General features: G+C 67.4%; 66 protein-coding genes, 1 tRNA gene, 1 pseudogene and 1 riboswitch. Of the genes and pseudogenes, 30 read left to right on the top strand and 38 right to left on the bottom strand.

Annotated features, from left to right (window positions below; all coding sequences use genetic code 11):
- Together AZG88_RS00630 and AZG88_RS00625 are read left to right on the top strand one after the other, a co-directional pair.
- On the top strand, positions 1-705 hold a 705-nt coding region (locus tag AZG88_RS00630), incomplete at its 5' end, for an MFS transporter (RefSeq protein ID WP_156517399.1).
- Positions 702-1,454 (top strand): 3-hydroxybutyrate dehydrogenase, encoded by a 753-nt coding sequence (locus AZG88_RS00625; RefSeq protein ID WP_005244457.1) that lies wholly within the window; start codon positions 702-704, stop codon positions 1,452-1,454. The genes AZG88_RS00630 and AZG88_RS00625, both read left to right, overlap by 4 nt.
- A gap of 71 nt (positions 1,455-1,525) precedes the next feature.
- Here the strand turns inward: AZG88_RS00625 and purD are convergent, their stop codons facing one another.
- Positions 1,526-2,779, bottom strand: coding sequence for a phosphoribosylamine--glycine ligase (gene purD / locus AZG88_RS00620; RefSeq protein WP_061696789.1), 1,254 nt, complete (start codon positions 2,777-2,779; stop codon positions 1,526-1,528).
- A 138-nt stretch (positions 2,780-2,917) separates the two neighbouring features.
- On the opposite strand from purD, the gene AZG88_RS00615 reads away from it, so the two are divergent.
- Positions 2,918-4,003 carry a serine hydrolase gene (locus AZG88_RS00615; protein WP_061696787.1) on the top strand — a complete coding sequence of 362 codons (1,086 nt, stop codon included), beginning with the start codon at positions 2,918-2,920 and terminating at the stop codon, positions 4,001-4,003.
- Entirely contained in the window at positions 4,000-4,473 is a 474-nt protein-coding gene (locus tag AZG88_RS00610; protein WP_061042220.1) for an ArsR/SmtB family transcription factor, read from the top strand. Before AZG88_RS00615 ends, AZG88_RS00610 begins: the two co-directional genes overlap by 4 nt.
- 21 nt (positions 4,474-4,494) lie before the next feature.
- On the opposite strand, the gene AZG88_RS00605 is transcribed toward AZG88_RS00610, so the two are convergent.
- Positions 4,495-5,823, bottom strand: coding sequence for an FAD-dependent oxidoreductase (locus AZG88_RS00605; protein ID WP_005244461.1), 1,329 nt, complete (start codon positions 5,821-5,823; stop codon positions 4,495-4,497).
- 188 nt (positions 5,824-6,011) lie between these two features.
- On the opposite strand from AZG88_RS00605, the gene AZG88_RS00600 reads away from it, so the two are divergent.
- Entirely contained in the window at positions 6,012-7,172 is a 1,161-nt protein-coding gene (locus AZG88_RS00600) for an ABC transporter substrate-binding protein (RefSeq protein ID WP_061696786.1), read from the top strand.
- A 55-nt stretch (positions 7,173-7,227) separates the two neighbouring features.
- On the opposite strand, the gene AZG88_RS00595 is transcribed toward AZG88_RS00600, so the two are convergent.
- The 4 genes from AZG88_RS00595 to AZG88_RS00580 are packed head-to-tail and all read right to left on the bottom strand — an operon-like array spanning position 7,228 to position 13,511.
- Positions 7,228-8,025: an SDR family NAD(P)-dependent oxidoreductase gene (locus tag AZG88_RS00595; protein ID WP_005244463.1), complete on the bottom strand. Its 798-nt coding sequence runs from the start codon at positions 8,023-8,025 to the stop codon at positions 7,228-7,230.
- Positions 8,026-8,066: 41 nt separating this feature from the next.
- Complete coding sequence (locus AZG88_RS00590) at positions 8,067-10,628, bottom strand: ATP-binding cassette domain-containing protein (RefSeq protein WP_061696785.1); 2,562 nt, start codon at positions 10,626-10,628, stop codon at positions 8,067-8,069.
- A 4-nt stretch (positions 10,629-10,632) separates the two neighbouring features.
- The gene (locus AZG88_RS00585) at positions 10,633-11,502 is read right to left on the bottom strand and encodes a branched-chain amino acid ABC transporter permease (protein ID WP_061696784.1); all 870 of its coding nucleotides are present in this window, start codon (positions 11,500-11,502) and stop codon (positions 10,633-10,635) included.
- A gap of 41 nt (positions 11,503-11,543) precedes the next feature.
- Positions 11,544-13,511 carry an oxidoreductase gene (locus AZG88_RS00580; protein ID WP_061696783.1) on the bottom strand — a complete coding sequence of 656 codons (1,968 nt, stop codon included), beginning with the start codon at positions 13,509-13,511 and terminating at the stop codon, positions 11,544-11,546.
- A gap of 109 nt (positions 13,512-13,620) precedes the next feature.
- On the opposite strand from AZG88_RS00580, the gene AZG88_RS00575 reads away from it, so the two are divergent.
- The 6 genes from AZG88_RS00575 (at position 13,621) to AZG88_RS00550 (ending at position 20,040) form a co-directional block, all read left to right on the top strand.
- Positions 13,621-14,316 carry an alpha/beta fold hydrolase gene (locus tag AZG88_RS00575; RefSeq protein ID WP_061696782.1) on the top strand — a complete coding sequence of 232 codons (696 nt, stop codon included), beginning with the start codon at positions 13,621-13,623 and terminating at the stop codon, positions 14,314-14,316.
- Positions 14,317-14,403: 87 nt separating this feature from the next.
- The gene (locus tag AZG88_RS00570) at positions 14,404-15,441 is read left to right on the top strand and encodes an ABC transporter substrate-binding protein (RefSeq protein ID WP_025431851.1); all 1,038 of its coding nucleotides are present in this window, start codon (positions 14,404-14,406) and stop codon (positions 15,439-15,441) included.
- Positions 15,438-16,214 carry an SDR family NAD(P)-dependent oxidoreductase gene (locus tag AZG88_RS00565; RefSeq protein WP_061042225.1) on the top strand — a complete coding sequence of 259 codons (777 nt, stop codon included), beginning with the start codon at positions 15,438-15,440 and terminating at the stop codon, positions 16,212-16,214. The genes AZG88_RS00570 and AZG88_RS00565 overlap by 4 nt, the downstream gene beginning before the upstream one ends.
- 149 nt (positions 16,215-16,363) lie before the next feature.
- Positions 16,364-17,530 (top strand): ABC transporter ATP-binding protein, encoded by a 1,167-nt coding sequence (locus AZG88_RS00560; RefSeq protein WP_025431850.1) that lies wholly within the window; start codon positions 16,364-16,366, stop codon positions 17,528-17,530.
- On the top strand, positions 17,530-19,230 hold the full coding sequence (locus AZG88_RS00555; RefSeq protein WP_061042226.1) for an ABC transporter permease: 1,701 nt from the start codon (positions 17,530-17,532) through the stop codon (positions 19,228-19,230). The genes AZG88_RS00560 and AZG88_RS00555 overlap by 1 nt, the downstream gene beginning before the upstream one ends.
- Positions 19,231-19,275: 45 nt before the next feature.
- On the top strand, positions 19,276-20,040 hold the full coding sequence (locus AZG88_RS00550) for an SDR family NAD(P)-dependent oxidoreductase (protein ID WP_005244472.1): 765 nt from the start codon (positions 19,276-19,278) through the stop codon (positions 20,038-20,040).
- A gap of 67 nt (positions 20,041-20,107) precedes the next feature.
- On the opposite strand, the gene AZG88_RS00545 is transcribed toward AZG88_RS00550, so the two are convergent.
- From AZG88_RS00545 to AZG88_RS00475, 15 genes are all read right to left on the bottom strand, one after another.
- Complete coding sequence (locus tag AZG88_RS00545; RefSeq protein ID WP_061696781.1) at positions 20,108-21,139, bottom strand: NADP-dependent oxidoreductase; 1,032 nt, start codon at positions 21,137-21,139, stop codon at positions 20,108-20,110.
- Between the two features lie 14 nt (positions 21,140-21,153).
- Positions 21,154-22,155 (bottom strand): MBL fold metallo-hydrolase, encoded by a 1,002-nt coding sequence (locus tag AZG88_RS00540; protein WP_061696780.1) that lies wholly within the window; start codon positions 22,153-22,155, stop codon positions 21,154-21,156.
- Between the two features lie 11 nt (positions 22,156-22,166).
- Positions 22,167-22,502 (bottom strand): EthD family reductase, encoded by a 336-nt coding sequence (locus AZG88_RS00535; RefSeq protein ID WP_005244475.1) that lies wholly within the window; start codon positions 22,500-22,502, stop codon positions 22,167-22,169.
- A gap of 75 nt (positions 22,503-22,577) precedes the next feature.
- Positions 22,578-23,186 carry a TetR/AcrR family transcriptional regulator gene (locus AZG88_RS00530; RefSeq protein ID WP_080578208.1) on the bottom strand — a complete coding sequence of 203 codons (609 nt, stop codon included), beginning with the start codon at positions 23,184-23,186 and terminating at the stop codon, positions 22,578-22,580.
- An 87-nt stretch (positions 23,187-23,273) separates the two neighbouring features.
- Entirely contained in the window at positions 23,274-24,776 is a 1,503-nt protein-coding gene (locus AZG88_RS00525) for a class I adenylate-forming enzyme family protein (protein ID WP_005244477.1), read from the bottom strand.
- A gap of 75 nt (positions 24,777-24,851) precedes the next feature.
- Positions 24,852-25,883 carry an NAD(P)-dependent alcohol dehydrogenase gene (locus AZG88_RS00520; protein WP_025431846.1) on the bottom strand — a complete coding sequence of 344 codons (1,032 nt, stop codon included), beginning with the start codon at positions 25,881-25,883 and terminating at the stop codon, positions 24,852-24,854.
- A gap of 26 nt (positions 25,884-25,909) precedes the next feature.
- Entirely contained in the window at positions 25,910-26,671 is a 762-nt protein-coding gene (locus AZG88_RS00515; protein WP_005244479.1) for an SDR family NAD(P)-dependent oxidoreductase, read from the bottom strand.
- A 35-nt stretch (positions 26,672-26,706) separates the two neighbouring features.
- Complete coding sequence (locus AZG88_RS00510; RefSeq protein WP_061042230.1) at positions 26,707-27,468, bottom strand: SDR family NAD(P)-dependent oxidoreductase; 762 nt, start codon at positions 27,466-27,468, stop codon at positions 26,707-26,709.
- Complete coding sequence (locus AZG88_RS00505; protein ID WP_005244481.1) at positions 27,465-28,667, bottom strand: acyl-CoA dehydrogenase family protein; 1,203 nt, start codon at positions 28,665-28,667, stop codon at positions 27,465-27,467. The genes AZG88_RS00510 and AZG88_RS00505 overlap by 4 nt, the downstream gene beginning before the upstream one ends.
- A 16-nt stretch (positions 28,668-28,683) precedes the next feature.
- Positions 28,684-29,646 carry a phosphotransferase family protein gene (locus AZG88_RS00500; RefSeq protein ID WP_061696779.1) on the bottom strand — a complete coding sequence of 321 codons (963 nt, stop codon included), beginning with the start codon at positions 29,644-29,646 and terminating at the stop codon, positions 28,684-28,686.
- A complete protein-coding gene (locus AZG88_RS00495; protein WP_005244483.1) occupies positions 29,643-30,848 on the bottom strand; it encodes an acyl-CoA dehydrogenase family protein in 1,206 nt (401 codons plus the stop codon). Before AZG88_RS00495 ends, AZG88_RS00500 begins: the two co-directional genes overlap by 4 nt.
- 9 nt (positions 30,849-30,857) lie before the next feature.
- Positions 30,858-32,006 (bottom strand): thiolase family protein, encoded by a 1,149-nt coding sequence (locus AZG88_RS00490; RefSeq protein WP_061696778.1) that lies wholly within the window; start codon positions 32,004-32,006, stop codon positions 30,858-30,860.
- On the bottom strand, positions 32,006-32,383 hold the full coding sequence (locus AZG88_RS00485) for a Zn-ribbon domain-containing OB-fold protein (RefSeq protein WP_061042233.1): 378 nt from the start codon (positions 32,381-32,383) through the stop codon (positions 32,006-32,008). The genes AZG88_RS00490 and AZG88_RS00485 overlap by 1 nt, the downstream gene beginning before the upstream one ends.
- Before the next feature lie 36 nt (positions 32,384-32,419).
- The gene (locus tag AZG88_RS00480) at positions 32,420-33,208 is read right to left on the bottom strand and encodes an enoyl-CoA hydratase/isomerase family protein (protein WP_005244486.1); all 789 of its coding nucleotides are present in this window, start codon (positions 33,206-33,208) and stop codon (positions 32,420-32,422) included.
- A gap of 120 nt (positions 33,209-33,328) precedes the next feature.
- Entirely contained in the window at positions 33,329-34,468 is a 1,140-nt protein-coding gene (locus AZG88_RS00475) for an acyl-CoA dehydrogenase family protein (protein WP_061042234.1), read from the bottom strand.
- Positions 34,469-34,568: 100 nt separating this feature from the next.
- Here AZG88_RS00475 and AZG88_RS00470 point away from each other — a divergent pair, with 100 nt between their 5' ends.
- Positions 34,569-34,955, top strand: a complete 387-nt coding sequence (locus tag AZG88_RS00470) for a hypothetical protein (protein WP_061696777.1) — start codon at positions 34,569-34,571, stop codon at positions 34,953-34,955.
- Positions 34,939-35,337 (top strand): hypothetical protein, encoded by a 399-nt coding sequence (locus AZG88_RS00465; RefSeq protein WP_061696776.1) that lies wholly within the window; start codon positions 34,939-34,941, stop codon positions 35,335-35,337. Before AZG88_RS00470 ends, AZG88_RS00465 begins: the two co-directional genes overlap by 17 nt.
- A 59-nt stretch (positions 35,338-35,396) precedes the next feature.
- Here the strand turns inward: AZG88_RS00465 and AZG88_RS00460 are convergent, their stop codons facing one another.
- Both AZG88_RS00460 and AZG88_RS00455 read right to left on the bottom strand, forming a co-directional pair.
- Positions 35,397-37,487 (bottom strand): ArnT family glycosyltransferase, encoded by a 2,091-nt coding sequence (locus AZG88_RS00460; protein ID WP_061696775.1) that lies wholly within the window; start codon positions 37,485-37,487, stop codon positions 35,397-35,399.
- Positions 37,484-38,737, bottom strand: coding sequence for a bifunctional glycosyltransferase family 2/GtrA family protein (locus AZG88_RS00455; RefSeq protein ID WP_061042238.1), 1,254 nt, complete (start codon positions 38,735-38,737; stop codon positions 37,484-37,486). The genes AZG88_RS00460 and AZG88_RS00455 overlap by 4 nt, the downstream gene beginning before the upstream one ends.
- Positions 38,738-38,877: 140 nt before the next feature.
- On the opposite strand from AZG88_RS00455, the gene AZG88_RS00450 reads away from it, so the two are divergent.
- On the top strand, positions 38,878-39,303 hold the full coding sequence (locus tag AZG88_RS00450; protein ID WP_005244493.1) for an HIT family protein: 426 nt from the start codon (positions 38,878-38,880) through the stop codon (positions 39,301-39,303).
- A 3-nt stretch (positions 39,304-39,306) separates the two neighbouring features.
- Here the strand turns inward: AZG88_RS00450 and AZG88_RS00445 are convergent, their stop codons facing one another.
- Both AZG88_RS00445 and AZG88_RS00440 read right to left on the bottom strand, forming a co-directional pair.
- Complete coding sequence (locus tag AZG88_RS00445; RefSeq protein WP_061696788.1) at positions 39,307-40,689, bottom strand: sensor histidine kinase; 1,383 nt, start codon at positions 40,687-40,689, stop codon at positions 39,307-39,309.
- Positions 40,690-40,769: 80 nt separating this feature from the next.
- Positions 40,770-41,486, bottom strand: a complete 717-nt coding sequence (locus AZG88_RS00440) for a response regulator transcription factor (RefSeq protein ID WP_197487753.1) — start codon at positions 41,484-41,486, stop codon at positions 40,770-40,772.
- A gap of 771 nt (positions 41,487-42,257) precedes the next feature.
- A riboswitch (guanidine-III (ykkC-III) riboswitch) is annotated at positions 42,258-42,319 on the top strand.
- A gap of 10 nt (positions 42,320-42,329) precedes the next feature.
- Between AZG88_RS00440 and AZG88_RS00435 the strand changes: the two genes are divergently transcribed.
- From AZG88_RS00435 to AZG88_RS51385, 5 genes and pseudogenes are all read left to right on the top strand, one after another.
- Positions 42,330-42,644 carry a DMT family transporter gene (locus tag AZG88_RS00435; protein WP_005244498.1) on the top strand — a complete coding sequence of 105 codons (315 nt, stop codon included), beginning with the start codon at positions 42,330-42,332 and terminating at the stop codon, positions 42,642-42,644.
- A gap of 48 nt (positions 42,645-42,692) precedes the next feature.
- A complete protein-coding gene (locus AZG88_RS00430; RefSeq protein ID WP_005244499.1) occupies positions 42,693-43,496 on the top strand; it encodes a hypothetical protein in 804 nt (267 codons plus the stop codon).
- A gap of 40 nt (positions 43,497-43,536) precedes the next feature.
- Complete coding sequence (locus tag AZG88_RS00425) at positions 43,537-44,364, top strand: LLM class F420-dependent oxidoreductase (RefSeq protein ID WP_025431839.1); 828 nt, start codon at positions 43,537-43,539, stop codon at positions 44,362-44,364.
- Positions 44,365-44,413: 49 nt separating this feature from the next.
- Complete coding sequence (locus tag AZG88_RS00420; RefSeq protein ID WP_005244501.1) at positions 44,414-44,764, top strand: hypothetical protein; 351 nt, start codon at positions 44,414-44,416, stop codon at positions 44,762-44,764.
- 76 nt (positions 44,765-44,840) lie between these two features.
- A pseudogene (locus AZG88_RS51385) lies at positions 44,841-45,983 on the top strand (epoxide hydrolase family protein).
- 63 nt (positions 45,984-46,046) lie between these two features.
- Here the strand turns inward: AZG88_RS51385 and AZG88_RS00410 are convergent.
- From AZG88_RS00410 to AZG88_RS00400, 3 genes are all read right to left on the bottom strand, one after another.
- The gene (locus AZG88_RS00410) at positions 46,047-47,012 is read right to left on the bottom strand and encodes a hypothetical protein (protein ID WP_005244503.1); all 966 of its coding nucleotides are present in this window, start codon (positions 47,010-47,012) and stop codon (positions 46,047-46,049) included.
- A 29-nt stretch (positions 47,013-47,041) separates the two neighbouring features.
- Positions 47,042-47,269 (bottom strand): hypothetical protein, encoded by a 228-nt coding sequence (locus AZG88_RS00405; protein ID WP_005244504.1) that lies wholly within the window; start codon positions 47,267-47,269, stop codon positions 47,042-47,044.
- A 449-nt stretch (positions 47,270-47,718) separates the two neighbouring features.
- Positions 47,719-48,027 (bottom strand): MerR family transcriptional regulator, encoded by a 309-nt coding sequence (locus AZG88_RS00400; RefSeq protein ID WP_005244505.1) that lies wholly within the window; start codon positions 48,025-48,027, stop codon positions 47,719-47,721.
- Positions 48,028-48,268: 241 nt separating this feature from the next.
- On the opposite strand from AZG88_RS00400, the gene AZG88_RS00395 reads away from it, so the two are divergent.
- A complete protein-coding gene (locus AZG88_RS00395) occupies positions 48,269-48,652 on the top strand; it encodes a hypothetical protein (protein WP_005244506.1) in 384 nt (127 codons plus the stop codon).
- A gap of 15 nt (positions 48,653-48,667) precedes the next feature.
- Here the strand turns inward: AZG88_RS00395 and AZG88_RS00390 are convergent, their stop codons facing one another.
- Positions 48,668-49,021 carry a MerR family transcriptional regulator gene (locus AZG88_RS00390; protein WP_043943643.1) on the bottom strand — a complete coding sequence of 118 codons (354 nt, stop codon included), beginning with the start codon at positions 49,019-49,021 and terminating at the stop codon, positions 48,668-48,670.
- A 287-nt stretch (positions 49,022-49,308) separates the two neighbouring features.
- Here AZG88_RS00390 and AZG88_RS52415 point away from each other — a divergent pair, with 287 nt between their 5' ends.
- The 3 genes from AZG88_RS52415 to AZG88_RS00385 are packed head-to-tail and all read left to right on the top strand — an operon-like array spanning position 49,309 to position 50,616.
- Entirely contained in the window at positions 49,309-49,452 is a 144-nt protein-coding gene (locus AZG88_RS52415; protein WP_016883983.1) for a hypothetical protein, read from the top strand.
- Between the two features lie 59 nt (positions 49,453-49,511).
- Positions 49,512-49,658 carry a hypothetical protein gene (locus tag AZG88_RS52410; protein ID WP_167344068.1) on the top strand — a complete coding sequence of 49 codons (147 nt, stop codon included), beginning with the start codon at positions 49,512-49,514 and terminating at the stop codon, positions 49,656-49,658.
- 43 nt (positions 49,659-49,701) lie between these two features.
- Positions 49,702-50,616 carry a SigB/SigF/SigG family RNA polymerase sigma factor gene (locus AZG88_RS00385; RefSeq protein WP_025431837.1) on the top strand — a complete coding sequence of 305 codons (915 nt, stop codon included), beginning with the start codon at positions 49,702-49,704 and terminating at the stop codon, positions 50,614-50,616.
- On the opposite strand, the gene AZG88_RS00380 is transcribed toward AZG88_RS00385, so the two are convergent.
- Positions 50,601-51,365: an SDR family oxidoreductase gene (locus AZG88_RS00380; protein ID WP_005244509.1), complete on the bottom strand. Its 765-nt coding sequence runs from the start codon at positions 51,363-51,365 to the stop codon at positions 50,601-50,603. The two genes, AZG88_RS00385 and AZG88_RS00380, sit on opposite strands and share 16 nt — an antisense overlap.
- A gap of 105 nt (positions 51,366-51,470) precedes the next feature.
- Between AZG88_RS00380 and AZG88_RS00375 the strand changes: the two genes are divergently transcribed.
- The 4 genes from AZG88_RS00375 (at position 51,471) to AZG88_RS00360 (ending at position 56,534) form a co-directional block, all read left to right on the top strand.
- The gene (locus tag AZG88_RS00375; RefSeq protein ID WP_005244510.1) at positions 51,471-52,358 is read left to right on the top strand and encodes a sigma-70 family RNA polymerase sigma factor; all 888 of its coding nucleotides are present in this window, start codon (positions 51,471-51,473) and stop codon (positions 52,356-52,358) included.
- Positions 52,359-52,450: 92 nt separating this feature from the next.
- Positions 52,451-54,343 carry a glycoside hydrolase family 15 protein gene (locus tag AZG88_RS00370; RefSeq protein WP_005244511.1) on the top strand — a complete coding sequence of 631 codons (1,893 nt, stop codon included), beginning with the start codon at positions 52,451-52,453 and terminating at the stop codon, positions 54,341-54,343.
- 42 nt (positions 54,344-54,385) lie between these two features.
- Positions 54,386-55,021: a TetR/AcrR family transcriptional regulator gene (locus AZG88_RS00365; RefSeq protein WP_005244512.1), complete on the top strand. Its 636-nt coding sequence runs from the start codon at positions 54,386-54,388 to the stop codon at positions 55,019-55,021.
- A gap of 100 nt (positions 55,022-55,121) precedes the next feature.
- Positions 55,122-56,534: a lipase family protein gene (locus tag AZG88_RS00360; RefSeq protein WP_061696773.1), complete on the top strand. Its 1,413-nt coding sequence runs from the start codon at positions 55,122-55,124 to the stop codon at positions 56,532-56,534.
- 13 nt (positions 56,535-56,547) lie between these two features.
- Here AZG88_RS00360 and AZG88_RS00355 read toward each other — a convergent pair whose 3' ends face one another.
- Positions 56,548-56,751, bottom strand: coding sequence for an RNA polymerase sigma factor (locus AZG88_RS00355; RefSeq protein ID WP_061696772.1), 204 nt, complete (start codon positions 56,749-56,751; stop codon positions 56,548-56,550).
- 143 nt (positions 56,752-56,894) lie between these two features.
- Positions 56,895-56,969: transfer RNA gene (locus AZG88_RS00350), tRNA-Thr, on the bottom strand.
- A gap of 72 nt (positions 56,970-57,041) precedes the next feature.
- Here AZG88_RS00350 and AZG88_RS00345 point away from each other — a divergent pair.
- Together AZG88_RS00345 and AZG88_RS00340 are read left to right on the top strand one after the other, a co-directional pair.
- Positions 57,042-57,422 (top strand): nuclear transport factor 2 family protein, encoded by a 381-nt coding sequence (locus AZG88_RS00345; RefSeq protein WP_061042248.1) that lies wholly within the window; start codon positions 57,042-57,044, stop codon positions 57,420-57,422.
- Position 57,423: 1 nt separating this feature from the next.
- On the top strand, positions 57,424-58,863 hold the full coding sequence (locus AZG88_RS00340; RefSeq protein ID WP_025431836.1) for a threonine/serine ThrE exporter family protein: 1,440 nt from the start codon (positions 57,424-57,426) through the stop codon (positions 58,861-58,863).
- Positions 58,864-58,969: 106 nt separating this feature from the next.
- On the opposite strand, the gene AZG88_RS00335 is transcribed toward AZG88_RS00340, so the two are convergent.
- From AZG88_RS00335 to AZG88_RS00315, 5 genes are all read right to left on the bottom strand, one after another.
- Positions 58,970-59,221 carry an MbtH family protein gene (locus AZG88_RS00335; protein ID WP_005244517.1) on the bottom strand — a complete coding sequence of 84 codons (252 nt, stop codon included), beginning with the start codon at positions 59,219-59,221 and terminating at the stop codon, positions 58,970-58,972.
- Positions 59,218-60,564: a lysine N(6)-hydroxylase/L-ornithine N(5)-oxygenase family protein gene (locus AZG88_RS00330; protein ID WP_061696771.1), complete on the bottom strand. Its 1,347-nt coding sequence runs from the start codon at positions 60,562-60,564 to the stop codon at positions 59,218-59,220. Before AZG88_RS00330 ends, AZG88_RS00335 begins: the two co-directional genes overlap by 4 nt.
- A gap of 162 nt (positions 60,565-60,726) precedes the next feature.
- Entirely contained in the window at positions 60,727-77,532 is a 16,806-nt protein-coding gene (locus AZG88_RS00325; RefSeq protein WP_061696770.1) for a non-ribosomal peptide synthetase, read from the bottom strand.
- Positions 77,533-77,822: 290 nt separating this feature from the next.
- A complete protein-coding gene (locus AZG88_RS00320) occupies positions 77,823-79,022 on the bottom strand; it encodes a sensor domain-containing diguanylate cyclase (protein ID WP_025431834.1) in 1,200 nt (399 codons plus the stop codon).
- Between the two features lie 45 nt (positions 79,023-79,067).
- Positions 79,068-79,871: an alpha/beta fold hydrolase gene (locus AZG88_RS00315; protein ID WP_005244521.1), complete on the bottom strand. Its 804-nt coding sequence runs from the start codon at positions 79,869-79,871 to the stop codon at positions 79,068-79,070.
- A gap of 110 nt (positions 79,872-79,981) precedes the next feature.
- Here AZG88_RS00315 and AZG88_RS00310 point away from each other — a divergent pair, with 110 nt between their 5' ends.
- Positions 79,982-80,917 carry a methionyl-tRNA formyltransferase gene (locus AZG88_RS00310; RefSeq protein ID WP_005244522.1) on the top strand — a complete coding sequence of 312 codons (936 nt, stop codon included), beginning with the start codon at positions 79,982-79,984 and terminating at the stop codon, positions 80,915-80,917.
- Positions 80,918-80,975: 58 nt separating this feature from the next.
- Here AZG88_RS00310 and AZG88_RS00305 read toward each other — a convergent pair.
- On the bottom strand, positions 80,976-81,360 hold a 385-nt coding region (locus tag AZG88_RS00305), incomplete at its 5' end, for an ATP-binding cassette domain-containing protein (RefSeq protein WP_156517398.1).

The raw sequence follows: 81,360 nt of genomic DNA, 5'->3' as shown, positions 1-81,360 counted from the left end.
GAAGCGGAGCACATCAAGGAGACGTCCTTCAGCGTCTTCGAGGTGCTCAAGCGCTACCCCCGCGGCGTGCTGACGGCGATGGGCCTGCGTTTCGGTGAGAACGTCATGTACTACCTGGTGGTCACGTTCTCGATCACCTATCTCAAGGTGGTCGTCCACACGGACACCGCGCAGATCCTCTGGTGGATGCTGATCGCGCATGCCGTGCACTTCGCGGTGATCCCGCTCGTCGGGCGGCTCTCCGACACCATCGGCCGGCGTCCCGTCTACATGATCGGCGCGCTGACCGCGGGCACGTGGGGCTTCTTCGCCTTCCCGATGATGAACAGCGGGCACAACGCCGTCATCCTCGGAGCGATCATCATCGGCCTGGTCTTCCACGCCTTCATGTACGCCGGCCAGCCGGCGATCATGGCCGAGATGTTCCCGACGCGCATGCGGTACTCGGGTGTCTCCCTCGGCTACCAGGTGACGTCGATCGTGGCCGGTTCGCTGGCGCCGATCATCGCGGCCAGCCTGCTCAGCAAGTACGACTCGTCCGTTCCGATTGCGATCTACCTGGCGATCGCGTGCCTCGTCACCGTCGTCGCCGTCATCGTCGCCCGGGAGACCAAGGGCATCTCGCTCGAATCGATCGACGCGGCGGACGCCCAGATCCTGGCGGACGAGAAGGCTGCCGGCGCGAAGGACGGGGTCCCCGCATGACCGAGCAGAACCTGACCGGACGCACCGCGCTCGTCACCGGCGGCGCCAGCGGGATCGGGGCGGCCTGCGCCCGGACGCTCGCCGCACGCGGAGCCCACGTCACGGTCGCCGACCTCGACGACGTGGCCGCCAAGAGCCTCGCCGACGAAATCGACGGAACCGCGTGGCACGTCGACCTCCTCGACACCGAACCGCTCACCGAGCTGCGGCTGGAGACCGACATCCTCGTCAACAACGCCGGTATCCAAACCATCAGTCCCATCGAGGAATTCCGCCCCGAGGACTTCCGGCGTATCCAGACGCTGATGGTCGAGGCACCGTTCCTGCTGATCCGTGCAGCCCTGCCGCACATGTATTCCACGGGCTTCGGGCGCATTGTCAACGTCTCGTCCGTGCACGGACTCCGCGCATCGGCGTTCAAGGCCGCGTACGTCACCGCCAAGCACGGACTCGAGGGCCTGTCGAAGGTGACGGCGCTCGAGGGTGGCCCGCACGGCGTCACCAGCAACTGCGTCAACCCCGGTTACGTGCTGACACCGTTGGTGCAGAAGCAGATCGCGGATCAGGCACAGGTGCACGGCATCAGCGAGGCCGACGTGATCGAGAAGGTGATGCTCACCGAGAGCGCGATCAAGCGACTGGTGGAACCGTCGGAGGTGGCGTCCCTCGTCGCGTGGCTCGCGTCCGCCGACGCAGGCATGGTCACCGGCGCCTCCTACACGATCGACGGAGGGTGGACCGCCCGGTGACGTGACGAAAAAGGCGTGCACCCCCGGATGTTCCGGGGGTGCACGCCTCTCAGTCGTTGGAGCGCTCCGACCTAGGGAAGGGCGATGCGTCCCTCGACCGCGGCCAGTCCGATGTCCTTGCGGAAGTGGCTTCCCGGCAGCTTGATCGCGGAGATCTTGGAGTACGCATCCGCGCGCGCCGCGTCGAGGTCGGCTCCGACTCCGACCACGCTGAGCACGCGCCCGCCGGCGGAGACCACCTGATCGTCAACGAGTTTGGTGCCTGCGTGCAGGACGCCGTCACCGTCGGCGCCGGTGATCACGTCGCCGGTGCGCGGGGTGGCCGGGTAGTACTCGGCCGCGACCACGACGGTCACCGCCGAGCCGTCCTGCCATTCGAGCGGCGCGACCTGATCGAGCGTTCCGGTGGCGGCCGCGTTCAGCAGTTCCCCGAGCGGGCTCTTCAGCAGCGCGAGTACCGCCTGCGTCTCGGGGTCGCCGAAGCGGCAGTTGAACTCGACCACGGCGGGGCCGTCCTTGCCGATCGCCAGCCCGGCGTACAGCAGGCCGCTGAAGGCGCTGCCCCGGGCGACGAGTTCGGCCGCGACCGGCTTCACGACGTCGTCGACGATCTGGGTCACGGTCTGCTCGGGCAGCCACGGCAGCGGCGTGTACGCGCCCATGCCGCCGGTGTTGGGTCCGGTGTCGCCGTCGCCGACGCGCTTGTGGTCCTGGGCCGGCAGCAGCGGCACGACGGTCTCGCCGTCGACGACGCAGAACAGCGACACCTCGGGACCGTCGAGGAAGGATTCGAGGAGAACGGGGTGACCGTTCTCGAGCAGTTCGGCCGCGTGATCGCGGGCCGCGTCACGATCCGTGGTGACCACGACGCCCTTGCCTGCCGCGAGGCCGTCGTCCTTGACCACCCAGTTGGGACCGAAGCGGTCGAGTGCCTCGTCCAGCTTGGCGGGCGAGTCGACGATCTCGCTGTGCGCGGTCTTCACACCGGCGGCGGCCATGACGTCCTTGGCGAACGCCTTGGAACCCTCGATGCGCGCGGCGTCGGCCGACGGGCCGAAGCAGGCGATGCCTGCCGCGCGGACGGCGTCCGCGACACCCAGCACCAACGGGACCTCGGGGCCGACCACGACGAGGTCGGCGTCGAGCTTCTTCGCGAGGGCCGCCACCGCCTCCCCGGACGCGATGTCGACGGGGTGCTGCTCGGCGATCTTGCCGATCCCGGCGTTGCCGGGCGCGCACATCAGGGCGGTGACACCCGGATCGCGAGCAAGGGCGAGAAGGAGGGCATGTTCACGGGCTCCGGAGCCGATAACGAGTACGCGCACGGGTGTCAGCCTACGGGCCACGCCGAACGGGATGGTCGGAGCGTGCGGTCTCGACACTCCCGCCGGTACGGGCTACCGTACTTCTAGAATTCCGTAATTCCGAATTATCGAATTTACACAGGTGAAGGGACCTTCTCGATGACCAGGAAGCTGGGCACGGTCACAGCAGCAGTCGCGGTCGCGGTAAGCCTGGGCGCGTGCAGCGCCGACGACTCCGCAGACCGGCAGGGCGAACCGGAGGCTCCTGCCGTGTGCGCACCGCTGCCACCCGCCGACATCACGACGGCCTCCGGGTGGGTCGGATACGTCGGCTCCCACCCCGACGACGTCGCCTTCGCCGTCGACGACGGTCGCGGCCGAACGGTCGCGCACCGCGCCGGCGAGACCGTTCCGCTGGCGTCCGCGATCAAGGTGGTGCACCTGGCTGCCTACGCGCGGGCCGTCGCGTCGGGTGAACTCGACCCGGCCGAGCCGGTACCGCTGTCCGAGTGGGAACGCTGGTACCTCCCGAACACCGACGGCGGCGCCCACCCGAAGGCCCTGCAGCGGCTCGGCGTCACCGAACCGGGCGCCACGGTCCCGCTCGAGCAGATGGTGACCGCGATGATCCAGGAGAGCGACAACGCCGTCCCCGACTATCTGCGCGACCGGCTCGGCGACGCCGCCCTCGCCGACGCCGCCGCGCAGGGCGGCTGGGACGACCTGGAGGTGCCGACCCTGCTGGGCTCGACCATCGCTCTCCTCGATCCGGCGATCTCGCGGGACAGCCGGTGGGACGCCGCCCAGCGCTACGCACACGACGGCGCCTACCGCGAACAGGTCGTGCGGATGTCGCCCGGCGACGACTTCCCGGCGGTCACGGCCCGGGTGCAGGAGTCGGGGGTGGCGGGTTCGGCCGCGGGCCTGGCCTCGTTGCACCGCGCGATCGCGACCGGCGACTTCGGTCCCGGCTCCGACGTCGCACGCCGAACACTCGAATGGCAGCCCGCCCCGCCCGGGCTGGACGGGCTGGGTTTCAAAGGTGGCAACCTTCCCGGGGTGGTCACCGAGGCGATGACGATCCGTCGTCCCGACGGCACCGTCGCCACCGCGGTGCTGCTGACGTCGAACCTCTCCAGCGAGGACTACCTGAACATCATCGGCGGGAACTTCGCGCACCAGCAGCTGCTTCTCGAGGCGATGACCGATCCCGACACGACGTCGCAGTTAAGTTGTGCCGTGTGAACGACGAGTACGACGCCCGGCTCGCCGACCTCGAGGCGCGCGTCCACGCCCTCGAATCGGCCACGTCCGCCGAATCCCCGACAGCCGATTCCGGCGAGAGCATCGGCCAGATCGGGTATCAGGGAACCGTCGACCTGGGCGGCGACATCCAGTGGACGATCCGCTACGACGCCGGCGCCACCCTCGACCTTTCCCCCACCGCCGTATCGAATGTGCTCGCCGCACTGGGACATCCGACCCGCCTCGAGATCGTCCGCACACTGCTGCGCGGTCCCGCCGGCGCGGCCGAGCTGCAGACCGCGGTCGGGCTGTCCTCGCCCGGTCAGCTCTACCACCACCTGCGCGCCCTCGGCGGGGCGCGCATCGTCGAGCAGGAGTCGAGGAACCACTACCGCATCGCGGCGGCGAAGGTGGTGCCATTGCTGGTCATCACCCTCGCCGCCGCGGATGTCGGCGAACACCCCCTGTGAGTACTTGTCAACCGCGGGCGGTTAACAAGTACTCACAGGTGCGGTGAAGTCCGCGGCGGCCAGGCCGAACACGAGGGCAGGCGCAATGCCTCCGGTGTACGCCCGGTTGTAGAGTCCGCCGGTGTCCGATCCGGCGGCGAACAGTCCGCTTATCGTTCCGCCCGTCGCATCCAGGACGCGGCCGTGCTCGTCGATGCGGATGCCATGGAAAGGGAATGTCAGTGCCGGGCATGCCTCGACGAGGTAGTACGGCCCCTCATCAAGAGGCTTCGAGTCGTAGCGGCGCGGCGGCTGAGCGTCCGGACCGGCCGCATTGAGTGCCCGGATCTGATCCGCAATCGCGGCACCGTCGTAGCCCCACTCCTCGGGAAGATAGGCGAACTCGTCGAGGCTCTCGGCGATTCCGCACCGCCCACCCCGGCGCTGCGCGAGGTCGAACTTGTCGATCGCGGCGGCGCCCTCGACGTAGCTGCCGGTGATCCACTCGCGGTACACCCGTGCGTCGGCGACGAGCAACCCGCGCGACTCCGGCTGCTCCAGCAGGTCCATCGTGGTCAGATGGTCCCCGACGGTCTCATCCGTGAAACGACGGTTGTCGAGGTTGAACAGCAGCGCGTGCTCGCTGTAGTAGAGCGACAGTGCCACAAAATCCGACGGGTCGCGGAAGCGAACGCCGGTCGGTACGAGGTGGCCGTAGAAGCCGGACCGGTTGGTGCCGGTCGCCGCGCCGACGGACTCGGCCAGGCGTAGTCCGTCTCCCGCACTGGTCGGATTGGAACGCAGTTGCATCCCGGTTGCCGCGGGGTGAATGTGCGCGACGGCCAATTCGGGGCTCGCCTGAAATCCTCCGGTCGCGAGAATCGTCGCCTGGGAACGTATTTCACATTCGGTACCGTCCGAGAGCCGCACGCGGGCACCTACGACTCCACTGTCCAACGTGAGCAGCGACAGAGTCTCTGCGCTCGTGTGCAGCTCACCGCCGTGACTTCGGATTCGCCGCCGGCACTCGTCGATGTACCGATTCGTGTCGAACTGATGGCCGGTGCCGTAGCGGAGAACGGTCACCGCGTCCGCGCAGTCGACGCCGAGTGACCGGATCCAGTCGATCCCGTCGGAAAACCCGTCGACGAGCGCTCGACGTAACGCCGGGTCGCCGTCCGGGTTGACCTCGTCCATGACGTCGTGCGAAGGCGCGGTCCAGGCATATCCGGCGAACTGGGCAGACCCGCCGATCGCCGCGGACTTCTCGACGACGACGACCGATCGTCCACTGATCGCCGCCCGCGCTGCCGCGGTCAACCCGGCCATTCCTGCGCCGATGACGAGTACGTCGGTTTCGATTTCTGGCATCTGGTGCTCCTCATCCCCTTCGACAAGCAGATTGCACTACCCACCGACACCGTATCCCCCAAGCTGAAGTCAGTTCAAGTGTCGTCAGGTTGGCCAGGCGAGACACCGCGCCGTTCGAGGAATGTGATTGCCGACACAGGGTTTCCTCTATAACATCTATTGAATTGAACTCAATTCAAGGAGTGGATGTGCGGAAAATTCTTCTCACGGTCGGCGTGGTCCTCGCCGCGACCTTGACAGCCTGCGGAACTCAGGCCGGTAACGGCGATGCGGGCGGGTCGATCAAACTCGGCGCATGGCTTCCCCTCTCGGGACCGCAGGCTTCGGGGGGTCTTCCTCAGGAGGCCGGTACCCAGGCGTTCTTCGATCAGCTGAACGCGACAGGGGGAATCCACGGTCGCCCCGTCGAGTGGACTCCGGTCGACAACGCCTTCGACCCGCAGCAGACGATTCAGGTGGCGCGACAGCTGGTCTCACGCGACCGCGTTGTCGCGATCGTCGGCGCCAACGGCACGGCAACCACAGAGGCGACGTTTCCATTCGTTCTCGAACAGAACGAGATACCCATCTTCGGAACCTACGGCGGCTCCACTTCCTGGTACGACCCGCCGCGGGACGGGCTGTTCGGAAGCCAGACGCTCTACGAGAACCAGGCGCGTGCCGCCGCGCAGTGGGCCCTCGACGAGGGTGCCAAGAAGGTCACGATCATCCGCAACGATCCGGCGGCGTTCGTGAATGTGGGAGCAGTCGCCACGGCCGAACTCGAGAAGGCCGGGGCCGAGGTCTCGACGGTAGAGGTCAAGCTCGGTACCACCGACTACAGCCCGTTCGTGTCCCAGATCCGTTCGGCCGCAACCGATGCAGTCCTGACGATCCTGCCGATTCAGGAGGCCGCTGCCTACCTCAACGAGATGGCCCTGCAGGGTGTCAAGATCCCCAGTTACGGCTACTCCCCCACGATTGGTAACAGCCTGCTCGACCTCGCAGGTGCGAACGCGGAAGGATTCCGCGCCGTGTCACTGACGCTGCCGCCCACCGCCGACAACCCGGAGGTCGAGGAGTACCGGCAGGCACTTGCGAAGTACAAGCCGGGCGAGAAGCCCGATTTCTACTCGCTGGCAACCTATGGATCGGCGAAAGCGTTCGCTCAGATCCTCGCGAGTATCGACGGCGAGATCACGTCCGAGTCTGTCACCGACGCGATAATCACGAGCGGCACCCTCGACACCGGCGTGATGCCTCCGCTCACGTTCAGCGCGGACGACCACCTCGGCACCGACAGCGTGGTCCGAGTCCAGGTCGAGGGCGGCAAATTCGTCTCCATCGGTGACTTCGTGTCACCGCAATAACAGATCGAGCGCATCCAGGTCGGCAAGTCCAACCTGGATGCGCTCGTATGAACAGTCAGACGGTGAATCGTCCACGGTTGCTGAGTAGCACCGCACCCACTACGTTTCTGGCCTGTTCCGAAGCGAGGAACAGCACGTTGTCCGCGATCTCGTCCGGTGTCGCGTACGGCACCGGTGTGTTGTTGACCCACTGCACTTTGAGTTCTTCCGGTGTGCGAGAGGCCATGCCGGTCTCGGTCGGGCCGGGAGCGACGAGGTTGAGTCGGATACCGAACGCGACCACCTCCTTGGCGACGGCCTGACAGAAGGCATGGACGGCGGCTTTCGACGCCGCGTAGTGCGGGTATCCCGTCAAGGTATCGAACGCCGAGGACGAGCCGATCACGACGATCGCGCCGCCTTTCGGCTTCATTACCCGCACTGCGGAGCGCACCACGTGAAAAGTGCCGTCCAGATTGACCGACATCACTCGGCGCCATTGCGCGTCGGTGAGGTTCGCCGTCAGGTCGATCGGGGTGCCCGCGACAGTCGCATCCGTGATGATCTTCTTGGACTCCTGGTCGTCGACGCCGGCGGCGTGCACGACGACGTCGAGCCGCCCCTCGGCAGCGAGGACCTCCGCCATCACAGCATCGACGGCCTTCGGGTCCGAAACGTCGACGCTGTGTGCGATCGTCGTGGGATCGTCCCCGTACCGCCGGCGCAATGTCTCGACCACGATGTCGGCCACGTAGACGCGAGCAGCTCCCTCACCGACGAGTTGCGCGACGACTGCCGCTCCGATTCCTGATCCGCCTCCCGTTACCAGGGCGACCGCGCCCTCGAATCTGCCTTGCCCTGCTGTCCGAGACATATCTACCTTCCTCCGTACTTTCTCGTCGTTGAACACACGGTCTAGTGCGCTTCACTGATGCGAGCAGGGATCTCTGTACCGAAGTACGCCGCCTCGGCGGTCTCACTGAATCCCGGCGTGCCACTGTTGCCGCGCGCGACGGCCTCACCTTGACGCAGAACAACAACCTCGCTGCAGGATTCGAGCGCGCGGGCGAGTGACTGGTCGAGCAGAATGGTCGTGATGCCCCGCCGTGCCAGGGCATTCACCTGTGAATAGACTTCGTCGACCATCGCCGGGGACAGTCCCAGCGCGGGTTCGTCGAGGATCAGGACTTCGGGGTCGGCCATCAGTGCCCGGGCGATGGCGACAAGCTGTTGTTCGCCGCCGGACAGTGAGCCGGCCGGTGTGTCCATGCGCGTCCGGACCCGTTCGGGGAGCCCCTGCCGCAGCTCGTCGAGCCGAGTGCGCAATGTACGGCCGGAGATTCCCGCGGCGTACGCCGCGACCTCCAGGTTCTCGCGCACCGACAGGGTGCGGAACAAGGCCCGCCCCTCGGGAACCAGGCTGAGCCGCAGGGTGTCTGCACCATTGATCGTCCGGGTGCCCCCGGTCGACTGCAGATCGCCGTGCAGGATCCGCCCCAGAGTGCTCTTGCCGGCACCGTTCGCACCGACGATGCCGAGGATTCCGCCGGCATGGACGTCGAGATCGATGCCGGACAATGCGTGCACACCCTCGTAGTGGTGTTCGATTCCCCGCACGGAGATCAACGGCGGCGCCGCTCGGTCGATGTCGGGTGCGATCAGTGTGGTGTCGATGTTTCCGAGATACGAGTCGCGGACCTGCCGGTTCTGCAGGACGGTGTCCGGGGTTCCCTCGGCGATCAGCTCACCGAAGTCGAACGCCACCACCCGATCTGCGACGGAGAACAGGTCGTCGAGGACGTGGTCGATGATGACCACGGAGGTACCGGAATTCGAGAGCCGGCGGATGTGGTCGGCGAGTGTGTGACGTTCATCTGTGTCGAGGCCACCGAACGGTTCGTCGAGCACGATCAATCGCGGGTTGTCGGCCAGCGCCGCGATCGCCCGGGCGAGATCCACCCGCTTCTGCAGCCCGAACGGCAGTTCCCTGGGGAGTCGGTGCACGTGGTCGGCCAATCCGACACTCGAAAGGACCTGAAACGCAGTGTCGCGATCGGCACGGCGCCCCCAGCGGTTGACGACGCTGACATTTTCGAGAACGGTCAGTTGCGCGAAAAGCTCGGCGTGCTGAAAAGTCCGGCCGAGGCCGAGCGAGCGTCGGCGAGTCGCCCGCACGCCGTGCAGGGGCCGGCCACCGAGTTCCATCGTTCCTGCGAGTTCACCGCCACCGATCAGGCCACAGAGGGCATTGACGAAGGTAGTCTTGCCGGCGCCGTTCGGCCCGATGATCGCAAGCACCTCACCTGCATCCACGCGGAGATCGATGTTGTGCACGGCCTGAAGACCACCGAATCGAACACCGAGCGCCTCGGTCTTCAGCACGGCTGCCGTGGCGGTATCGACCCGCATGTTCGTACCCGATACCGCAGTGTCGAGAAGGCTGGGTTGGGAGGTGGACAGCGTGGGCCGTCCGAGTGCACGCGTGACCGGGACGAATCGGTGCAACAGCCTCCCGGCCGTCGGGACGATTCCGTCGGCGAGAAACAGCAGGGTGAGAATCAGGACACCCCCGATCAGGTACGGCTGGTCGATCGACAGCGACGACGCCAGCGTCGGTGCGGATGCGAGGAAAGCACCACCGAGAACGGCGCCGACCACGCTGCCGGTGCCGCCGAGGACGGTCGCCGCAATCAGGTTGACCGCGAAGACCATCGAGAAGCCTTCCGGGCTGATGAAGCCCGACAGCAAGGCAAGGAGCACGCCGGACAGGCCCGCGACACCCGCACTGATCGCGAAGCCGAGGCTCGATTGCAGTTCGGGAGCGATGCCGATCGATCTGCCTGCCAGTGGGTGTGTCTTGGCCGCGACCATGCGCATACGTATGGTCGTGCGGCGCAGAAATACCGACACCGTGACAGCGAGACCGAGAACTCCGACGGCCAGGTAGGTGACTGCGTCGGACGACGGAACGAGGTCGCCGAACGCGGTGTCGAATGCGTCGACCGGCACACCTTGGTCACCTCCGGTGACGCTCTTCCACGCACCGATGATTTCGAGGGTCACCAAGGTGAACGCCAACGTGAGAAGCGCGACGTACAGCACGGAGAAGCGGGAGCCGGCGAATCCGAGGAAGCCTCCCAGGATTGCGCACAATGCAACGGCGACAACGGAGGTGAATGCCAGTCCCCAGCCGTTACTGCTGCCGTAGGCGGTCGCATAGGCACCGATCGCAACCATTGCGGGATGCCCGATCGACCAGATACCCGTCCACCCCGCCAGTAGTGAGATGGACAGGACGATCAATCCGTACACCGCGGCGAGTCCGACCGTGTAGATCTGGTAGCCCGGCACGAGTCCGGCAGAGAGCACCACTATCGCCAGCATGGCCGCTGCCGGTCCGCCGAGAAGCTGACCGGCGCTGCACAGCCGCTGAGCGGAGCGTCCGGAGCGCTGCGCCGAGACGTCTTTCGTAACCATGGAATCAGACCCTCTCGAAGGTTTGGCGGCCGAAGATGCCCTGGGGGCGGATGAGCAGCACGAGCACCGCCACGCAGAAGACGAATGTGTCGCGGAAGCTGGCGGAGATATAGGCCGCAGCGAGGTTGTCCAGGACACCGATGATGAGCCCACCGATGACCGCGCCGTACATGCTTGTGAGACCACCGAGCAGGATGCCTGCGAATGCACGGAACAACACGGGGGCGAGGATCACCGGCGAAACCCCGGTTTTCGGTGCATACAGGAAGACTCCCAGCACCGCCAGCGCCATTCCGAGAGCCCAGGCGATCCGTGCCACCTTGTGCGCGTTGATGCCCATGATCTCTGCGGTCTCAGCGGATTCGGCGACTGCGCGCATTGCAGATCCCACCGGCGTGCGCGTGAACAGATACGCAATGGCCGACACGGCGAGCGCGGCGAGGAGAATCGTGGCGACGTCCTGCAGCATGAGGTTCGAGTTGCCGATCGAGATCGTGCCGTCGATGAGTTGCGGGAATCGTCGCGGCTGCTCTCCCCAGTAGTGGCCGATCAGATGCTCGACAATGATCGACAGCCCCATCGTGACGACGAGCGCAGCGAAGAGCTTCCCTTGCCCGAGCGGGCGAATCAGAGCTTCCCGCACCACGACTCCGCCGAGGGCCCCGAAAACCACCGCGACGACCAGTGCGACAGCAATGCCCACACCGGCCCCGTACGCGCTGAGGGCAACGTAGATGGCGAGGGTCGACAACGACGCCATTGCGAAATTCATGACGTCGGTGGATCGGAAGATGATGACCAATCCGAGTCCGATGAGACCGTATACGGCACCGTTGGCGATGCCGGTGGTCAAGGTGAGGAACAACTGGTCCACGATGCCTCCGAGGGCGGCCGGATAATTGAGTTGACTTCAGTTCAAGTAACGTAAAGGACCACGGGTGTGAGCGCAACCACACCGACACCCCCTGTGAGTACTTGGGCGACTGCACGACCCTCGGCGACCGCGTGCGCGACTTTGCGTGGCACGAGAGCGTCGCCGATGACGTGCACGCGTGCGCTTTCCGGCGCAAGGCGTGACCAATCGAGCGACCGCCGCTCACCGGCGACGACAACACGGTCGACGTCGAGACGCGTCTTCTCCCCGGACAGGGTGTTCTCGAACTCGACCGAGCCGTCTGCGACCGCGACGAGCGACGACAGCACCCGCACGTCGACCGGTGTGCCCGACAGCCGACGCAGATACTGCACGCGACTCTCCGCGGGGAGGCCGGACGCGAAGGCCGCGGCAGGTGTCAGGACGGTCACGAGGTCTGCGCCGGCGGCAAGCGCGGCTTCGACCGAACTCGCCGCGGGCCAGAGCCCGAATCCGTCGTCGACCACCACGACGTGGCCCGCGCCACGAAGGGCTCCTCCCCCGTCGAGCAACGCCTGAGAGGTGAGCATGGACGACGTTCCCGCCAATCCCTGGGGAAGTTCTTCCACGGCACCGACGGCCAGGACTACGTCGTCGAAGTCCTCCAGGTCGTTGGTTTTCACGTTGTGCGCCAGACGGATTGCCACCTTCGGCATGTTGTCCGAGTAGTAGTCGAGGAGGCGACGCCAGCCGCTGCGATGTGGCGCGTCCGCGGCTGTGGCGAGCTGGCCACCTATCCGGTCGCGACGCTCGAAGAGGGTGACGGCGTGGTCGGATCCGAGCCGCATCGCACACTCGAGCCCGGCCGGGCCGGTACCGACGACGGCGATCCGTCGCCTACCGCTCGACGAGCGTGTCGGGCCCAGGGTCAGCGGATACGCCGGACGTGCGGAATGGCCAGGCGGCGCGAGCTCCGGATTGACCGAGCAGAGCAGGACCGGGTCGAACGCCCGGCAGTCCTCGTTGCACGACACACACGGGCGGATCGAGGTCTCCCTGCCGGTCAGTATCTTCCTCGGGAAGTCCGGATCCGCGATCAGCGGGCGCGCGATGCCGACGAGATCGGCTCCCGATTGCAGCGCGGTGTCGATAGACGCACCAGTGCGGAAGGATTGCGACACCAGCAGCGGCGTCACCGTGGCGGCGCGCAACCGTCCGACGGCACCGAGCAGCGGCGGGTCGGCGACGGCCATGTCGCGAACATAGGTGGTGCGCACCCCGACCGTGACGTTGACGTAGTCGAAATCCGAGAGGTGCGGAAGTACCTCGCAGAGCCCGTCCATGCTCAGGCCGGCCTCGTCGTCCCCTTCGGCGGAGACGCGAACACCGAGGACGACACCGGGGCAGGCGTCGCGAACCGCAGACGCAATGCGGTCGAGGATCTGCACACGCCCCGCAACCGTCCCAGCGCCTCGGCCGAAGTTGGTGATCGGTGACAGAAACTGCGCCAGCAGATATCCGTGGGCCGCATGCAGTTCGACCACTGGGAATCCGGCGGACCACGCGTGAACGGCGGATGTGCGAAACGCGTCGACGATCCCGTCGACATCGGCGTGGGAGAGGACTCGGGCCCGCGTCGGTTCGCGCGGAGAGCGGACGGCGGTCGGTGCCACGGGATGGCTCCACAGCTCGGCGCCGAGCGTTTCGCGCCCGAGGTGCACCAGCTGGCATGCCGCGACGGCTCCCTCCGCCGTGATCGCTCGTGCCCGAGCCTCCAGGCCGGCGACGACTTCGGGACGCCAGGCCTCGGTGATGTTGCCGTTGCGATTGGTCGAGCTGGGCGACACCACGGTTCCGCCGACGACGAGCATTGCTGCACCGCCCGCCGCGCGGCGGCGCCAGTAGTCCGCGTCGCCGGGCAACGGGATGCCGCCCGCAACGGCTCCCGAGGCGTGAGGCGTACCGACGAGACGGTTTTCCAACCGAAGCTTGCCGAGCTGCAGCGGCCGCGCTGCACGTGGAGTCGTCATACCGACCTCTCGATTGAACTGGATTCACTTCACGCTAGCAGGTGATTGACATCACAAGGCGATTTCCCTAGATTCAAACTGATATCAGTTCAATTCAGTGAGGGGCATCATGTCGTTCGTTCTCATCCATGGCGCAGGAGTGGGCGCCTCCTGCTGGGAGCCTCTCCTCCCGTTGCTCGAAGGTGACACTCTCGCAGTCGATCTCCCGGGACGGGGTGAACGCCGCTCTGTCGACCCGCGGTCGGTCACCCTCGCCGACTGCGCCGCCGCCCTCGTCGAGGACGTCGAGGCGGCGAACCTCGAGGACATCGTTCTCGTCGCGCATTCATTCGCAGGAGTGACGGCCCCGCTGGCCATGTCAGCGCTCGCGGACCGACTACGGCACGTCGTGTTCCTCTCCGCCGTCGTCCCTCCTGACGGCACGCGGGTGATCGACCAGATCGATCCGGACGTCCGCGTGGCGGTCGAAGCGTCGATAGAAGGTGGTGTGTATCGCCAGGATCCACTGGGCGCCGCAGCGATGCTCTGCAACGACATGGACGCCGAGCAGACCGACTGGATGATCGACCAGTTGGTCGACGATTCCGGTGCGCTACTCACCGAGTTCGTGGATCTGTCCGGTCTCCGTGCCGACGTACCCCGCACATACGTACGTTTGACGAAGGACACGTGCTATCCGCCCGAGCTGCAGGAGCGTTCGGCTGCCGTCGTCGGCGGCGACACCGTCTTTCTCGACTCCGGCCACATGGCCATGGTGACGATTCCCGATCGCGTTGCCGCACTGCTCGACACGCTCGCGTCGTAGGGCTTCGCCCCGCATTCGATCTCGCACTCCGCAACCGATTGCACAGGTTCGCATCCGGCGAACCGATTCCGGAAGGACTTTCATGCCATGAGAAGTGTGCCGATAAAGCTGATGGCCGTCGCGGTGGTCGCCGCGTTCGCCTCCGCCGCCTGCGGATCCGGCGGTGCCGGTGTCACTGGGCCCGTGTCCGGCACGTGGGACGACGTCGTCGCAGCGGCCAAGGGCGAAGGCAGTGTGCTGCTGTATTCGAGCCAACTCCCTGCCAACCTCGACGCCCTCGAAGTGGCCTTCGAGCAGGAGTATCCCGAGATCTCCCTCGAGTACGTCCGGGGAACCGACGCCGACATCAACCCGAAGGTCGAGGTCGAGAGCCAGACGAAGCGCGGCACGGCTGACGTCCACATGCTCACCGACGCCGCCTGGATCGAGAATGCCGCCGAGTCGGGTACCTACTCGACCGACCTCGTGGGTCCGGCATTCGACGCGCCGGAATACGAACCGCAGAAGAGCATCATTTCCGACAAGTTCTTCCTGACGAGTGCGGCGGTGTTCGCCCTGGGGTGGAACACGACAGCGCTTCCCGGCGGTCTGCAGAAGCCGGCAGACCTGCTCGACCCGGCATTGAAGGGCAAGATCGGAATCGTCAACCCGTCGGGTATCGCCGCCTACGTCGACTTCTACCGATTCTTCGAAAAGAACTTCGGCGACGACTATCTCCAGAAGCTCGCGGAACTGAAACCGCGCATCTATCCGAGTGCGCTGGGTGTCGCTCAGGCCCTGACCTCGGGTGAAATCGTCGCGACCCCCGTAGTGCAACCCCTGGTGCGAGAGAAGGAATCGGGTGCACCGGTGGACTGGGCGCTGCCGTCGCCCCCGTGGGGAACCCCCTGGTTCACCCACGCCCTGTCCGCGGCACCGCACCCGAATGCAGCGCAGGTGCTGGCGAACTTCATGGTGACCCCGGCCGGCCAGAAGGCGTTGTCGCTCGGCTACGCGAGCGCCCTGCCCGACATCGAAGGAAGCGTCGCGCACGCGCAGGACATCGCGCTGCCCAACACTTCCGATCTGACGCCCGAATCGCTCACCGAATACCAGTCCGACTGGGAAAAGCGGTTCATCCAGTGACCACCCACGACGCGCGACTGCGTGACACCTGCGCTCTCGTGACCGGTGCTGCACGCGGGATAGGCGCCGCGACCGCGGAACTCTTCCACGCCCACGGGGCGACCGTGTACCTGTGCGACGTCGACGACGAGCTGGGCAACAGTGTTGCGGCGAAACTCGGTGCGAGAGCACACTATCGACACCTCGACGTCACCGAAGAATCCCAGTGGACCCGGGTGACCACCGAGATGGCGGAGCGCGGGCATCCGATGCGCATTCTCGTCAACTCCGCGGGCGCCGCCTCCAAGGCGTCGATCATGCAGACCTCGGTCGCCGAGTTGCGACGCATGATCGACCTCAACCTGGTGGGCACCTTCCTCGGACTGCAGGCGGCCGGCGCCGCGATGACCACAGGAGGGTCGGTCGTCAATTTGTCTTCGCTGCGCGGCGTCCTCGCCACCGCCGAACTCGGTGCGTACGGCGCGTCGAAGTTCGGCGTCCGGGCCCTGTCACGCGTTGCGGCGCTGGAGTTCGCGGAATCGAACATCCGGGTCAACGCGGTCTGCCCGGGCAGCATCGATACGGCCATCACCGCGGGCGCCGACTTCGCCGACGACGACATGGACGCGTATGTGAAAAGCATTCCGCTGCAACGCCGGGGTATGCCACACGAGGTGGCGAAGGCCATCCTGTTCCTCGCGAGCGACGACAGCAGCTATGTCACCGGCACCGATCTCATGATCGACGGTGGAACATCCGCGGGCGCCAGGACTCCGAAGCGCTCGTCGCCGTGACCCGCACCGGCCCGGAAACTTCTTGCCCGTCGCCCCGACCCCGGCTATCGTGATATGAACTGAATTCACTTTATCTACGTCCCCGCTCCGAAGCCAGGAGCCCGACGGACGCCCTCCCGACAAACCACTCGCAACCAAGCAGGTGCCAGGTGACATCGCAATTCAGGGTTTCCAACCTGACCAAGACCTTCGGGTCCAACACCATCGTCGATCAACTCGACCTCGACATCGAGGACGGTGAATTCCTCGTCCTGCTCGGCCCCAGCGGTTGCGGGAAGACGACCACGCTCCGCTGCATCGCCGGCCTCGAGACACCCGAGGGCGGGTCGATCACGTTCAAGGACCACACCGTCTTCGATGCGTCGACCCGGGTCAACGTTCCGGCCTACAAGCGCAACATCGGCATGGTCTTCCAGTCCTACGCGCTGTGGCCCAACATGACGGTGCGCGAAAACATCCGATACCCGCTGAAGGTTCGACGAATGAAGAGCGCCATCGCCGCCGGGCAGATCGAAACCGCAGCAGGAATGGTGGACTGCGGAGCCCTGCTCGACCGGTATCCCTCCCAACTCAGCGGTGGGCAGCAACAGCGAGTGGCGGTGGCGCGCGGATTGGTCGCACAACCCGATCTGGTACTGTTCGACGAACCCCTGAGCAATCTCGATGCACGACTGCGCGATCAGGTGCGGTCCCAGATTCATCAGCTTCATCAACGTCTGGGCTTCACGGCCGTATTCGTCACCCATGACCAGGCCGAGGCGTTTGCGCTCGGCGACCGACTCGCCATCATGAAGGCGGGCAGGATCGAGCAGTACGACACCCCGGAACGGGTCTACGAGTCCCCGTCCTCCGACTATGTCGCCGCGTTCATCGGCATGGCGAATCGACTCGAACTCGTCCGGCGGCACGAGGGTTGGACGACGCGAGCGGGTACTCCGGTAGATCTCGACGCGGCCGGCGTCCAGGGCGGACACATCAGCGGCGACGCGGCAGTGGGAAGAATGCGTCCCGACGACCTCGCACTTCGTCGTTCGCTCGACGAGGTCGCCCCGGGTGATGTCGGCCTCGCGGGTGAACTCGTCACCTCGGAGTACGGGGGTCGCCATTTCGACGTCACGGTGAACGCCGGAGGCGAGCGGTTGTACCTTCGCGCGGATGCGGCACAACACGGGCCCTGGTTGCGTGGCGCCGCCACGGGATCCCCCCTGGTGGTCAGCTTCTCCCCCACCGCACTGCGGGTGTTCCCGCACCCCGACGGGCACGTCGATCTGCAGGTTCCCGTGCTCGCCCAGGCCACCGCCCGATCGGAGGCATGATGGCTACGGTTGCCGTACACCGCGGCGCGCGTCCGCTCGTGGTCAGCACGGTGTGGCGAACGCGGCTCGGATACGGCGCGCTGATGGCGGTTCTCGCATACCTCATCGTGCTCCCGCTCTTCCGGCTGCAGTCGCTGGCGTTCGAAGACGGCGCACGCGGATATCAGGCCCAGTACGGGCGGTACGACATCGGTCAAACCATCCGGACGACCATCGCCCTCGCCGTCACGTCGCTCGCTATCGCAATGGTTCTGGGCACGGTGCTCGCGTTCGCGGCCACCAGGCTGCCACGACGGCTGAGCTTCCTCCGGATCGTCCCCATTCTGCCCATCGTGATGCCCGCGGTCGCCAACGTCGTCGGGTGGGCATTCCTCCTCTCTCCGGGACCCGGGTACCTGAACGCACTCCTGCGGAAACTTCCCTGGTGGAACCACGTGGATTCCGGACCGATCGATGTCTACAGCACGCCGTGGATCATCATTCTCACCGGTTTCGGGCTCACCTCCTTCGTCTACCTCTTCGTCAGCGCGGGAATGCAGAACATCAGTTCCGAGCACCTCGAGGCTGCACAGATCAGCGGTTCGTCGACGCTCGGAGTGTTCTTTCGCGTGGTCCTTCCGCTGCTTCGCCCATCGCTCGTGTACGGCGGCGGAATTGCGCTGCTCCTCGGATTGGGACAGTTCACCGGACCGCTCCTGCTGGGGCAGAACTCCGGTGTGAAGGTGCTCACCACCGAGATGTATCGGCGTGTGTCCGAGTCGCCGGCGGACTTCGCGGCGGCCGCGGCGGCGGGTTCACCGCTCGTCATCTTCGGAGTCGTCGTCGTGCTCGCACAGAAGATGCTTCTCGGCAATCAGTCGCGCTTCGTCACCCACGGGGGAAAAGCGTTCGCACCGAACACCGGTCGCTCGGTGTGGGCCGCGGTGGCGATCTCCGTGTACGCGATTCTCGCCCTCGTCGTTCCGCTGATCGGACTGGCCATCGTGGCCGTGTCTCCGTACTGGTCGGAATCGCTGTCCTGGAATCTGTTCACCCTCGACAACTTCCGGGCGCTCTTCCAGACCGCGAGCATCGTCGACTCGGTGTACACGAGTCTCCTCACCTCGGTCGTGGCGGTCGTGATCTGCGTGCCGATCGGCTACCTCACCGCCACCCTGCTCGTGCGCGGTCGCAAACACCGCGTCCTGGGGACTGTCGGTGACGTCATCACAGCCCTCCCCCTGGGCATTCCAGCGGTGATCTTCGGTGTCGGGTTCCTGCTGACCTACACCCAGCCTCCGCTGATCCTCTACGGCACCAAAGCGGTCATCATCCTCGTCTACGTCGTGCTGATGGTGCCCTTCTCCACTCGAATGCAGATGACGGCGATGCTGTCGCTCGGGGAGACCTACGCCGAGGCGTCGGCGACGAGCGGCGCGAGCCCGTTCGTCACCAATGTCCGGGTGATCCTGCCGCTCATGAGGCCGACCGTACTCAGTGCCGTCGCCCTGATGTTCATCCTGCTCACCCACGAGTTCGCCGCCTCCCTGCTCGTCCGCGCCGCCACGACCCAGGTGATGGGTACGCTGCTGTTCGACCTGTGGGAGAACGGTTCCTACCCGCTGGTGGCTGCGATGGCGCTGCTCATGACGGCAGTGACCAGCATCGGCGTCGTGTTCGCGATGCTCATCGGTGGCCGGAACGTACTGAGCAATCTGTGATGTCGATGTGCCCTGCCAGATCCGAACGAGTGACAAGGAGTCACGATGACTGTCGGCCCTGACCGACTTCGCGACAAGGTCGTCCTGTTGACGGGTGCGACCGGTGGAATCGGCGTCGAGATAGTCCACAGGCTCGCCGAGGAAGGCGCTCACGTCGTCGTGACGGATCTCGACGAGTCGGCCTGCCACGATCTGCTCCGCTCTCTCGCCCGTCCCGAGCGACATGCCGCGCACGCCTTGGACGTCTCGTCCGAGGAACAGTGGGAGGCGGTCGTCGCAGCAGCCGAGGCGACGTTCGGCGCGTTGCACGCCCTGGTCAACAACGCCGCCATCGGCAGCGTCGCCACGGCCGCGGACGAAACCCGATCCCATTGGGATCGCGTGATCGGGGTCGGCCAGACCGGCACCTGGCTGGGCATGAAACATGCCGGCCCACTGATCGAGCGTAGCGGCGGCGGTTCGATCGTGAACATGTGCTCGATCCTGGGAACCGTGGGCGGTCTGGGTAACAGCGTCGCCTACGCGGCGGCCAAGGGCGCCGTCCGCACGATGACCAAGAACGCCGCCCTGCACTGGGCGAAAGCGGGAGTGCGGGTCAATTCGCTACACCCGGGGTTCATCGGTACGGCCCCGCTGCTCGAGCGCTGGGAGGGCAGCGAGCGTCATCGCGAGATGCTGGCCCGCACGCCGATGGGACGGCTCGGACGCGGTGAGGAGATTGCGGCCGCGGTCGCCTTCCTCGCCGGCGACGACTCCAGCTTCGTCACCGGCTCGGAGATCTACGCAGACGGTGGGTGGACGGCGGCCTGAGCTGCGCAGAAGAACATGGCCTCCGCGTGATGCGGAGGCCATGTTCGTCGGTGTAGCCGCCGGAGCATCAGAGTAGACGGCACAGCGTCTTTCCGACGGTGCGGCCGCGCAGCATCGCGATGATGGCATCCGGTGCCGACTCGAGACCGTCGAACACGGTTTCCGCAGCAACTAGCCGGCCGTCGCGGAGATAGCTCCCGACCTCGGCCCGCATGTCGCCGAGCAGATGTTCGTATGCACCGGCCCGGAACCCCCTCACTGTGAGGTTCTTTGCCACGATCTGAAAGAGATTGTTCGGGCCTGCAGTCGGCGCCTCCGCGTCATAGGACGCGACGGCGCCCGCCATGGCAACCCGGCCTCCTCGCCGGAGGTGATACAGGGAGGCCTCGAGATGCGCTCCGCCCACGTTGTCGAAATACAGATCGATGCCGTTCGGTGCCGCGCGTTCGAGAGCTCCGATCAGATCCGGAGTGTGGTAATCGAACGCGGCATCGAGTTTCAGTTCCTCCGACAGGAACCGGGCCTTCTCGGCGGATCCCGTGCTGCCGACCACGTAGTGACCTCGGATCCGCGCAATCTGCGCCGCGAGGCTGCCGACCGCTCCGGCCGCCGAGGAGATCCAGACGACATCGTCGCCCGTGAGTTCGCCGATGCACTGCAACCCCACATAGGCGGTGAGCCCGGAGCTGCCGAGCGCTCCGAGATACGACTGCGGCGAATGCTCGGTCGTGTCGAGTCGTGTCACACCGCCCGCCCCGGCCAGGGTGTCGCCGTCCTGCCGGATCACGGCGAACTCACGAAAGCCGTTGATGTGCAGCACCATGTCGCCCGGCTCGAAGCCGGGGGCACGAGATCGGACTACCTCGCCGACGGCCAACCCGGTCAGCGTCTCCCCGATGCGGAACGGGGGCAGGTAGCCGGCGGGGCTGGTGGGACCGAGGCGCATCCTGACGGACGGGTCGATCGACAGCCACGAGTTGCGAACGAGGATGTCACCGGGACCCAGTTCCTCGGGAACGCTCACCACGTCGAGAGAGAAGTCGTCCGGCCGAACCTTCCCCTGGGGATGGCGTGCCAGTTTCAGCTCACGGCTCTGCACAGGGTTCCTTCCGCTCATGCGACGGCGAAGACGTCGCGATCGCCTCGGCTTCGGACGGTGATCTGGCCGCGGTCGGCCAAGGTGTCGAGGTGCGCGAGGGTCTCACAGGTGGCGATCATCCGGTTGAACGGATCCAGCGTGGCGAACGGCCGTTCGTGACGGGTCCACGGAATGGCCTCCGCAACGGCCGTCGCGGTGACCGGTCCCAGCGTGGCCAGCGCGTCGCGCATGGCGGCGAATCGCCGGTCATGATGCGCGAGAAGCTCTTCGACTCGCACGTGGACGCTCGGCGTCGGATCTCCGTGTGCCGGCAGGAGTTGCGAATCGGGGCGGTCGAGCAATCCGGACAACGAGTCGAGGTAACGCCCCAAGGGCAGGTCCCACTCACCGAGCTCGAAGCCGATCGACGGGGTGATCGAGGGCAGTACGTGGTCTCCGCTGAAGAGCAGTCCGCGCTGCGTATCATGAAAGACCATGTGCCCCTTGGTGTGGCCCGGCGTGTGCACGACGTCGACAGCGTGCTGCCCGATCCGGAGCGGACCCGCGGCGAGCCAGTGGTCGGGCTCTTCCCAGTCCGAGGGGTAGAACGGCTCCGCGGCGGTCAGGGCCTCGACGGTGTCGGCCAGGACGGGGGCTCCGGCGCGGCGGAGTTCGTGGAGCGAATCCGTCGGGACGTTGCTGCCGAGTGCGCCGACAGCCGCCAATCCGTCCGCCTCGGCTACACCGAGATGGACGCGTGAACCGTGACGGCGGCGGAGTTCGACGGCGAACGTGTAGTGATCGCGGTGCACGTGGGTGACGTAGATGTCGTGAATCTGCTCGGTGCCGTGACCGATCCGGCGCAGTGCGCGCTCCATCTCCCCGAAGGTCGTGTCGACTCGCCAACCACCGTCGACGAGGGCCAGGCCGTCCGGAGTCTCGAGGGCGTAGACGTTCACCGCTCCGAGACCGTCGGCAGGCATCTGGAGGGGTACTCGGTGCACGCCGGGCGTCACCTCGTAGCAGCCCGGCTCCATCCACCGAGCCCTCATGGTGTGCCGCTGTCCACTTCGACCATCGTTTTCTCCTCGCCCATGACGAGGATGCGCTTTCCACGCATCCGGCCGACGTTGTCCACCGCGGCTTGCCACTGCGGGCTGGCGAGCGCGGCATCGAGGTCCTCGCGGGAGTCGAAGCTCAGGATCGACACGCCGTCCCATTCCCGGGACCTGTCGTCCATCGCGTCGAGCACTTCGGTGTGCTGCCATCGCCGCAGGCCGGGGAGTGGATAGGTCACGTCGGCATGTTCCCCGCGCCACCACTCGATGAATTGCTCGTGGCTCCAGTCGTGGGGACGGGCGGCCAAGACGATCAAGTTGTACATTCATCGCTCCAATACTGACCTGAATTAAGTTCAATTACTGAGGGCGTGCAAAAGCCCCTCCACGAACGCCGCGCGCTACGCGCGGACGATACGCAGAGTGGCGTCGCGAACCTGTCGGTTGAGCTGGTCGAGACTCATGTCGCCGCCGGGCCGGTACCAACGCCACACGCTGACGACGAGTCCGAGGACCAGCCGGGCCATCAGACGTGGATCGGCGTCGGCGAAGACTCCGGCGCCCATCCCCTTCGCAATGAGGAGAGACCACGCTTCTTCGATCGAGTTCACCAGCGCACGTGAGGTCTGGCGCTCGGCTTCTTCCTTCTCGGACTGACGTGGGGTGGCGAGCAGATCCATGTGACTCTGGAGGATGCGACGCTGCAGGGCGTCCCGGGGGGTCGCTTCCAGCGCACTGGTGACGGCGGCACCCAACGCCTCCACCGGGTCGTCCACGCCCTCGATCGCGGCCGTGAATCGCTCGAGGGACTCTGCCAGTTCGAGACGCATGATGGTCAGCAGGCAGTGCGCCTTGGACTCGAAATAGTGGTAGAGCGCAGTCTGGCCGATACCGACCTCGCCGGCGATCGACGCCCACTTCGTGTGCTCGAAGCCCACTTCCCCGAAGCGTTCGATCGCGGCCGTGAGGATGAGCCCGCGCTTGGAACGCGGACCATCGCGGAGCGTCATGGCTTCTACGGACACGGGATCCCCATCCATCTGTTGTCGGGTCGGTACCGGTAAGACTACCTGAACTGAGGTCAAGTCGGGTGGAGATCAGTGGCTCTCGGTACCGGCGAGCAGGCGTGTTGCGAGGTCCACCGCATCCGGTCGAGACAGTTTCCCGACGCGGTTCTGCGGCAGATCGTCGATCGTGAAGACGAACTCCGGCCACTTGAACTTCGGAAACTCGACGTCTCCGAGGTGCGCGGTCACCTCACCGAGGGTAACCGGTGCACCCGTGCTCACGACCAGGGCTGCGGCGCGTTCACCGAGGAGGTCGTCCGGCACCGGTACCACGCACACCTGGGAGACGGTCGGGATGCGCGCGATGGCGGCCTCGACCTCGTTGATATCGATATTGCGACCCCCGCGAATGATGATCTGTTTCTGCCGCCCCATCACCCGGATGCTCCCGTCCTCCGCGACTTCGACGAGGTCGCCGGTGGGCAGGAATCCGTCCGCCGTGAGGTCGGGCGGTGTCGGAGCCCCGGCTCGCGCATACCCGACGAAGAGGGACGGTCCGGCGACCTGGGCATCGCCCACCCGCCCCGGTGGCAGTGGCGCGCCCTGTTCGTCGACTGCTCGGACGACGGTACCGGGGAACGGACGACCGTCCCGGCCCAGGCGTACGGCCGGCTCGTCCGAGGGCAGCGGGGTGGTGTGCCCGAGGCACTCGGACATACCGAACACCCGCAGAAACGTCGTCCCGAGAGTCTGCTCGGCGCGACCGAGCGCACCGGCGTCCATCGGGCCGCCGCCGACGGTCATCGCGCGCAGCGAGGTCAGCGCGCCCGACGCGTCCGGCGCGACGGCCAGCTGGAGCGCCATGGTCGGGACGAGCATCGTCCACGCAACCTGGTGTTTCCTCACCACCTCGAGGGCGGTTGCAGGCTTCCAGCCGTCCATACAGACCATCGGCGCGGCCAGCATCGCGGGGAGGTACAGCCCGAAGCAGAACGCGGCCACCGACGAGAGCGGGACGAATGCGGCAACCGGATCCCCCGGTTCGAGTCCGACCGCGTCGATCGTGCAACGGCACGCGTACCGGATCGCAGATTCCGACTGGACCACGCACTTGGGATGCCCCGTCGACCCGGACGTCATCGCGATCGCGATCCCGCCGTTCCACCGCCCGACGTCGCTGACCGGTGATCGCGACCAGCGCACCGCCCAGCCGCCCAGCGCGGTCGACTCTTCACCGAAGCGGCCGTCGGGTACACCCCAGTGGGCAAGAGACTCCCGGTCCGCGATCACCACATCGGGCGCGATGTCGTGTAGGGCCACGGCGAACTCCGACGGGGTGGCATGCCTGCTGAATACGGCGACGACACCGCCCCGCAGTCCGACCGCGAGTGCCGCAGTCAGTGTCCGCCAACTGTTGTCCGCTTGCACGAGCACGGTGGGCGACCCCCCGGGGGCGTTGGCCAACAGTGCGGCGAGCTCGGTCGCGGCCGCGACCACGCACGCAGCGGTGTACTCGCCCGAGGCGTCGACGACCACGATCTCATCCGGCGAACTCTTTGCGCGAGCAACGAATTCGCGAGCCAACTCCCACATCTCGCAGACCTCCTGTTTACCGAACCACTGTCATTCTCAGTCATCACACGCAGCATCGCGCAATCTTTTCGCCGGTCACGGCACGAGGACGGCGCGACCGCGGATCGCTCCGCGGCGCAGCCGGTCGTATACGTCGAGGGCGTCGTCCAATCGGTACGCGGTCGATTCGACGCTCAGCAGCCCTCGATGCGCGAGGTCGATCACCGCCTCGAGATCCGCGCGTGTTCCCCAGAACGGGGCGCTGACCTGCCAGCCGTTGGGTAGTCCGAGGTCTTTGCCGACCGTCAGCCGGCCTCCCCCGCTGCCCACGGTGACCAGGCGGGCACCGGGACCGAGCAACTTTGCAGCCGCCTCCGTGGTGGCCGATGAACCCACGAAATCGAAGACCACATCAGCGTCGATCGACTGAGTGATCCGGGCGATGTCCGCGAATGCCGCGTCGGCTCCCAGCCGCATCGCGAGCGCGCGCGATTCCGGGCGCGGATCGACGGCGAACACGGTGCCTGCGCCGAGGGCACGAAGAATCTGGACGGCGAGGTGTCCCAGTCCCCCGACGCCGACCACTACCGCGACGGAGTGGCCGTCGACGAGATCCCGGTTCGTGCGGATCGCGTGGTAGGCCGTCAGGGCCGCATCGGCGAGCGGGGCGGCACTCTCGGGAGCAAGCCCCCGGGTGCGCACCACGAACCGTTCGGACGGAACGATCATGGCCTCGGCCAGACCGCCGTCGTAGCCGAGACCGTTGCCGATCGCGGGGAGCCGGCCGTCGGCCCGCCGACGCAGGTCGTGACAGTAATTCTCCCGGCCCCGTCTGCAATTGCGGCACGCCCCGCAGGACCAGACACCGTGGATCACCACGGACTCGCCGATCCACGAACTGTCGGCGCCGGGGCCCGCGTCGACAACGGTTCCGGCCACCTCGTGCCCGAGCGTGAGGGGAAGCGGATAGTCGAACACACCGGCGGGTGCGTCCATGACGTGCAGGTCGGACCTGCAGAGCCCAGCCGCCCGGACCTCGATCAGCAGTTCGGCGCCCTGCGGTTCGGGGAGCCGGACCGGCACGACCTGAGCGGGTTCGCCCCAGGCGGTCAAGCGCACGGCTTTCATCGTCTCGATGGCCACTGTCCTGTCGCCTACCTGGCTGCCCAGCCGCCGTCGACGACGAGCGTCTGTCCGGTGACATACGACGACGCATCGGATGCGAGGAACAGCACGGCACCGTCCACTTCGCCCGCGCGGCCACCGCGGCCGAGCATCGTGTTGCGGCGCACCCAGTCGGCTGAACGCTGATTGCTGAACAGTCCGTCGGTCATTTCGGTATCGAACCATCCGGGAACGACGGCGTTGACACGGACGCCCCGCCTGCCCCACTGACCCGCCAGCTCGCGGGTCAGCCCGAGGATGCCCGCCTTCGACGCCGCGTAGCTCGCACCGCCGATGGGAGCGGTGGACACCAGCCCGATCACCGAGGAGATGTTGATGATCGATATCCCCGCGTCCTCCGGAACGGCCGACGCGGCGTACGTGGAGAGATGGAAACCCGCCGCGAGGTTGACGTCGAGAATCGACGCGAACCCGTCGGCGGTTTCGTCCTCCGCGTTCGGAGGTCCGGGCTTACCGGCATTGTTGACGAGGACGTCGACGTGGCCGGTGCGCTCGCGGGCGCGGTCGACGAGCCGGCGGCGGTCGGCGTCGACGGTGATGTCGCATTCGACCGGGACCACGGTGTCGACCTCCTCGGCCAGTGCCGCGAGCCGATCGACTCGGCGGGCGGCCGCAAAGACCGTGGCGCCGGCCGAGGCCAGCGTCCGCGCGAATCCCATTCCCAATCCGGACGACGCACCCGTGACGACGGCGACGCGACCGCTCAGCTGGAACAGATCGGGTACCTGCATGTGGTTGGCTCCTACTCGTGTTCGTGGCACCCGCATCAGTAGACGGCGGTGCGTCCGCCGTCTACCGGGATGATCGCGCCCGTGGTGTACCCGGCACGGTCGCCGGCCAGATGCACGACGAGGCCGGCGATTTCATCCGGACGCCCCAGACGTCCGGCCGGGAGCCGGTCGACGATCTTCCCGACGAACTCGTCGTCCCAGTCCGCCGCCATGTCGGTCGCGAATCCGCCCGGCATGATGCAGTTCACCCGCACCCGGGGCGCGTATTCCTGCGCGAAGGCCATCGTCAGCGCATTGAGCCCGTTCTTCGACGCCGCATACATCGCCTCGGGCGGGCTGGGGCGCAGCGCGCCGATGCTCGAGATGTTGATGATCGAACCGCCCCCGGCCGCACTCATCCTGGCACCGGCCACCGCCATGAGCCGGAACGGGCCCTTGAGGTTGACTTCGATCGTCTTGTCGAACAGCGACTCCGACACCGACTCGAGTGTCGGGGACAGGGGCGCGATACCGGCATTGTTCACGACGACGTCGAGCGTTCCGAACCGGGTGAGAATGTGGTCGACCGCAAGTTCGATCGCGTCCCACTTCCCGACGTGCAATGCCAGCGGTTCGGCGATTCCACCGGTGTCCCTGGAGATTGCCCGGGCCGCGGAGACGCATGCCTCCTCCTTGCGACTCGACACGATCACGGTGGCTCCCGCGGCGGCCAGCCCACTGGCGATGGCGTATCCGAGCCCCCGGGTGGCGCCCGTGACGAGTGCGACCTTGCCCTTCAACTCTTCAGTCGTGTTCATGCGTATTTCTTCAGTTCGAGGCGCGCGATCGTGCGCAGATGGACTTCGTTCGGGCCGTCGGCGATTTGCAGTGCACGGGTGATGGCGTAGAGCCTGGCCAGGATCGTGTCGTCACTCACTCCTGCGGCGCCGTGCGCCTGGACCGCGCGGTCGACCACGCGATGAGCAATCTCCATGGCGGCCACCTTGATCGCGGCGACTTCCGAACGGGCAGCGCCGTTTCCGCGCGTGTCCATCAGCCACGACGACTTCAGGACGAGTAGCCGGATCTGATCGATCTCCACCCGGCTACGGGCAATCCACTCGCGCACCACACCGCGGTCGGCGAGCGGAGCACCGAATGCAGTGCGCTGCAGCACTCGTCGGCACATCAGCTCGAGGGCGCGTTCGGCCATGCCGATCGCCCGCATCGCGTAGTGCATGCGTCCCGGCCCGAGTCGGCCCTGCGCGATCGCGAACCCGTCGCCCTCGGCGCCGAGCATGTGGTCGGCCGGCACCCGCACGTCCGTGAACTGGACCTCGCCGTGGCCGAGCCGGTCGTGGTAGCCGAACATGGGCAGATCGCGGAGCACCTCGATGCCGGGGGCATCTGCGGGCACCAGGATCATGCTCTGCTGCCGGTACGTCGGAGCCTCGGGATCGGACTTGCCCATGAAGATGACGAGCTTGCAGTCGGGGTCGAGAATGCCCGAGGTGTACCACTTCCGGCCGTTCAGGACGTACTCGTCGCCCTCGCGGCGGATGGTCGAGGTGATGTTCGTGGCGTCCGAACTCGCCACGTCCGGCTCGGTCATCGCGAATGCCGACCTGATCGTGCAGTCGAGGAGCGGCTCCAGCCAGCGCGACTGCTGCTGCGGGGTGCCGTACATGGCGAGAATTTCCATGTTGCCGGTGTCGGGTGCCGAGCAGTTGACGGCCTCGTTGCCGATCACCGAGCGTCCGACCATCTCGGCGAGGGGGGCGTACTCGAGGTTGGTCAGCCCGGCGCCCCGCCCGGCGTGCGTCATGAAGAGGTTCCACAATCCGAGTTCTCTGGCCTTCGCCTGCAGGTCCAGCATGACCTTCGGCTGCTCGTGAGGGTTGGAATTTGCACGGATCTGCTCGTCGTACACGGCCTCGGCCGGATAGACGTGCTCTTCCATGAAGGTCCGTAGCTGCTCGAGCAGTCGCTCGGTGCGTGCGGAGTATCCGAAGTCCACGTGTCGTCCTTTCTGATCAGGCGAGTAGCGCAGTGCCACTGCGAATGAGCTGTGAGATGGTGTCGGGCAGCCGTTCCTGGTCGGGGTCGTGGTGGCGGCCCTCGCGGTGCCGGCGCAGGTTGTGGCCCATGATCGCCGCCATCTTCAGGCGGCCGAGCGCGTTGAACCAGTTCATGTTCGGCAGCGCCGGGTTGCCCCCGGTGTAGAGGCCGACCAGTTCGTCCTCGGACGGCAGGTCCGGCACCGCGCGCCCCACCCCGGGAAAGTTCGCGCCGTCGGCGAACACGAGGAACCAGCCCAATTCGACCCGCGGGTCGCCCAGGCTCCAGATCTCCCAGTCGATCAACGCCGCCGGCTCGGTGTCACGCGCAATGATGTTGCCGAGCCGGTAGTCACCGTGCACCAACGTCGGTGGCAGCGCCTCGGGGAGATCGGCGGCGAGGAGGCGCAAGAGTTCGTCGCCGCCGCTGACGAGGTCGGGGGGAACGGCGTCCAGCGTTCGTTTCCACCGCGCCAACTCCGCACCGGGCGACAACGGATCCCCGGCCGCCGGGATCGTGTCGACCGGCACCGCATGCAGCAGCGGCAGTACCGCGGCCGCGCGGCGCATCCGCGCCGCCGCGACAGCCGGTTCCACCGGAGGGGAATCGAGCACCGGCTCGAGTGATTCCCCGGCCACGCACTCCATCGCGAACCACGCCGGCCCGTCCTCGTCGACGGCGACGATCCGGGGCACGGGAACTTCTGTCGCACCGAGTGTTCCCATGATCCGCGCCTGGCGCACCATATCGTGTCGCCCGATGGGGCTTTGCCCCTCGGGAACCGCCTTGATCACGAGGTCGCCGTCGCTGGTCTGCACTTTGTACGTCAAACCGGAATGCCCGCCGAGCAGCGGCTCGAGTGCGCCGACGTCCAGGCCAGGGCTCTGCTCGCGCAGGCGCTGGGCCACGCGGTCGCCGAGCGTGCCGTTCGTGGTCATCGGCGCAGCTCCCTCGGTAGACCGAGAACACGCTCGGCGAGGATGTTGCGCTGGATCTCGTCGGTACCGCCCGCGATCCGGTACCCGGGTGCGCCGAGCACATGCTCCGTCCACGCGAACGTTCCCCACTCGCCCGAGTCGGCAATCAGATCGCGCCCCAGCAACAACCGGACGACCTCCGAGGTACGTGCCATGGTGTCGGTGGCGAGCAACTTACCCACCGATGCCTCGGGACCGGGGTCCTTGTCTGCGACCACTGCCGCGGCCACCCGCATACCGGTCACCCGCTGGACGTAGCTGCGCGTCACGAGATCCGCGACCTTGTCACGCTCGATCTCGCTCAGCTGCCGGTCGAGGTGACGGGCGAGTTCGACGGCGTGATCGGCGTTGGCCAGACCCAGGTTCCCGGCGTCGAGTCGCTCGGCTGCCAGCACCGTCAAGGCGACCGACCACCCCTCACCCACCGGCCCCAGCCGGTAGTCGTCCGACAGTTCGACGCCGTCGAGATAGACCTCGTTGAAGGAACTACCCCCGGTCATCTGGCGGATGGGCCGGACGGTGACTCCGGGAGCATCCATCGGGACCAGGAACACCGTGAGGCCCGCGTGTTTGGACGCCTCGAGGTCGGTGCGACACACCGCGACCCCGACGTCGGCGACCCGGGCGCCGGACGTCCACACCTTGTGCCCGGTAATCGTCCACCGGCCGTCCTGCTCGACTGCTCTCGTCCGGACGGCGGCCAGGTCGGATCCGGCTTCGGTTTCCGAAAACAGCTGACAGGCGATGATATCGGTCCGAAGCATCGCACGCACATATCGTTCGCATTGTTCCGGCGTTCCCCACTGGGCGATCGCCGGAGCGACCAGTTGCTGAGTCACCGAGAACATTTCGGTCCGGCGCGGCACGTCGAACGCGTTCTCCTCCCGCCGGAACGCGAGCACATAGGACATCGGCAGACCACGGCCACCGTACTCGGCCGGCCAGTTCATCGAGCCCCAGCCGGCATCGAACTTCGTCTGTTCGTACGCACGGATATGGTCGGTCTCGTCGCGCTCCTGCTCTGCAGTCCAATTCTCGAAGACGGCGACCGAGTCGGATCCCACTCCCCATTTGATCTGGGTGCGCGGTTCGGCAACAGTTCTCAGCCACGCCCGCGCTTCATCCACGAACTGGTCCAGGTCGGGCATCGTTGCTTGATTCATGGCTCTTCCTCAGACGGACAGGACGGTGCAGGCGCTGATTCCGGGCGCACCGTAGACATGGGTGAATCCGATGCGCGGGTGTCCGGGAACCTGTCGGGCACCGGCCTCCCCGCGCAACTGCGTGACGATCTCGTGTATCTGCCGGAGGCCGGAGGCGCCGATCGGTTCCCCGTTGGCGATGCATCCGCCGTCGGTGTTGATCGGGATCCGGCCACCGATCTCCGTCTCGCCTGCCACGATCAGTTTCTCCTGCTCGCCGTGCTCACAGAATCCGCACTCGGCCATGTGCATGATCTCGGCACCGCTCTCCGTGTCCTGGAGTTGCGCGACATCCACATCCGAGGGACCGAGTCCGGCCTGCTCGAACGCGGCGGCGGCGGTGGACGTGCTCACACTGGGCGGAGTTCCCCGGCCCTGTATCGACGGACCGAACACCTCGAAGGAGCCGAACCGGCGGGTGCCCGCCGAGATTCCGCGCAAGTGCACAGGCCTTCCGCCGAGGCGCCGGGCGGCGGCCTCGCTCGCCACGACGACGGCGGCGCCGCCCTCGCCGGGAGAGCAGAACATGTATCGCGTCAGCGGGTCGTTGACCATGTCGGCTGCGGCGATTTCCTCAGCGGAAATCGGTTCGCGGCGCCAGGCATTCGGGTTCAGCGAGCCGTTGCGATACGCCTTTTCCGCCACGGCGGCCAAAGTCGGTGCGCTGATCGCGTGTTCGCGCATGTACCGCGCGATCTTGATGCCGAAGAACTGGGTGGTGACCATCAGGCCTGCCTCGCCGTAGCCGACGGGCAGACCCCAATCCTCCGGCGCCGGGTCGAAGGCGCCGCGCGGATGTTTGTCGAATCCGACCGCAAGTGCGATGTCGGCGGCGCCCGAGCGAATCGCGTTGACGGCAGACACCAGCGCGCTACCGCCGGTCGCGCAGCCGTTCTTGACGTTGGTGAACGGTATTCCGGTGAGCCCGAGTTCGGAGACCAGGGTGTCGGCGAGCCCGGACCCGTCGCTGCCACCGAACGCGACCTGAACATCGGTCCACGCGATGCCGGCGTCCGTCAACGCGGACGCGATCGCATCCAGTGCCAGCTGTCGCCCGCTCTTGCCCGGCTGACGTCCGAACTTCGAGAGTCCCGCCCCGACGATCGACACGGTGGACATCAGCGGATCTCCTTCAGACAGGCATCGGTGGCGAAGCGGGGCACCGGCGCCGTGGCGATCAAGGTCACCGGCGCCCCGTCGTCCAGTTCGTCGAAGTCGTGGCATTCGAGCACGGCTTCGATCTTGATTCCCTCGGGGAGTTCGACGTATCCGACGGCGAACGGCGTGAACCCGTTCGGCGGCGGGACATACGGCGGAGATTTCGGGGCGAACCGCTGAACCGTGTACGCCCAGACCGTTCCGCGTGTGCTCAGAGTGAACGGCGACATCGCCGGTCGTGAGCACTGCGAGCACAGGCTGGTGGCCGGGAACGCGACAGTCGAGCAGTGGGAGCACCGGCTCGCGCCGAGCGCAGGCGCGATATGTGTCTCGCCCATCTCATTCTCTCCTCGGGATTCGTGGTCGGTATCGGATCAGCGACCGACCCAGACCGGCTCACGCTTTTCGAGGAAGGCGTTCACGCCTTCTCGCGCGTCTTCGGACTGCAGCGCATTGCCGACGGCGAGGTGCTCCATCACCATCAGCGACTGGATGTCCGCGTCGAGACCGCGGTCGATGCACATCTTGGTGAGCTTCATCATGAACGGGCTCTTGTCGACGATCGGGGCGATGAACTCGGCGAGAAGCTTGTCGAGGTCTTCGGCCGGCGCCGAGGCGTTGATCAGGTCGAAGGCCTCCGCCTCCTTGCCGGTCAGGAGTTTGCCGGTCAGCATGAGCTCCTTGGTCTTCCGAATGCCGATCATCCGCGGAAGCCGGTAGATCGGGCCTGCCCCACCGAACAGCGCGCGGCGGATGTGGAAGTCGCCGATACGGGCGTCCTCGGCGGCGATGGCGAAGTCGCAGGAGATCATGAGCTCGAAACCGCCTGCGGTGACGAAGCCTTCGAGCACCGCGACGGACGGTGTGTTCATCGAGTACAGGCGGTCGCACACCTTGGCGGACAGCACGGCAACGTCCATCGCGGTGGTGGAGCCGACGTACTTCTCCCGCAGCTCGTCGAGATCGAAGCCCGAGCAGAAGGTGCCGTCGCGTCCACGCAGGACGAGCACCTTGAGGTCGGGGTCGTTGTCGACCTCCACGATGATCTCGTCGAGGCGATGCAGCAGCTCGACGGTGACCGCGTTCTTCTTGTGCGGGCGGTTGAGCCACACGCGGGCGACGTCGCCGTCCTTCTCGAGCACGATGTGGTCGGTGTCCACCATGTCGGTGTCCTTTCGAGGGGTAAACTGAACTGGATTCACTTCAGTTCTACTGGGTGGGAGATGGTCCGTCAATAGGGCGGAGCAAGAGGTTTCGATTCAGCCGAGGGCAGACGCCCCGATTCAGAGCCCGACGAGATCCGCAACGCGGCTGCGGTGCGCCCGCGAATCACCGAGAAGCGGTTCGTCACCGAGCGCGCGGCGAACGTAGGAATGCGCCGCGTGTTCCCAGGTGAAGCCGACACCGCCATGCAATTGCACAGCCTCGAGGGCGGTGGCGATCGCGGCCTCGGTGCAGATCGCCCCCGCAACCGCGGCCGGGAGCGCCGCGGAGTCCGGGTCTTCCGAGAACACGGCTGCCGCATACCGCGCCGCCGATCGAGCCTTCTCCAACTCGACCAAAGTGTTGGCCAGCCGGTGCTTGACGGCCTGGAAAGAGCCGATCGCTCGCCCGAACTGATGGCGCTGCATCGTGTATTCCGTTGTGCTTTCGAGTAAGCGGTCGACGATTCCCACGTGTTCGCAAGCCAGCCCGATCACTCCCAGGCTCTGCAGCGATGCGGCCGTCCGCAGTGCGTCGCCGGGTCCGACGAGACGCACCGCGGCCGCGTCGCCGAAGAGCAGATTCGCCTGCCGCCGACTGGGATCGATGACCGGAAGCTCGGTGCGCCGGACCGGGGCGGTACGCAGATCGATCGCATAGAGGCCGGGCCCCTCGTCACCGCGGCCGAGTAGCACGACGATATCGGCCGCCCCGCCCTGCACGACATTGGTCGCGCGGCCGGACACCGACCAGCGGTCTCCAGTTCGGGTGGCGTCGACGAAATCGGTCTCCGCGCTGAGGGCTGTCACGGTTGCGACGAGTTCGCCCTGGACGACTCGCCCCAGCAGTTCGTCGACCTGCGGGCACCTGTCGGCAGTGAGCAGGGCCTGCACTCCCAGCATCGCGGACGTGAGTACGGGTTCGCTGACCAGCGCGCGCCCGCACTCTTCGAGAACGATCCCGAGTTCGACCACGCCGTAACCCAGGCCGCCGCGATCCTCCGGCACCGTCAGGGCGGCGACGTTCATCTCCTTGACGAGAAGCGACCACAACTCGGGCGAGTAGCCGATTTCCGACTCGGCGGCGAGACGGCCGGCCTCGAGCGTCGAATGCCGATCCAGCAATTGGCGGACCACCGCCCGGATATCGTCGTGCTCGGCGACAGGCGTCATCGCCGGGGGTTCGGTCTCGGGCCAGGGATGGGAATGGGTGGTCGGCATGGAACTCTCCTCAAATTGACGTGAGTTCAGTTTAGTTTCGCCCAAGCCGTCGCGGCAAGGACTCTCGACAATCGGCGTCGGGTTGAACTAAGTTCATTTCATGACCGATGCACTCGTAATCGAGCGGTACTACGCGATCCTCGACAGCGGCCGGATCGACGACGCAGTTGCCCTGCTCGACGAATCGATCGAGTTCGCCATCGTCCTCCCGGGTACCGTCCGCAGGGGGTACAGCCGCGCCGACATGCTCGACTACCTGAGGGGGCGGCCCCCGGTCGATCGACGACACGTACTGCTCCGAACGAGCAGCGCCGGCGACGTCCAGTTCGCCTACGGTTCCGTCGTCGAGAACGACATGAAGACAACCGGCTACTTCCTCGCCGCCATGCACCTCGACAGCGACGGAACCATCGATGCGTACGAGGTGTCCTTCGACACGGAATTCAGCATTCTCACAAAGGAGTTGGCCCATGGGCAGCGCGACTGACCTGAACGAGACGACATCTGCGATTCCCGTGCTGGTCGCGTGGTTCGCGATCATGGATTCGGACGATCCCGACCGCGTCCTGAACATGATCACCGACGACTTCCGGATGTCGGTTCAATTCTCCACCGGCGGTGGGAGTGCCGCCGAATTCGTCGGGGATCGCGCCGGTCTCGTCGAGTACCTGCAGCAACGCGAGAAGAGTGTGCTCGTGCACGAGGTCCTCGCGGGAGCTCGTGTGGGAGAGGTCGAGCTGGCTCTGGGACGCACCACACGGAACGGTGATTTCGAGGCCTCGTTCAACACCTCTGCGCAGCTCGACGGTTCGGGCCGCGTACGGAGGTTGCTGATCTGCCGCACACCCGAGATCTCGTTCCCCCTCTGAAACAGCTGTGAGTACTTGTTAACCGCGGGCGGTTAACAAGTACTCACAGCCGGTTCCGGTCAGGACGTGAGGTCGTACAGGGTCACGCCATCGACGGTGACGGCGGTGAAGTTCTCCTGGACCCAGGTGGAGATCTCCGATGCCGTTCCGTCTCCACCCATTCCGCCGCCTCGGCCGCCGGAGATGAAGTAGTGGATCTTGCCGTCCGCCACGTACTGCTGGAACTGCTCCAGCGTGGGTGACGGATCGCTGCCGTTGAATCCGCCGATCGGCATGACCGGGTCCTCGGTGGCCAGCTGGTAGCCGGATGCACTGTTGGATCCGATGGCCGCTGCCACCCAGGTGTAGTTGCCGGAGTCCTGTTCGAGCAACGACACCAGTTCCGCGCCCGGCTCGCTACCGGAGAGCAGTCCCCCGGCGGCGCCGCCGCCCATGGCACCCATACCGCCCAAGGGGTCGGTGGCCCCTGCCGCCCCGCCGTCCGTCGCGCCGGCAGCGGCGCCACCCGGCGCGGTGGGCACCGCGGCACCGTCGGTGCGGCCGCCCATGCGTCCGGCACCGTCCATGCCGCCGGGGCCACCCATTCCGCCGGGGCCTCCGCGGGCGCCTTCGACGTTGGGTCCGGCCGAGACGATCGAACCGGTGTGCGGCGTCGCGATGGTGTCGACGGCGTAGGCCGACGGACCGGCGAGGCCGGTGAACAGCGCAGCCAGCATGACCACGGCAGCGATCCGGCCGCGGGTCAGCGCCGGGATCAGCACGGCAACCGCGGCGACGACGCCGACGCCGACCACGGCCCACTTCAGCCACGGCACGAACGACGCGCTACGTCCGAGCAGAACCCAGGACATGGCAGCGGTGGCCAGCAGTGTCACCGCGAGAACCGCCCGCACCCACAGCGCGTCCCGCCGACGCCACAGCGTCACCGAACCGATTGCCACCAGCGCGGCCACGGCCGGTGCGAGTGCCACGGTGTAGTACGCGTGGAAGATGCCCGCCATGAAGCTGAACGTCAGTCCGGTGACGAGCAGCCACAGACCCCACACGAGGAACGACGCACGCTGGGTGTCGACGCGAGGTGCCCTGCCGCGCAGTGCGAGACCGGCGACCAGCAGGATCAGTGCGGCCGGAATCAGCCAGGCGATCTGACCGCCCTGAGCCGACTCGAACATCCGCGTGATACCGGTGCTACCCCACATACCGCCACCGCCGGGGGCGCCTCCTCCGGGGAAGCCGCCGCCCGCCATGGCCTCGCCGGCACCGCCCATGGCCGCTGCGGCGTCCCCGCGACCGCCGCCGGGCGTGACACTTCCGGTCTCCTCACCGTTCAACCGGCCGAGACCGTTGTAGCCCAGCGTGAGTTCGAGGATCGAATTGTTCTGCGAACCACCGATCCAGGGCCGCGACGACGCCGGCCACAGTTCGACGATCAGCAACCACCAGCCCGCGGAGACGATCATCGCGCCGAGCGCCGCGAAGCACTGGGCGAGGCGTTTGCCGAACTTCGGCGGTCCCGCGAAGAGATAGGTCAGAGCGAGCGGCGGGACGACGAGCATCACCTGAAGCTGCTTGGTCAGGAACCCCAAACCGACGAACACGCCGGTCAGCACCATCCACCGGGTGCGTCCGTCCTCCACGGCCCGCAGCATCGCCCACACGGAGGCGATCATCAGCAGCACCAGCAGGGCGTCGGGGTTGTTGAACCGGAACATCAGCACCGCGATCGGCGTCAGCGCGAGCACGAGACCCGCGAGCAGACCCGCCGGGGCGCCGAACCACCGCTTCACCGTGGCGTACAGCAGGGCGACGGAACCGACGCCGAGGAGGGCCTGCGGTACCAGCATCGCCCACGAGCTGAGCCCGAAGACCCGGACCGACAGCGACATCAGCCACAGCGACATCGGGGGCTTGTCGACGGTGATGGAATTGGCGGCGTCGGAGGATCCGAAGAAGAACGCCTTCCACGACTCCGAACCCGCCTGGACCGCGGCGGCGTAGAACGAGTTGGCCCAGCCGGAGGCGCCGAGCCCCCAGATGTACGCGACCGCGGTCCCGACCAGCAGTGCGGCGAGCGCCCACGGCTCCCACCGCCTGCGGGCGGGAGGTGGTTCGGCCGCTTCGACCTTCGGTTGTTCGAGGGTCGTCGTCATGCGTGAGCTCCTTCGTGGCGTGCGTTCCGGAACACCCAGCGAAGGGCTATGAAACGGCTGATGGTGGCAACGAGATTGGCGAGAACGAGGACGGCGAGTTCGACGTGCTTGGACACGTCCGGGGCCGCCGAGTGGAGGACGTACAACGAACCGCTGGTGAGCAGCAGTCCGAACGCGAACACGAGCAGGCCCTGCATCTGATGCCGGGCGGCACCCTCGGATCCGCGGACACCGAAGGTGAACGCGCGGTTCGCGGCCGTGTTGAGCACGGCCGTGACGAGCAGTGAGACGGCGTTGGCCCACTGCGCGCCCATGATCGGATGCAGGATCAGGTAGAGCAGCGCGTACGCGACGGTCGACGCGACGCCGATCACGGCGAACCGGGCCAGCTGCCCGACCATGCCGCGGGGAACTCCGGGCACCAGCGGCTCGCGCCCGAAGCTGTCGCGGAGGCTGCCGATCGGCAGCGATCCGGTGGACAGTGCCCGGCCCACCCGCCACACGCCCTTGAGGTCGGCGACGGCGGTCGCGACGATGTCGACGCGGCTGTCCGGGTCGTCGACCCAGTCGACGGGGACCTCGTGGATGCGGAGGCCTGCGCGTTCCGCGAGCACCAGCAGCTCGGTGTCGAAGAACCATCCGGTGTCCTCGACCAACGGCAGCAGGCGCTGCGCGACGTCCGCCCGCATCGCCTTGAACCCGCACTGCGCGTCGGAGAACCGCGCGTGCAATGCGCTACGGAGGATGAGGTTGTAGCTGCGGGAGATGAACTCGCGCTTCGGACCTCGGACCACCCGCGACGAGCGGGCGAGGCGGGAGCCGATCGCGAGGTCCGAATGCCCCGACAGCAAGGGCGCGACGAGCGGCATCAGGGCGTTGAGGTCCGTCGACAGGTCGACGTCCATGTACGCCACCACCTCGGAATCGGAGGCACTCCACACCGCGCGCAGAGCGCGGCCTCGCCCCTTCTCGTCGAGGTGCACGACACGGACGCCGTCGATCTCGTCGGCCAGCCGGTGCGCCACGGCGAGGGTGGCGTCGACGCTGGCATTGTCGGCGATGGTGATGCGGGCGGAGTAGGGAACGTTCTCGTCGAGGTGCCGCCGGAGCCGGCGCACGCAACGTTCGAGTCCGGCTTCCTCGTTGTAGACCGGCACGACAACGTCGAGCACGGGCGCGGTCTCGGAGGTTTCGGGGGTCTCGAGTCGTCCCATGGCGCCCGGTGCGCGGGAGAGGGAATTCGTCGTCATGCGTCCAAGATTCGTCCCGTACGCTCCGATGACCCTGGACGGAGGCTGGGAGTTTCCTGTGCGCTTCGCACCCGTGAGTACTTGTTAACCGCGGGAGGTTGATAAGTACTCACGGGCGGCGAAGCCGCATAATGGCGGCCATGGGATCTGTATTCAGCGCCATCATCAACGGAGATCTGCCCGGACGTTTCGTGTGGGAGGACGAGGACGTCGTCGCGTTCCTCACCATCGCCCCGGTCACCCAGGGCCATGCCCTCGTCGTACCCCGCAAGGAGGTGGACCAGTGGCAGGACGTCGACGGTGAGATCTGGACGAAGGTCATGGACGTCGCCCGCACAATTGGACAGGCCGTCCGCCCCGCTTTCGACGCACCGCGGGCGGGTCTGCTGATCGCCGGTCTCGAGGTGCCGCACCTGCACGTGCACGTCTTCCCGGCCTACGACCTCGGCGATTTCAACATCAGCAACGCCGAGCAGAATCCGTCCCAGGAATCGCTCGACGAGGCGCAGGCGAAGCTCAAGGCAGCGCTGCGCGAACTCGGCCACGGGGACAACGTCCCCGACTGACGGTCAGCTCGACCGCGGCAGTTCCACCCGGAACGTCGCACCCTCGCCGGGCCGGCTGTCGACGGTCACCGACCCGCGGTGGGCGGCGACCAGGGCCGCGACGATCGACAGGCCGAGCCCGCTGCCGCCGCTCTCCCGGGTGCGGGAGGCGTCGGTGCGGTAGAACCTCTCGAACACCCGGGCCGCGTCCTCCGCGCTGAGACCGGGTCCGGTGTCGGCCACCTCGAGCACGACGCTGTGTTCGGTGGTGCTCAGCCGCACCGTCACGTCCGCGGTGGCGGGGGTGTGTTTGACGGCGTTGGCGAGCAGGTTGCCGAGGACCTGCCGCAACCGGGCCTCGTCACCGATCACCTCGGGTGTCCCGGGTCCGGGGCGGACGTCGAGCGCGATGGACCGATCGGGGGCGACGGCGCGTGCCCCGTGCACGGCGTCCGAGGCCACCGACAGCAGGTCGACGGGCCGGGTCTCGAGGGGACGCTGGGCATCGAGCCGGGCGAGCATCAGGAGATCCTCCACGAGGAGTCCCATCCGCGACGCCTCCCCTTCGATGCGACTCATCAGGGTTTCCGTGTCGGTCATCGCGCCTTGTCGATACAGTTCGGCGAAGCCGCGGATCGTGGTGAGCGGGGTGCGCAGCTCGTGGCTCGCGTCGGCCACGAATCGCCGCATCTTCTCCTCGGAGCGCCGCGCCGATTCCTCCGACGCCTCGGTGGCGGCGAACGCGTGCTGGATCTGGGCGAGCATTCCGTTGAGCGCCACGGACAGTCGTCCGATCTCGGTACGATCGTCCCGTTCCGGAACACGGCGGTGCAAGTCACCCGACGCGATCGCCGCGGCGGTCTCCTCCACTTCGACGAGGGGACGCAGACTGCGCCGGACCACGAAGTACGCGACCACTCCCAGCACGATCAGCACCACCACACCGATGATGAGTTGCAACACGATCAGCCGGTTCACCGTTTCGTCGTTCTCGGTGAGTGTCATCGCAACGGTGGTCTCGGTTCCGTCCGGCGCGGTCGTCGTCAGCACCCGCCACCGCACGTCGGAGTTGTCGGTCGAGCCGACCGTCTCGGGCCCGGACGCTGGGTTCTCGGGCAGTGCGGGGGATTCGGATCCGTCGTTGATCTCGCGCAGGACCGTTCCGTTCGGCAGCGTCGTGCGGACGTAGAACGGGCTCGGTGGTCGGCCGAGGTTCGGTTCGACCGGCGGCGGCAGCGGACGCGACTTGCCGGGCTTCGCCCACCCCTGAGCCGCGTCGTGCAGCTGATGATCGACGCGGTTGGTCAGCGAATTCTCGAGCGCCGACGTCACCGCGACACCGGACGCGAGGAGTCCGAGCGCAGAGAGAAGGAGAACCGCGCCGACGAGCGTGATGCGCAGTGGCATCGAGCGAATCCACCGTCGCGCAGGCCTGTTCGGGACAGCGGCGACCGCCTCGGCCGACTCCTGCGGAGCCGCGGGCGCGGTCATCGCCGCGGTTCTCGCATCACGTAGCCGACTCCGCGGAGGGTGTGGATCAGCGGAGTCTCGCCGGTGTCGACCTTCCGGCGAAGGTAGGACACGTACGACTCGACCACCCCGACCTCACCGCCGAAGTCGTAGTTCCAGACGTGGTCGAGGATCCGCGGCTTGCTCAGCACGGTGCCGGCGTTGACCATGAAGTACCGCAGCAGCGTGAACTCCGTCGGCGACAGCGACACCAGGTCGCCCGCCTTCCAGACCTCCCGCGTGTCGTCGTCGAGTTCGATGTCGGCGAACTTGATGCGGGCGGACTGCTCCTCCACCGACACCTTCCCGGCCCGCCGCAGGATGACGCGCAGCCGCGTCACCACTTCTTCGAGGCTGAACGGCTTGGTGACGTAGTCGTCCGCGCCGAGGGTGAGGCCGCTGATCTTGTCCTCCACCGCGTCCTTCGCGGTGAGGAACAGCACCGGAGCGTCCACACCGTCGGCGCGCAGCCGCTTGAGCAGGCCGAATCCGTCCATTCCCGGCATCATGACGTCGAGGATCACGGCGTCGGGCCGGAACGTGCGGGCCGTGTCGAGTCCCTCGGCCCCGGTCGTCGCCGTCGCCACCTCGAATCCTTGAAACCGCAGGCTCACGGACAGCAACTCGAGGATGTTCGGTTCGTCGTCGACGACGAGGACGCGGGCTTCGACAGGCTTCTTATTCACGCAACCCATCATCACTCGCGACGCTGGATCGTCGCTGTAGGTTTCCTGGGAGATTCCTGTGAGCGGTACCGCCGGCCCGTGCGGTTGGGATTCCGGTCGTCAGTTCACCACGATGTTGAGGTTGAGTACTACCCCGCCGAACGTCAGGATCGTGTTGGCCAATCCGAGTGTGACACCGCTGTTGAGTGCCCCGAGCAGTCCGAGCATCATGACCTCCATCGTTGCCCCTGGGAAGGGGTGGTTGCGCGCTGTCCGTGCGCGTTGCGGATGACACTAGGTCAACTCCGAAGAATTCGCGGCGACACACGCACGCGAATTCCCCCAATAAAATCACCCATTCTTCTTTACCGAAAAAGGGGGAAATTCTCGGCGCATGAGCAAGGATGGGAAAGTTGCGCTCCGCGTGCCGTCGCCTCCGGTCGTCGCACACGAGACAACCCCGCCGTCGATTCGACAGCGGGGTTGCGGGAGCGGAGTTGTCTTGACAGGCAGGAAGTTCAGGCTACGACGTTCAGGTTGAAAACCACCCCACCGAACGTCCCGATCGTGTTGGCGAGTCCGAGGGTGAATGCGCTGTTGATTGCCGCGAGTAGTCCGAGCATCATGATGTGCCTCGTTATCTTCCGTGGTATACGCACACAATTCACTGTTTCGCTCGACAATAAATGAGGCGACCTCGATCTGCGAGATAATCGGCGCATTCGCGACCCGTGCGCGTCCGGGGAGTGTGTGGACTCGCTCACCACTCACAGGCGCGGAGCGCCCCGTTGGGTACCGTGGAAATCGTCGACACGACATCCGGACGAGCGCACCGTACCCGGCCAGCGACAAGACGGTGCCCGGAGGTTTGTCATGGCGTGGATCGTGCTTGTGCTGTCGGGAATCCTGGAGGCCGTCTGGGCCACCGCCCTCGGCCGATCGGACGGGTTCAGCAAACTCGGACCCAGTGCCGTATTCGGCGTCGCGTTGATTCTCAGCATGGCGGGTCTGGCGTTCGCGATGCGCAGTCTCCCCATCGGAACGTCGTACGCGGTCTGGGTCGGTATCGGCGCAGCCCTCACGGTCGGGTTCGCGATGGTGACCGGCGCCGAGAGTTCCTCGCTGGTGAAGATCCTCCTGATCCTGGGCATCGTGGGATGCGTCGTCGGACTGAAGGTGCTGCACTGACCGGATCGTGACACTCGATGCTTGTGTGTCGCGGGTTACAGTAATTCCATGAACCTGGTGTCGTTGATGACCCTCCCGGTGCGTGTCGGTCTCGCGGCGGCCGATGTCGGTCTCGGAATCGCCGAAGCCAGCCTGGTGACCGTCCGGACGGCGGTCGCCGGAACCGGTGTGGTCACGGGGATGAGCACCCAGGGCAGCCCGTTGCAGGTGATCAGCCAGCTGTCGTCGCTCGCGGCCAACGACCGGCCGCTCGGGCAGGCCCTCCAGCCGGGTGGTCCGCTCGACCGCCTGCTCGCTCCGGGTGGTCCCGTCGACCGTCTCACCTCGGAGGGCGGCACCCTCGAACGACTGCTCGAGCCGGGTGGCCCGCTCGAGCGGGTTCTCGCCAAGGACGGCCCGCTCGACCGGGTGCTCGCCGAGGACGGCACCCTGGAACGGCTTCTCGCGAAGGACGGCCTGCTCGACCGTCTCACCGCCGAGCAGGGACCGCTCGAACGGCTGACCGCGCAGGACGGCGCGGTCGAGCGGCTCACGGCGCCGGGCGGACTCGTGGACCGGGCGCTCGCCGAGAACGGCATCCTCGAGACCCTGCTGTCGGAGGGTGGCGCGTTCGAACGTCTCATCGCCGAGGGTGGCCCGCTCGACCAGATCGTGGCGCTGTCCGAGACGTTGACGGCGCTGGCGCCCAACCTCGAGCGGATGAGCGCCAGCATCGACCTGCTGCAGGAAACGGTGGGGATTCTCAGCGCCGCGGTCGGGCCGCTCGGCGACCTCGCCGGCAAGTTGCCAGGACGCTGGCTCAAGGGCAAGGGCGACCGCCCGGGCGTCGACTACACACTCGGGCCCGCCTGACACTTGACCTGAACGTGACTCGAGGTTTTACGGTCGGTTGATGACTCGCATCGAAGGCCTCGGACCAATCGGCATCTCCCTGAACATCTCACCGGACGAGACGTACCTCGACGAGGCAGCCCGGCTGGAATCCCTCGGCTATTCGGCGATCTGGCTGCGGGGCGGTCAGATCGACAGCCTGGACCGGATCTCGGCTGTCGTCCGGGCGACCGACTCGATCCCCGTCGCGACCGGCATCATCCCGGTCGGCGTGTACGACTCGGGCGCCGTCGCACAGCTTCATGCGGATCTGCAGACCACGGCGCCGGACCGGTTCGTCGTCGGACTGGGTGGCCCGCAGGTCCCCCGGCCGCTCCGAGCGTTGAACGACTATCTCGACAGGCTCGACCGGTTCGATCCGCCGGTGCCGGCGGAGCGACGGATTCTGGCCGCGCTGGGCCCGCGCAAGCTGGAACTCGCGCGGGACAGGGCCGCGGGGGCCGTCTTGCTCCTCGTCACCCCCGACTACACCGCCGAGGCGCGGCGCATCCTCGGTCCGGACGCCACGCTCGTCGTCTCGCTGATGACGGTGCTCGGCACCGACGCCGCGCAGGCCCGCGACACGGCCCGCGTTCCGCTCCGCTTCCTGTCCGGGGTGGGCGGCTACGCCACCAACTTCGCAAGGATGGGTTTCGGCGCCGACGACATCGCGGGGCTGAGCGACCGGCTCGTCGACGACCTGGTCGCCTGGGGCGACGCGGACGCGATCGTCGCGCGGGTCCACAGCCACCTCGCGGCCGGTGCCGATCACGTCGTCGTCAACGAACTGGGTGAGCGGCCGGACGAAGCGGCCCGGCAGCTCGCGCGACTGCTGCCACTTCGCGCATAGGACCGACCGGCCGACAGCAGCCGACCCGTGCCTCTGGTATGTATTTCGCATGACACGAACCATCGTTGCGCTGTTGATCCCTGCCGCCCTGCTGCTCGGGGCATGCAGTTCCGAATCGACCACCACCGAGGCCGCGTCCCCGGCGAGCGCAACGATCGAGGCCACCGAGGCATCCTCCGCAGACCTGCCCGCTGTCGCGGACCTGTGCAAGGGCCTGCTCCAGTACGCGAACGGCGCGGAGGCTCGCGCACAGCAGGGCGGCGAGACCTTCGACCGCACGAAGGCCCTCGACGACCTGTTCACCCAGTCGGCCGAGACGCCGGAGTGGAAGGACGCCCCGCAGGAGCGCAAGGACCAGATGATCCAGGCCTACGACGCCGCCAAGACCGGGGCCTGCTGACCCGGCTCGGCATCGAGGACCGGAACTGTCCTCAATCCTTCGTAGCGTGCTCGGTATGACCGAGACGACGAAGACCATCCGTCCGTTTCGCATCGACATCGCGCAGGAGCAACTCGACGATCTCGCCGATCGTCTCGCGCGCACCCGGTTCGGCACACCTCTCCCGGGTGACGACTGGGCGAGCGGTGTGCCCACGTCGTACCTGGTCGAACTCGTCACGTACTGGCGCGACGAGTTCGACTGGCGTGCGCAGGAGAAATCGCTCAACACCATCCCGCAGTTCGTGACCGAGATCGACGGGCAGAACATCCACTTCCTCCATGTGCGCTCACCCGAACCGGACGCATTGCCCCTCGTCCTCACCCATGGCTGGCCGGGTTCGTTCGTCGAGTTCCTCGACGTGCTCGGGCCCCTCACCGACCCCGCAGCGCACGGGGGCAACCCCGCCGACGCGTTCCACGTGGTCGTGCCGTCGCTGCCCGGATTCGGATTCTCCGGACCGGTCCGCGAATCGGACTGGGACACTCACCGTATCGCCACGGCGTGGACTGATCTGATGAGCCGGCTCGGCTACCACCGCTACGGGGTCCAGGGCGGCGACATCGGTGCGGACGTCTCGCCCGAGGTCGCACGAATCGCCCGGGACGCTGTGGTCGGGGTGCACATCAACGGCAATGTCGGGGTTCCGTTCCACGAACTGGACGAGGCGGAGCAGGCCAGTCTGTCACCGCTGGAGCAGGACCGCCTGGACCGGGTGTCCCGGTTCATGTCCGAGGAGTTCGGCTACATCTCCATTCAGTCCACGAGACCCGCGACTCTCGGTGCCGCGCTTGCCGACTCGCCGGTGGGTCAACTGGCCTGGATCGTCGACAAGTTCCGCGAGTGGACGTATCCCCGCGAGGCGCTCCCCCACGACGTCGTCGGCATCGACCGGCTTCTCACCGACGTCATGCTGTACTGACTCACCGACACCGCGTCTTCGTCCGCGTATGTCGGCTACACGCAGGAATCATCCTGGGGCACCGCTAAATCCGCGTCCGCGATCCCGACCGCGGTCATCGTCTTCGCCCACGACGTCGGCATCCGTCGCTACGCCGAACAGGAACACGCGATCACGCGGTGGACCGACGTCGAGGACCGTGGCGGTCACTTCGCCGCACTCGAAGAGCCCGAGACCCTGACCGCGGACATCCGGGAGTTCTTCGCCGGACTCCGCTGAGCGGAACACGACGAACTCGCCGGCCCCGGCAGCGGGACCCGCGAGTTCGTGGACGGTGTTGCGTCAGTTGCCGATACCGGCAACCTCCTGGGCGATGCCGGCCAGTCGTGTCTGGGCCGCGGAGACCACGCCCTGACGGTCCTTGTGGGCTTCCTCGTAGGCGACGATGGTGCGCACGTCGGACGGATCGGTCAGTTCCTTGACCGCGGCGACGGCCTGGGACACGTTGAGGTCGTCGTAGTCGGCGATCGGGAGTTCGTCCGCCTCCAGGACACCGCCGGCGGTGCGTGCGGAGTGAATCGCGTCGGCGATTCCCTCGGCGCCTTCGTTGCGAGTGACCTGCTCGGCCGTTTCGAGGGCGGCGTCACGCGAGGCGGCGAGCGTCTTCACCGCGACGTCGCCCGCGTGGGCGCCTCGCCCGAGCAACGCGCTCAGCATCGGCGGGGTGGTGCGGGCCGTGTCGAGAGCACGGTCGATGCCGCGCGCGGACCACGAGACGGGGACGTTGATCAGCCGGATCGTGGCGCCGGTCGCCGCCTGGAACGGGGTGCGTCGCAGGGCTGCCGGTCCACCGAGTGCCTCCTCCGCGAGCACGGTGGTCAACCAGTCGACGGTCGCTGCGTGCGCGGTGACCAGCCGATCGGCCAACCGGACGACGTCCTGCTTCCCGGCTGCGGTCGCGAGGGCCTTCACGTACCGCGCCCGGTCGAGCAGCTGATGTTCGAGGGCGAGGTCGCCGAGCAGGGCCTCGTCGAACGGCTGCGCCTGCTCCGCCATCGCCTTCAGCGCCGCTGCCAGCCGGCCGATCAGCGGGCCGACGATCTCCGGCACTCCCCCGAGATCGCGGATCGCGCGTTCGATCGCCTCTGCGCGGAGGCGTCCGTTCTCGGCGTTCTCGGTCAGTTCTCGGCGCACGGCCTCGGTGCGCGCCTGCGCGACGCGGGTTTCGGCAACCTGGATTTCGGTGTTGGTCAGATCGAGTACGGCGTGCAGCTGGGTGATCAGTGTGGGGACGGTGGTGATGGTCATAGCGTGTCCTTCCGGTTCGTGGGGTGCGATCAGATCAGGCTGGAGATGAGATACGCAGCGAGTAGGACTCCGACCAGAACGGCCGCAGCGGTGACGGCCGCGAGGACCGCCGATCCGGTGACGGACATCGCGGGCACGGCGGCAACGAGCGCGGCGACGAGCGCGGTCCCGAGCGAGAAACGACGGTCGGGCTCGTCCTGCTCGTTCTTCGCGTGCCGGGGAGCGTGGGTGCGGAGTGCATTGTGGGCAAGGGTCATGGTTCGATTTCCCGTCTGGAGTCGAATGCGGACCAGAGTCGGGACTACACGAGGGGGCGTTTCGCCGGACGACGCTGTCGGCGCCTTCGTGCAGAGCCCGGGTGTCGCGATTTACAGCGGTAGCGCGCTGACGACATCGACTGCGCGGGCAGTGTCGGATTCGGCCATTGCGTGTTCTCTCCCTGCCGCAACGTCACATGCTCGTATGCGTGCGGCTCGTCCGGGTCGTCAACTTATCTGCTCTGGCTGATACAGATTTCATCTTATCTACTCAGCAGTAAAGTTCAACCCTTCCGAGCAAGAGAATCGGCCGAGGCGCACATGGCGACACTCTGAAGCCGCCGGGACCTGCGCAGATGGCACATTTTTCACGGGCCCAGTGCTCGAGAGGACCGGAGGCGGACACCGACGTCGACCCGAAAATCGGTCGAACCCTGTCACCCGACGGATCACTCTCCGGCCGCGCCGCCCTCCGACCCTTCCAACCGGGACGCCAGATCCGCATTCTCGGATTCGAGCGCGAGAATCCTCTGAATGCCCTGGACGTTCACTCCGTCCTCCATGAGCTGCGCTATGCGCGCCAACCTGACCAGATCGTCATCGCTGTATCTACGGGTGCCGCCGCTGGTCCGGGCAGGGGTCAGCAATCCGCGACGCTCGTACAGCCGCAGAGTCTGCGGGCCGATGCCCGTCAACTCCGACGTCACCGCAATTCCGTAGACGCCGCGACATGAGCGGGGTAAGGCGTCGATGGTCACAACAGGCTCCCTTCTGCTTAAGGAACACCTGATATTAACAAACGAATGAAACGAATCTGCAACAGGAGATATAGATTTTGCGTATTCCGTTCAGCACGCGCCCTCGGCTGCGGCGAGGACCAGGACCGGGTGACGTAATCTCGGATCCGAACCGAACACGAACCGAGGCCGCCCTGGCAGGGTTCGTGGAGGTGTCGTGGCCGCGAGTGCCACGGCCTCTGCGCCAGAGACGAGAAGACCGGTGCCCCGCACTCAGGAACACGCAGATCGTTACCGCGACGCCCTCACTGCGCTCGCCGCGGCGACCCAGCGACCGGCAAATGTCGTCAACACCGGTGCGGGCTACGCGATCCGGGTCGATTTCGAGTACAACCGCTACCTTCTCGCATCCAACGCCGCCGACGGACTGACCGACGCCGCCGAGGACACGTCCGAATGGCGGGTCAGCCTCTATCAGGGCGTTACCGACGGAACTTCCGACGAACTGCTGGCCGCCGCCGAGCACGCATGGCTGGTCGACGCGTTCGACCTGGCGTTCGCCGACATCCGGGCCGGGGGCAAATGGCAGTCGGCCGACGCATCGTTCGACGAGTTCAATCCCACCAACGACCCGTCCACCAGGTGAGCCGGTAAGAGCAACTCAGGCGCGACCCGGGACCTCGGACTGCACGAGCAGCTCGAGCTCGGCGTTGCGCGCCGCGAGGATCGCGTTCTCGGCTTCGAGCTGAAGGATCTGACCGATTCCGATCAGATTGACACCGGCCGCGACGAGCTCGGTGATCTTCTGGAGGCGCGCGACATCGTCCTCGCTGTACCGGCGTGTTCCACCGCCCGTGCGAGTCGGTGTGATCAACCCTCGCCGCTCGTACAAGCGCAGCGTCTGCGGCCCGATACCCGTCAGCTCCGACGTTACCGAGATCCCGTACACACCCCGCTGCGAACGAAGCGGCACATGAGAGGACGTCACCGGATCTCCCTTCTTCTCAGGGCGCATCAATCCTATCAAGCTCCGGACGACACAATGTGCCGCAGGGGGGACAGGTTCGCTTCGCTGTGCACGCACTGCCGTCCCGCTGTTCCGCCGCACAGTTCTCGGCGGCCCGGAGGGCCACGCGGCCTCATCTGATTTCCTCCGGGTCCAGTTCTCCGTCCGGCGATCAACGCTCCCGAGCAGCAATCTTGCCGATTCCGCTTGAACTTCCTGCGCTATGACTGTAGAACAAATCTATATCCTTCAACGCAGATAAGTTCTCACCACGAGGTGGGAGCCAAGGAGAACCGATGACCACACACAACCCGCAGAACGCTCCGCACGACGGAGAAGTCCTCGTTCTCGGCGCAGGCAGCGGCGGAGCGATCGCTGGCGGCCTGATCGCCACGCTGGCCCTCAGCGCGCTCACTCTCCTCTCGTCCCTACCGACCTGACACCCGGCCCGGCCACCTCTTCCACACCGACCCTTCACACCCGACAGGACACAGCGCTCATGCCCGCCAGCTCCACATCCCACGCTTCCGCCACCACTACCGCCTCGCGCGGCGGAGCAACGATGAGCACCGAGGAAATCAAGGCCCGGATCGAGGCGATGTTCGCCGACGAGGCCACCGACACCTCCCCCGCACTCGTCGAATAGCGACACCATTGCCGATGCCGGCAGGTCAGAGAAGGGCAGAGCCATGAATGTGTCCACCCAGCTCGTCGCACCATCCTGCGAAATCCGTCGCATCCCCGCGAGGACGACGCCGACGCATCGCACGAAGCCTGCGGCAGAGGTCGCAGTAGAAGACCGACGGCTGGAACGCCCGGAGGCCGCGCGCCGCGAGCGCGACCAATACCGTGACGTGCCCGCGCAGTGCGAGGCCATCGGCAGGCTCGCCGCCTCCGACCCCCGCCGCGAAGTGTTGCGCCAGCGGCTGATCGAACGTTGCCTGCCGCTCGCCGAACACATCGCCCGGCGTTTCCACGGTCGCGGAGAACCGCTCGACGACCTGATCCAGGTCGCCCGCCTCGGCCTGGTCAAGGCAGTCGACCGGTTCGACGCCCGCTGTGGAGCGAACTTCGTGTCCTACGCCGTCCCGACCATCACCGGCGAAGTCCGCAGGCACTTCCGCGACACGGGCTGGGCCATGCGCGTCCCGCGCAGCATGCAGGAACTGCACCTCTCCCTCACCAACGCGACGACCGAACTGACCACCACGCTCGGACGCGCCCCGACGGCGAGCGAACTGGCCGAGACCCTCGGGATCGACAAGGACGAAGTCGTCCAGGGGCTCCGAGTCGCCGACGCCTACAGCACCCTCTCCGTGGACTTCCCGCTCGGCGAGAACGAACGCCCCCTGTCGGAGACGATCGGCGACGTCGACCCGGCCCTCGCACACGTCGAGGACCACGTGGTCCTCGCACCTCTGCTGGAATCACTTCCCGACCTCGAACGCACCGTGCTGGTCCTGCGCTTCTTCGGCAACATGACCCAGTCGCAGATCGCCGCGCGGGTGGGTGTCTCACAGATGCAGGTATCCCGGCTCCTGACCAAGACGCTGGCGAACCTGCGCGGAAAACTCGCCGACGTCGGCGGTCAGATGCTCTCGTAGTCGGCCAGGAAGTCCTCCCACGTCCGCTTGCCCGTCGCTGCGACGTCGAGTGACAGGTTCGCGCCCTCCCGGTACGCGCGGCCGGCCTTTCCCGGCATCCGCACCGGCATCGTCAGCCGATGCCTTCCGGTCGCCTGCAGGTATCCGCGAATCAGATCGGCCATCCCGTACACAGTCGGCCCGGGCAGGTCGGGAACCAGGCCGGCCGGTGCCCCGAGCGTCAGTTCCACCAGGCGCGCCGCGACCTCCCCCGAATCGACCGGCTGGAACCGCAGTCCGCCCGGGACCGGAATCACCGGCAGTTTCACCATCTTCTGCAGCATGGTCAGCACCAGGTCGTGGAACTGGGCCGCGCGCAGCGTCGTCCACGGCACACCCGACTCGGCCACCGCTCGTTCCGCGGCCAGCTTGGATCCGAACCAGCCGAGCGGGACGCCGTCGGCGCCGATCACCGAGATGTACACGAGGTGCTGCACCCCGGCGCGCGAGGCGGCCTCCACCAGGTTCCGCGTCGCGACCTCGTCACCCTTGGGTCCGCCCGCCAAGTGCAGAACGGTCTCGACCCTCTCCAGCGCAGGCTCTATTCCCTTGCCCTCGAACAAGTCACCGGCCAGGTACTCGACGCCGTCGCCGGGCTCGCGGCCGTGCCTGCTGAGAACCCGCACATCCCGGCCCGCTGCCCGCAGCAGTGGGACGACCTGACGTCCGAGCGTGCCCGTACCGCCGGTGATCAGAATGGGTGATGTCATGATCTCTCCAGATTCGTTGGATGCGGGACTCGGTTTCCCGGTCTCGGCAGCTGGTTTTCGGTGGATCTACTGCTAAGACACGCGGCGAGGAAGGAATGTGACACGGTGGACGACTGCGATCGGCTGACGGAGCGTTTCGAGGAACACCGGCCCCGGCTGCGGGCCGTCGCGTACCGGATGCTGGGCTCGGTGACCGAAGCCGACGACGCCGTCCAGGAGGCGTGGCTGCGCATGAACCGCGCCGACACCGGCGACGTGGACAATCTCGAGGCGTGGCTGACCACCGTGGTGTCGCGGGTGTGCCTGAACGTGCTGCGCTCACGCGAGCAGCGGCGCGAGGAACCTCTCGACGTGCAGGCGCACGACCCGGTCGTCGGTCACGAGGACGGTGGCGACCCCGAACACGAAGCGGTGCTGGCCGACTCGGTCGGGCTGGCACTGCTCGTGGTGCTCGACACGCTGACCCCGGCCGAGCGGCTCGCGTTCGTGCTGCACGACATGTTCGACGTGCCCTTCGACGACGTCGCCCCCATCGTGGGCCGCTCCTCCCCGGCGGTTCGGCAGCTCGCCAGCCGCGCCCGCCGACGGGTGAAAGGAGTCTCGCCGGCACCGGCCACGGCGGATCTGGAACGCCAGCGCCGCGTCGTCGACGCCTATCTGGCCGCGACCCGCGGCGGCGACTTCGACGCGCTGGTCGCCCTGCTCGATCCGGATGTGGTGCTCCGCGCCGATCCGGCTGTCGGCCCCACCCCGGCGCCTCTCGTGATCCGGGGTGCTCGCGTCGTGGCCAGGGGCGCGCTCGCCTCCTCGGAACGGGCCCGGTTCACCCAGGTCGCCCTGGTGAACGGGGCGGTCGGGCTCGTGATGGCTCTCCGCGGGCGGTTGCACCTGGTGCTGAAGTTCACGATCGCCGACGGCAGCATCACCGAGATCGACGTCATCGCGGAACCCGATCGCGTCCGCCGACTCGATCTCGCGGTTCTCGGTGACTGACGGGACCCCGGTCACCCGTACAGGGTGATGACCCTGCGCGCCCCGACCCGCAGCATGGAGGTGGCCGACACTGCCGGGAGAGGGGCGCGAACGTGACTACTGCCTCGGACGACGACGCCCCACCCCAGAGCGCAGCCGCGCCGTCGCCGTTCCCGCCCATCGCCGACTACGCCTTCCTCTCGAACTGTCACACCGGGGCGCTGATCGCGCCGGACGGTTCCGTCGACTGGCTGTGCGTGCCCCGGTTCGACTCGCCCAGCGTGTTCGGTTCCCTCCTCGACCGCGAGGCCGGGATGTTCCGGATCGGCCCGTTCGGGCTCAACGTTCCGGCATCCCGGCAGTACGAGCCGGGAAGCAACACCATTTCGGCGGTGTGGAACACGCCGACCGGCTGGGTGACCGTGCGCAGTGCACTGACGATGGGTCCGAGCCGCGGCGAGGACACGATCACTCCCCACACACGGCCGCCTGCAGACGAGGACGCCGATCACATGCTGGTCCGCACGGTCACCTGCCTCGACGGCACTGTGGAGGTGGAGTTGGTGTGCGAGCCCGTGTTCGACTACGGGAGAACACCGGCGGAGTGGGTTCTCGTGGACGGCGATCGGCACACCGCCGACGCGAGCGGCGCGGGGCGGACCCTACGCCTGCAGACGGACATGGCGCTCGGCATCGAGGGTGGGCGGGTGCGCGCCCGGCACGTGCTCGAGAAGGGTGAAACCCTCTACTGCGCGCTGTCGTGGGCGGCGGAACTCGCCGCACCGGAAACGGCGGAAGAGGCTGTCGCGCAACTCGATGCAACCTCGGTTTTCTGGCGGCGCTGGTTCAGCCACGCACGTTTTCCCGACCACCGGTGGCGGGAGGCGATTCAGCGGTCCGCCCTCACCATCAAGGGACTCACGTACATGCCGACCGGCGCCACCGTTGCTGCCCTCACCACGTCCCTGCCGGAAACTCCCGGTGGCGAACGTAATTGGGACTACCGGTACACGTGGATGCGGGACTCCACGTTCACCCTGCAGGCTCTGCACTATCTGAACCTGGACTGGGAGGCCGACGAATTCATGCAGTTCATCGCCGACCTCGAGTCGAACGGCGATGGCGCACTGCAGATCATGTACGGGATCGACGGCGCCCGCGACCTGACGGAGTCGACCCGCGACGACCTGTCCGGCTACGCGGGCGCGCGTCCGGTGCGCATCGGCAACGGCGCGTTCGACCAGCGGCAGAACGACGTGTTCGGCGCCGTCCTCGACTCGATCCTGTTGCACACGGTGCGCAGCAAGCGCCTCCCCCGCCGGCTGTGGCCGCTCGTGCAGCAGCAGGCGACGTGCGCGTCCGCGGTATGGCGCAACCCCGATCAGGGGATCTGGGAGGCTCGCGGCGCACCGCAGCACTACGTGTCGTCGAAGCTGATGTGCTGGGTGGCACTCGACCGCGCGTCGAAGATCGCGGGCATCCGCGGCGATCGCTCGGCCGAGGAAACCTGGCGCGCCACAGCCGAAGAGATCCGCGCTGACATCCTCGGGCACGGGGTGAAGAACGGGGTTCTGCGCCAGCACTACGACACCGAGGCGCTGGACGCGTCGACCCTGCTCGCCGCGGTCTTCGGTTTCCTTCCCCGCGGGGACGCCCGCCTGCGCGCCACCGTCGACGCCATCGCGAACGATCTCACCGAAGACGGATTCGTCCTGCGTTACCGCACCGGCGAAACCGACGACGGGTTGTCGGGCAAGGAAGGCAGTTTCCTGATCTGCTCGTTCTGGCTGGTGTCGGCACTGACCGTGGTCGAACAGGTGCAGGAGGCAACCGATTTGATGGAGCGGTTGGTCAGCGTGTCCTCTCCCCTGGGGCTGTACGCCGAGGAGTTCGACACGAGCACCGGCCGTCATCTCGGCAATTTTCCGCAGGCGTTCTCCCACCTCGCGCTGATCGAGGCCGCGGGGCGCATCATCCTGCACGAACGGATGCGGGAACTGATGTGAGCCGAGGCGGGCCACCACGTCCCGTCACCGTAGGCTGAGATCGTGTCCCGAGCAGAGTCGAATCGGACGTACAGCGGCCAACCGGTTGCGGAACGTCGCGTAGCCCGCCGGGCACGGTTCCTCGACTCCGCCCTGTCCGTCTTCGCGGAGAAGACGTACGCCCACAGTTCGATCAGCGACATCTGCGCCCACGCCGGACTGTCGCGTCGCCAGTTCTACGAGGAGTTCGGCAGCCGCGAGGACATCCTCCTCGCGCTCTACGACACGATTCAGGACGAGGCCCGCGATGCGGTGCTCGCCGCGAACGACCGGGCGCCCTCGCGCGATCCCCGGACCGTCGCCGGCACCGTCATGACGGCCTACATCGAATCGGTCGGCACGGACGAGCGGCGGGCCAGGATCATCTTCGTGGAGGTGGTCGGCGCGGGCCCCCGGGTGGAGCAGTACCGCCTCGCGCGCCGCACGCAGTGGGCCGAACTCTTCGAAGCGGTCACCCGCACGATCGACGGTGGTGTCGTCGACCCGCCCGAGCGGTTCGCGATGGTGTCGATCGCCTTCATCGGGGCGGTCAACGATCTCGCCCATCACTGGAGCACCGCCTCCCCCAGACCGTCCGCGTCGGTCCTGGTGGACGTTCTGAGCACGATGCTCATCGCGCTTGTCACCGACCAGACCTGAGCCGAACTTACTCGCGAGTATTGCGATACCCGTCACACCTGATCTATGGTCTGCACTCAAAGTGAGACATAGACGTCTCACTTCGGCCGGGGAGGACCACATGATCGGAACGAGAACGCTACGACGTCGAATGCTGCTGGTGGGAGCGATGGTGGTGGCCGCACAACTCGCCGTCGCCACGCCGTCGGTCGGGGCTCCCACCGACGGCGGAACGTCGGTGGACGTGCAGCCGGCCCCTACCGTTCCCGCCTGGCCCGAGGCCGACCGGGGTTTCTACGAACCGCCTGCGAACGTGGTCGCGGCGGCCGAGCCGGGCGAGATCATCGCCGCCCGCGAAGTGCACCTGGCGAACCTGTCGGTGCTTCCGGTGAACGTCGACGCGTGGCAGCTGTCGTTTCGCTCCAACAATTCGCGGGACGAGGCGATCCCTGCGGTCGCGACGGTCATCAAGCCCCGGGGCACGATCGACGGCGTCCGCAATCTGCTCTCGCTCCAGCCGGCGGAGGACTCCCTCGGCAAGTACTGCGCCGCCTCGTACGCACTGCAGCAGTGGTCCGTGCCCGCGCCGTTGACCGGTCAGATCGTCGCACCGCTGCAGTTCCTCGAGGCGCAGGCCGCCCTCGCCCAGGGATGGGCCGTCGTGATGCCGGATCACCAGGGCCCGAACGCCGCGTATGCGGCCGGGCCCCTCGCGGGCCGCATCACCCTGGACGGGATCCGCGCGGCGGAGAACTTCGACCCACTGGGCCTGACGGGCCGGCAGACTCCGGTCGGGTTGATGGGCTACTCCGGAGGCGCGATCGCGACGGGTCACGCCGCCGAACTCCACGCGAGCCACGCACCGGACCTGAACATCGTCGGCGCGGCCGAGGGCGGCATCCCGGCCGATCTCGGCGCCCTCGTCGATCTCGCGGACGACAACCTGGGCGCGGGAATCGTGCTGGGCGGCGTGTTCGGTGTGAGCCGCGACTATCCCGAGCTCGCGGAGTATCTCGGCACGCACTTGGACCCACTCGGCAAGCAGCTTCTCGCCGCCAAGAGCAACCTCTGCGTCAGCTATCAGTCGGCGCTGCTGCCGTTCGCGAACCTGAGGGGCCTGTTCGACAGCCCGAGCGGCGACCCACTCCGCGATCCGGTGGTCGAGTCGGTACTCGACCGGACCAAGATGGGTCACCGGGTCCCGGACGTCCCGATGTTCATGTACCAGGCGAACCCGGACTGGCTGGTGCCGGTCGGGCCCGTCGACAGACTGGTCGACACTTACTGCGAGGACCCGAATGCCCGGGTGACGTACACCCGCGACCACGCCAGCGAGCACCTGTCCCTCGAACCGGTCGCAGCCGCGAGCGCCCTGATGTGGCTGCGGGACCGGTTCGCCGGGGTGCCCGCCGACGCCGGATGCATCACCCACGACGTGGGATCGATGGCCCTCGACCAGGTGACGTGGCCGGTGTGGTCGTCGATCGTCGGCGACACGATCGCGAGCCTGCTCGGTCAGCCGATCGGCACGTGAGGGCGCGGTCCGATCAGAGGTCGCCGACACCGGCGAGCAGTCTGCGCGCCCCCTCGTGGAGGCGGTCCCGGACGGTGGCGACGCTGATCTGCATCGTGTCCGCCACTTCGTCGCAGGACAGTCCCCGGTAATACACGAGGGCCAGTGTCTCCCGTTCGAGGGCGGGCAGCGCTTCCACCGCGACCAGTACCGCCGACCTGCACGAATTCACTTGCATGCACTCATCGTCAATGACCGGCGGGGTCGGAGACAGGGACCCCAGGGTGACGAACTGCCCACCCAGGGGTGAGCATGCGGGAAACACAGAGGGCCACCTTCCCGGGGGAAGGTGGCCCTCTGTGTGCGGAGGTAATTCCGCGGTGGAGCCTCCTGTCAGGATTGAACTGACGACCGCTCGCTTACAAGGCGAGTGCTCTACCACTGAGCTAAGGAGGCGGACACGCGCGCCCATCATATCCATTGCAGGAACGTCGGCTACTTCCGCCCACATTGGATAGCGTTGGAGCCATGAGTACCTCGGAGATCGCCACTGTCCTCGCTTGGCACGACGCCCTCAACTCCGGCGACATCGACACTCTGCTGTCCCTGTCGAGCGACGACATCGAGATGGGTGGGCCGAAAGGCGCCACCCAGGGCCTGGCGGCGCTGCGGGAATGGGCGTCTACCGCGGGCATCACGCTGATTCCGCAGCGAATGTATTACTACGACGGGGTGCTGGTGGTCGAACAGCAGGCCAGGTGGGCCACGGACCCCGAGGAGACGCGTATCCTTGCCTCTGCATTCCGTGTCGTCCACGATCAGGTCATCTCCACGTTCCGCCACGAGACACTCGAGTCTGCACTCTCCGCCACCGATTTGACCGAGAAAGATCTTGTCTCCGACACGTAGTATGGCCAAGCTCACAGAATCCCTCCAACGTCTCACAGGCGACCGTCGCGCAACGGTCGATGCGGTCACCGCTGCACCCACACCGCTGCAGCCGATCGACCTCACCGACGACGCGGTGGTCGCCGAAGTACTCGACCTCGCCGTGCGAGTCGGTGAAGTGCTCCTCGCGTCCGGCACCGGTGCGATGGACACCGCCGAGCAGGTGCAGTTCATCGCCGCCACGTACGGCCTCGCCCAGTGCGATGTGGATGTCACGTACAACTCCATCGTGCTGTCCGCGTACCGCGGGCCGACCCTCCCGCCGGCGAGCACGATGCGGATAGTGCACTACCGCTCGATGGACTTCACCCGCCTCGCGGCGGTGGACCGGCTCACGCGGCGGATCCGCCGGGAGGCCGTCACCCCCAGCGAGGCGCACGAGGCCCTGACCGCGGTCACCACGGCGCCGCACCCGTACAACCGCTGGATCGCGACGCTCGCCTGGGCGTCGATGGCCGCGTCGGTCTCCGTGTTGATGGGTGGTGGGGTGCTGGTCGCATCGGTCGCCTTCCTGACGACGATGGTGATCTACCGAGTCAACCGCGTCCTCAACCGCATCGGTCTGCCGTTCTTCTTCCAGCAGGTGGCGGGCGGTCTGGTGGCGGCGACCCCGGCGGCGACGCTCTATACGTTCCAGGATCAGCTGGGTGTCGAGATCAGACCCTCGCAGATCATTTCGGCCGGTGTGGTGGTGCTGTTGTCCGGGTTGTCGCTGGTCGGTTCCGTGCAGGATGCCATCACGGGAGCACCGATCACGGCGGCGGCGCGATTCTTCGAAGTGGTCATGATGACCGGCGGCATCATCGCCGGTGTGGCCATCTCGTTGCGTCTGACCGGTGTGCTGGGTTCGACCCTGCCACCCGTCAACGTCGAGATCACGGAACTCGTGCAACTACCCGTCCTGGTGATGTCGGGCGCTTTCGCGTCGATGTTCTATGCATTGGCCTGTTACGCCGAGCAGCGCGCCCTCACGGCCGCGTGGTTCGGTGGCGCGGCCGGCGCCCTGGTCTACATGGTGGCGCACCAGTTCGGCATCGGCCCCATCATCGGTTCGGCACTCGCCGCCACAGTGGTCGGTTTCGCCGGTGGTCTGATGGCCCGCCGCGCGCTCACGCCGCCGCTGGTCGTCGTGGTGGCGGGTATCACGCCACTGCTGCCGGGTCTGTCTCTGTATCGGGGCCTCTACGCCCTGCTCAACAACGAGGTGGTGATCGGACTCAGCTCGCTGCTGGCGGCGTTCGGTATCGGTTGCGCACTCGCGGCGGGCGTCACGCTCGGCGAGTGGATCGCCCGGACCCTGCGGAGGCCGCGCATCCTGCGTCGCACAGACGAAATCCGCCGCCCCGTCTTCAAGACGAGGCGGCGGAAGCCGGTCGAAACACACACACAGAAGGCGGCCTGAGGCACTTTCAGGTGACGGCCTCTCGGCCGTCTGCCGGGTACGACCGCCGGTGTCTCACCGGACGGTCGTCCCGGCACATCGTCGCCGAAACGCGGCGCCGGGGAGGTCAGCTCTTGTCGACGCTGTGCCGTCCGCCCGACTTCTCGTCGGCCTCCATGGCCTCACGCAGGCTCTTCGGCCGCATGTCGGTCCAGTTCTTCTCCACGTACTCGAGGCACGCGGCCCGGCTTTCCTCGCCGAAAACTACGCGCCAGCCTGCCGGCACCTCAGAGAACGTGGGCCACAGTGAGTGCTGGTCCTCATCGTTCACCAGCACGTAGAAGCGGCCTTCTTCGTCATCGAATGGATTGGTGCTCATCTCGCCTCGCTTGTCGCATACGTGTCCTGTGCGTTCACACTAGCAAGCGTGCCGTTGCGGCCACGCCTTGTTACGACAGATGTAACGATCTCTCCCGCCCGCACGGCAACGTTCGACAGGAGCGACGACGTGATTCCGTGCGTTTTCTCCGTGCCGCCCTGCAGATAGATTCCCGCTGTGACGTCCTGTGAAACCGCCAATCTGTAATCTCGGCCCACTTCACGCGGCGGGTGGGTCTTCGGCGCGAGATCGCCGAGCAGAGGCTCGAGGGGTGCGGGGGTGAAACCGGTGGCCAGAATCAGTGCGTCGCAAGCGAGAGTGTCGGTGAGGCCGTCCACACCGCTGCGGACAGCCACCTCGATTCCGTCCGAAGTCTCGTCGACGGCAATGATCTCCGACGCGCGGCGCATGAACAGGCGGCGACGCCCCCGCACGCGTTCCTGGTATTCGGTCGCGTAGAGCTCGTTGATGAGCTCGATGTCGACCACCGAATAGTTAGTACTCCTATGGACATCCAGCAATCGCAGACGCTCCGCCTCCGGGGCACCGTGCAGATCGTCCACCGCCTCCGGATCGAAGATGCGGTTGGCGTACGGACTGTCGTCCGCCGGGCTGTACCCGTACCGCGAGAAGACGCTGTGGACTTCGGCTTCGGGGTAGTTTCCGTGCAGGTACTGCACGATCTCGGCGGCACTCTGGCCTGCCCCGAGGACGACGAACCGATGGTGGACCGGAGCCGGCATCTCGCCGAGCCGGAACAGGAACTGGTGGTTGTGGAAGCACCGCGCAGAGGGGTTGGCCCACTCGGGGATTCGTTCCCGCAGACCGGCGCCCATCACGACGTTGCGCGCGATCACCGTGCTGCCGTCGGCGGCGCGGACCTCGAAACGGTCGATCACCCCGTCGTCGCCGCGGATTCCGCGCACGGTCTCCACCGCGGTGCCGTATCGCACGTCGGCGTCCACTCGGCGTGCCGCCCACTGCAGATAGTCGTGAAACTCGTGGCGAGTCGGAAAGAAGGTCTGGTGATTGACGAAGTCGACGAGGCGACCCTGGTCGAAAAGGTAATTGAAGAAGGTGAATGCGCTTCGCGGATTCCGGAACGTCACCAGGTCCTTCGGAAACGCGATCTGCATCGTCGCGCCGTCGAGAAGCATCCCGGGATGCCACCCGAATCGATCCTGCTTCTCGATGAACTGCGCGCTGATCCGCTCGCGCGGGGGGCACTCCGCATTGTGTTCCTCGATGGCAATGGCCAGGGCGAGGTTAGCGGGACCGAATCCGACACCCACGACATCTCGCACTGGGAGATCTGTACCGACCGTTTCCGGCGATTCACTCATAGCTCGTTGTCCGTCCTCGACGCCGCGCCGCACCCGACCCAGCCGCCGTCTGCCTTCCGAAAAGATAGTGAAGCCTATCCTTATTTCCAGCACAGTACCAAGTACTTCCGGCCCCCGCGGCGGCGAAGTCCGCCCCGGAACTGCGATCTGGATCACTCTTGATCATCGGGATCCTTCCGCCCACACGGTGACCAGCGACGACAACTCCGACGCCCAGCCACGGACCGTCTCGGCGTCCAGCACATCCGAGGAGAACGAGAAATACGCGTGGACCGGTCCGTCGCCGATCGGCTCGTAGAAGCTCAGCGTCAGGTCCGAATCCGGAACACCCACCGGCACCGGCATCACACCGCCCAGCGCGTCGAGATGACCGAGCCTGGCCTGCTCGTGATGAACGAGCATGATCTGCGGACGCAGCACCGGCGTCTCGCCGACCGCCTCCACGACGTCGGCGAACGCCACGTCCTGATTGTCCAGCGCGTCGAGATTCGCGGTACGGATACGCCGCAGCAACTCCACGGGATCGGGATCACCGCTCGTATCCGTTCGCAACAGAACGATATTGAAGAAACAGCCGACCAGCGCGTCCAGCGCCTCCTCCGTGCGTCCCGCGACGAGTGACCCGAGCGGAATGTTCGTGCCCGCGCCGTGCCGTGTCAGCACGGTGGCGAGTGCGGCCTGCAACACCATGAACAGGCTGGTGCCCGTGTCGCTCGCGAACTTCCGGGCCGCGCTGTGGAGTTCCGCGTCGATCTCGACCGGCACGATCTCCGCCGTCCGCGGTCCGCGAACGGCCGGGGCAGGCAGGTCGAGCCGGGACGGCATGCCGTCCAGCGTCTCCCGCCAGTAGCCGAGCTGACGCGACCGACGGCTGTCCGGGTCCTCGGGATCGCCGACGAGTGCCTGCGACCACACGACGTAGTCGGCGTATCCGACGGGCAGCGGTTCCCACGCAGGTTCCTCGCCGTGTGAACGCGCGGCGTATGCGCCCATCAGATCACCGAGCAACGGCACCACGGACCACTCGTCGACGGCGATGTAGTGCATCGCGAGAAGCAACGCCTGGGTGCCGTCGGCGCCGGTCACGAGATGCACCCGGAGCGGTGCCTGCTCGGTGAGATCGAGGGGTTCCTGCGCCAATTCGAAGACGGTGCGGTGGACGTCTCCGTCCCCGACGTCGACGAGTTCGAGGGCGGGCCGCACCGCTTCCTGCGCGACGACGGTGTCCCCGACCTGTACATACACGGTCCGCAGCGGTTCGTGCCGGGACGTGACGTCGTCGAGAGCCTGCGCCAGGATCTCGACATCGACGGTATCGCGAAGCTGCAGCGACAGTGCGTGACTGGCCCGTGCCTCGGCGCCGGCCGCCCGGAACTGCTTCCAGAACCGGCGTTGCGGCCCGGACAGCGGGAGCGCCTCCGGCCTCGGGTCCGCCGCCGTCAGCACCGGCCTGCCGGTGGACGAGGCCCCCGCGACGATCGCGGCGAGTTCGGCCACCGTGGAACTGTCGAACACGTCCCGGATACCGATGTCGACGACGAACCGCCCGCGGATCCGTCCCACCAACCGCATCGACGCCATGGAGTTGCCGCCGAGGTCGAAGAAGTTGTCGTGGATGCCCACCGACGGCAGATGCAGGATGTCGGCGAACGCTGCGGCGATCTCCTTCTGCTCCGGAGTCTGAGGGGTGCCGTCCCCGGTCAGGGCCGACCAGTCCGGCAGCGGAAGCGCCTTGCGGTCGAGTTTGCCGTTGGGCGTCAACGGGAGATCGCCGTCCAGCACGACCACGAGAGTCGGCACCATGTAGTCGGGCAACCGCGCGGCGGCGTGTTCCCGCACCGCCTGCGGATCGATCTGCCCGGCTCCGTGACCGTCGGCCGGTGTCACATAGCCCACGAGCCGGACGATGTCGCCGGATCGGTCCGCGACGACCGCCGACTGCTTCACCGCCGGATGGCTTCCGAGGGCCGCGATGATCTCGCCGAGTTCGATGCGGAATCCGCGGATCTTCACCTGATCGTCGACGCGTCCGAGGAAGTCGATGTTGCCGTCGGCCCGCCAGCGCGCCCGGTCACCGGTCCGGTACATCCGGGTGCCCGCGTCGCCGAAGGGGCTGGGCACGAACCGTGCCGACGTGAGGTCGGGCCGGCCGAGGTATCCGCGGGCCAGTCCGCGTCCGGCGATGTACAACTCGCCCGCCACTCCCGGCGGCACCGGCTGCAGGCGGTCGTCGAGGACGTACGCCTGCTCGTTGGGATCGGGGATGCCGATCGGCACGGCCGAGTTCCATCCGGGTTGAGCCTGCCACAGCGTGTTGTTGACGGTGGCCTCGGTGAGACCGTATGCGGCCAGCAGGTTGAGCCGTTCCGCCCAGCGTCCGATCAGTTCCGGCGGCACGGTCTCGGTGCCCACCAGCACGGTGCAGCCCTCGGGGACGGCACACCCCGACGGCAGCGCCGCCAGCAGGGACGGCGGAATGATCGCGTGCGTCACGGCGTGTGCGGCCATGAAATCGGTGAGTTCCGGTCCGGCGACCCGGGACTCGTCGGGCACGATCACCAGACGGGAACCCGTGCACAGTGCCATCGACAACTCGAAGACCGCGACGTCGAATCCGATGGACGCGAACTGCATCACCACCGAACCGGGAACGAGCTTCATCCGCTGTTCGGCGGTCGCGACGAGGCTGGGGATCCCGTCGTGAGTGAGGATCGCGCCCTTGGGTTTACCGGTGGAGCCCGACGTGTAGATGACGTATGCCGCGTGGTCCAGGCCCTGCGAAGGCTGCGGCACCTCCAGGGCGGGGCCGGTCTCGAGTTCCGTGACGACGGACGCGTCGTCGAGGAGAATGCGAGTGAGGCCGGCGACGTCCGCGATGCGCGTGCTCTCCCCCACCGTGGTCACCAGCACCCGCGCGGCGGAGTCGGCGAGCATGTAGGAGATGCGGTCGGACGGGTGGTTCAGGTCGAGCGGAAGGTACGCCGCCCCGAGTTTCTGCACCCCGAGAACGACCGCGACCATCTGCGCCGACCTCGGGACCGCGAGTCCCACAACGTCTTCGACGGAAACGCCGCGACGATGCAGCAGTGCGCCGATTCGGTCGGCGCGAACACTCAGGTCCGCGTATGTCACCTCACCGTCGTCGTCGACGACTGCCACGGCGTCGGGGGTCGCGGCCACGTGGCGGGCGAATGCCTGGTAGAACGTCTCCTCCGCCACCGGCTGTGCGGTGTCGTTGAAACCGCACACCACGAGTTCGCGTTCGTCGCCGAGGAACACGTCGAGGTCGCCGACCGCGCGACCCGAGTCGGACGCGAGGGCGTCCAGCACCACGACCTGCCTGCGCGCGATCTTCTCCGCGGTGGCCCGGTCGAACAGGTCGGAGCCGTATTCGAGGCGCAGTTCGACCCGGTCGTCGTCGAGGTACTCGGTGAAGTTGAACACCAGGTCGAACTTGGCCGTGCGTTCCTCGAACGCCACCGGGGTGAGGGCCGATCCGGGTACGAGCGCCGAATCGGACGTCCGGCTGTGATAGCCGACCATCACCTGGAACAGCGGGTTCCGGGCCAAGGTCCGCGCCGGATTCACCTTCTCCACGACGGTTTCGAACGGGACGTCCGCATGTGAGAAGGCCGCCAGGTCGGTGTCGCGGACCCGTGCCAGCAGCTGGTCGAACGTGGGGTTGCCGGACACGTCCGTCCGCAGCACCACGGTGTTGACGAAGAATCCGATCAGGTCGTCGAGACCCTGTTCGCTGCGACCGGCGACCGGCGCGCCGATCGGCAGGTCGTCGCCCGCACCGAGACGGTGCAGCAACGCCGCCGACGCCGCGTGCAGCACCATGAACATGCTGGTTCCCGACGTCCGCGCGAGCGAACGCAGGGCCCGTGTCGTCGCGGCGTCGAGCGTCGTCTCGATCGCGCCGCCGGCGAAGCTGGGCCGCGCGGGACGGGTGCGGTCGGTGGGGAGCACCAACTCCTCCGGCGCACCGTCGAGAGTCTTCGCCCAGTACTCGAGTTGACGGCTGACGAGGCTGAACGGGTCCTGCGGATCACCCAGAACGTCGCGCTGCCACAGCGTGTAGTCGGCGTACTGCACGTCGAGCGGCTCCCACTCCGGCGCCGAACCCTGCGCGCGAGCGGCATACGCCGTCATCAGGTCCCGCAGGAACGGGCGGTCCGACCATTCGTCGGTGGCGATGTGGTGCAGCACGATGGCCAGCACCTGTTCGTCCGCGACCCGGATGAGGCTCGCGCGCACCGGGATCTGCGTGGCCAGGTCGAACGGGCGGCCGACGGTCTCGGTGACGAGCCGCACCAGATCGGCCTCGGTCCCGTCCACCACCGCGACGTCGGGCCGGGCGTCGTCGAGGATCACCTGCACCGGTTCACCGTCGTGCTCCCCGAACACCGTTCGCAGCGATTCGTGCCGCGACACGACGTCGGTCAGCGCCTGCTCGAACAACCCGGGGTCCAGTGCAGCCTGCAGTCGCAGGACGATCGGGAAGTTGTACGCGACGGCGGGGCCCGCCCCATCCCGAACCGACGCGCCCTCCATCTGCTGCAGAAGCCACAGGCGTTGTTGCGCAGCGGAGAGCGGCAGATGTTCGGGCCGCGGCCGGGCCACCAGCACCGGACGCGTCGAACCGGTGTCGTCGCCGATCCGGGCGGCGAGTTCGGCGACCGTCGGTGCCTCGAACAGGTCGCGCATGGTGAGGTCGGTGTCGAGTGCGGCCCGTGCCCGGCTGATCAGCCTGGTGGCCAGCAACGAGTGACCGCCGAGGTCGAAGAAGTCGTCGTCGACCCCGGGGGCGGGGACGCCGAGGATCTCCCCGAACAAGCCTGACAACACCCGTTCGCTGTCGGTGCGGGGTTCCGTGCGCGCGCCGCCGCTGCGGCCGAGCACGTCGTCCGCCGACGGTAGCGCCTTGACGTCGAGCTTGCCGTTGACCGTCATCGGCAGGCTGTCGACCTCGATGACCGCGGCGGGCACCATGTAGTCCGGCAACGTTGCGCGCAGCGCCTGTGAGTACTTGTCAACGTCCCGCGGTTGACAAGTACTCACGGGGACGGCGTAGCCGACCAGCCGCTTGAAACCACCCGGGCCCGAATCGACGACGACGGCGGCCTGACGCACGTCGTCCAGAGCTTCGAGCGCGGACGCGATTTCGCCGAGTTCCACCCGGTGACCGCGGATCTTCACCTGATCGTCGGTCCGGCCGAGGAAGTCGAGATTCGCTATGACATTCCCCCTCGCTCCGCTCGACCGGTCCTCACGTCTCCGGACGAGATCGCCCGTCCGATACATACGTACGGATTCCCGGAACGGGTCGGCGACGAACCGCTCCGCCGTCAGCGCGAACCGGTCGAGGTAGCCGCGCGCCAACCCGACCCCGGAGATGTACAGCTCACCGGGAACGCCGTCCGGGACCGGACGCAACCAGGCGTCCAGCACGTAGGCGGACGTGTTCCAGATCGGGGTGCCGACAGTGGGTGTCGCGCTGTCCGCGGTGCCCGCGCCGAGGGTGTTGATCGTGTACTCGGTGGGCCCGTACAGGTTGTACCCGACCGTTCCGTCCGTGTCGCGCAACCGGTTCCACACCGAATCCGGCACTGCCTCGCCGCCGAGGAGCACCAGTGGTGGCCGGTGCCGCCCCGGACCGTCGTCGAGCAGACCCTCCTCGACGAGGTGCTGGGCGTACGTCGGTGTCACGTTGACGACGTCGATCGCGTGGGTGTCGCAGTAGGCCACGAGCGCCTCGGCGTCACGCCGAAGATTCTCGTCGCAGATGTGGACCTCGTGGCCTTCGACGAGCCACAGCAGTTCCTCCCACGACATGTCGAACGCGAACGAGACGGTGTGCGCGATGCGCAGTCGCCGACCGCCCGCAGCGGTCACGACGGGTTCGAAGATCGCCTCACGATGGTTGAACTGCATGTTGGTCAGGCCGCGATACGGGGTGACGACGCCCTTCGGCTTGCCCGTGGACCCGGACGTGTAGATGACGTACGCCGGATGGTCCAGACGCCCGGGGGTTCCGGGCGCGAATCCGCCGAGTTCGGCCTCCGACAACGGTCCGGACGCGACCGCGCCGACGTCCAGGGTGTCGACGGCCAGCGTGTCGATCGTCGCAGCGGCGAGCGTTCCGGCGACGTCCGACATGGTGACCAGGACCGCCGGACGCGCGTCGTCGAGCATCGCGACGAGGCGCTCGGCGGGGTGGTCCAGTTCGAGCGGCAGATACGCGGATCCGGTGCGCAGCACGGCGAACAGCGCGACCACCATCTCCACCGACCGCGGCAGCGCGAGTGCGACGATCCGCTCCGGGCCCGCGCCGTGGCCGAGCAGGAGCCGGGCCATCCGGTTCACGTCGGCGTCGAGTGCGGCGTAACTCACGGTGCGGTGCCCGAACACCAGGGCCGTCTCGTCCGGTCGGAGTCGGGCCGCGTCGGCGAACAGATCGGCGATGGTTCTGTCGGGCAGGACTTTCCGTTCGAACGGCACAGGCGTTGCGGCACCGGCGATTCCGCCGACAACACCCGACAGGTCGGTGGACCACTCCTCGAGTACGGTCAGGTACCGCGACAGCATGCGTTCGACCCGCGACTCCGAGATCTTCTCGGGGTGGAACTCGAATTTCACCTTCACGCTCGCGCCCGGCGTCACGACGACCGTGACCGGGTAGTGGGTGTGATCGATGCTGTCGCCGCCGCTGATGTCGTGCGCCGCATTGAGTGCCGACACCTGCTTCTCGTCGACGAAATTCTGCAGCACGTACAGCACGTCGAACAGCTGCCGGTGCTCGGACACCCGCTGGATGGAGGCGAGCCCGAGGTAGTCGTACGGGGTCAGCGCCAGCCGCTCCGACTGGATTCGCCGGAGCAGGTCGGTGACGGTCTCGTCGGCGCGCAGCGTCGTCCGGACGGGGACGGTGTTGAGGAACATTCCCGCCACCGCGTCGATGCCCGGGACCTCCGGTGGGCGGCCGGCCACGGTGGTGCCGAACACCAGGTCCCGGCGCCCGGTCTCGATTCCGAGTACGACGGCCAGCGCGGCGTTGAGCACCGCGTTGAACGTGACACCGGCGCCGCGGGCACCGGCACGGAGCCGTTCGCTCAGTTCCTCGGACAGCACGGCGTCCCGGCGCTGCGGTGGCTGTGGCGCCCCCGCGACCGTCGCGGCCAGCAACGTCGGTTCGTCGAGCCCGCCGAGCGCGCCGGTCCACGCCGACTGCGCGGCATCGGAGTCCCGGGTGGCCAGCCACTGCAGGTAGTCCTCGAAAGATCCTTCCGGGGCGGCGAACCCGGAGTCGTCGCCACCCGATTCGTAGAGCGCGAGCAGCTGGCTGACGACGAGGCCGTTGGACCATCCATCCCACAGCAGGAACTGCCGGTTGATCACCAGTCGGTCGTGGGAGTCGCCGAGCCGCAGCACCATTGCCCGCCACAGCGGCGGGGAGGTGAGGTCGAACGGTGTCAGCCGGTCCTGCGCGGTCAGCTGTTCGGCGTAGGACGCGCGTTCGGGCTCGTCGAGTTCCCGGAGGTCGAACTCGGCGATGGGCACGTCCAGGCCGGCGCCGAAGAACTGCACCGGCGCAGGCAGCCCTGCGCTGACGAATCCTGCTCGCAGCGTCGGGTTGCGTCGCTGCAGTGTGCGCAGCGCGGCGGCGAGCCTGTCGGTGTCGAGACGGTGCGCGAAGTCGAGTGAGAACTGTGCCGTGTAGATGTCGGCGCCGGAGTCGAACCCGGACTGGAAGTAGAGGCCCTCCTGCAGCGGCGACAGCGGCAGCACCGTGTCGACCCCACTCGGGCTCGCCTCGACGATACGGTCGATCTCCTCCTGCGTCAGCGTCACGAGGGGAAGGTCGGACGGGGTGAGCATCGCCGGTCCGTCGTGCTCTCCTGCGGCGTCCGCCAGTTCACGAAGCGCGGACACCCAGCCGTCGCTCAACGCGACGACGTCGGCCTCGCTCAGGTCGGCGTCCGACCAGGCGAAGACGGCCTGCAGTTCGGTGCCCCGCTCGGACTCCTCGCACAGGACGTTGATCACCAGCCGGTACGGGCCACCGAGATCGGCATCGGGATCGGTGGCCAGAGAGTCGGATTCGACCGCGGGCGTCCAGGGTCCGGGCACCGCGTGCGGCATGCGGCCCAGGTAGTTGAACAGCACCTGCGATTCCGCCCGTGCCGCCAGAAGACCCGCGGTGCGCGCGTTGACGTACCGCAGCATGCCGTAGCCGATGCCGCCGTCGGGGGCGCCGCGCAGCTGCTCCTTGACGTCCCCGAGCGTCTCGAGTGCGCCCGTCCGGCTGCGCAGCCGGACGGGGGTGACGTTGGTGATCCAGCCGACGGTCCGGGAGAGATCCACACCCTCGGCGAGTTCTTCGCGGCCGTGCCGCTCGAGGTCCACCAGCAGGTCGTTCTCGCGTCCACGGCCGGCGAACCACCGGTCGGCCGACAGTCGTAGCGCCGCGAGCAGCACGTCGGTGACGTCGGCGCCGACCACGGCGGGAACGGTGGTCAGCAGCGCCGTCGTGAGTTGCGGGTCCAGGAGGACCGTCCGCCGTGCGCCGCTGCTCACGACCGCGTGCCCGTCGGTGTCGGCCACCAGGTCGGCACCGGGTTCGGTGACGCGCAACCAGTGGTCGAGTTCGGCGAGCCGGGCGGGGTCCTGCGCCTGCTCGGTGACGATGCGGGCGAATCCGCGCAGCGACGTGGGCACCGCGTCGAGCGCGGCGTCCTGGCCGCTGTCGGCCGCCACCCACGCCATGGCGAGGTCCTCGATCAGCGTCCGCCACGACACCCCGTCGATCACCAGATGGTGTGCGACGAGGAGGAGCCTGCCCAGCTCCTGCGGGCCGGCGTCGAACCACACCGCCGACAGCATGGTGCCGTCGTCGGGGTCGAGCCGATCGGTGGCGGCGTCGGATTCTGCTGCCACGGTGTCGCGCAGCGCGGCGGCGTCGAGCCCGGTGACGTCGACACGACGCAATTCCAGGTCTGCGGATTCGGTGATCTCGAGCGACCACACACCCGGCGCGTGCCGGGTGAGCTTCTGCCGCAGGCCGTCGTGGTGACCGATCACCGAGTGCAGGGCGGCCGTCAGGACGGTGGCGCTGGTGCCCGCCGGTGTGTGGAGCAGAACGGCCTGGTTGAAGCGGTTCTTTCCGCCACTCCATTCGGACAGCCGATGGACCACGGGCAGGGGCGGCAGGACGCCGGTGCCCGACTCCTCCACGCGCGGGGCCGGCGCGACGACGGTGGCCGCGACCAGCCGCGCGAGCGCGGCCGGCGTCCGCTGTTCGAAGATCTGCCGCGGGGTGACGGTGATTCCCTCCCTGCGTGCGAGATTGACCAGGCGGATGGCGAGGATGCTGTCGCCACCGAGCGCGAAGAAGTCGTCGTTCACCCCGACGGTCCCGAGACCGAGAATCTCGGCGTAGTGGGCGGCCAGCACCCCCGCCGGTCCGCTCTCCTCGACCGGCGCGGACGTCGCCTGGCCCGAACTCGTGTGCGCGGAGAAGTCCGGTGCGGGAAGCGCTGCGCGGTCCAGCTTCCCGCTGGGGCCGACGGGGAACTCGGGCACATGCACGAGCGCGACGGGCACCATGAACTCCGGCAGGGCCGCAGCCAGGCGCGCACGGACGTCGTCGGCGTCGGCGTCCCCGACGACGTACCCGACCAGCTGTTGCTGTCCTGGCCGGTCCGAGCGCACGACGGCCGCAGCCTGCCGCACTCCGGGGCAGGCGGCCATCTGGGCTTCGATCTCGCCCAATTCGATGCGGAAACCGCGCAACTTCACCTGATCGTCGACCCGGCCGAGATACTCGACCGCACCCTCGGCGTTGACCCGGGCGACGTCACCGGTGCGGTACATGCGTGACCCGGTGTGGGAGAACGGATCGGCGACGAAGCGCTCGGCGCTCAACCCGGGCCTGCCCAGATAGCCGCGGGCCAGCTGTGGTCCCGACAGATACAGCTCACCGGCCGCGCCCGCGGGCACCGGCTGCAGGTACCGATCGAGCACGTAGAGACCGGTGTTGGACGTCGGCAGGCCGATCGGCACGGAGGGTGCGGACGCGTCGATTCCCTGAACGGACGCGGCGTAGCTGACGTCGACCGACGCCTCGGTCGGACCGTAGAGGTTGTCGAGTTCCACTCCCGGCAGGAGTTCGGCGACGCGCCGGGCGGATGCCACGGGAAGAGCCTCACCACTGCAGGAGATGATTCGCAGCCCGGTGCACCGGGCCGCGGCGGGCTCGGCGAGGAACACCTCGAGCATCGAGGGCACGAAATGCACGCGGGTGATCGACTGCCGGACGATGACGTCGGCGAGGTACGCCGGGTCCTTGTGACCGTCCGGCCGCGCCAGCACGAGGGTCGCCCCGGCGAGGAGCGGTCCGAAGAACTCCAGCACCGACACGTCGAAGCTGGACGGGGTCTTCTGGAACACGTTGTCCGTAGGGGTGATCGGCCGGAAGCGCTGAACCCACAGCAGACGGTTGACGATGCCGGCGTGCGGCACGACGACCCCCTTGGGCCGTCCCGTCGAGCCCGACGTGTAGATCACGTAGGCGGGGTGTTGCGGCACGAGCGCGACACCGGTCAGCGGCTCGGGCGAGTACCGGTCGGCATCCGGCACCCGGACCTGCGGAACACCGGACCCGGAGAACGGCACGGTGCCGTCGGTGAGGACGCATACCGGTTCCGCGTCCTCCAGCATGAACGCCAGCCGGTCGGCGGGGTAACCGGTGTCGAGCGGAACGTAAGCGCCGCCCGCCTTCCCGACCGCGAGGAGCGCCACCATCAGGTCCAGCGATCGGGGCAGTGCCACCGCCACCTTCGACTCGGGTGCCACCCCGCGGTCGACGAGCAGCCGCGCGACGCGGTTCGCGCGCGCATGCAGTTCGGCGTAGGTGAGGTGTTCGTCCTCGAACACGACGGCCACCGCGTCGGGTGTCCGCGCGGCCTGCTCCTCGAGCAGCGCCGTCACCGTCGTCTCGGGGAACTCCACCTCGACGTCGCGCAGTGCCGCGTCGATCGGCTCACGCGACGCCAGCGCGACGGAAGACACGTTCTGGTCGACGTCCCGGGTCAGCTCCGCGAGATACGCCACCGTCGACTCCGCGAACCGGGTCGCGGTCGCCGCATCGATGCGGGTGGCGTCGTACTTCAGCTCGAGTGTCAGCGCGTCACCGGGCACGACGATCAGCGTCATCGGGTACGGCGGGTGCTCGTCGAACCTGATGCCGGTCAACTGCACCGCACCGGTGGGATCCGCCACCGCGCCGTCGCCGAGCGGATAATTCTCGAACACGACGAGCGTCTCGAACAGGTTCTGCAGTCCCGCTTCCCGGCGCAACTCGGGCAGGCCCAGGTACTGGTGGTCGAGCAGCGTCGACTGCTCGTGCTGCCACCGGGCGAGGGTCTCGGCCACCGTGTCGGTCGGCCGGTACCGAAGCCGGGTGGGCACGGTGTTGATGAACAGGCCCACCATGGTCTCGATTCCGGGCAGGTCGCCGCCGCGGCCCGACACCGTCGAACCGAACACCACGTCCTCCCGGCCGGTGAGGCGGCCGAGGACCAGACCCCACGTGCCGTGCACGAGCGTGCTGAGCGTCAATCCGCGGGCCCGGCCCACAGCGGACAGCGCGACGGTGGCGTCCGACGGCAGTGTCACCCGGACACTGCGGATCCCGGACTCCCCCGTCGACGAGGGCTTCGGAAGTTCCACCGGCTCGGGGGCGTCGGCGAGCGCCTCCCGCCACACGGCGAGCGACGCCTGACGATCGCGCGCCCCCAGCCATTCGAGGTAGCTCCGGTACGGCGTGGGCGTCGGCAGCGCCAGCGGCTTCCCCTCGACGTTGTAGAGGGCCATCAATTCCCGCAACATCACCGGCACCGACCACCCGTCGGCGACGATGTGGTGAATCGACTGCAGCAGAAGAAACTTTTGGTGTTTCACCCGCGCGAGCGTGTAGCGCAGCAGGGGGCCATGCTCGAAATCGAAGCCCCGGGCCCGATCTGCCGCCAGCACCTGTTCCACGCGCTGCTCCGGATCCGCGACACCGGTGAGATCGAGCACCTCCATCGGCACCTGGACGTTTTCGCCGACCACCTGCACGACCCGGCCGTCCGATACCGCCCGCACTCCGACGCGGAGGGCAGCGTGCCGGTCGACGACCGCCTGCAGCCCGCGGTGCAACGCCGCCGCGTCGACGGGCCCGGTCAGTTCGATCACCTGCTGCACCACGTACGGGTCCGTGCCGGTGTCCTCGAATGCCGACTGGAAGTAGATGCCTTCCTGCAGCGGTGTCAACGGAAGCACGTCGGCCGCCCCCGCCAGAGCGTCCACGTCCGGCTGTGTCAGCGACACCAGTGGGAAGTCCGACGGCGTGTGACCGCCGAGACGGCCGATTCCGGCCAGCACCCGCAGCACCGCGGTCCACTCGTCGGCGAGCGTCACGACGGCGTCACGGGTGAGCACACCGGGCGCCCACGTCAGCGTCGTGCGCAGGACGGGGCCGTCCGCGCCGTCCTCGGCGATCACGTCGAACGCCAGGGCGTGTCCGAGCGGCATCCGCGGGTCGCCCGCGCCGCCCATGGCGCGGGGCAGCCAGTCGACGCCCTCCGCGGACGTCACCCGTCCGAGGTAGTTGAACAGCACCTGCGGGGTCGGCGCGAGCGCGAGTTCCGGCTTCGGGACACCGAGGTAGCGCAACGCGCCGTAGCCGAACCCGGAACCCGGGATGCGGCGCAGCTGGTCCTTCACCGCCTTCAGCGCGTCGGCGATTCCCGCCTCGTCCGCCGCTGCGCCGGGGTCGAGCACCACCGGATAGACGGTGGTGAACCAGCCGACGGTCCGGGAGAGGTCGAGGGCGGGTCCGTCGCTGCGGCGCACGAGGTCTTCCTCGCGTCCGTGCCCCTCGAGATCGAGGAGCACGGGGCCCGGCGCTCCGTCTCGCCACCTCTGCAGCGCCACCGCGACACCGGTGAGGAGCGCGTCGTTGACATGTCCGTGGAACGCTGCGGGCACGGTGGAGAGCAGTGGCCGGGTGACCTCCGGAGGCAATGTCACTGTGAGGGTTTCGGCGTCGCCGGCGAGGTCGAGGGCGGGATCGAGCGCACGCGACCCGAGGAGCGGGTCTTCCGTGGTCGCCGCGTCCGCCCAGAAGGACAGTTCGTGGTCGAAGGCACCCGACCGCGTCTGCTCGTCGAGCAGCTCGGACCAGCGGCGCAGCGACGTTCCGACCGGAGCGAGTTCGGGAACGCCCCCCGCCGCCACGGCTGTGCCCGCGCGGGCGAGGTCTTCGAGGATGATGCGCCAGGACACCCCGTCGACCACCAGGTGGTGTCCGATCAGCAGTAACCGGCCGGGACCGTCGGCCGCGGCGAAGAGGACGGCCTGCACCATCACGCCCGCATCCGGGTCGAGCCTTCCGACCGCCGCCCGCGTCTCGATGTCGAGTTGCTCGGCGCTGCCGTCGAATTCGACCACGCGCAGGATTCCGTCGACCGCCGCCGGGGACGGTGCCGGCACGGACAGCGTCCAGCGGTCGCCCCCGCGGCGGAGGCCGCTTCCGTTACCACGGACGAGCGTCGCGCGCAGGGCGTCGTGCCGCTCGAGCACCGCGGCCAGGGCCGCCGTCGCGGCGTGCTCGTCGAGGGCGGCGGGAGTCTGCACGAGCACCGACTGGTGGAACGCGGCGATCCCGCCACCCCGCTCCGCGGTGCGGGCGACGATCGGGGTGCTGCGGACGTCACCGACGGCAACGTCGTCGGAGTCCACGGCTGCCGCGGTCCGGCCGTCCTGGACCCGGGCGAGCGCCTCGGCGGTGCGGAGCTGGAAGATCTCCCGCGGGCTGATCGAAAGACCTTCCTGCCGAGCATGGTTGACCAGCTGGATCGCGACGATGCTGTCGCCGCCCAACGCGAAGAAGTCGTCGGTGACGCCCACCGATTCCACCCCGAGGACACCTGCCATCAGCCCACATAGGGTTTCCTCGGCGGCGGTGCGGGGCGCGACGTTCTCGCCGGCCGCGCCGAGATCCGGCTCGGGCAGCGCCCGCCGGTCCAGTTTTCCGTTGGGGGTGAGCGGGAACCGATCGAGGACGACGAACGCCGACGGCACCATGTACTCCGGCAGCTTCGACGACGCCCAGACCCGCAGCTCGGCGACGTCCGGTACCGAATCCTGCTTCGCCACGACGTAGGCCGCGAGAAACTTTGCCCCCGAGGGCGTCTCCCGCACGACGACGGCACTGTGCCGGACGGCGGGATGCGACACGATGCCCGCCTCGACGTCCTCGAGCTCGAGTCGCATGCCCCGGATCTTCACCTGATTGTCGGCGCGGCCGAGGAAGTCGAGAGAACCGTCCGTCGCCCACCGCGCGAGGTCACCGGTCCGATACAACCGGGAGCCGTCGTTCGCGAACGGGTTGGCGACGAAGCGGGACGCCGTCAGCCCCGGAGCGTCCACGTAACCGCGGCCGAGGAGGAATCCGCACGCGTACAGCTCGCCGCCGGTGCCGAGCGGCACCGGGTTCAGGTGTTCGTCCAGCACGTACAGCTGGGTGTTGGGGTTCGGGCGCCCGATCGACGTGGCGATCCGCGCGGCGTCCTCCCGGTAGATCACGTGCGACACACCGATCGTCGCCTCCGCCGGACCGTAGCCGTGGTACAGCGTGATGGCGAGCTGCGATCGGAACCTCTCGAACAGACCCGGTGTGAGAACCTCACCGCCGCACCACACGTGCTTCAGCGCCGCCAGCCGATCCGTGCCCCGCGACAGGTCGAGCAGCACGTCCAGCATCGACGACACGAGGTAGACGAACGTCACCGACTCGCGGGCGATCAGGTCCAGGAGATACTGCGGGTCGCGCTCCCCGCCGGGCTCGGCCACCACCAGCCGGCCACCCGCCACCAGGGGCAGCAGAATCTCGTTCACGGAGATGTCGAACGACAGCGGCGCCTTGAACAGCGACGCGTCGTCGGCCCCGAAGCCCAGGATCTCGTCGCGCTGCCACAGCAGCCGTGCGCAGACGGCCTCGTGACGGATCATGGCGCCCTTGGGCCTGCCCGTCGAACCCGACGTGAAGATGACATACGCCAGCCGCGAACCCTGCACGGTCACCGCGGGCGGTTCGGCGGACTGCTCGGCGTACGCCCACGCCGCGAGGTCGACCGGCACGGCCCGCTCCCCCGCGTCGGTGACTCCGCCGGGTCCGGTGAGAACGAGCGCCGCCCCGGCGTCCGCGAGGACCGAGGTCCGGCGGTCCTCCGGCCACGACGGGTCGAGGGGCACGAACGCCCCACCCGAACACATGACGGCGAGCAGTCCGATCACCATCTCTGCCGACCTCGGAAGACCCACCGCCACCACTGTTTCCGCCTCGACACCGCGGGCGCGCAGGTGGTGGGACAGCTGCGCCACGCGTTCCCCGAGTTCCCGGTAGGTGAGCCGGATGTCGCCGGCGATCAGGGCCTCGGCATCCGGTGTCCGCGACACCTGAGCATGGAACAGGTCGGGAACAGTCACCGATTCCTGCGGGGACGCCGTGTCGTTGAACTCCACCAGCAACTGCCTGCGCTCGGCCTCGGTCATCGGATCGAGCGACGCGATGGGCTGCGACGGGTCGGCGACGAACTGCCCGACGAAGTGCTCGAGCCTGCGGCGATGCTCCTCGAGCTCGGCGCCGAGACCGGCCGGTGCCCGGAGGTCGATCTGGATGGGCTCCGAATCCTGCCCACCGCGGATGGAGAAATCGAGGTCGCGGACCGGTCCGGTGGCCGAACCCCGCACCCACGCCGGGAAACCGCCGAACGTCAGCGAGTGCTCGAACATCATGGAATTGATTCCGGGACCGAAGATCTGACGGTCCGGATCGATCGACCGCAGATCGCGGGCGAGGTCCTCGCCGCGATAGCGCCCGTGCCGCAGCACCGAGATCAGCGTCGTGTCGATGCGGGTGGCGAGCTCGCCCACGGTCATCGCGGGATCCACCTGCACCCGGAGCGGCAGGATCGTCGAGCACATACCCGGGATGCGGCGAAGCTCGCGTCCGACCCGCGCCGTCATCGGCAGCGACACGGTGAGGTCGCGGCGGCCGGTGAACCGGTGGATGTACGCCACGACCGCGGCGAGCGGCAGCCGGGTGCGCCTGATCCCGGCGTCGGAGGCGAAGGTGTAGATCGCGTCGGCGTCGTCCCCGTCGATCTCGACGAGGGCGGAGATCGGCGACCCGGAGTGCTCGACGATCTGCGGGAGCAGCCGAGGCGGCTCCGGGGCGTCGATCACCTGCTGGATCCAGAAGTCGCGGTCGGACTCGAAGCGCGCCGACGCACGGTAGTCGCGGTCGGACGTCACGAGAGTGTCGAGGGGCCACGGCGCCGTGGACGTCTCGAGTTCCGGGTGCTCGTATCGATCGACGACGTCGGCCACGAGGAGGGTGATGCCGTATCCGTCGATGAGGCTGTGGTGGTAGCGCTGATACCAGATCACCGACTCGTCCCCGGTGCGCAGCAGAGCGTGCCGGAACAACGTTTCGCCGCAGTCGATGTCGACCACGGTCTCCATGTCGCGATCCATCCATGCGCGCGCACTCGCGTCGGGATCCACTTCGCCGCGCAGGTCCACGACGGCGAGAGTCCACGCGTCGGGAGCTGTCGGCACCTGCAGCAGTTCGTTGTCGTCGCCTCGCTCGAAACGCACGTGCAGGGCTTCGGCCCGTTCGGCGGTCTTCCGGATGGCCGCGGCAGCACGGTCCAGGTCGATCCGGCCCGCGACCTCGACGACGAGCGAGAGGTTGTAGACCGGGCTGCCCGGGTTCAACTGCTGCCCGACCCACACCTCGGACTGCGCGGCCGTCACCGGGAATGCGACAGACGTCGAACTGACGCGAGCCGAGTGAGAAGTGCCCTCAGCCGAAGTGCGCTGTGAGCGAGCAGCCGCCGAGTGGTCCGGAGACATGGGTGATCCGATCGTCCGTCGAGAGCGCCCGTCCAACGACGGGCACCCGAAGGAGTTTAGGTTAGGCTACCCACTAGCAACAACCCGGTTGCCGGCAAGTTCACAGGCGCGGGTTATCACAGCGGTAATTCGTGTTCAATCACCACGACCGCGTGTCGCCCGCACCGCCGCCAGCTTTTACCGCACCGAAGCGGTCCCGGCGTCGAGTTCGACCGTGTAAACATACCGCTCGTTCGCGGCGTTGGCACACGAGCGGCGGCGTCGACACCCAGGGGCAGCCGCCCAGCAACCTACTGGTGCCAGACCGCGGTGTTCCCACCGCGACGCTTGGCTGCGTAGAGGGCGGTGTCCGCATGATGTAGCAGTTCGTCGACCGTGCGAGCCGACGTGCTGCGCGCCATCCCCACGCTGATCGTCACGGCGAGGAGTTCGTCGCCGACGTCGATCGGCGTCGTGATCGACGCGAGCATCCGGGTGACCACGTCGTCGACGTCGAGTTCGTCGATGTCGGGAAGGATGGCGACGAACTCGTCGCCGCCGAGCCTGCCGACCGCGGACGGAGCGCGCATCGTGTGGCGCAGATGCTCGGACACCCCCTGCAGGATGCGATCACCGACGCGATGACCCCGGGTGTCGTTGACGTCCTTGAAGCCGTCGACGTCGAGGAACAATGCGACCGCAGGCCCCGCACCGGGCTCGAACAAGCGCTGCAGGTGCTCGGTGATGGCGGCGCGATTGAGCAGTCCGGTGAGACTGTCGTGCGTGGCCGCGTGCAGAAGGAGAGCGTGCGCCTCCTCCGCCTGCTGCTGGGCGGTGACTTCCGCGGTGACGTTCCGGAAATGCACGACCAGTGCACCGGAATCGGCTGCCGCGGTCACCTCGATCGTCATCCCGGGCGAATACAGCGAGTCCACCCGCGTCTGCTGCTCCCGGCCGGTGGCGAGAACCTTGCGGCACAGTGCGTCGAAGTAGCTGCCGCGCGTTTCGGGAAGAACCTCGGTGACGACACGGCCGAGCAGTTCGTCCCGCGACCGCCGCACGTGCCGCAGGCAGCCGGAGTTGACGTAGATGATCCGAAGGTCCTCGTCGAGCGCCATGAACCCCAGGCCCACCCGATCGAGCAACGACGCGAGCTGCGCGTCCCGGCCGGCCACGTGCCCGAGTTCGATGACCACTCCCGTCAGCTCGACGGGGGCGCCGGACGCATCGGTGGTGACGTCGATGCTGCGGGTGAGGATGTACCGGGTCGACCGATCTGTCAGCACGATGCGGAACACACACTCCGCGCCGACGGATCCGGCGGTGTCACCGAACATGCGACGCACCGCGCCGATGTCTTCGGAATGGACCCGCTCCCGCCACAACTCGAGCGGTGGCCGGGAACCGTCGTCCCCGAAGATGGCGGCGGCCTTTTCATCCCACCACAAGGCCCCGTTCACGATGTCGTACCGGACGATGCCCACCCCGAGGCGCGGAATACCCAACGCCATCAGAATCTCGCCGTCACCGTGATCGCCTCCAGCCGCGCGAGACTGTCAGTTGGCGAGGAACTCGAGCAGCACCTTGTTCACCACTTCGGGCTGTTCGAGGTAGCCGTAGTGCCCCACGTCGGGGATCTCGTAGTACCGCGCCGACGGGATGGCCTCGGCCACCTCACGCGACAGATACGGCGGAATCATCCTGTCGTCGGCGAAACCGATGGACAGGCATGGCGTCGTGATCGCCCGGTAGGCCTGCCTGCGGTCGAAACTGCGGTCCATCTCCATCTGCGCGCGCACGCCGTCCGACGTCCGGCCGCCGCTGAACTCGAACAGGTCGAGCCAGTCGCGGGCCGTGTGCGGGTCGACGAGCGAGGCGGGCGACAGATTCATCACGGCAGTCACCGCGGCCCGGTACTTGGCCGGGAGTTCGACACCACTGTCGTGCAGGGCGCGCTCGCCTTCGGTGAGGGTCTGCTGGAAGTAGTCCATGCGGGCGTGACCGGCGAGGAACGCCGCCTTGTGCACGAGGTCGGGCCGGGTCAGGGCCAGTTCCTGTGCGACGCGGGCACCCATCGAGGTGCCGACGACGCGCGCCGGTCCGCCGCCGAGGTGCTCGATCAGTCCCGCGGTGTCGGCGACGAGATCGTCCATGGTGATCCCGCCGAGGCTCTCACCGGAGGGCGCGATGCCACGGTTGTCGAACGTGCAGACGCGGTAACCGGCGTCGATGAGCGCAGGGGTCTGATGCAGATCCCACACCCGTCCCGGGCTTCCGGTTCCCATGATGAGCACCACTAAATCGCCGGATCCCTTGACCTGGTAATTCAGGGGGATCCCGTTGATCGTGGCGATCGTCATGTTGCCTTCCTTCCATGGGCGGTCTCACCGAATTAGATTGGATAGCCTAAGCTGGCTTCGCTGCCGCTCGCATGCGGCGCTGACCGACAAGCTCGTCCAGGAGGACCGCGTTGAGAGTCGCCACACTCGGATATCAAACCTGGGGTCACCGTACCCTGCAGGCCCTGCTCCAGTCCGACCATGAGGTCGTCCTCGCGATCACCCACCCCAAGAGCGACCACGTCTACGAACAGATGTGGGCGGACTCCGTCGCCGACCTGGCCACCGAGCACGGGGTGCCCGTGCACATCGCCACCAAGCCGGACGAAAACTTCAAGGCCGCACTGAAGCAGGCCGACCCCGACATCGTCGTCGCCAACAACTGGCGCACCTGGCTGCCACGGGACGTCTTCGACTCTCCCCGCTACGGCACCCTCAACATTCACGACTCGCTCCTGCCCAAGTACACAGGATTCTCCCCGCTCATCTGGGCGCTCATCAACGGTGAGGAAGAAGTAGGCCTCACCGCGCACCTGATGGACGAGGAACTCGACGCCGGCGACATCGTTTTGCAGAGGTCGACGCCTGTCGGGCCGACGGACACCGTCACCGATCTGTTCCACCGCACCGTCGACATGATCGGCCCGATCACCCTCGACGCACTCGAGCTGATCGCGTCCGGTCGCACGGACTGGATACCGCAGGACCGCTCGCAGGCCACGTTCTTCCACAAGCGCGCCCCCGAGGACAGCCTCATCGACTGGACGTGGCCCGCCGACGCGATCGAACGGCTCGTCCGCGCGCAGTCCGACCCGTACCCGAACGCCTTCACCCATTACAAGGGACAGCGTGTCCGGGTTCTGAAGGCCGCCGTGTCCGAAGGAAATTACGGTGGAACGCCCGGGCGTGTCTTCATCCACGAAGGCGACGGAATGGTCATCGTCGCCGGACCCGACGCTCGCACGGGTCGGAACAAGGGTCTCAAGATCCAGCGCGTCCGACTCGACGACGGCACCGAACTCGCCGGAACCGAATTCTTTCCCCACGGCGGCGGCTACCTCAGCTGACGCCCGTGCGCCTTTCTGGTAGCGGGGGCTACCACAAAGGCGCACGGGGCGGAACGCCCTACCGACCCTCCCACGCCGACCAGAGTTCGGCGTAGCGTCCGCCGGCCGTGACGAGATCCGCGTGCGGACCCTGCTCGACGATCCGGCCGTGTTCGAGGACGACGACCCGATCGGCGGCGGCCGCCTGTGTCAACCGGTGGGCCACCACCAGCGTCGTGCGACCACGGGTCGCCGCCTCGGCCGACGCCTCGAGTTCCCGCGCACCCGCGCTGCCCGCTTCGGCCGTCGCCTCGTCCAGGATCGCGACCGCCGGGTTCGCGAGGACCAGCCGCGCCAGAGCCAATTGCTGTGCCTGGGCGGCGGTCAGCTCGTGGCCGCCCTCCCCGACCACGGTCTGAACGCCGTCGTCCAGGGCGTTCACCCAGCCGTCGGCGCCGACGGCT

This window comes from Rhodococcus sp. LB1 (assembly GCF_001583455.1).
In the GTDB taxonomy this organism is placed as follows: domain Bacteria; phylum Actinomycetota; class Actinomycetes; order Mycobacteriales; family Mycobacteriaceae; genus Rhodococcus_F; species Rhodococcus_F opacus.
The sequence above is the reverse complement of the archived record's forward strand: the minus strand, read 5'-3'. Positions and strand labels throughout refer to the sequence as shown.

Bases quoted from the DNA above. Each gene is read 5' to 3' on its own strand.
- AZG88_RS00605 (WP_005244461.1), bottom strand. From the start codon at position 5,823: ATGCCAGAAATCGAAACCGACGTACTCGTCATCGGCGCAGGAATGGCC.
- AZG88_RS00580 (WP_061696783.1), bottom strand. From the start codon at position 13,511: ATGACGACTCCACGTGCAGCGCGGCCGCTGCAGCTCGGCAAGCTTCGG.
- AZG88_RS00525 (WP_005244477.1), bottom strand. From the start codon at position 24,776: ATGTGGGAGTTGGCTCGCGAATTCGTTGCTCGCGCAAAGAGTTCGCCG.
- AZG88_RS00355 (WP_061696772.1), bottom strand. From the start codon at position 56,751: ATGCAAGTGAATTCGTGCAGGTCGGCGGTACTGGTCGCGGTGGAAGCG.
- AZG88_RS00570 (WP_025431851.1), top strand. From the start codon at position 14,404: ATGAGAAGTGTGCCGATAAAGCTGATGGCCGTCGCGGTGGTCGCCGCG.
- AZG88_RS00515 (WP_005244479.1), bottom strand. From the start codon at position 26,671: ATGCAGGTACCCGATCTGTTCCAGCTGAGCGGTCGCGTCGCCGTCGTC.
- AZG88_RS00555 (WP_061042226.1), top strand. From the start codon at position 17,530: ATGGCTACGGTTGCCGTACACCGCGGCGCGCGTCCGCTCGTGGTCAGC.
- AZG88_RS00440 (WP_197487753.1), bottom strand. From the start codon at position 41,486: ATGGGTTGCGTGAATAAGAAGCCTGTCGAAGCCCGCGTCCTCGTCGTC.
- AZG88_RS00405 (WP_005244504.1), bottom strand. From the start codon at position 47,269: ATGACCCTTGCCCACAATGCACTCCGCACCCACGCTCCCCGGCACGCG.
- AZG88_RS00495 (WP_005244483.1), bottom strand. From the start codon at position 30,848: ATGAATCAAGCAACGATGCCCGACCTGGACCAGTTCGTGGATGAAGCG.
- AZG88_RS00480 (WP_005244486.1), bottom strand. From the start codon at position 33,208: ATGGTGGACACCGACCACATCGTGCTCGAGAAGGACGGCGACGTCGCC.
- AZG88_RS00425 (WP_025431839.1), top strand. From the start codon at position 43,537: ATGACTCGCATCGAAGGCCTCGGACCAATCGGCATCTCCCTGAACATC.
- AZG88_RS00315 (WP_005244521.1), bottom strand. From the start codon at position 79,871: ATGACGATCGCCACGATCAACGGGATCCCCCTGAATTACCAGGTCAAG.
- AZG88_RS00500 (WP_061696779.1), bottom strand. From the start codon at position 29,646: ATGACCACGAACGGCACGCTCGGCGACCGCGTGGCCCAGCGCCTGCGC.
- AZG88_RS00550 (WP_005244472.1), top strand. From the start codon at position 19,276: ATGACTGTCGGCCCTGACCGACTTCGCGACAAGGTCGTCCTGTTGACG.
- AZG88_RS00330 (WP_061696771.1), bottom strand. From the start codon at position 60,564: ATGAGTGAATCGCCGGAAACGGTCGGTACAGATCTCCCAGTGCGAGAT.
- AZG88_RS00360 (WP_061696773.1), top strand. From the start codon at position 55,122: ATGATCGGAACGAGAACGCTACGACGTCGAATGCTGCTGGTGGGAGCG.
- AZG88_RS00435 (WP_005244498.1), top strand. From the start codon at position 42,330: ATGGCGTGGATCGTGCTTGTGCTGTCGGGAATCCTGGAGGCCGTCTGG.
- AZG88_RS00335 (WP_005244517.1), bottom strand. From the start codon at position 59,221: ATGAGCACCAATCCATTCGATGACGAAGAAGGCCGCTTCTACGTGCTG.
- AZG88_RS00340 (WP_025431836.1), top strand. From the start codon at position 57,424: ATGGCCAAGCTCACAGAATCCCTCCAACGTCTCACAGGCGACCGTCGC.
- AZG88_RS00475 (WP_061042234.1), bottom strand. From the start codon at position 34,468: ATGCCGACCACCCATTCCCATCCCTGGCCCGAGACCGAACCCCCGGCG.
- AZG88_RS00385 (WP_025431837.1), top strand. From the start codon at position 49,702: ATGAATGTGTCCACCCAGCTCGTCGCACCATCCTGCGAAATCCGTCGC.
- AZG88_RS00595 (WP_005244463.1), bottom strand. From the start codon at position 8,025: ATGTCTCGGACAGCAGGGCAAGGCAGATTCGAGGGCGCGGTCGCCCTG.
- AZG88_RS00465 (WP_061696776.1), top strand. From the start codon at position 34,939: ATGGGCAGCGCGACTGACCTGAACGAGACGACATCTGCGATTCCCGTG.
- AZG88_RS00535 (WP_005244475.1), bottom strand. From the start codon at position 22,502: ATGTACAACTTGATCGTCTTGGCCGCCCGTCCCCACGACTGGAGCCAC.
- AZG88_RS00485 (WP_061042233.1), bottom strand. From the start codon at position 32,383: ATGGGCGAGACACATATCGCGCCTGCGCTCGGCGCGAGCCGGTGCTCC.
- AZG88_RS52410 (WP_167344068.1), top strand. From the start codon at position 49,512: ATGCCCGCCAGCTCCACATCCCACGCTTCCGCCACCACTACCGCCTCG.
- AZG88_RS00490 (WP_061696778.1), bottom strand. From the start codon at position 32,006: ATGTCCACCGTGTCGATCGTCGGGGCGGGACTCTCGAAGTTCGGACGT.
- AZG88_RS00345 (WP_061042248.1), top strand. From the start codon at position 57,042: ATGAGTACCTCGGAGATCGCCACTGTCCTCGCTTGGCACGACGCCCTC.
- AZG88_RS00450 (WP_005244493.1), top strand. From the start codon at position 38,878: ATGGGATCTGTATTCAGCGCCATCATCAACGGAGATCTGCCCGGACGT.
- AZG88_RS00410 (WP_005244503.1), bottom strand. From the start codon at position 47,012: ATGACCATCACCACCGTCCCCACACTGATCACCCAGCTGCACGCCGTA.
- AZG88_RS00325 (WP_061696770.1), bottom strand. From the start codon at position 77,532: ATGTCTCCGGACCACTCGGCGGCTGCTCGCTCACAGCGCACTTCGGCT.
- AZG88_RS00460 (WP_061696775.1), bottom strand. From the start codon at position 37,487: ATGACGACGACCCTCGAACAACCGAAGGTCGAAGCGGCCGAACCACCT.
- AZG88_RS00320 (WP_025431834.1), bottom strand. From the start codon at position 79,022: ATGGCGTTGGGTATTCCGCGCCTCGGGGTGGGCATCGTCCGGTACGAC.
- AZG88_RS00455 (WP_061042238.1), bottom strand. From the start codon at position 38,737: ATGACGACGAATTCCCTCTCCCGCGCACCGGGCGCCATGGGACGACTC.
- AZG88_RS00445 (WP_061696788.1), bottom strand. From the start codon at position 40,689: ATGCCACTGCGCATCACGCTCGTCGGCGCGGTTCTCCTTCTCTCTGCG.
- AZG88_RS00430 (WP_005244499.1), top strand. From the start codon at position 42,693: ATGAACCTGGTGTCGTTGATGACCCTCCCGGTGCGTGTCGGTCTCGCG.
- AZG88_RS52415 (WP_016883983.1), top strand. From the start codon at position 49,309: ATGACCACACACAACCCGCAGAACGCTCCGCACGACGGAGAAGTCCTC.
- AZG88_RS00390 (WP_043943643.1), bottom strand. From the start codon at position 49,021: ATGCGCCCTGAGAAGAAGGGAGATCCGGTGACGTCCTCTCATGTGCCG.
- AZG88_RS00420 (WP_005244501.1), top strand. From the start codon at position 44,414: ATGACACGAACCATCGTTGCGCTGTTGATCCCTGCCGCCCTGCTGCTC.
- AZG88_RS00625 (WP_005244457.1), top strand. From the start codon at position 702: ATGACCGAGCAGAACCTGACCGGACGCACCGCGCTCGTCACCGGCGGC.
- AZG88_RS00540 (WP_061696780.1), bottom strand. From the start codon at position 22,155: ATGGAGCCGGGCTGCTACGAGGTGACGCCCGGCGTGCACCGAGTACCC.
- AZG88_RS00510 (WP_061042230.1), bottom strand. From the start codon at position 27,468: ATGAACACGACTGAAGAGTTGAAGGGCAAGGTCGCACTCGTCACGGGC.
- AZG88_RS00590 (WP_061696785.1), bottom strand. From the start codon at position 10,628: ATGGTTACGAAAGACGTCTCGGCGCAGCGCTCCGGACGCTCCGCTCAG.
- AZG88_RS00575 (WP_061696782.1), top strand. From the start codon at position 13,621: ATGTCGTTCGTTCTCATCCATGGCGCAGGAGTGGGCGCCTCCTGCTGG.
- AZG88_RS00470 (WP_061696777.1), top strand. From the start codon at position 34,569: ATGACCGATGCACTCGTAATCGAGCGGTACTACGCGATCCTCGACAGC.
- AZG88_RS00380 (WP_005244509.1), bottom strand. From the start codon at position 51,365: ATGACATCACCCATTCTGATCACCGGCGGTACGGGCACGCTCGGACGT.
- AZG88_RS00520 (WP_025431846.1), bottom strand. From the start codon at position 25,883: ATGAAAGCCGTGCGCTTGACCGCCTGGGGCGAACCCGCTCAGGTCGTG.
- AZG88_RS00530 (WP_080578208.1), bottom strand. From the start codon at position 23,186: ATGACGCTCCGCGATGGTCCGCGTTCCAAGCGCGGGCTCATCCTCACG.
- AZG88_RS00615 (WP_061696787.1), top strand. From the start codon at position 2,918: ATGACCAGGAAGCTGGGCACGGTCACAGCAGCAGTCGCGGTCGCGGTA.